The sequence below is a fragment of the Nocardia sp. 149-1B genome (genome assembly GCF_057747975.1).
The window spans coordinates 282,073-395,142 of sequence record NZ_CM173233.1 but is presented as its reverse complement, the minus strand read 5'-3'; the positions used below and the strand labels follow the sequence as shown (position 1 = coordinate 395,142).

Genomic DNA, 113,070 nt, shown 5'->3' with positions numbered 1-113,070 from the left:
TCCGCCCGCGCGACCACCCATCGGGCCGCGAAGTTGACCAGGAACGTGAACAGGAACAGGACCAGACCGGTGGCCAGCAGGACCGACTGGATGCCGATGTCCTCGCCGTTGAACCGCGAGGCGATGTTGGAGGCGATCGTGGCCGGGTTGGAGCTGGTGAGCAGGTGCCAGGTGACCAGCGGCCCGCCGGCCGAGAGCACCATCGTCACCGCCATCGTCTCCCCCAGCGCGCGGCCCAGGCCGAGCATCACGCCGGCGATCATGCCGGAGCGGGCGTGCGGGAAGACGGCGTAGCGGATCATCTCCCACCGGGTCGCCCCGAGGGCGAGAGCCGCCTCCTCGTGCAGGCGCGGGGTCTGCGCGAACACCTCACGGCAGATCGCCGTGGTGATCGGCAGCACCATGATCGCCAGCACCAGCGCGGCGACCAGGATCGTGCGGCCGGTGGAGGACACCTGGCCGGAGAAGAACGGCAACCACGAGAGGTGCTCGTTGAGCCAGCCCTGCATCGGTTGGGTGACGTTCGCGAGCGTGCGCCCGCCCCACAGGCCGAAGACCACGGAGGGTACGGCGGCGAGCAGGTCGATCACGTAGGCGATCGGCGTCGCGATCCGGCGCGGGGCGTAGTGCGAGAGGAAGAGCGCGACCCCGATGGCGAACGGCACCGCGAGTGCCATCGCGAGCACGGCCGCGAGTGCGGTGCCGAACAGCAGCTTGCCGACGTACACCGGGAAGCTCGAGGCCGCGGGCTCGTAGTACTTCTGGTCGGCGTGGAAGCCGTCCTGCCCCTGGATGAGCAGGAACACGAACACAGCCGCGAGCGAGACCATGATCGTCAGGCCAGCGCCGAAGGCCAGCCCGGAGAAGATCCGGTCGCCTCGGCGAGACGACGCAGACCCGTCGACGGGCGCGCCGCCGGGCGCCTGGTCCGGCGCGGGGTCAGTGGTGATGGTCACGAGAGGACAAGCTCCATTTCACGGCCGAAGGCGGCGAGACGGGTGAACCCGTCCCGCCGCCCGAGGTTGGGGACCGTCAGGATCCGATCTTGTCGACGATCGCCTGCTCCTTGGCGGCGATCTCCGACGGCAGCGGAGCGGAGAAGGCATTGGCCGCGGCCGCCTTCTGACCCTCCTCCGAGATGATGTACGACAGGAAGCCCTTGACGATATCCGCGGTGGCCTGGTCGTCGTAAGACTGGCAGGCGATCGCGTACGACGCCATGAACACCGGGTACGTGCTCGCGTCGGTGCTGGTGCGGTTGATGTCGTACTGCATGACCGTCGCCGGGGTGCCGGTCGCCAGCTCGGAGGCGCTCAGGCCAGCGGCTGCCCCGTCGGCCGAGGGGGCGACGTAGGTGTCGCCGACCTTGACGCTGACGACACCGAGGCCGGTGCCCTGGACGGCGCTGTCGTCGGCGTAGCCGATCGTGCCCTGGCCGCCCTGGACGGCGCCCATGACGCCGGAGGTCTGCTCGCCGGACTCACCCTTGGTGGTCGGCCAGTCCGAGGAGTGCTCGGTCTTCCAGGCGCCGTTGGAGGCCTTGAAGAGGAAGTCGGTGAAGTTGTCGGTGGTGCCGGAGCTGTCCGAGCGGTGCACCGGGGAGATCGCCGTGCTCGGGAGCGTGGCGTCGGGGTTCTCGGCCGTGATCGCCGGGTCGTCCCACTTGGTGATGGAGCCGTTGAAGATCTTCGCGATCGTCTCGGCGGAGAGGTTGAGGCTGTCGACACCGTCGAGGTTGAACACGACGTCGATCGGCGAGATGAAGACCGGGAACTCGACCGGGTCACCGCCGCAGGTCTTCTTGGCCTGCGCGAGCTCGTCGGGGTCCATCGCCGAGTCGGAGCCGGCGAACGCGAACGAGCCGGCGATGAAGTTCTCGCGGCCCGTGCCGGAGCCGACCGCGTCGTAGCTGATCTTGGCGTCGGGGTTGTCCTGGCCGAAGCCGGCGCGCCAGGCCTCCTGGGCCTTCTCCTGAGCGGAGGAGCCGCCCGCGGCGACAGTGCCGCTCAGACCGGACGCGGAGGAGCCGCCATCGGTCGATCCCGAGTCGTTCTTGTCGTCACTGCCACACGCGGCCAGCGAGGCGGCCAGCACGAGGCCGGCCGCGCCGAACGCGGCGCCGCGGCGGAGGGAGCTGATCATCACTTCGGTACTCCTGATGTCTTCGTCGTCTCTGACATCAGCGAAGTTAGGCAGCCGAGGTGGACGGATCCGGGGTCGTCGGTGAACGAACGGTGAACTCGGATCGGCCACTCGGGGACCGACAATCGCTCACGAGACGGACATCACGTGAACAAGCCCGGAGGGCCTTGACCTCAGTGGATCTCGTGCACTTCGGTGGCGACGACTCTGCCCTTGCGCAGGTGCGCGACGAGCATCGCGCCCGGGGCCAGTCCGGGGTCGGGCACGCCGAGCATGTCGAAGACCGCCGGCAGCACCGGCCGGTGGGTGCACAGCACCGCCCCCTCCACGGCCGCGGCGAGCAGGTCGTCGACGACCCGGACCACCGACGACGCGGTCGCGTCCTCCTCGGTGAGGCCGTCCTCGAGCTCGAGCTTCCAGCCCGTGGTGTCGGCGTACGGGCCGACGGTCTCGACGCACCGGGCGCTGCTGGAGCTGACGATCCGGGTGACGTCGTACGCCGCCAGCACCGGCACCAGCCGCTGCGCCTGGTGCCGGCCCACCTGCACCAGGGGGCGCAGCCGGTCGTCCTGGCGCCAGGCCTTGCGCGATCGCGCCAACCCGTGGCGCAGCACGACCAGGGGATGCGTCTTGCGACGCAGCGGGCAGGCCTCGCGCAGCGTGACGCGGTCGTGGTCGTAGCTGAGCCGTTCGAGCGCGGCGTCGTAGTCGAACCAGCGGACCTGGTCGATCTCGGCGTTGGGGCGGTAGCCGCTCACGTCGTCGTCACCGACCACCCGGCCGGCCCAGTAGAAGACCGACTTCATCCGGCCGCCCGCGACTGGGTAGCGCTGACCGCCCAGTGGCGGCCCGAGCCGCACGTGCAGCCCGGTCTCCTCCTCGACCTCGCGAACCGCGGCGGAGGCCGCGTGCTCGCCCGGGTCGAGCTTGCCCTTGGGGAACGACCAGTCGTCGTAGCGCGGCCGGTGCACGAGCAGCACCCGCCGGCCCGGACGGAAGACCACGACACCGGCGGCGAGCACGTCCTTCGCGGGCATGCCGCTAGTGTCACACCACCCCGAGCCGAACAGGAGACCCCGGTGCGCAGACGCCTCACGATCGCGGCGCTGGTCACATTGGTCGTGGCCGTGGTCGCCGTGGCGGCGGGGATCGGGATCCGCTCCTGGCGAGACGCCCACCGCACCGACCTGGAGCTGGCAGCGTCGTACGCGCCCGCCGACGCGCAGCGGCTCTCGTGGACCGACTGGGCCGGCGTACGCCGCGCGGTCGGGGCCCAGCTGGACGCCTCGTCCTCGGGCGAGCAGGTGCAGGCGTTCCTCGACAAGGGCTACGACTTGGACCTCACGTCCACCTCAGCGCTGGTGCAGTCGGCCCCCGTGCTGCAGACCCGGTTCGGGTTCTCCCCGGCGACCGCACAGTGGGAGCTGTTCAGCCAGTCCGACACCGGTGCGGTGGTGATCATCCGGATGCCCGACGACACCGACTTCGGGGACATCGGGGACGAGCTCGAGCGCGCCGGCTTCACCCGGCCCGAGGACGACCGCGGGGTCTGGCTGGGCGGTGACCAGGTGCTCCCGACCGTCGGCGCCGACCTGACCCCGGAGCTCCAGTACGTCGCCCTGGACCCCGGTCGGCACCTGGTGCTGACCAGCGACACGTCCGACTACCTCCAGCACACGGTCGACCACCTCGGTGACGGCGACCTGCCCCAGGGCGTCGACGACGTGGTGTCGGCCTCGGGCGACCCACTGTCCGCGGCGGTGTACGACGGTCCGTACACGTGCTCGGCGCTCGCCATGAGCCAGGCGGACGCCTCGGAGTCAGCGGAGGGCGACCAGCTGGTCCAGGAGGCCGGCGGGGTGGACCCGCTCACCGGCTTCGCGATGTCGGTGCAGCCCGGCGGACACGTGCTGGTGGCCATGGCGTTCGAGAACGACGACCAGGCGCGACGCAACGCCGACAGCCGCGCCACCCTGGCCAGCGGCCCCGCCCCCGGCCAGGGCGGCGACTTCACGGACCGGTTCTCTCTCGGCTCGGCCACCGCCGAGGGCCGCGTCGTACGGCTCGACCTCGACCCCGAGCCCGACACCTACGTGCTCTCGGACCTCTCGACGGGGCCCGTGCTGTTCGCGACCTGCTGAGCGCTCACGAGCGGACGAGCCGCGAGACCGCGTCGAGGACCTCGGTGATCTTCTCCTGGGCCGCGGCGTCGTCCTCGGAGCGCGCGGCGTCGAGCACGCAGTGGTTCATGTGCTCCTCCAGCAGGCCCAGCGAGACGGCCTGGAGCGCCTTCGTCATCGCGGCGACCTGGGTGAGGATGTCGATGCAGTACTTCTCGTCCTCGACCATCCGCTGCAGACCCCGCGCCTGACCCTCGATCCGGCGCAGCCGCTTGAGGTAGTCGTCCTTGCGGTGGATGTAGCCGTGCTGGTGCCCTGCCATGACCTCTGCCATGGGCACAGGATACCCGGAGGGGGTATCTCGGGTCTCGGATCCGCTCAGGCTTCCTGGCGCGGCTCCGGCACGACGCCCAGGATCTGATCGATCTCGTCGGGCGAGAGGTGATCATCGGACTCGCTGGCCGCGATGATCAGGTTGGTGGTGAGCTCGACCTCTCCGAGGAGGTCGGAGTCCTCGAGGGTCACGTCGAACTGGTCGTGCACCTCATCACTCCTCATACGCATGCGGGGGCTCCCCTCCTCACGGCAAGCGTGCCCGACCGGGGCCAACCCCAAACACGACCGGAGAAATCTGACCCGACCGGGCCATGTGACATGGCCCGCAATGGGGAGGAGGCCCCACCCGGACGGGTAGGGCCTCCTCAAAGACTCCTCAGGCCGAGGCCCGAGATCGCCTCAGGTGTTTCAGATGGCGCGAACGTTCTCCGCCTGCGGGCCCTTGGGACCCTGCGTGACGTCGAACTCGACCTTCTGGTTCTCGTCCAGGGACTTGTAACCCTGCGACTGGATCGCCGAGTAGTGCACGAAGACGTCGTCGCCGCCGTCCTCCTGTGCAATGAAGCCGAAGCCCTTCTCCGCGTTGAACCACTTAACAGTGCCCTGAGCCATGTGCTCGATACTCCTTAGTCGGGGCGAGAACCGTCACTTCGACGGTCCGCACCAGATGCGGTGACACCGTCGCTCCGACTTACGTGAGTGGCAGGCCCACGGAAGAAGAAACGCCGTTGGATCACAAACTCCGCGGGCGTCAGACCTGCTGGAACTTGCACCTGTTGCACTGCACAGGCTACCAATTCTGCGGCCCACGCCAACTCCCTGGAGCCGGAAATCTCATCCGATGCGGTGAAGGTTCTGCTACGCACGCGTGACAGGCGGGGAACATCGCGCCCCTGGGGCTGCCTCAGGGGGCAGCGCGGAGGCCTCCGGGACGGCCGCGGGCAGCGAGACCACGAACCGAGCACCGCCGCGCGGGGACTCGTAGCGGACCTCGCCGTCGTGCGCCTCGACCAGCGTGCGCACGATCCACAGCCCGACAAGACGACCGCACCGAGGGCGGGGTGAGGTGAGGTGAGCGACCGTCCTCACACCAGCTGACGCTTGGCGAGCGCGGCGAAAGCGCCGTCGATGGCCATCAGCTCCGCGAAGCTTCCCTGCTCGACGACGGCACCCTTGACCAGGACGATGATCCGGTCCGCTTGGCGGATCGTGGAGAGCCGGTGAGCGATCACGATGCGAGTAGCGCCGAGGGCGTCCAAGGCCTCGGTGACCCGGGCCTGGCTCTCGTTGTCGAGGGCGCTCGTGGCCTCGTCGAGGACGAGGACGGCCGGCGCGCGCACCAGGGCACGCGCCAGCAGGATCCGCTGAGCCTGGCCTCCGGAGACGTTGCCGGGGTCGACCATCGTCATCATGCCCATCGGCAGGGCCCGGATCTCGTCGGCCAACGCCGCGGCCTCAGCCGCGGCCCACGCCTCCTCCTCGCCGAGCGGAGCGCCGCCGAGGATGTTGGCCTGCATGGTGCCGCGCATGATCTTGCCGTCCTGCAGGACGACGCCGAACTGGGCGCGCACCGCGTCGAGATCCAGGTGGGCGAGGTCACGGCCGTCGATCAGGACCTGCCCCTCCTCGGGCTCGTCGAAGCCGAGGATCAGGCGGGTGATCGACGACTTCCCCGATCCGGACGGCCCGACCAGCGCCACCATCTCGCCGGCGGCGACCCGGATGTCGACGTCGCGCAGGACGAGGGGGTTGTCGGCGCCGTAGCGGAAGGACACGTGGCGCAGGTCGATGTCGCCCCTGATCGTGCCGGGCTCGTCCTGGTGGGTGGCGCCCTCCGGGAGCTCGTCGAGCAGTGGCTGCACCATCTCCAGCGTCGGACCGACGGTGGCGATCGAGGACACGATCGACGACAGGCCGGACACCGCGGCGAACGCGATCGAGTAGGCGCTGACGAAGGCGACGTACGTCGCGGTGCTGATGTCGGGGGCGCTGCCGGACCACGTCGCGCCGATGACGAGGAAGAACAGCGCGGGGCCGAGCGCGACGAAGAACGAGAACATCGTGCTGAGGTAGCCCGTGACGGCGGTCTGCCGGGCGGTGGCGACGACCTGCTCACGCACGAAGTCGATGTACTGACCGGTGAAGCGGTCCTCGGCGCCGGCGATCCGGACCTTCCCGACTCCCGTGAGCAGCTCCACCAGCCAGCTGTTGGAGCGGCGTTGGGCCACGAGCGTCTCGCGCGCCATGCGGGACAACGCGCGGGCAGCGAGCAGGATGCTGACCAGCGACAGGGCCAGCATCCCGAGCGCCACGAAGCCCAGGGTCGGGCTGTAGTGGAACATCAGGTAGAGGTGGACGAGGGTGAAGACGCCCGCGAGCAACGTCGAGATCACCTGGCCGCTGATGATCTGCTGCACCTGGTCGACCGCCAGCACCCGGACGGCGAGGTCGCCCGAGCTGTAGCGGCGGAAGAACCGCGGCGGGAGGGACAGCACGCGGTCCCAGAACGACGCCTGCACCCGCTGGGTGGCCCGGAACGAGATCTGGGTGACCGCGAAGCCCTGGACCATCGTGAACGCGCCGACCATGAGAGCAGCGAGCACGAGGGCGACACCGACCGCGACCAGCAGCGACCCACGGCCCTGAGGGATGATCCAGCTCAGCACCGGCTTCGTGAGCAGCGGTGTGGCCATCCCCAGCAGGGCGACCACGAGGCTGCACCCGAGAGCGACGATCCAGTTCCGCCGGCTGCCACGCATCGCGATCCGGAAGACGTCGCGCCACGTGCCGCGGCCGCCCGAGGGCAGCGGTGCATAGAACTCGTGACCGACGGGGTCGACCATGGCCCGGACGTCGGGCGTGAGCGGCACCGGCCGCGGGGAGCCGGCGTACGAGACCGTATAGCGCCGACCGTCGTGGAGCAGGGCCACCGGCACGGGTGCGGCGCCCTCCCGACTCAGGAACGCGAGGTAGCTGGAGGTGCCCTCGGTGTCCCAGCCGCCGGAGAGGTCGACGGCGCGGTGCCGTACGCCGGAGGCACGGGCCAGCTCGGTCACCGGATCGAACCGCTCGGCGTCGAGCCGCGCCCGGGGCGGCTGGACGACGGCGAAGCCCTCCCGGTCGCCGATCACGGCGAGCACGGCGGCCAGCTCCCCCAGACCGCGGGGAGAGCGTGCGCTGCCCGGCGCCCTGATGTCGGTCGCGATGCGGTCGTAGGCCTCGGTGAGGGCCTGCAGGTCGCGCTGCTCGCTCAGCGCGGAGCGGGAGGTGCGGGCGGCGGTCTGGGCGTCGCGGTGCGCCACGAGCACCGCACCGAGGTCGCCGGCAAGCGTGTCGTCTGCCGCGCGGGGCACGAGGTCGGCGACCGCCGGGACGTGCGTGCAGGCCGCCTGCAGGAAGGCCGCCACACCGGCGGCCGGGGCACGGTCCGACGCCGCCATGGCACAGTCGCCGCGCCCGACGACGAGCAGCTCGACGCCCTCGGCACCGACGACCACCCCGCCCGCCTCCACGGTCGCCAGGGGCAGCCGCGCGTCGGCGTCGGTGACGACGAAGACGTCGGCGACACCCTGCTCGACCCGGACCCGCTCTCCCGCGGCCACCCGGGTCACCTCACGTACCGACATTGCCGCCCTCCCCTGCGTCGCGGACCAGGGCGGCGTACTCCCCGCCGGCGTCGACCAGCTCGGCGTGCGTGCCGCGTTCGACCACCCTGCCGCCACGACCGAGCACGACGATCTCGTCGGCGTCGCGGATCGTGCTCAGCCGGTGGGCGACGATCAGGCAGGAGACACCACGTGCGCGGAGGGCGTCGTCCAGCAGCTTCTCGGTGGTCGGGTCGAGTGCGCTCGTCGCCTCATCGAGGATGACGACCCGCGGGTCGACAGCGAGGGCCCGTGCGATCTCCATGCGCTGGCGCTGCCCTCCACTGAAGTTGCGACCGGCCTCGGCGACGAAGGCGTCGAGGCCGCCGGGGCGGGCGAGCACGTCGTCGAGCAGCTGGGCGTCGGCGAGCGCACTGCGGACCCGGTCGTCGGGGACGGTGTCGTCCCACAGCGTGACGTTCTGCCGGACGGTGCCCTCGAACAGCACGATGGCCTGGTCCACCTTCGACAGGGTGCGCTCGAGGGGCCCTCCGGTCACCTCGCTGAGAGGGTGGCCGTCATAGAGGACCTCACCACTCCACGGCCGCAGCAGCCCGGCCGCGAGGTTGGCGATCGTGGTCTTGCCCGCCCCGGAGCCGCCCACCAGCGCCACGCGTCGGCCCGGCGCCAGGTCGAGACTGAAGTCCTCGATGAAGGCCGGCTGCATGACGCTGTAGCCGAAGCTGACGTGGTCGAAGGTCAGCCGGCCGGCGAGGTCGTCGGGCCGGCCCTGCGTGCCCGGCGCTCGGTAGCGGTCGTCGGCGGCGTTGGCGAGCACGTCGTCGAGGGACTGCAGCGACGCCGAGACGACCTGGAGCTGGGACGACGCGCCCATCAGCGTCTGCACGGGGCCGTTGAAGCCGCCGGCCAGCGACTGCACGGCGAGGAGCGCACCGACGGTGAGGTGGCCGTGGAGGATCAGGTAGCCGCCGACGACGATGATGCCCGCGCCGCTCAGCGAGAAGAGGAAGGCCGGGATGGCGCTCAGCATCGACGACGACGTGATCATGGCGTTCTGCGCCGACAGATAGCGCGCCTGCTGTCCGGCGAGCGTGCGGAAGACGTCGGCCTCCATGCCGGTGGCCTTGATCGTCTCGATGCTCTGGATGGCGGAGACCGTGGTGCCGCGGAGCTTGCCCTGCTCGCGCAGGACGCGTTGCTGGGACACCTGTCGCAACCGGATCACCGCCCGGAGGGCGACGACGTTGAGCAGCGACAGCCCGATCACGACGAGGGCGAGGAGCCAGGAGTAGTAGAAGAGCAGGACGGCGTACGCGACGAGCCCGATCAACGCTATCCCCGCCGCAGCGAACTGGGCGGCCAGCAGCTGGGCGACCACGATGTTGTAGCCGATGCGCTGGGTCAGGTCGCCGGTGGTGCGCTGGAGGTAGAACTCGACCGGGAGGCGCAGCAACCGTTCGAGGAAGCCCGCGCTGCCGACCAGCGAGAACTTCGACTGCAGGCGGACGATGACGCGGTACTGCAGGAACACCAGGGTGGCGCGGACGGCGCCGACGACCAGGAGCGCGACCACGAGGTCGACCACGAGGTCGTGACGAGAGCCCGAGAGGACGTCGTCGACGAACAGCTGGCTGATCGGTGCGGACAGGACGCCGAGGACCATCGCGAGCAGTCCGGCGAGCACGGCGTAGACCAGGCCGGCCCGGGTGTTGCGCAGCCGCTCCCAGACGCTGGCGCCGGTGCGGAAGGCGTGGCCGCCCTTCTCGAAGGTGTCCAGCGTCCGGAAGGTGATCGCGACCCCGGAGTAGCCGGCGGAGAAGTCGGCGGCCGGCAGGGCGTAGCGGCCGCGCGCCGGGTCGTTGACGTAGTAGCGCCCCTTGTGGATGCCCTCGAGCACCATGAAGTGCGAGCGCCGCCACCAGATGATGGCGGGGAACGACTCGAGCTCGGACAGCTTCTCGGCCTCGAGGCGGTGACCGAGACCTTGCACGCCGTACGTCGTGCCGGCGGCCACGATGTCGAGGGCCGACGCGCCGTCGCGAGAGACCCCGCACGCCTTCCGCAGCTCGTCGAGCGGCACCCATCTGCCGCGTTCGGCGAGGATCATCGCGAGGCTGGCCGCACCGCACTCGACCGCCGCCATCTGCAGCACGGTCGGCACCGGGCGCCGCCGGGCCGGTCGCGTCGGGACACCCGGCGGCTGGGCTGACGGGGCCGGCAGCGGGGGCGGCGGCGCGACGTCGGTCGTCACGTCAGTGCCGTCCGCCGAACAGCAGGCCCATCGGGTGCGGGTTGGCGTAGACCACGGTCGCGGAGGCGACCTGGCCGCTGGTGAGATGTGCGGGATGCCCGTCGGTCTGCGGGTCGATGGTGGCCTCGATCCGGTACGGCGACCCGTCGGCGGCGTCCGCGAGCTGCTGGGCGAGCCCGCTGTCACCCACCTCGGCGACCACTCCCTCCAGGGACGAGGGCACCTCGGCGACCGACGTGACCCGCGCGCGCAATGTCCGCGAGAGGCCGGTCGTGATGTCGGGGACGTCGATCAGGAGCGTGCCGCCCTCGAAGAAGTACTCATCGGCGCGCTGTGCGGAGACGAAGGTGACGAGGTGGACGGCGTCGGCCGCGGACGTCTCCGAGGCCAACGTGGCGATCGTGTCCAGTGGCGCGACACCCTGGCCGGGCTGCACCAGGATGTCGCGCACGATCGCGTCCGCGCGCGCCGTCACGTGGACCACCCGGTCGTCGACCGTCTGGATCGCGGCGATCTCGTCGCCCGCCGCCACATGCTGCCCGGGCTCGACCGACAGCAGCTCGACCGAGCCGGCCGCACCGGCGATCACCTCGCCCGCCCCGGGGTCGTAGATCACCGCGGGCACGCTGAACTGCTGGGGGATCCGCGCCGTGAGTGACCACACGAGTGCCACGACGAGGGCGACGACGACGGACCCGAGCGCGAGCCAGGCGCGCAGCGGCGTCACGCCGACGACCTGGTCGAGCGCCTCGGGGTCGCGGGCGACGCCGACGAACCGGGTCTCGGCCGTCGGGGGCTTGGTGGGCGGGGTCATGCGCCTCCTCCTCTCGGGTAGCCGAGACGCTCCATGACCGTCCCGTGGGTCCGTTCGATCGCATCCGCGAGGCCGGCATCGAGCTCGCGACGCCAGCCCTCGCCCTCGCCCCGCCGGAAGAAGGGCCGGTCGGCCCGGGGCGCCTCGATGAAGCCGTTGACGATCTCCTGGGCTGCGAGCGCCCCGAACGACGAGGCCTCCGCGGCCGCCTCGAGTCGTGGGCCATCGACAGGGACCCCTGCCGCCACCAGGACCCCGCGCAGGCCCGAGACCGGGTCGGCGAGGAGGTCCTCGTAGCGGACCACGACCACCGGCAGCTCGCGCTGGTCGAGCCACGACTCGACGTGCTCGGACCACGTGCCGAGGACGTACCCGGACTCCCCGGTCAGCCAGGGCGAGCCGAAGTAGCTCGGAGGCGGGGGCCTCCGCATGATCTCGACCGCCTCCTCGTGGCTGACGTTGAGGTGGTGGGCCCAGGAGACCGCCACGGCGCGCGGGTCGCGGACGACGTACGCGACGACACGGGTGTGATCGGGCAGGAAGCGCGGGACTCCGTCACCCGCCGGGCCGTAGGCGTCGTGCACCTTGCGGTACTGCAGCGAGCCGTCCGTGCTGCTGCTCAGCTGGGTGGTCAGTCGCCGGAGGGGCTCGACGTCTCGGGGCGGCAGACCGCTGACACCGAGGCCCAGGAGGTCGAAGAGCATGGCGTGGGCGCCGGGCTGGTCACCTCCGTCGAGCTTGTTGATGTCGACGTGGCCACCGGAGCTGTAGGCGGTGAGCAGCGCGCGGAGCCAGGTGTTGCCCGACTTCGGGTACGACGCGCACCACACCGTCGTCCCGGCGGCGACCCGGGCGGCCGCGGTCAACGGGCACCGACCAGGTCGAGGGCCCCGAGGACCGCATCGGCGAGCTCCGCGGGCGACGACGCACGCACCGGCAGCAACAGCGTAGTGACCGGGACCGCTCGGGCCAGGTCGGTCACCGAGCCCCTGGACCGATCCGGGTCCGCCAGGTCCGGGACGGCGGTGGTCAGCAGTCGCGCTGGGACGATGTCCTCGTGGGCACCGATCACGGACGTCTCACGAAGGTTCATCCGGGCCACCAGGACCACCACGGAGGCCACCGGGGTCTCGAGGGTCGTGTGCGGTACGTCGGCGAGGACGCGGGGCGTGCCCGTGCCCGCCGGTCGCACCTGGAGCTGACTGCCCGGGGAGACCGCCGCAGCGTCGAGCTCGATGGCGGGCCGACCGCAGACCGCGAGGTAGCCATCGGGGGCCGACCGGATGCCGGTCACCCCGTCGGACACCAGCTCCCCACCGGCGCGCACGAGGCCGAGCGCGGCGAAGGACGCACCGTTGCGCGGTCGGGCAGCGAGCACCACGGCCCGGTCGTCGAGCCGGACGCAGGCTCCGCCGAAGGCCAGCAGGCCGGCCTGCCGGTACTGCTGACCCCGGACCCAGGTGGCGAGCTCGGCGTGGAGGGCCGCACCGGCCTCCACGGAGGTCGCCTCGACGACCACCCGGTCACCGGCCACGCCGACCCGGCCGCGACCGGGCAGCTCGATCGTCACCATCCCTCCCACGACCGACAACCCGGCGACGGCACCGGAGGGCAGGCTGGTCGGCGCGACCTCCCGCAGCTCGTACGACGCCATCTCGGTCACCCGCCCCGGGTGTTCATCTGGCGCGGGGTGTGGCCGGGGACCTGGTCGCCCTCCGCCGGGGCCTCCGCCAGCGGGAACGCGAAGAGCTCGTGGAGCGCCACCACGCTGACCATCAGCTGGTCGTAGAGGTGCGCCCGGTCGCCGAGCGCACGATCCTCGATGTAGGCGTCGATGTCGTCGGGGATCTGCCAGCCGGTCAGCGCGGACTGGATCCCCATCAGCTGGCCCATCGGGAGGGGCAGCTCGTTGGCCGGGCTCCGGCGCGCGAGCGCGTCGAAGAGGCCGGCCTGCCGGCGTACCTCCTCGTAGCGGCCGCTGAGCCGGAGCTCGTTGAGGAACGGTCGCGTGGCGATGGCGTGCTTGGCCTGGGCGATGAGCCAGCGCTCGAGGCGCAGGATGAGCGCCTCGCCCGCGACGAGCTCGTCGAGGTCGGTCGTCGACATGTCGAGCTGCTCGAGCCGCTCCTCGATGCGGTCCGGCTCGCAGCGGAGCCGGGCCAGCACCTGCTGCCGCGCGGCGACACGGTCCTCGGGGTCGGGCTCCACTCCCACGTGGGCGGCGAACCGCAGCAGGACGCCGCGTTGCAGCGAGCGCCGCCAGGTCTCCTCGAACTCGGAGTCGTTGAGCGCACAGTGGAAGCGGATCCGCTCGAACGTGATGTGGTGGCCGTCGTCGCCGCCGACAGAGACGTCTCGGTCGAGGGTGCTCAGATAGGCGCTCGAGACGGTCATCGCCGGCCGCTCGGCCGGGGCGACGAGCTCCTCGGGGAGGGCCGCGAGCACCGCGATGGCCTCGAGGGCGTCGGCGCGCTTGACGTTGATCCCGCCGGCCCGCAGGAGCGCCTCGAGCCCGGCGAGAGCCTCGGCGTCGAGGGTGCCCAGGCGCCGGGCGTCGGAGAGGACGCCGGGCAGGCTGCGCTCGGGGAACCAGCGCTGCTTCTGCAGCCGCACTAGGACGTCGGCGTCGGGCCGCGCCAGGATGCCGGCGGCGACGGCGTGGTCGAGGGTGGCGCGGATGTTGACCATCGCCTCGCTGAGCGCGCGGTAGCCGTCGTCGGCATCGGTGTGGCTGAGCGCCACCTCGTCGTCGTCGGTGATCGAGCCTTCGGCGAAGCCTCGGAACACCTGGCCGACCCCGATCATCCCGAAGGGCTGCATCTCGGCGGCCCGGATGGCGCCCATGCTGCTGGCGCCGACCAGACGGATGCCCTGCGAGAGCAGGTGGAGGATCTCCTTGTGGAACACCGACATGTTCTGCATGAACGTCCCGTCGATCAGGGCGATCGCGCTCGGTCGGTGGCGGCGTGCCGCGGAGATCAGGTCGCCCATGCCGGCCGGCGGCAGGACCAGCAGGCCCGGATCGACGGCGCGGGCGTCGTCGGCGGCCAGCGACGGTCCGACGAAGGCCAGGCGGGTCATCGCACGCCGGCCAGGTGCGCGCGGGCCCGCGGGCCCGGGGTGTAGTAGGCGAACTTGTAGCCCTCGAGTCCCGGCACCAGGACGCGCACCACCTGGACCGGCTCGTCGTCGCCGGTGTAGCGGTGCACGAGGACCCGCTCGAACCCCGCCCGGCGCAGGCACTCCACGGCCGTCTCGACGTCACCGAGGATCGATCCGGTCGACCGGTCGATGTCACGCCGCGGCTGCAGCGGCCCGGCGGGTGGGCCCGCCTGCCGCCGGGCGATCCGCAGACCGGCCCGTCGCTGCATCTCGAAGATGTCGTCGCGGGCGCCGGCGACGACCACGCATCGGCCTTGGGCCGCCTCCGTGATGGCGCGGACCAGTGCGACGTCGGGGTCGAGCGCGGTGCCGTACCCGACGAAGCTCCCGACTCCACTCCCGGCCGGGTCCTCGAGCGAGGCCCGGTAGGTCGCGATGCCGACATCGGCACTCGCGCTGTCGAACACGGTCAGCTGGAGGCCGGCCCGGTCGACGAGCTCGACCAGCGGTGCCCACGGCGCCCCGGCAGCGGGGCCGAGCTCGACCGGTCGTGCGGTGCCGGTCAGGTAGCCCAAGGTGATCCCGTCGCGCTCGATGAGCTCCATCAGGGCGGAGAGCACGGCCTCGAGGAAGTCGGTGCCGCTCGCCAGGCCGTTGGAGGAGCTGAGCACCCCGCTGATGAGGGACGGCTCGTGCGCGAACGGCAGGTAGGCCGTCTCCGCCGGCGCCCACACCTCTTCGCCGGCGACCAGGTCCCAGTACCTCATCCACCGCAGGGGCAGGCTCGCCGAAAGGATGTTGTCCCGCATCAGCGGCACGGCGTCGAAGGCGACGTACGCCTCCCCGGCGGCCGCGAGCTCCGACTGCGGCGCGGTCCGGACCGGCGGGGCGGCCTCCTCCCAGAAGGTCTGCTCGATCGCCTCCATCACCGCGCTCAGGGTCGACCCGAGCTCGGTGAGCCCCTTGCCGCTGCCGCTGGAGAGGGTGCGGCCCGACGGCTTCATCGCCATGTGGACGGGGATGCCGATGCGGTCGAGGTGGGTCAGGTGCGCCACGCGCGTGATGCCGTAGTCGCCCAGGTGAGGCTCGATGAGCCGCCAGGTGTCCTCGGCGCTTCGGAGCCGGGGCGCCTCGCCCGGAAGCTGTCGAAGCTCGGCACCGAGCAGGTCGGCGGCGCGATCGGCGTCGAGGACGCCACTCAGGTCGACCCGCGCGGGGGGGACGCCGGCAACCGCCAGCGTGGAGGTCCCAGTCATGGGGTGGGTTGAATGGTTGCGCGGCCGGCGATCGGGCCGACCGCGCAACTCTTCAGACGGCGAACGCCGCGGCGACCTTGATGCTGGTGGTCACGTACGTCGTCGTGTTGCCGGCGCCGGCGACGTCGGCCAGGGACTGCGAGTTCGCGATCTCCTCGGCCGTCGGCGTCGGCAGGCCTGCGTCCTGCATGATCTGCTTGCGCTCCTCGTTGGAGCCGGCGTTCATCACCCGGTCGCGCAGCTCCGTGTCCTGGTTCAGGCGCTGCACGATCGTCTTGAAGTTGTCTGACATCCGAGCCTCCTTTGTGATCACCGTCACGGTGTGAACCCGGTTCTAGCAGTGCAGAGGTCCAGACAACCCGAAAACGAGAAGTGGACTAGTCCATGGTTGGCCCCGGGCGCGGGCGTGCGCGCGGGCCCGCGCGCGAAGCTGCCGGCGCAGCTCCCGGCCGGCCGGCGCAGCGAGGCGCGCGCCGCCAGGCGGTCCCTTCCGCGGCACTAGGATCTCCTCGGAACGGCGTGCATCCCGGGTGATCGATGACTTCACTCCCGGGTGAACCACGGGCGCCGGGACGCTGGGCCTCTAGCTCAACTGGCAGAGCAGTGGACTTTTAATCCACGGGTTGTGGGTTCGAGCCCCACGGGGCCTACCGAGCGAGACCGGTCTAAGCCAGTCGCACGGTTTCCGGCGAACCCGGTGCGCTCGCACGCGGGGAGCCCTAGCCTCTCGGACTGTTGAACCGTCGGTGACCCGAGACGCCGGCGGTTCACTCAATTTTCCCGGCTGGTCCCGCGCTCGCGAGGCTGCGGCGGCCGTGGGTGGACCAGACCAGTGCCACGCATCTGCGTAACGCAGGATTGGCGGAGGCGTTCTCGGGGTATGGGGAGCGCGATTCCGGAGGAGAAGCACGTGTCCTCCCTCGATCTGCTGGAGGGCTGGCTCTCCGCCGACGGTCGCGAGCCCGGGCTCGCGGTGATCGAGGACCTCGCTCGCGCGGCTCTTCCGGCTCTCATCGAATCGTCCCGGCAGTCGGATCCTGCCGTGATCTCGCAGTCTCCGGAGGACTGCGGGGACTCGGACGCACGGGGGCCGGTGGGCGCGGCTCAGGTCGCGCCCGCCACCCCGGCACTCGACCTGAGCATCCCCGTCCGCAGCCGGGCAGTGACCGGCTTCGTGATGTTCGTGGCGTCGGTGTTCGCGCTGATCCAGGTCGCCGTCGCGTACGCCGACCCCGGAGCGCTCACGCTGGGCGTCGCGATCGCCCTCGTCCTGGTCACCCTCGGCACCTGGCGGAGGTGGTTGCGGCAGTCCCCCGCCTGCGTGCAGCTCAGCGGCAGCCGGCTGGAGATCCTCCGCGACGGCGGGCGCCACGTGTTCGACCTCGCCGACCCGCGCGCGCGGGTCGAGGTCGTCGGGCTGCCGGGCGAGCGCTCCTGGCAGGTGCAGTTCCACCGGCGCGGCCTGGCGCCGTACGTCCTCGATGCCTCGACGGTGGACGCCGAGGAGCTGATGAGGGCACTCCACACCCACTGCGCCGAGGTGCACTACCGGCGTCGGTGAACTGCAACCTGTTCTAGGATCCGGGCGTGCCCGGATACGTGCAGGACGACATCACCGCCGAGGAGCTCGAGCGCCAGAAGGCGCTCTACGGGCCGTTCGCCCAAGCGGTGCGTGAGCTGGTCGACGCGACCATCCGCACCGAGGTCGACGACGACGAGATCCGGGCCGTCCAGGCCGAGGTCGAGGCGCTCACCGCGCGGCTGCGGGTCCGCCAGCTCGACGGGGCGTACGGCGTCCGCTTCGGGGCGACCGGCCGGGGCCGGCCGTGGGGCAACTCCGTGGTCGGGCTGCGCAACGCGATCGCCCCACCACTGGTCATCGACCACGACGAGACCGGCCGGGCCTGGTCGGACTTCCACCTGGGGGCGGCGTACGAAGGCCCCCCGGGCCTGGTCCACGGCGGCGTCTCGGCGTTGATCCTCGACCAGATGCTCGGCGAGGCGGCCGGGGCCGGCGGCAAGCCCGGGATGACCGGCACGCTGACGCTGCGCTACCGGCGCGGGACCCCGCTCGGCGACCTGCGCGCCGAGGCGTGGATCGACCGCAGCGAGGGGATCAAGACGTGGGCCAAGGGCCACCTGCGGGACGCCGAGGGCGTCACGGTGGAGGCCGAGGGCGTGTTCATCCTGCCCAGGTGGGCCCGCGAGGCGATCGCGGCGCAGGACCCCGCGGCGACCCCGAGCTACTTCGAGTGACCGACCGACCGGACGAGAGGGTCAGACCCGTTCGCCGGTCTTGACGCCGCGCTCACCGGCGTCGGTCAGCCGCGCCTCCTCCCGCGCCTGCGCCTCCAGCTCGGCGCGCCGCGTGGTCTCGAGCAGGTCGCGGGCCGCGTCGTAAGCACCCGGGTCGGAGACCAGGTCGGCGGCGCCGTGCTTGAGGCGGTTCAGCGCGCTGCGGGCGAAGATCTGCTGCTCGGTGGTGGTGCGCTCGGACCGGCCACGGCCCACGAACGAGACCGCCCAGTGCAGCAGCGCGGTGATGCGACTCTTGAACCCGGTGATGTAGATCAGGTGCAGCCCGAGCCACATCAGCCACGCGAGCACGCCGGTGATCCGGAGCCTGCCGATCATCGCCACCGCCCGGAAGCGGCTGATGATCGCCATCGAGCCCTTGTCGAAGTACTTGAACGGCCCCTGCGAGGGCTTGGACCGCAGCCGGTGGTCGATCTCCTTCGCGGCGTACTTGGCGCCCTGGATCGCGACCTGCGCGACGCCCGGGAGATTGTCGAGCGCGATCATGTCGCCCACGACGAAGACCTCCGGGTGACCCGGCAGCGTGAGGTCGGGGTTGACCGAGATCCGCCCCGCCCGGTCGAGGTGTGCGCCCGTCTGCTCCGAGAGCGTGCGCCCGAGCGAGCTGGCCTGGACGCCGGCGGCCCAGATCTTGGTCACGCTGTGGACGTGCTCGACCCGGCCGTCCTTGAACTTCATCTCGATGCCGCGCTCGTCGACGTCGGTGACCATCGCGCCGAGGACCACCTCGACGCCGAGCTTCTCCAGCTCGGTCTTGGTCTTCTCGCCGAGCTTGGCGCCGAACGGCGGCAGCACCTGCGGAGCGGCGTCGACCAGCATCACCCGCGCGGTGCGGGTGTTGATGTGGTGGAAGTCCTTGCGCAGCGTCCGCTGCGCCAGCTCGGCGATCTGGCCGGCCATCTCGACGCCGGTCGGACCGGCGCCCACGACGACGAACGTCAGCAGGTGGTCGACGTTCTCGCCGCGAGCCGCGCCCAGCTCGGCCATCTCGAACGCACCGAAGATCCGCCCCCGCAGCTCGAGGGCGTCGTCGATGCTCTTCATGCCGGGGGCGTACTCGGCGAACTGGTCGTTGCCGAAGTAGGACTGGCCGGCGCCGGCGGCCACGATCAGCGAGTCGTACGGCGTGACCGTCGGGCGGCCCAGCACGTGCGAGGTGACCGTGCGGGCCTCGAGGTCGATGTCGGTGACCTCGCCGAGCAGCACCGTGGCGTTCTTCTGGCCGCTGAGGATCTCGCGGGTCGGCGGGGCGATCTCGCCCTGGCTCAGGATGCCGGTCGCCACCTGGTAGAGCAGCGGCTGGAAGAGGTGGTGCGTGGTCTTCGCGACCATCGTCACGTCGACGTCGGCACGGCGCAGGGCCTTGGTGCCGAAGAGACCGCCGAAGCCCGAGCCGATGATCACGACCTGGTGCCGGCGAGACGGCGTACCTGTGATCGAACGCGTTGCCTCGGTGCCTGCCATGAGGGGCCTTTCGTACGACGTGGGGTTCCTATCGTGTCCAACAACCTCCCGTACCCGCATTCTTCCGGAGCACCCGTGTCGGGACACCTGGCGACGGGTACTGTCCGTCACACCGGCCCGGCGTTGCGGATCGCGTCGCCCCGGGGCCGTCTGGACCGCCGGATGCTCGGTGTCCGACGGATGTTTCATGCTGAAATCTCTCGGGTACACGAGCGGACACTGGCATCGTCGCCAGCCCTCCCCCGCCCGCCCGCCGCATCGCCCCTACGCCGTGGAGACCACCGTGCCGCTGAACAGGCCAGCCCTGTCCTTGGGCGCGGGTCCCCGTGGCGTGCAGGACGCACGCCGGTGGGTGGTCAGCACGTGCCACGACATCGGTCGCAGCGACCTGGTGGAGTGCGCCGAGCTCGGCGTCTCCGAGCTCGTCACCAACGCCTTGCTGCACGGAGCCCCGCCACTCTCGGTCCGGGTGCGCGGCACCCGCGAGCACCCGCGCGTGGAGGTGCGTGACGGCTCGCTCGAGCTCCCGCTGATGCCGACCGCCGTCCAGGACGAGGACGACCTGCTGCTGACCTTCGGGCGCGGGCTGAGCATCGTCGCGCGCTGCTCGGTGGCCTGGGGGGTCGAGGTCGAGGAGGACAGCAAGATCGTCTGGTTCACCCCGCGGGACCACGCGGGTGACGAGCTGGTGGAGGGCGTGGTCACCGGCGTGATCACCCCGTCGGTGCCAGCCGAGCCGTCGCCGGACGAGCTGCGTATCGAGATCCACGGCGTGCCGTTGCGCACGTTCGTGGGCTTCCAGCGTCACTACCGCGAGCTGCGCCGGGAGGTCCGTCTGCTCGCCCTGGCGCACGAGCACGAGTACCCGCTCGCCAAGGACCTCTCGGACCTGTTCGGGTCGCTCGAGCGCGACCTGCGTGACGGGATCGGTGCCGAGCAGATCGAGGAGGCGCTCCGGTCCGGGGCGGCCGCCGCCGACCTGCGCGTGGCGATGCCTCGGCAGACCGCGGCGACGATCGGGCGGTTCATCGAGCTGCTCGACCTGGCCGACGCCTTCTGCCGCGAGGAGCGGCTGCTGTCGCTGGCCCGGACCCCCGAGCAGCAGCGCTTCCAGCGGTGGTTCCTCAGCGAGTTCGTGCGCCAGGAGCAGGGCGACCCGCCCCGGACCTGGGACGACGCCGAGCTCGCGGACCGCAGCCTCTCCTGACCCGGCGGACGGGACGGTCGGGTCAGGCGTAGCCGAGGTCGTGCAGCCGCTCGTCGTCGATGCCGAAGTGGTGGGCGATCTCGTGCACGACCGTGATGCGCACCTCCTCGACCAGCTGTTGCTCGGTGTGGCACATCTCCAGCAGCGGCCGGCGGAACACGAAGATGCGGTCGGGCAACTCCATCATCGGCTCGCCCCACCGCTCGGTGAGCGCGATCCCGTCGTACAGGCCGAGCAGGTCGGGCTCTCCCGGCGGCGGCTCGTCCTCGACGAGCACGACGACGTTGCGCACCAGGGTGGCGATCTCGTCGGGGATGTCGTCGAGCGCACGGTCGACCAGAGCATCGAAGTCCGCCGCGCCCATCTCGATCGCCATGGCCCCATTGTGGGCTCGGCACCGAAACCGAACGCCTTGACCTGGCACGAAATGGCGAACGCCCCGGATCTCTCGATCCGGGGCATCTGCTGGCGACCCCGACGGGACTCGAACCCGCGGCCTCCGCCGTGACAGGGCGGCGCGCTAACCAACTGCGCTACGGGGCCTCGTGTGCTGCTCATGGTGCTGCTTCGCCTCGTTGCCGAAGCGGTGGGAACTCTAACCTACAGACCGCGCCCGCTCCCAATCGAGGCCCGGGCCGGGCGAGATTCGCACCCCCAACGGGATTCGAACCCGTGCTACCGACGTGAAAGGGCGGGGTCCCGAGCAGCCCGCCCGCTAGACGATGGCTCCCATCGTCCGACCGCAAGGAGCTGGCACCCCCAACGGGATTCGAACCCGTGCTACCGCCGTGAAAGGGCGGGGTCCTGGGCCGCTAGACGATGGGGGCCGGACACGCTTCGAGACAGCATAGGGTCGGTTCTCGACCGGCTCCAAAGCGAGCCGGGCACGCTCAGCTGCGGGTCTCGACGAACTCCCACACGACATCGGTGAGCGTGTCGGGCGCCTCGACCTGGGGCAGGTGGCCGACCTCGGGCAGCAGCCGGTAGCCGGCCCCGGGGATCGCGGCCGCATAGGCACGGCCGTACGCCGGGTCCGCGATCCGGTCCGCCTCGCCCCAGACGACCAGCGTCGGCGAGGCCACCGCGGCGAGGCGGCCGGCGAGCGTGGGGTCGGCCATCGCGCGACCGGCGTACGTCTCGAGCGCGACGCGGTTGCCGGCCATCGCCGCCCGCGCCGGCTCGGGGAGCGCGGTCGGGTCCAGGGCGAAGCGCGCCGGGTCGTGGTAGCTGCGGTCGGCGAGCTCGGCGAAGTCCAGCTCGAAGAAGTCGACGACCGGGTGGCCGGGGACCTCGATGCCGACCGCGTCGACGAGGGCCTGCCGGGCAACGCGCGGGGAGCCGAGCAGCGCGAGCTCGGCCGCGATCCAGCCGCCGATGGAGTTGCCGACCACCGTGACCTCATCGACGTCCAGGGCGTCGATGAGCGCCGCGTAGGTCCGCGCGAGATCTCCGATGGAGGCCAGCCCGGCCGGCCGCGGGGTGCCGGCGAAGCCCGGGTGGACGGGGGTGAGCACCCGCGCCGGCCGGGTCGCGGCCAGCCGCTCCGCCCACGGGTTCACGGTGAGCGGCCCGCCACCGCCATGGAGGAGCAGCACCGTGCTGCCCTGGCCGCGCGCGGAGACCTCGAGGTCGACGCGCCCGAGGTCGGGGACGTCGAGGGTGATGGCGGAGGGGGCGGAGTCGGTCACGTGCCGAATATATCAGGTTCCTTAGATCAAGGTCCTTATCAAGCGCGCACCGTCGTCCCGACCCCGAGCGGGACCGGTCAGCCGAGGCTCTCGAGGAGCAGGGCGTGCAGGGTCTCGCGGTCCTGGCGTCCCAGGCGGCCGACCGTCTCCTCGAGGACGCCGTCGAACACCGTCGAGCCGGCCACGCGTGCCTCCTCGCCGGGCCCGGTGATGCGGTGCCGCACCGCGCGCCCGGGCCCCTCGACCCGCTCGAGCAGGCCGCGGTCGACCATCCGGCGGGCGAGCTCGCCCATGGACTGGTCGGTCTGGAAGGTCAGCTCGGCCAAGGCGTGCAGGGACGCGTCGGGCCGCTGGTGGAGGTGGCGCAGCACGTCCCACTGGACCAGGGAGAGCCCGATCGAGGCGAGCCGGCGGTTGGCCTCGCGGTGGTGGTGCCACTGCAGGCGCTTGACCGCGAGGCCGACGTCCTGGACCGACACCATGCGGCCAGCATAGGCATCTATCTCAGGAACCTTGCCCGGAACTCGTGAGCGCGGGCCGGTGCGGGCCGGCGGTGGGCGATCCACGCCCACGAGGGCGGCCGAGGTGGATCAGGCACCGCCCGCCTGGGGCGGCCCGGCCAGGTGGGCCGGGCCGTCCTCGACGTGGTCGGTCAGGCGTTCTTGATCGCCGAGACGTCGAACTCGAGCTTGATCTTCTCCGAGACGAGCACGCCGCCGGTCTCGAGCGCGGCGTTCCACGCGAGGCCCCAGTCCTTGCGGTTGATGGCGGTCGCACCCTCGAAGCCGACGCGGAGGTTGCCGAACGGGTCGCGGGCCGAGCCGGCCTCCTCGAACTCGACGGTCACCGGCTTGCTGACGCCCTTGATCGTGAGGTCGCCCGTGATCGCCCAGTCGGTGCCGTCGCGCTCGACCTTCGTCGAGACGAAGGTGATCGCCTGGTGGTTCTCGACATCGAAGAAGTCCGCGGAGACCAGGTGCCCGTTGCGGTCGGCGACACCGGTGTCGATGCTCTCGGCCTTGATCGAGAGCCGGACCGACGACGCGGCGGGGTCGACGGTGTCGATGTGGGCGGTGCCCTCGAAGTCGCTGAAGTGCCCGCGGACCGTGGTCACCATCGCGTGGCGGGCACTGAACCCGATCCGGGTGTGGGTGGGGTCGATCGTGTAGTCGCCGGCGACGTCCGCGACGGCGGTGCTCGAGTCGGTGGCCGGCTCGGCGACCAGCGTGGTGGTGGACTTGCGGGAGAAGAGGCCCATGTCGGTGCTCCTGAGACGATGTGGTGGAAAGTTCAACCACTTCAATGCAGGGGGGGCGCGATTCATTCCCGATCCTCGACGGCGCCAACTTTTCGCCCCGCGCGTCCCGATGTGAGACAGCACGCCCGGCCCCTGTATGCTTCTGCAGGTCCAAGGGACCTCGGGATGCGTCTGTGCAGGTCAGCAACGCGTTTCGACCTTGGAGTGGGGCAGGTAGCTCAGTTGGTACGAGCGTCCGCCTGAAAAGTGGAAGGTCGGCGGTTCGACCCCGCCCCTGCCCACCACCACCGCGGGTCTCTGACCTGCGAAGACGAAGCCCCCGCCGGGAGTCCCGGCGGGGGCTTAGTCGCCTCCAGCTGCGGTTCCCATTGCAGTTGGGCTCGCCGCAACGCGAAAGGGTGCGCGTCGGTCTTGGGCGGGTCGGGACCGACGGATCGACGACGGTGGGCGGCCAGACTGGATGGCTCCGCTGGCGTGCAGATGCATGCCACTCTGCATGCGCCAGGCAGCGGCCCCCACCGTGATCATCGACCTCACTCCGATCCGCGACGGCACCGGCACCGCCCGGCCGCTAGACATGATGGAGGGACGCTCCAAGCAGGCGTTCAAGAGCTGGCTCGCCGCACGCCCGAGGCGTAGCACGACGGGGATCGAGGTCGTCGCGATGGACGGGTTCAGCGGCCTCAAGACCGCCACCGAAGAGCTACCCGACGCGGGCGCGGTCATGGATCCCTGCGCCCCACGCGGCGCGTGGTCGCGTGGTGGGCCGCGCCGAAACCTGCGGGCGCTATGTGGAACCAACTGCGGCCCAAGCGAAGTCTTATCTCCGTGAGCCCCCTAGACGATGACTACGCGGCGTTCGTTCACCGGTTGCGGACACCGCTACTGCGGGCGGCGATGATGCTCGGCTGTGCTCAGCACGACGCTGAGGACGCGGTACAGGCAGCCTTGCTCAAGGCCTACGTCCACTGGCCGAAGGTTCGTAAGGCCCACAACCCGGAAGCGTACGTCTATCGGATCCTCTTCAACAGCGTACGCACCGAGGCGCGTCGCGCCTATCGGCACCGTGAGCTCGCCATGGCCAATCCCAACCTTGCGCAACGCAACTCCCGCGATCTTACTGACGATTCTGAGGATGCGGACGTCGCGATCGAAGCCCTTCAGAGACTCGCTCCGGAACACCGTGAGATCTTGCTAGTTCGCTTCTATTTGGAGCTTAGCGTGAGTGACACCGCAAGACTACTAAAGATCCGTCTAGGGACCGTCAAGAGTCGGTCCTCCCGGGCACTTGCTGAGATATCGAAATTTGCGCCAAATGCAGACATGGATAGGGGATGACGCTAATGAATACAACTGAGGAAACTGCGCGTGAATGGATTACTCGCGCGGCCGCACGATTGCCGAGCAGCCATGCCGATCCTTACCAGCTGACGAAGAAGGGTCGAGTTCTGCGTCGCCGCCGACACGTCGCGTTCGCGGGTGGGATAATAGTCCCAGTCTCCTTGCTTGCCGCGGGGACAACGTGGCTCGACGGACGGGCGCCAGCGCCGGATGTCAGTGCGGGCGCCGGTCGCGGGGAGGCATCCGATCCGTTTGGTGATGGGGTCCCGGCAGTGGAGCTCGAACCGGGCGAGGTTTGCCCGAAGATGCAGGAAGTCACCGTAGACCGCGTCGAGGCGGGGCCCGTGACAGTCGTACTCCCCGATGAGACACGAGCCGGGTTCTCCGTCACTGGCGCTGGCTTCTGCAACGGAAGCGAGGTCCAGCCGGTCATCCTTCTCGGAGATGCGCCCGCATGGATCTTCTACGAGGAAGCGCCTCCAGGCGCCGGGGTGCGCGAGTGGTTTGCCAGATTGGCAACGCAATGGGGTGGGACCGTCGGCGAACTGAACGGCATGTCTGTGTATATGAGTTCCGGCTCTGAAGCGGGTGCGGTCGATCAGATACTGGTTGCATTGAAGTCGGGCGGCATCGCCCGCGTCCAAGGACCGAGAGGAAGTTTGGACGACCGGCTGGAGCGAATCGCTTCAAGCCTGAGTTGAAGCCGCCTGTAGCTAGTTGGCGAGCGTGATGAGTACGCCCGCCGGGTAACAGGTAAGTGCCAGCCTGAACACTGATCTACCGATGAAAGTGCCGCCGTGAGTACGGCGCAGAACGAGGAGGCCCCTTCTGGGCTAGAGGCTCTGGACCTGAGTCGGGCCTCTCGGTCGTTTGAGGGCACTCGGAACGCTCTGACCAGAGTTCCACGTCCATCCTCTCGGGGCCCGCTCACGCAGCTCGTCGGGATAGCTCCTGGGTGCTGCCATGACTCTCGTCCCGCACGGATTGACAGCCACCATCAGGCCCGCGGTCCACCCCCCTTTCTCTAGGACCAAGGCCGCCGGGGAGCCTCAGGAAGGTCAAGCTTCCAAGGTCGGCGGTTCGACCCCGCCCCTGCCCACCACCACCGGGGGTCTCCGGACCGCGGGACGAGGCCCCCGCCGGGTTCGGCGGGGGCCTCGTCGCACGTTCGGGGCCTCAGGGACGTACGCCGTGCTGCTCGAGGGCGACCTCGGGGTCGACGGGATCGCCGCCCCCGGGCCGGACCTCGAAGTGCAGGTGCGGACCGGTGACGTTGCCGGTGGCTCCGACCGCGCCGATCGAGGCGCCCGTGCCCACCTGGGTGCCGACGCGGACGTCGGTGCGTGAGAGGTGGGCATACCAGGTCTCGGTGCCGTCGGGGAGCGTGATCTCGATCCGGTTGCCGTAGGCGCCCGCCCAACCGACGGACGTCACCGTGCCGGCCGCCGCTGCTCTGACCGGGGTGCCGGTCGGGGCAGCGAAGTCCAGACCGGTGTGGGTCGAGGACCACAGGCTGCTGGTCTCACCGAAGCGCGCGGTCAGGTGATAGTCGGCGACGGGGGTCATCCAGTCGGCCCCGCCGAACCACAGCACGGAGTGCGGCGTCGCCCGCAGCATCGCCGACAGCTGCCGGTCGGCCCACCTCGCGTGCTTGATCTCCAGCTGTCGCTGGCGGGTGCGCGCGGTCGGCGGCTCCGCGGTCCTCCGCGCCGGCGCCGACGGGCGGGCGCGAGCCGCAGGTTCCGACGCCGACCGTGGCTCGACGGCCGTCGTGGGCGCGGCGGTGGCGCTGCGCGAGGACTCTGCCGCCCGGGCCGCAGGAGCAGCCGCAGGTGCCGGCGCGGTCGAGCGGGTCGCGAGCACCGGCGGGTCCGCGACGGCGGTCGCGCTCACCTCGTCCGCGGTGGCCATCGAGACGACCTGGGCCGCGGTGACCCCGACGTACCCGGCGGCACCCGCCGCGAGGATCGAGCCCACGCCGACCCAGGAGACCAGAAGGCTCTTCACGGTCGGCCCAGGAGGGCGGATCGGTCGACGTGCACGGACTACCTCGAGACGGACGGGCGGCTGCTCGCAAGGCCAATCGGCACGAGACGCGGGATACTGAACGAACCGCCGCGGACTTCCAGAGAGGCGGCCGCGAGATGCCGTCACCGACCGTTCACCTTGGTCCACGAGACTCGCGCCTCGTGGCCCCTGGACCGAACCGACCGACCCGTCGTCGACAGGGCGCTCGCCGGTGACGCTGCTCCGATCGGACCGCGCGCCGCAGCCGCGGACGCTGGTCGACGTCTTCCGCGACACCCAGCTGGCGCACCCCGAGGCACCCGCGCTCGACAACGGGGCCGAGGTCCTCACCTACACCGAGCTCGGCGAGGCCGCCGAGGAGGTGGCCGCCGCGCTGCACCAGTTGGGGATCGGCCCCGGCGACCGGGTGGGCGTCCGGGTCAGCTCCGGCACCGTCGAGCTGTACGTCGTGATCCTGGGGATCATGCTCGCCGGCGCGGCGTACGTGCCGGTCGACGCGGACGACCCCGACGAGCGCGCCCGCACGGTGTTCGGCGAGGCGAGCGTCGCGGCCGTGATCGGGGAGGCCGTCACGATCGCCATCCACGGCACCCCGCGCTCCCCCATCGAGCCGGACGGCCCGACCCCGCTCGACGACGCGTGGGTGATCTTCACCTCCGGGTCGACCGGGACCCCCAAGGGCGTCGCGGTCACCCACCGCTCGGCCGCCGGTCTCGTCGACGCCGAGGCCCGGTTGTTCCTGCAGGAGTGCCCCCTGGGGCCCGGGGACCGGGTGATGGCCGGCCTGTCGGTCGCCTTCGACGCCTCGTGCGAGGAGATCTGGCTGGCCTGGCGGCACGGGGCCTGCCTGGTGCCGGCGCCACGCTCGCTGGTGCGCTCCGGCATGGACCTGGGCCCGTGGCTGATCGCCAACGACATCACCGTGGTGTCGACGGTCCCCACGCTGGTCCTGCTCTGGCCCGTCGAGGCCCTCGCCGCCGTCCGGCTGCTGATCCTCGGTGGCGAGGCGTGCCCGCCCGAGATCGGCAGCCGGTTCGCGACCGCGGAGCGGGAGGTGTGGAACACCTACGGCCCCACCGAGGCAACCGTGGTCTCGTGCGGCGCCCGGCTCAGCGGCGACGGTCCGGTGCGGATCGGGCTGCCGCTCGACGGCTGGGACCTCGCGGTGGTCGACCAGGCCGGGCTGCCGGTGGCGCCGGGTGAGGCCGGCGAGCTCATCATCGGCGGCATCGGGCTGGCGCGGTACCTCGACCCGGAGAAGGACGCCGAGAAGTTCGCGCCGATGCCGACCCTCGGGTGGGAGCGTGCCTACCGCAGCGGCGACGTGGTGCGCCACGAGGAGGAGGGACTGGTCTTCGTCGGGCGGGCCGACGACCAGGTCAAGATCGGGGGCCGGCGCATCGAGCTCGGCGAGATCGACAACACCCTGCTCGCGCTCCCCGGGGTGACCGGTGCCGCCGCGGCCGTGCGGACGACGGGCGCCGGCAACCGGCTGCTGGTCGGCTACGTCGCGGTCGACGAGACCTTCGACGGCGTACGCGCCATCGAGCACCTGCGGCGCACGATGCCGGCGGCCCTGGTCCCGCGGCTCGCCCGCGTGGACGACCTCCCGACCAAGACTTCGGGCAAGATCGACCGCGACGCGCTCCCGTGGCCGGTGCCCGGGGCGGAGGGGCCAGCCGGGCGGCGGCTCGAGGGCACGGCCGCCTGGCTGCAGGACCTGTGGAGCGAGATCCTCGGCGCGGAGGCCGGCAGCGGCACCGACGACTTCTTCGACCTCGGCGGCGGCAGCCTGACCGCCGCGCAGCTGGTCGGGCGCCTGCGCGCCCGGTTCCCGGACACGACCGTGGCCGACGTCTACGAACACCCCACCCTCGACGGCCTGGCCGGCCTGCTCGACGCGATGTCGTCGACGTCGGCCTCGGCCGCGAACCGGCCGGTCCCGCCTGTGCCGCTCAAGACCCAGACCGGGCAGGTCGTCGCGAACGTCGGGCTGCGGACCATCAGCGGGCTGCGGTGGCTCACCTGGACCGCTGCCGGCGCCGATGTCGCGTCCTCCTCCCTGGACCTCGCCTGGGTGCCGACCGTCTCCTGGTGGTGGGTCGGGATCGGCTGGCTGCTGCTGGTGTCACCGCCCGGCCGGATGGCGCTCGCCGCCCTGGGCGCACGTGCGCTGCTGCACGGCGTCGGCCCGGGCGTGTACCCGCGCGGCGGGCGGGTCCACCTGCGTCTGTGGCTCGCCGAGCGGCTGGCCGACGAGATGGGCGCGGCCAACCTGGCCGGTGCGGCCTGGCTGCGCGTGTACGCCCGGGCGCTCGGTGCCCGGGTCGGCCGGCACGTCGACCTCCACTCGCTGCCCCCGGTGACCGGCATGCTGCGGCTCGGCACCGCCTGCTCGATCGAGCCCGAGGTGGACCTGCGCGGGCACTGGCTCGACGGGGACGTCCTGCACCTCGGCGCGATCGACATCGGCCCCCTGGCGCGGATCGGCGCCCGCAGCATGCTCGCGCCCGGCGCCCGGATCGGGAAGCGGGCCGAGATCGCACCCGGGTCGGCCGTCTTCGGTGAGGTGCCCGAGGGCGAGGCGTGGTCGGGCGCGCCCGCCACGCACGCCGGCCCGGCCCGCGGCCCGTGGGACGACGCCCCGGCGAACCGCCCGGTGTGGATCCTCGGGTACGCCGCGATCGCGGCGGCCATCTCGCTCCTGCCCCTGCTGGCGATCCTCGTCGGCATGCTCGTCACCGCCCCCGGCGTACGCGACACCGCATCGCTCGGCGAGGCGACCGGCGCGGCACTCGTGCGCCTGCCGGTGCTGGTGCTCGTGGCAGCCGGCTGCCTGCTCGTCACCGTGTGGGCGCTGGTCCGGCTGCTCTCGCTCGGGCTGGAGGAGGGGCACTATCCCGTGCACGGGCTGCGGGCCTGGCAGGCCTGGTCGATCCTGCGGGTCCTCGACGAGTCGCGCACCTGGCTGTTCCCGCTCTACTCCAGCTGGCTCACCCCGACCTGGCTGCGGGCGCTCGGCGCCCACGTCGGCAAGGACACCGAGGCCTCGACCGTCCTGCTGATCCCCAAGCTGACCTCGGTCGGCGACGGCGCGTTCCTGGCCGACGACACCCTGCTCGGCGGCTACGAGCTCGGCGGTGGATGGCTGCGGATCGGGCGCGTCAAGGTCGGCAAGCACGCGTTCGTCGGCAACTCCGGGATGACCGCGCCCGGACGCAAGGTGCCCAAGCAGGGCCTGGTGGCGGTGCTGTCCGCCGCCCCTCGGCGTACGAAGGCGAAGGCCGGGTCGGCCTGGCTCGGCAGCCCGCCGACCCGGCTGCGCCGCGATGCGCACGAGACGGACCAGAGCCGCACTTACCGACCCGCCACCCGGCTCCGGGTGGCGCGCGCGGCCGTCGAGCTGCTCCGCGTGGTGCCCGTGCTGGTCCACTTCGTCATCGTGCTCGCGGTCGTGGCGCTCCTGGTGCTGGTCGCGGACCGGGCCGGATGGTGGGTCGCGGCGGTGGTCTCGGGCCTGGTCCTGATGGCCGGCGGGGCCGTGGCGGCCGGGGTGACCGCGGCCGCGAAGTGGGTCATCGTCGGGCGCCTGCGCCCCGGCGACCATCCGCTGTGGAGCTCGTTCGTGTGGCGCAACGAGCTGGCCGACACGTTCGTGGAGTACGTCGCCGCGCCGTGGTTCGCCCGCGCCGCCACCGGGACCCCCGTGCTCAACCTGTGGCTGCGCTCGCTGGGCTGCCGGATCGGCAAGGGCGTCTGGTGCGAGACCTACTGGCTGCCCGAGGCCGACCTGGTCCACCTGCACGACGGCGCCACCGTCAACGAGGGCTGCGTCGTGCAGACCCACCTGTTCCACGACCGGGTGCTGAGCATGGACACCGTGACGCTGGGGGCCGGGGCGACCCTGGGGCCGCACAGCGTGATCCTCCCGGCCGCCGTGCTTGGACCGCACGCTACGGTCGGGCCGGTGTCGTTGGTCATGCGCGGGGAGTCGGTCCCGGCCAAGACACGGTGGATCGGCAATCCCATCGGCCCCTGGGCCGACGAGCTGCCCACCGACGCGCAGCACGGCGACGAGCAGCACAGGGACGAACAGCACAGGGACGAGCAGCACAGGGAGGGCGAGGCGACGGTGCCGGCTTCGAGAAGCGAACCGTGAAGGTGTCCGTGCCCGCGTCGGACGACTACTTCCCCGGCTTCGGTGACCCGCGCTACGGGGTGACGCACTACGACCTGCGCCTGGACTACCGCGTCGACGGCAACAGGCTCGACGGGCACGCCGAGATCGAGGCCGTGGCGCACGAGGACCTCGACGAGCTCGCCCTCGACCTCCACGGCCTGGAGGTCGACCGGGTGCGAGTCGACGTCACCCCGGTGGCCCGCTACACCCACAAGCAGGACCGGCTGGTGGTGCGGACGCGGCGCACGATCGCCGCCGGCAGCACGTTCCGCGTGGTCGTGCGCTACCACGGGCGCCCCCGGCCGGTCGCCGACGGCGACGACGGGATGGGCTGGGAAGAGCTGACCGACGGCGTGCTGGTCGCCGGACAGACCAACGGCGCGCCGACCTGGTTCCCGTGCAACGACCGCCCCGACGACAAGGCGGCGTACCGCATCGAGGTGACCGCTCCCGCGGCGTACCACGTGGTCGCGAACGGGGCCCTGTCCTCGCGTCGGCAGGGGGCCGGGGCCACGACCTGGGTCTACGAGCAGCGCGAGCCGATGGCGACGTACCTCGCCACGGTCCAGATCGGGCGGTACGTCGCCCGCCAGCTGCCCGGCGCCGTCGTGCCGATGACCGCGGTGCTGCCACCCGAGCGGCTCGCGGACTTCGAGTCCGGATTCGGCCGGCAGGTGGACATGATGACGTTCTTCGTCGAGCGGTTCGGGCCCTACCCGTTCTCCTCCTACACCGTGGTGATCACCGACGACCCGCTGGAGATCCCGCTGGAGGCCCAGACCTTGTCGATCTTCGGGTCCAACTTCCTCACCGACGACTGGGACTCGGTGCGGTTGGTCGCCCACGAGCTCGCGCACCAGTGGTTCGGCAACGCGGTGACGGCCTCGTCGTGGCGCGACATCTGGCTGCACGAGGGGTTCGCCTGCTACGCCGAGTGGCTCTGGTCGGAGGAGTCGGGCGGCCCGACCGCGCAGGAGCGCGCCGAGGAGCACTGGCACCGCCTCGACGACCTCCCCCAGGACCTGCTGCTCGGCGACCCGGGCGCCGCGGACATGTTCGACGACCGGGTCTACAAGCGCGGGGCGCTGACCCTGCACGCGCTGCGCACGCAGATCGGCGACGACACGTTCTTCACGCTGCTGCGGGAGTGGGTGCACCGCCACGCCCACGGGTCGGTCAACACGACGCAGTTCACCGAGCTCGCGCACGAGCTGGCCGGCCAGTCGCTGGGCGAGCTGTTCACGGAGTGGCTGTGGCGCGAGCAGCTCCCGGCGTTGCCGGGCTGACCAGCACCGTCACCGGGTCGGTGGTCAGCACCGCGACCGCTGCCGCGTAGCCGGGGACCGTCTCGACGTCGTACAGGCGCACGATCGGGGGGTCCGCCTCCGGCCACCCGATCAGCTCCGGCTCTTCCTCCGGAGCGCTGAGCCGGATCGTCGTCGGGTCCAGCCGCAGTCCGTGGCCCGTGGCCTTGAGCACCGCCTCCGTGCGCACCCAGGTCACGGTGCTCGACCTGGGTCCGGCGGCGTCCGCCCGCTCGACGTCCACGCCGACCGGTGCGGTGTCACACACCGCGACGACGGTGAGCCCGGCGGCCCTGCTGATGCTCAGGTGCGGCTCGGAGCGGCCGGCCAGCACCGGGCGGCCATGGTCGGCCGCTCCACACCACGGGCAGAGCCGGTGCACTGCATGCTCGCCTGCGACCAGCACGTCGGTCCCCAGCACGTCGGCCGCCAGTAGGTCGGCGAGCATCCGGTCCGCCAGCGCCCGGTCGGCGCCGTGCGCCCACACGACCCGGACGGTCGGCCCACCGTTCATCGCCGGAGCCAGCTCCGCAGACCGGAGGGTGTGGGCAGGTCGGCGTACACGCTCGGGTAGCGCGCCTCGAGGTCTGCGGCGCGCGCCTCCTCCAGGGCGTGGAGGCGACCGAACGTGAAGCCGTTCTCGTTGCCGAGGTGGGCGCGGACGCCGAGGTCGCGCAGCATCTGCCGGGCGACGACGGTGTCCTGGTGCTCACCGAGCACCTGCTGCACGGCCTGCGCCCGCGCGGCCAGCGCCGAGGCGCGCTCGCCGTACGCCGGAGCGGCGACCTCGGCCGAGTAGCGCAACCGCTTGGCGGCCTTGCGGATCTCGTGCAGGGCGCGGTCCCTCCCGTCGGCGGAGTCCGCCGCAAGGTAGGCCCGGTGGCGCTTGCGCACCCGGCGCAGGTCGGCGCGCAGCAGCTCGGGGACCAGGCGACGAGCGGGCCGGTCGGCCTCGGGGAGCAGCGGCGGCTCGACCAGGACGGCCTCCAGGCGGTCCAGCAGCCGGAAGTACCGCTCGCCGTCGAGCTGCTCGCGGGCCGAGGCTCGCGCCGACCGGAACGCATCGCGCAGCTCGTCGTCGATCCGGGCTGCCACCGGTCCGAGCACCAGCACCGGCGGCTGGCCGGCGACCATGCTGAGCAGGCGCTCGCGGACCACCTGGGCATCGCGAGCCGGGGCGAGCATCTCGCCCAGCCAGCGCAGCTCGTCGCGGACCGTGCGGGTCGCCTCGGGGTCGAGCACCTCGGCGTACGCCGCCAGCGCGGAGCGGAGCCGGCGCGCCGCGATCCGCAGCTGGTGGACACCCTCCTGGTCGCCCGATCGCAGCCGCCGGTCCTCGGCTTGCAGCCGCTCGAAGTGCTCGGTCAGGTAGGCACGGAGCACCTCGCCGGTCGAGGCCTTCGGGCCGACCGGGGCGAGCGCGCGCCACGACGGGCCGGGTGGCAGGGACTCCGCCAGCACCCGGCCGAGCTTGGAGGCGCTGGCCGACGGGGTGGCCCCGGCCTCGACCAGGACGGGGACGGCCGCGGCCAGCAGGTCCTCGGGGCCGTCGACCAGCTCGAGCTCCCACTCCCGCCACTGCTCGGCGTCCGCCGTGCCCCCGGCGGTGCCGGCCTCGACCCGGTCGTCGCACAGCTCGGCCAGCACCCGTCCCTCGGCGTCGAGGAGTCGGTGGACCCGGCGGCGGGTGCGCACCACGGCGACGGGGACGAGCGGGTGGTCGCGGACGATCGCGCGCACCCGATCGACCAGCTCACCCGGAGCACCGTCGTCCAGGTCGCCGAGCGGCGCGTGCACCTCCTCGCGGCGGCCCTCACCGGCGGGCAGCTTGAGGTGCCAGCCGTCGTCGACGCCGCCGACCCGGCGACGCAGGGTGACCCGGGCGGTCAGGAGCGCCAGACTCTCGGTGTCGAGGTACGTCGCGGTCTGGTCGAGCTCCTCGACCGGAGCCACCCGGTCGACCCCCGGCAGCCCGGACAGGTCGGGGACGTCGCCACCGTCGGGGGCGACGTCGTACTTGGTCTCCACCTCGTAGAACTGCCCAGACATCGGCCGCCTCGCTCTCGGTGCCGGATCGAGCTCGTGCGGGACGAAGTCTCCCACCGGTCCCCGTCCCACCGGTCCCCAGCCCACTTGCCCGGCCCACCCGTGACCAGGGTCCAGAGACCCGAGCCGACCGTGGCGCAGGCCACCCCGACGGGGCTCGGAGGCCGAGACCCCCGGGGGCTGTTCACCTTCGTGTGGTCAGATCGACGCGTGACAGCCACTCACGCGTCGGGACGCCACGCCCGCCTGGATGTCTCGCTGGACGGCGTCCGGATCGGTCGCACCGCCTCCGACGCCGCGCGGCGACACGTCGTGCGGACGCTCGAGATCGAGTGGGACCGCGTGCTCGGCGCGCGGCTCGAGACCACACGGAAGGGCCGGGTCATCGTCCGGGTGCTGGTGGCCGACGCGCCGGCGATCGAGGACCACCGCGACGACCCGTACGCCGTCAAGGTCTCTCGCGCGGATGCCGAGACCGCCGCGTCGCTCGTCGAGCTGATCGAGCACGAGGTCGAGGTCCGCCGCCGTTGGCTCGAGCAGGCCGCCGCGGATCCGGTGGGGGACGACGACGGCACCGAGCGGGACCCGGCCGTCACAGGCTGCTGAGGCCGTCGGCGACCAGGAGCACCCCGAACACCGCGAAGAGCACCGCGGCGCCGATCTTGATGACCCGCTCGGGGAGCTGTCGGCCCAGGAGCGCGCCGAGGCCGATCGCGAGCGCGTCGGCGACGACCATGCCCAGGGTGGAGCCGAGCCAGGTGCCGAGCCAGCCCCCCTGGGTCGCGAGCGTGATCGTCGCCAGCATCGTTTTGTCCCCCAGCTCTGCAAGGAAGAACGCGACAGCCACCGCGAGGATCGCCGCACCCTTGCTGGAGCGGGCCTTGGCCGCCTCGTCGTCGGTGAGCTCGTCGCCCCGCAGGGTCCAGGCCGCGAAGCCGAGGAACGCGACTCCGGCCGCGATCGAGATCCAGTGCTGCTGGCCGGCGAACGCGTCGCCGATCCAGTAGCCGATCCCGACCGAGGCGAGGTGGACGACAGCCGTGGCGACGGTGATGCCGATGAGCACGTCACGCGCGCGGTAGCGGGCGGCGAACGTCATCGCCATCAGCTGGCTCTTGTCGCCGAGCTCGGCCACGAAGATCACGGCGGTGCTCAGCAGGAAGGCGTACATACGGGTTCGGGTCCTCTCCGGGCCTGAGCCGGAGGGTGATCGCCAGGTCCTGGACGCCCTTCGACCAGGCGCGTCCGACGTAGGGTCAGCAACTGGTCGAAAGTCTCGTCCGCCACGGGTGGCCTGCCGCGCCGGGCCCCACTGCAGGAGGGGGGCCAGCATGTCGACGCGACCGTTGAGGACTACTCCCTTTCGCGTCCGAGGCTAGCGGACCCTCGCCGCTCGGGGCGAACCCACGTAGCCCCGCGTGGGCGGCGCCGGGGAGGATGGAGCCGTGACCTCGATCTCCGACCCGCTGTCCCTGAGCCACGGTCCCGACTGGCGCAACCGCTTCGCGCTCGCTCCGCTGACCAACACCCAGAGCCGCCCCGACGGCACGCTGTCGGAGGACGAGACCCGTTGGCTGGAGGCACGCGGCGAGGGTGGGTTCGGCCTGGTGATGACGGCGGCGGCGTACGTCGCTCCCGCCGGCCAGGCCTGGGGCGGCCAGCTGGGCATCGCCTCGGAGGAGCACCTGCCGGGCCTGACCGGACTGGCCGCGCGGCTGCGGGCGACCGGGGCGCGGTCGTCGGTGCAGCTGCACCACGGCGGCCGGCGCGCCGACCCCGCGCTGAGCGGGCGGCCCAACCAGTGCCCGTGGGACGACCCGGCGAAGAACGCCGTGGCGATGACCACCGGCGAGATCGAGCAGACCGTCGCGGACTTCGTCGCGGCGGCCGTCCTGGCCGAGCGGGCCGGGTTCGACGGGGTCGAGGTGCACGGCGCCCACGGCTACCTGCTCGGGCAGTTCCTCGACGGGCGCAACAACCTCCGCACCGACGGTTACGGCGGCTCGCTCGACCACCGGCTGCGCGTGGTCGTGGAGGTGCTCGAGGGCATCCGGGCCGCCACCGGGCCGGCGTTCCAGCTCGGGCTCCGGCTGACGCCCGAGGGCAACGGCATCCTCCTCGAGGAGGGCCGGGAGACCGCGCGCCGGATGCTGGCCTCGGGGCTGCTCGACTACCTCGACATGTCGCTGTGGGACGTCTTCATGCGCCCCCGCGGGGGCGCGGACGGCCTGCTCATCGAGCACTTCACCGACCTGCCGCGCGAGGGCACCCGGCTCGGGGTCGCCGGTCGCGTCCTGTCCGCCGCGGACGCGCAGTGGTGCCTGGACCAGGGCGCCGACATCGTGACGGTCGGCATCGGCGCGATCCTCCACCACGACTTCGCCGCCCGGGCGATCGCGGACGCGGGCTTCACCGCCCGACCCGGCCCGCTGACTCGCGACGAGCTGCGCCAGGAGGCCGTCGGCCCGGCGTTCATCGACTACCTCGCCGCCGGCTGGGACCACGTGGTCGCCTGACCCGCCTGCGTCAGAGGCGGCGGGCGATCTCCTCGACCATGGCGAAGGTGGGTGCCGGACCGGGGAGTCCGGGCTGGTCGGGCTGGTCGGGCTGCGCCCGGATCGAGGAGAGGAAGAGCGCCAGGTAGCGGCGCCAGACCTCGCTGCCCTCGACGCTCATCCTGCTGAGCAGGTGGAGGCAGACCGCGAGGTCGACGTAGGCCAGGTCGGATCGCACCACCCCGGCGTCCTGCGCCCGGCGTACGACGCCGTCGACCGCCACGGCGATCTCGTCGCGCAGGCCGCCGAGGCAGCCCGCACTGACCGTGCTCCGAGCCAGCACCTGCGTCAGGCCGCGGTCGTGCTGCTGCTCGGCGATGCTGCTCTCGCAGAACCAGACCAGCGCCTCCCACGGGTCGGCGATCTCGCGCGCGGCCGCCGCGCGCTCCTTGATCCGCTCCATCTTGTCGGCGAACAAGGCCTCGACGAGGTCCTCACGACAGGGGAAGCGGCGGTAGACGGTCCCGACGCCGACGCCGGCGTGCCGGGCGATCTCGTCGAAGCCGACCTCGACCCCGCGGGCGGCGAACAGCTCCTTCGCCGCGTCGAGCACCTGGCGGCGGGTCCGTTGGGCGTCCTTGCGCAGCGCCGGTGCGCCTGGGTCGGTGCCCGCGGACGTCGTCATCCCGCCAGCCTACCGAAGCGGAGGCGGTTCTCCACTTCGATCAGGACTCTGACAAACTCGGCCACGAAATAAGTGGAAACATCTCTCCGGATCGCGTACCGTACAAACGGAGACGGCCTCCACTTGCGTGGAGGCCGATGACGCGGAGGCCGGCACGGGGTCAACCCCCGTGACCGGCAAACCATTCCCGGACCGCCACCAGCGCAAAGGAGCAGGGCGTGAGCGTGGACCAGAGCGCGCCTCGTGCCGCAAGCACGACGGCGCGCGCCCTCGGGGCCTGGCCCGCCGCACCGACCGCCCGGTCGACCGCCGGCGTCGTGATCGTGGACGCCCCCGACGGCGCCGGGGCGCTCACCCGCCCCCGGCGCGTCACCTGGGCCGGCGTACGTTCCGCGCTCGGCGAGCTCGCGCTGATCGTGGGGGTCTACCTCGTCTACCGCGCGGGCCGGATGCTGACCGCCGGGTCCGTGGCCGCCGCCCACCGCCACTCCGACCTGGTCCGCCACCTCGAACGGGTGCTGCACCTGCCGTCGGAGGCCGCGATCCAGCACGCCGTCGCGATCCCGCGGCTCTTCGAGGCCGCGAACGTCTACTACGTGAGCGTGCACTTCCCGCTCACGATCACGTTCCTGGTCTGGGGATTCGTCGCCCGGCCACGGGCGGAGTACCGCTGGGCGCGGAACCTGATGGTCGTCCAGACCCTGACCGCGGTCGCCGTGCACATCGCGTTCCCGCTCGCCCCGCCGCGGATGTTCCCGCAGTGGGGCTTCCTCGACACGATGAACGTCTACGGCCCCTCGGCGTACGACGGCGCGAGCGCCACCGTCGCCAACCAGTACGCCGCGATGCCGAGCCTGCACGTGGGCTGGGCCGTCCTCATCGCGGTCGTGGTCGCCCGCACCGGCCCGCGCTGGCTGGCCTGGCTGGCCGCGACGCACGCGCTCATGACGTTCGCGGTCGTGACCGTGACCGCGAACCACTGGTTCCTCGACACCGCCGTGGCGATCGCGTTCCTCGGGATCGCGCTGCTCGCGTTCCCCGCGCCCGGCCGAACGAGACTGCCCCGGCTGGCCCGGCTCACCCGGGCCGGCACCTCGTGATCCTCGACCTCGGCCAGACCCTGGCCTCGATCACCGGCGGCGACGGATGGACCGGACCCCTGCTCGGTGGGGTGGCTGCGTTCGCCGAGGCGGTCCTCGGCGTCGGGCTGGTGCTGCCCGGCGAGGCCGCGGTGAGCTCGATCGCCGCCACGACACCCGACGCGCACCTGCCGTTGCTGGTGCTGCTCGTGACGCTGGGCGCGGTCGCCGGCGACCACCTCAACTACGGGCTCGGCCGGCTCCTGGGCGTCCGGCTCCCGCAGTCGCGGATCGTCCGCCGGATCGGCATCCGCCACTGGGACCGCGGCGTGGAGCTGCTGCGGACCCGGGGTGCGGTCGCGCTGATCGTCAGCCGCCTGCTGCCCGTGGTGCGCACGTTGATGCCGGCCGTCGCCGGCGTCGCCCACCTGCGCTACCGGACGTTCCTCGCGGCGTCGCTGGTCGGTTCCACCCTCTGGAGCCTGCTCTGGGTCGGCGCGGGCTCGCTGATCACCGCGCTGCTGCGCACCGAGCCGGCCGGCGCGCTGGCCCTGCTCGTCGCCGCGCTCGCCGCAGTCGGCGTCCGGGCCTGGAGCCGGCGGCGGTCGCGGCGGCAGGTCGTCGTACTGCCCCTCGCCGAAGAGCCCCCGCTCGTGGACGCCCCGGAGACCGTGGCGGCCTGAGCCATTGACCCGGACCGGCCGACTGGCGAGGGTGTCGCCCATGCGGGCGAGCTGCGGAGCGGGGGTGGTGCTGCTGACGGCGCTCGCCGTCGCAGCTTGCTCGTCCGCCCATCCCGCCGAGCGGCAGGCGCGCACCACCTGGTCGGCCACGGCACTCCCCGACGGGTTCGAGCCGTCGCTGCTGGCGCCCGGCCCGGACGGCTCCGTGCTGGTGGCGGCGGACGGCGACGCCGCGGGACACCGGGGGCCGCGGCTGCTGGAGGTGCAGTACGTCTCGACGGTCGTGCCGGTGACCGTCGAGACGTACTACGGCAGGCGCACGATCTGGGACGGCATCACCGTGACCGGACGGCGGGTCTACGCCTTCGGCGGGCGATCGGGCGGGGCGCACGGCATCACCCGCTGGACCGCGTGGTCGGGCACGCTCGGCCCCGGCGGAGGGGTGACCGAGGACCCCCAGGACTTCGAGACGTTCGGCGGTCCGATGGCGGGCGGGCTCGCCCAGGTCGTCGTACCGGCCGCGGGTCCGCCGCTCCTCGCCGGCTCGCGGGTCAGCGAGGGCGGGTCCGGGCTGGACATCGCGATCTGGGCGTACGACCGGGGGCAGTGGGTCCGCCGCGCCTCGGCCGGCACGCCGCTGGCGGCCAACGACCAGCAGCAGCCCTCGGTTGGTGGCATGGCCCGGCGCGGCCGCGGACTCCTGGTGGCCGGCTCGATCACCTCGTTCGCCGACGAGGTGCACACCGGCCCGGCGATCTGGACCTCTCCGGGGTCCGCGGGCCCCTGGACGTCCGCCCTGCTGCCCGCCGAGGACGACGTCGCGGCGGCCCGGGCGGCCGCCTGCGACAACGACGGGGCGTGCGTCGTGGTGGGGTACGCTGGCGAGCACCTGGCCGCGTGGACGCTCTCCCCCGCGGGGGTGCCGGCGGCGGTCGCGCTGCCGGCCGTCGCGGCCGGGCCGTCCTCGGAGCACGTGGCGGCGTACGCCGCGGCCGACGGCTTCGCCATCACCGTCGATGACCACCTGCTCGTCGACGAGGGCGACACTTGGCGCGAGCTGGACACTCCTGCCGGCAGCCCGCGGGGCTTCACGGTCGCGGCCGGCGCACTGTGGTGGGCGACCTCGGCGCCCGACGGAGCGCGCCTGTGGACGGCGCCCCTGCCCTGATCAGCCCTCCGGGCGCGGCCCGAGCGCCCGGAGCACCGCGATCATGTCCTCGTCCCCGTGGCCCGCGGCCACGGCGCGGGCCAGCAGCTCGAGCGCCTCCCCCATCAGCGGCAGCCCGACCCCCGTCTCGGCGCACAGCCCGTCGATGAGACGGGCGATGTAGAGGACGTCGCCGACCGATGCCTGCGGTGCGTAGTCGGCGCTGACCAGCTTGGCGAGCTTGACCTTCGAGATGTCGCTGGCCATCTGGCCGGCGTCGAGGACCGAGCGGAACACCTCGAGGTCCAGCCCGGCCGCCTGGGCGAGGCGGAACGACTCGACCAGCCCGGAGACCTGGGTGATCAGGAAGGTGTTGACCGCGAGCTTCATCGCGAGCGCCTGCGGGACCTCGCCGACGGCGACCACCGTCCGGCACATCGGCGCGACCAGCCGGGAGACCGCCGGCACCAGGTCCGCCGGGCCGGCGACCATCGCCACGAGCTGGGCCTGCTCGGCGGGGATCCGGCTCCCGGACACCGGGGCCTCGACGTACCTGGCGCCGATCGCGCCGAGCGCGCCGGCCAGGCCCAGGGAGTACGCCGGCGAGACCGTGCCCATCTGCACGACCGTCCGGCCCGCCAGCCGCGCGAAGCCCGGGCCGTCGCGGTCCAGCACCTCGTCAACGACCGTGTCGTCGGCGAGCATCAGGATCACGAGCTCGCTGCGGGCGATGGCCTCCTCGACGCTGCCGGCGACCTCGGCCCCGAGCTCGGAGAAGGGGGCCGCGACGCTCGCGGTGCGGTTCCAGACGACCAGGTCCACGCCGCTGCGCGCGAGGTTGGCCGCCATCGGCCGGCCCATGTGTCCCAGGCCCAGGAACGCCGTCCTCATCGGGGCGCACCCGGAGTCCCGAGCCGCTCGCGCAGGAAGTCGAGCACGGCGTCGCGGGCCTGGATCGTGGGGTGACCGGCCTCGTCGACAAGGTGCACGGTCAGCACGCTGTGCGGGGACGCGACGACATCGCGGTGGAACGGCGACGGCTCCGGGTTGGCGGAGCCGGCCGGCAGCACCCGCTCGTGGAACCGCTCACCCAGCAGTGATCGGTAGGCGTCGAACCGTTCGCGGCGGCACCACCGGTCGTCGTCGAAGCGCAGGCCGAGCGCCACCAGGTCGTCGCGCTCGAACCGCTGCCGCAGGGCGGCGGCATCCTGATCCGAGAGCTCGAGTCCGGCAGGGTCGTCCAGCGGCAGCGAGGGCTGGCTGAGCACGGGCGCGAGGACCGCGGGCTCGAGGGCCGTGGTCAGCGCGAAGTTGCCGGTGAAGCACATGCCCACCACGCCGACCCCGGGGCCGCCGCACTCCTCGTGGGCGAGCGCCGCCAGCCGTCGCAGCCAGGACACCACCGGGCTCGTCCCGCCGCCGGCGAGCACCCGGAACTCCGCGCTGACGCAGGCCCGTCGCATCACCTCGGCCCCCTCCTCGGCGCTCACCACGACCCCGGGGCGCCCGAACAGCGAGGGCACGTAGACGACGAACCCCGCGTCGCGCACCCAGCGGGCGAATCGGGCGAGCTCGGGGCTGATGCCCGGCATCTCCGGCATCACCATCACCCCTGGTCCGTCGTCGCCGGTGACGTAGACGTCGCGCACCAGCCCCCCGTCACCGTCGAGGTCGAGGCGGCGCAGCGTGAAGTCCTGCAGCGGGTCGTCGGCGGCAGCGTAGGGCACGCGGTCATGCTGCCGCCGCCCGGCGGATCCCGACCAGTGTCCCGAACGCCGGTTTCGATGGCACCATAGCCATCGTGCGGATCGCGATCGTCGCCTATCCGGGGTGCTTCGCCTCCGAGGTCTTCGGGGTGCTGGACGTGCTCACGATCGGCCGGCACGTCGCCACCGCCGGCGGAGCCGATGCCGCGAGCCTCGGTGTCGAGGTCGTCGGCGTCCGGCCCTCCCCCCGCGTCCAGGCCTCGGGCGGCGTCACCCTCGTCGCCCGGCCGCCCGCCGCCACCCCGGACGTGGTCGTCGTGCCCGGCTTCGAGCTGGGCGGGCGGGCCGTCGACCTCGACGAGGTGCTCGCCGGGCTCGCCCCCGAGATCCGCTACCTCCGTGCCGCGCACGAGCAGGGAGCCCAGGTCGTCTCGGTCTGCGTCGGGGCGTTCCTGCTCGCCGAGGGAGGTCTCCTGACGGGCCGGCGAGCGACGACGTCGTGGCTGTTCGCCCGAGCGCTGGCGAAGCGGTCACCGGACACCGAGGTGGTCGCCGACGAGCTGGTGGTGCGCGACGGCGGCGTCACCACGACGGCGGCGTTCAGCGCGATGTACGACTTCACGCTGCAGCTCCTGGGGGCGCAGCGCGGCGCGGACGTCGCCCGGCGCACGGCCCGGATCGCGCTGCTCGACGACGCCCGCGTCGCGCAGACGCCGTACGTCGACGCCGAGCTGCTGCCGCCCGGCGAGGCGACGTTCGGGGCGAGCGTGCAGCGGTGGCTGCGGCACCACCTCGACGAGCCGTTCGATCTCGGCCGGCTCGCCGCCGAGCTCAACGTCAGCCCGCGCACGCTCACGCGGCGGTTCGCGGCCGACACCGGAGAGAGCGCGCTGCAGTACCTCCAGTCGCAGCGGGTGCGCCGGGCCCAGCACCTGCTCACGACCACCCAGCAGTCCGTGGCCGAGGTCGCACGGCGCGTGGGCTACCGCGACCCCGCGACGTTCAGCCAGCTGTTCCGGCGTACGGCCGGGCTCTCGCCGCGCGACTACCGCGCGCAGTTCGGGGCGCGGCCGCTCAGATGAGCAGCGCGGGGTCGATCGCCCACTCGGCGAGCGTGTCCGCCTCGTGCGCCGGGATCCCGACCACGGTGGTGCCCGGGGGCACGTCGCGCACGACGACGGAGTTGGCGCCGACCCGGGCCCCGGACCCGACGGTGACCGGCCCGAGCACGCGCGCCCCGGCGCCGATGACCACACCGTCCCCGACCAGCGGGTGCCGGCGGCCCGGCACCGCGGATCGGCTGCCGAGCGTGACGCCGTGGTAGATCAGCACGTCGTCGCCGACGATCGCCGTCTCCCCGATCACCACGCCCATGCCGTGGTCGATGAACAGCCGCCGGCCGATGGTGGCGCCCGGGTGGATCTCGATCCCGGTCACCCCGCGGCCGACGTGTGAGACCAGCCGCGCCAGGAGCCGGCCGTGCGGGTGCTGCCACAGCCGGTGGGCGACGCGGTGGATCCAGACCGCGTGCAGCCCGGGGTAGGCGAGCACCAGCTCGGCCGTCGAGCGTACGGCGGGGTCCTGCTCGCGGGCGGCGCGCAGGTCCTCGCGGATGCGGGTCCACATGCGGACGGCCATCAGTCGACCAGGCCCTCGAACAGCGGGGTGGAGAGGTAGCGCTCACCGAACGACGGGATGATCACCACGATCGTGCGGCCGGCGTTCTCGGGGCGCTGCGCCACCTCGACGGCCGCCTTGATCGCCGCGCCGGAGGAGATGCCGACGAGCAGCCCCTCCTCGGTGGCCGCGCGGCGGGCCCAGGCGATGGCGTCCGGCGCGGTCACGTCGACCACCTCGTCGTACACGGTCGTGTCGAGGATCTCGGGCACGAAGTTGGCGCCGAGGCCCTGGATGCCGTGCGGACCGGGCTGGCCGCCGTTGAGGATCGGTGACTCGGCCGGCTCGACGCCGATGACCTGCAGCCCGGGCTTGCGGTCCTTGAGGACCTGGCCGACGCCGGTGATGGTCCCCCCGGTGCCGATGCCGGCCACCAGGATGTCGACCTCGCCGTCGGTGTCCTTCCAGATCTCCTCCGCCGTGGTCCGGCGGTGCACCTCGGGGTTGGCGGCGTTGGCGAACTGGCGCACGGCCACGGCCCCGTCCTGCGACGCGATCTCCTCGGCCCGGCGTACGGCGCCGTTCATGCCCTCGCTGCCCGGGGTCAGCACCAGCTCGGCGCCGAACGCGCGCAGCAGCGCGCGCCGCTCGCGCGACATCGTCTCGGGCATGGTCAGCACCACGCGGTAGCCGCGGGCCGCGCCGACCATGGCCAGGGCGATGCCGGTGTTGCCGGAGGTCGCCTCGACGATCGTGCCGCCGGGGGCGAGCTGACCGGACGCCTCGGCGGCGTCGACCATCGCGACGCCGATCCGGTCCTTGACGCTGTTCGCGGGGTTGTAGAACTCGAGCTTGGCCAGCACGGTGGCGCCGGCGTCGCCGACCACGCGGTTGAGGCGGACGAGCGGGGTGTTGCCGACAAGCTGGGTGACGTCGTCGTAGACGGGCACGGGAGATTCCTTCACTGCGTGGGGTGGGTGGTGGTCTGTCGAGGGTGCGCACCAACCCCGGCCGCGCCGAGGGGCGCAGCGGAGCGGGCGCTCAGCGCAGGCGACAGAGCGCGGACCGGACCAGGCAGTGGTCGACGGCACGGCGGCGGATCAACGGCACCGACGGCAGGCAGGCGGACGTCGCCTTGGGCTGCAGTCGGGAGATCACGGTTCCAGGGTACCGGGGCACCACAGGGTCGGCTCAGGGTCCATGGTCCCCTGAGACCACCAGCCGGATCACCCGCCGGATCACGCGATGCGTTCGCGTGGCACCTCGAGCCGCGGGATCCCGCCCAGGCCGAGCCGGTAGCGCACGTGCGCGGCGTACTGCTCCAGCGTGCGCCACAGCGTCTGGTGTGCCGCCCACGGCAGCGGGTCGGCGCCGTGCCGCCAGGTCTCGCCGAACGCGATCCACACCGGCGTCCACGTCGCCGCGTCGTCCCACGCCCCGCGGTGGGCGGTGAGCATCCGGCGGCGCAGCTGGAACGCGGCCCGCGGGCCGTCGACGTACACCGGCGAGGTCGCCACCGGCCACACCCACAGGTCCAGCGACATCAGGTGCACCTCGAGCTCGTGCAGCACCGCCGGGTCGACCAGCACGGTCGCCACATTCTCGTGCGGGGCGCGCCTCATGGCGGCACGCTGCCCCGTCCGGCGCCCGAGGTCAATCCCCCGCAGTCGGGAGTAGGCGTGCCGGAGGAAGTCCGCAGGTCGGCTCGACGTCCTCGCGCCGTGCAGACGCGCCGACTCGAGCCGCTCCAAACGTGCAGACGCGCCGACTCGGCGACCCAGAGCGTGCAGACGCGCCGACTCGGCGAGGCTAGCCGCAGCGAACGCGCTGACCGCAACCACACCGTCGGATCACTGCCCCCAGCCGCATCCGCGGCCGCGCGCGGCGCCGGAGGCGACGCGCGAGCCGCGGCTACTTGCGGAGCATCTCGGCGAAGGCCGGGGCGACCAGGCCGAGGGCGGAGTGTGCGGGCACGGGTGGGAGGTTGCGGCCGCCGTACGCCGGGGAGCCGTCGGGTGCGTCGTAACGCAGCCAGGTCTGCGCCGGGCCCTGGCCGACCCCGGGGCGCGACCAGTCGCAGACGCCGTGGGGGAAGGTCGTCTCGAGGGTGGACCACTGGTCGTCGGTGAACGGCACCACCATGAAGTCGAAGTCGGCGCGCTCGAGCGGGGTCAGCCGGCAGTCCACGATGTCGTTGGCGAGCGGGCCGCCGGCCTCCTGGCGCGGGGTCGAGAGCCGGGTCTGGAGGGTCTGGAGCTGCTCGACGTCGCAGGCGTCGGCGAGCTCGGCGACCACGCAGCGGTCGGTGACGTCGGCGGGCCGGTCGTCGGCGACCTTGCGCGCGAGCGGCTCGGTGCCGTGGTCCTGCTCGACGGCGGACAGCCAGCGGTCCATGGCGAGCAGCGCCTCGTTGGCCCAGCGGACGTCACCGATCAGCGGGGTGGGCCCGAACCACATCACCCGGTTGTCGGTGTTGCCCTGGTCGGCCTGCAGCCGCTCCTGGGTCCAGAACGCGTGCGCGTAGTCGTGGGCGAGGCCCGGGTCGGGACCGCCGTGGTTGATCATGGCGACCTCGTCGAGGTGGTTGGCCTCGTTGATCAGGCCGGTGCGGTAGGCGCGGGCCACCGAGGCCGGGTCACCCGCGATGCGGCCGGCGATCGGCTGCGAGTCGACGTCGAGGCCGCCCAGCTGGGAGTTGAGGTCGACGAACTGAGCGGCGGTGATGGCGCCCGAGCGCAGCTCGGCGAGGCCGTAGAGCACGCCGTCGTTGGAGAACGGGATGCCCCCGAAGCCGTGACCCACGGCCTTCTCCTGGGGCGACCACACCGAGGCGGGGCGGCGACCGAGCTGGTTGACCAGCAGGTCGAGCACCGAGCAGCGGACACCACCGGGGTTGATGTCGGAGTCGTAGCGAGTGGCGGCATCACCGGCCACGGGGGCGGCGGTGCCGGGGCAGGCGTGCTCGGGATCGAGGGCGGCCTTGAACAGCCCTTCGTCGGCGACGACCGCGTTCAGGTGGGAGAGGTGGCCCTCCACCTGCGCCATCTGCACCGGCGTCCACACGACGCCGGGCGCCCAGCGCGACGGGTCCTCGAAGTAGAGCCGGAGCAGGTGGTAGTCGGCGAACTGCGCGCCCGCGGTGAACACGTCGGGGTAGGAGCAGGTCGTGACCAGGCCCTGGTAGATCCCGGGATAAGCGTTGGCGACGGTGTGCTGGGCGATCGAGCCGCCCGAGCAGCCGGTGCCGATCGTGTAGCGCAGGTCGCCGTACTGCTCGACGAGCCGCTCCTTGGCCATCAGCACCGACTCGGCGTTCATCGCGACGCTGCAGTTGTGGCCGGTGTTGTCGAGGGCGGTGGACAGCACCGCGAAACCGAGGCCGAGCGCCGTCACGTAGCTCGGCGTCACCACCGGGACGCCGTCGATGGTGCCGGAGTAGTCGGCGAGCGGCGGCGAGCCGGGGGTGTACGCCGCCCCGCAGCCACCGCCGTGGGTGACCAGCAGCTTGTGGTTCCACTGCTTCTGCGGCGACCACGCACGCCACGGCGTGCCGGGACGGAACAGGGTGAGGATCGTGTAACGGTCGCGGTCCTGGTAGCCCTGCTCGCGGCGTACGACGAACGGGACCTCCACGCCCTGGTCGGTCGTGGTGGTCGCGACGTCCGTCGGCGGGTTGGCCGGGTCATAGGGCTGCAGGTCGGGGGTCAGCGGGTCGGTCGACTTGTAGAGGAAGTCGTAGGTCGCGGGCTCGTTGCAGTCCGCGTCGTGCGCCGACTCCTGGCAGCGGTAGTGCTCGGTCTGCGGCCCGGAGAACAGCGGACCCGCGTTGGGGTGGTCGATGATCACCGCGCGATCGGCACGCGCCCCGGGGGCAGTGGCCCGGAGCACGTTGCGCCCGATCTGAAGCCCGCGGACCAGGCCCAGGAACCGTCCGTCGTCGCGGACCGCGAACCGGCCCGTGATGTCGCGCCCACCCAGCGTGACCCGGACCCGCCCGGGACGCACCCCGTCGGGGATGCCGATCGCGACGAGGGCGTCGCCACCCGAGATCAGGTCGGCCCGGTTGGAGAGCACCTCGACGACCAGCGAGCCGCGGGCGGGCGGCGCTCCTCCAGCAGTCGCGAGAGGGTGCAGGGGAGTCGCCAGCAGCGCCGCCACGAGGGTCAGCACCACCAGCACGAGTCGCGAACGCATGCCGGGTCAACGAGGCGGGGTGGCGCTCGTCACGTGCCGGGCGCCACGCTGCCCCGCGCCCGGCCGTTGCCCAGCCGGGAGGAGGACCAAGGTCCCCGCCCGCGGGGTGCAGTAGTCCGTGTCGGGGGCGCTCTGCGACCTGTTGACTCATCTCGAGGACGAGACCCGTCTGTGCGACACGAGGAGAGAAGCAGGAAATGCAGACCACCACCTGGCACGTCGACATCGAACTGTCCGACGACGGGGACGAGGTCACCGCGGTTGCGAAGCTGCGGTCCGACGAGTCGAGCGCCGCGCCCAGCATCGGCCTGGGCGCCGTCCACCACGACTGCCTCGACCGTGATCCTGCCCCCGAGTTCGCGCTCGCGGCTCGGCGTTCGCTGGAGAGCCTGAGCACCGCCCTGGGCTACTACTCCCACTCCGAGCAGTACGCCGAGACCGACCAAGCCTGACCTCAGCCCGCAGTGGGCCGGCTCACCCACTGCCTACGGTGATCGCCTCACATTCTGGGGAACGTGGGCGATGATCGGTGCATGAGCTCGGTGGGGGACGCCGTCAGAGCCGGGGACCCCGGCCCTGACCTGCGCGCCTTCGAGCTGCTGCCGGACGGCATCTGGATCTTCGACGACGACGGCATCACGACGTACGCCAACGAGCGGATGGCGCAGATGCTCGGCCGCAGCCAGGCCGACCTGTGCGGGAGGCACGTCGCGGACTTCTTCGACGAGCAGGGCCGCAGCGACTTCCGGCGCTGGCTCGCCGAGATGGTGGCGTCCGGCGAGGGCCGAGACAACGTCGACGCGTTCTTCCACCGCCCTGACGGGTCGACCGTGTGGGGCCTGGTCAGCTACGTCCCGATGCTCGACGCCGCAGGACGGCGTACGGGCTGGCTGCACCGGGTCGCGCAGAACACCGAGCGCAAGGAGCTGCTCGACCGTCTGGTGGTCCGTGAGCAGCAGCTCGCCCAGGCTCAGCACATCGCGCGGCTCGGCAGCTGGCAGCGCGACGTCGACACCGACGAGATGGTGTGGTCCGACGAGCTGTACCGGCTGCTCGGGCTGGCGCCCCAGGAGGTGCCCTCCACGATCGACCAGCTGCTGTCCTTCGTCCATCCCGACGACCACGACCAGGTGATCCAGTCCGCCCGCCAGGCGATGGCGGAGGGTGCGGAGTACACCTACGAGGTGCGCATCGTGCACCGCGACGGGTCGCTCCACTGGGGCCGGGTCGTCGGGTACGTCGAGCGCGACGCCGACGGGGTCGCGGTGCGCACGGGCGGCACCGTCCAGGACGTCACCGACCTCCGCACGGCCGACGAGCAGGCCGCGGAGGCGACCCGACGGCTCGAGCTGCTGGGGCAGATGGCGACGGCCGCCAACCTGGCGACCTCCCTCGAGGAGGCCCTGGTGCTGATGGCCCACGGCCTGCCCGACCGCACCGGTTGGTACGCCCTGGGGGCATGGATCTGCGACGGGGAGGGCCTCGCCGAGCCCCTCGACCTCCGGGCCGCGCCCCGGCCACCCGTCGAGGTGGCGGTCGACCTCGACCTCGCCGAGCAGGCCCGGTCCTCCGGCCAGGTGCACGTCCGCCCGGCGCCCGGCCTCGAGGACACCCACAGCGTGGTGGCGTTCCCGGTCTCCACCGGCAGCTCGGTGATCGGGGTGGCCGAGCTGCTGGCCGACGAGGTGCCGCCCGACGCGAACGCCCGACAGCTCATCGACCAGGTCGCCGGCCAGCTGGCCGTGGTCGCCGACCGCGAGCGCAGCGCCGCCCAGCTCGCCGAGGCGCGCGACGACGCGATGGAGGCCTCGCGGCTGAAGTCGGAGTTCCTGGCGACGATGAGCCACGAGATCCGCACCCCGATGAACGGCGTCATCGGCCTCACCGACCTGCTGCTGCTCACCGAGCTCGACGAGCACCAGCGCCGGCTGGCCCAGAACCTCCAGGGCGCCGGCCTCACCCTGCTCGGGATCATCAACGACATCCTCGACCTCTCCAAGATCGAGTCCGGCAAGCTGGAGCTCGAGACGGCCGACTTCGACGTGCGCTCCGTGTTCGACCAGGTCGCCTCGGTGCTCAGCGGGCCGGCGCACAGCAAGGGTCTCGAGCTCGTGGTCGCCTGCCACCCCGACGTACCGGCCCAACTGCGCGGCGACCCGGTGCGCTTCGGCCAGATCCTGACCAACCTGGGGTCGAACGCCGTGAAGTTCACCGACCGCGGCGAGGTCGTGATCCAGGCGCGGGTCGTCGAGGAGTCCGGGACGGACGTCGTGGTGCGTGTCGACGTCGCCGACACCGGGGTGGGGATCGCGCCCCATGCCCGTGAGCGGCTGTTCGACGCGTTCACCCAGGCCGACCCCTCCACCACCCGCCGCCACGGCGGCACCGGGTTGGGGCTGGCGATCTCCCGCCAGCTGGCCACCGCCCTCGGCGGTGAGATCTGGGTCGAGAGCGAGCCGGGCCGCGGCAGCACGTTCTCGTTCACCGCCCGCTTCGGCCGCGGTTCGCGGACTCCCGCCCGGCCTCTGGAGGCGCGCGACTCGCGACACCTCGCCGGCCGGCGGGCGCTGGTGGTCGACGACAACGAGACCAACCGGCTGATCCTCGACCAGCAGCTCTCGGCCTGGCGGATGCGGCCGGTGGCGGTCGAGTCGGCCGCGGAGGCGGTCGCGACCCTGCGTGAGGCGGTCCGCTCGGGTGATCCCTACGACCTGGCGCTGCTCGACCTGATGATGCCCGGCACCGACGGTCTGATGCTGGCCCGCCAGATCCGCAGCGACCCGACGCTCGGCGCCCCGGCGCTGCTGCTGCTCACGTCCGACCAGACCGTGTCCCGCCAGGAGGTCGAGGAGGCCGGCATCCAGGCGTCGCTGAGCAAGCCCGTGCGCCACGGCGAGCTGCGCGGCGCCCTGCTCGCCCTGCTCGGCGGGGTCACCGAGGAGCAGTCCCCCGCCACCGCTCGCACCGCACCCGGCCTCGGCGTCCGGGTCCTGGTGGTCGAGGACAACGAGGTCAACCAGCTCGTGGCCGCGGGGCTGCTGAAGAACCTCGGCTGCACCGTCGACGTCGCCGCCGACGGCATCGAGGCCGTCGAGCTGCTCACCCGGCCGCACGAGTACGCCGCGGTCCTCATGGACTGCCGGATGCCCCGCCTGGACGGGTTCGACGCCACCCGGCAGGTCCGCCGGCGCGAGCCGGTCGGCCGGCGGGTGCCGATCATCGCGATGACCGCCTCCGCCATGGAGGGCGAGCGGGAGCGGTGCCTGGCCGCCGGGATGGACGACTACCTCACCAAGCCCGTCGACATCGTCGAGCTCGAACGCGTGGTGCGCGAGTGGGCTGTCTCCGACGGCGACGGGCAGGCCCCCGCCGAGCCGGCCCCCCGCCCCCACGCGGATCCCGAGGCCGGAGTGCTGGACGCGGACCGGATCGCGATGCTCGACGACCTGCGCAAGGACGGCATCAGCTTCTTCGAACGCACGGCCGCATCGTTCATGGGCCGGGTGGGCGACCAGCTGGTCGCGATCCGCGACGCCATCGGCCGGGGCGAGGCGATGGGGCTGCTCACCTCCGCCCACCAGCTCAAGGGCAGCGCCCTCAACCTCGGCCTGCCCCGGGTGGCCGAGGCCGCCCAGCGCCTGGAGACCCTCGGCATCGAGGGCCACACCACCGGAGCGGAGCCGCTGCTCGGGCAGCTCACCGCGGAGGTCGAGCTCGCGGTCGCCGCGCTGCAGCGCGCGACCACCCGGAACCGCTGAGGTGCTCCCCCGCTTCGTGGTGGCCGGGCGCCGCCGCCCGGTGGACCTGGTGGTCCCGGGCTCGACGCTGCGCGAGGTGCTCGCGCCGTACGCCGCCCTCACCGGCCCGGGGCCGACACTGGAGCTGGCCTCGGGCACCGACCGGTTGGTCGCCCGCTGCGACGGCACGGCGGCGTGGCTGGAGGTCACCACCGGCGGGACCACGACCCGGCACCGGTCGCGGCGCCACGCCCGCGCCGTCGGCCCGGTCCGCGAGCTCGGCCTCACCCTCACCGGGACCCACCTGAGCGTGCTGACCCGCGGCCCGGGTCCGTGGACGGTCCACGGCCGGGTCGACCTCCGCGAGCGGATCGACACCCGCGACGAGGGCTGGCTCGCCGGCCTGGACAGCGACGCACCCGTCGCCGGCCGGTTCGGCCAGCTGGGGCTGCGCGACGTACGCCTCGTCGAGGCCGGCCCCGACGGGCGGGTGGTGCTGTCCGCGACCAGCGCCGGACCCGGGTTCTTCGACACCGCCCACACGTCGTTGTGGCAGCTCGACCCGCACACCCTGGGCCTGACGCACCTCTCCGACGTGTTCTTCCGGCGGCCCGACCGACCCGGTGCGTACGGCGACCACGCCACCCACGTGCTGCGCGACGGTGACGCGTGGCTGGTCGCGACCAGCACCTGGGGCGACTTCGACCGGCGCCGGCCCGCGGTCGGGGTGACGCTGGCCCGGACCACCGCCGACCTGCTCAGCGGCGTGCACCTGCTCGACACCGCGCCGCTGCCGCTGCCGGTCGAGGGGCTGCGGTCCGTCGGCGTGTGGGACCCGCACCTCGCACGCACGGGCGACGGGTGGCTGGTCGGGTTCGTGAGCGCGACCGCGTACTTCCGGTTCCACCCCGCGCTCGCGGCCGGGCCGTCGCTGCACGACCTGACCCTGCAGGGCGCGGCCACCGGGCTGACGCAGGCCGAGGGCACCACGGTGGCCCGGCTCGACGGCGCCTGGCAGGTGCTGGCCAGCGACAAGCGGGCCAAGCGCTACCCCGTGTTCGACCTCGCGATGGGCGAGACCGGCGCACTGGAGGCGCCGTACCCCACCAACATCCCGTGGCCGACGTTGGTGCCGCTCGGTGACTCTTGGCTGCTGGTCGGCTTCAACGGGCGGGCGACGGGCGGGCCGGTGCCCGGCTACGGAACCCACGGCGACGTTGTGTTCAGCCGGACGATCCCACCGCCGGGCTGATCGGGCTACGGTGTGAGACAGGACACGGCGCCACCCCTGCCGCGTCTCCCTGCCAGCGTCTGACCGTGCCACACCACCCCCGTGGCCGAACCGAAAGTGGGCACCATCCATGTCTGCACCCGCCACCTCCCCCGGCGCGCCCGTCGATGTCTTCGAGCTGGGCGCCGAGCACGAGCAGGTCGTCTTCGCGAGTGACCCCGCCACCGGCCTGAGGGCGATCGTCGCGATCCACTCCACGGCGCTGGGCCCGGCCCTCGGCGGCACCCGCTTCTACCCCTACGCCTCGACCGCCGACGCGGTTCGCGACGTCTTGAACCTCTCCCGCGGCATGTCCTACAAGGCCGCGCTCGCGGGACTGGACCTGGGCGGCGGCAAGGCCGTGATCATCGGCGACCCGACCACCGCGAAGTCCGAGCCGCTGCTGCGGGCCTACGGACGGCACGTCCAGTCCCTGGGCGGTCGCTACTACACCGCCTGCGACGTCGGGACGTACTCCCCCGACATGGACGTGATCGCCCGGGAGTGCTCGTTCGTGACCGGGCGGACCGTGGCGCACGGCGGCGCCGGTGACAGCTCGGTGCTCACGGCGTACGGCGTGTTCCAGGGGATGCGCGCGGCCGCGAGCGTCGCGTGGGGTGCCGCGTCGCTCGAGGGCCGCGTCGTCGGTGTCGCCGGCGTCGGCAAGGTCGGCCACCACCTCGTGCGACACCTGCTCGAGGACGGCGCTTCGGTCGTGGTGACCGACGTGGATGCCGCGTCGGTGGAGCGGGTCCGCGCGGAGCACCCGTCGGTGCGCGTGGTCGCGTCGACCGAGGAGCTGGTCGCCTCGAAGCTCGACGTCTACGCGCCGTGCGCGCTCGGCGGTGCGCTGGACGACGAGGTCGTCGAGGTGCTCTCGGCGCGCATCGTGTGCGGTGCGGCCAACAACCAGCTCGCCCACCCCGGCATCGAGAAGGCACTCGAGGAGCGCGGCATCCTCTACGCCCCCGACTACTGCGTGAACTCCGGCGGCCTGATCCAGGTCGCCGACGAGCTCGAGGGGTTCTCCTTCGAGCGCGCCCACCAGCGCGCCACCGGCATCTTCGACACCACGCTCAGCGTCTTCGAGCGCGCCGCGTCCGACGGCGTACCGCCCGCCATCGCCGCCGACCGGCTCGCCGAGCAGCGGATGCGCGAGGTCAGCCGGCTGCGCGGGATGTGGCTGCCCGCCACCTGAGGTGGGGGGGCTGCGGCGGGAGGGTGAGCCGAGTCGGCGAGGTTCAGTCCCGCGCGGGACCGGTGTAGTCCGACCACTTCTCGAGCACCTCAGGCTCGACCTGGTCGGTGTCGTCGTCGTCGCTTCGCCCGTGCAGCTCGTTGGCCAGGGCCCCGAAGTCCGTCTCGTGAGTGCGGTACTTCAGGTCGCGGGCGACCTTCGTCTGCTTGGCTTTCGCTCGGCCGCGCCCCATAGGGTCAGCCCCCTCGCACGCTCGGCCGGGGGCACGTGGCACCCGGGCTGTCTCAAAGATTTCTCGTGGAGCCAACGCTACCTGCTGGGCGGCTGTTCCCGCACATCCGTTCGGTGTTTTGGACCCTCGGGACCGTGAACCGGCCCGGATCTCACCAGCCGGGGTGCTGCCCGACGAGCTCGACGCGCCCGCCACGAGCGGGGTCGCCGGCGTCCGCGACGGTCACCTCGCCGGCGGTCCAGGCGCGTACGCCGTGCTCGCCGAGGACCGCGATCGCGGCGTCGACGTCCTCGGGGTGGGTCAGAGCGACCATCCCGACCCCGCAGTTCAGCGTGGCCTCCAGGTCGGGCTGGGAGACGCCGCCGACCCGGCGGACCAGGTCGAAGACGGGCGCGGGCGTCCAGGTGCGGCGCTCGATCGTCACGGTCAGCTCGACGGGCAGGACGCGCTCGAGGTTGGCGGCCAGGCCGCCGCCGGTGATGTGCGACATCGCGTGAGTGCGGGTGCGGTCAGCGAGGGCCAGGCAGGCCTTGGCGTAGATCCGGGTCGGCTCGAGGAGCTCCTCACCCAGGGTGCGGCCGAGGTCGTCGAGGTGGCCCTCGAGCGGCAGCCCACCCTTCTCGAGCAGCACGTGGCGCACCAGGGAGTAGCCGTTGGAGTGCAGCCCGGAGGCCTCCATCGCGATCACCACGTCACCGGGACGCACCCGGCCGGGTCCGAGCAGCTTGTCGGCCTCCACCACGCCGGTCGTCGCGCCCGCCACGTCGTAGTCGTCCGGCCCGAGCAGCCCCGGGTGCTCGGCGGTCTCGCCGCCGATGAGCGCGCAGCCGGCCAGCACGCAGCCCTCGGCGATGCCCTTGACGATCGAGGCGATCTTCTCCGGGACGACCCGGCCGGTGGCGATGTAGTCGGTCATGAACAGCGGCTCGGCGCCACACACCACGAGGTCGTCGACGACCATGCCGACCAGGTCGAAGCCGATCGTGTCGTGGACGTCCATCGCCTGGGCGATCGCGACCTTGGTGCCGACGCCGTCGGTCGAGGTCGCCAGCAGCGGGCGGGTGTAGCGGGTCAGGGCCGAGGCGTCGAACAGCCCGGCGAAGCCCCCCAGCCCGCCGATCATCTCGGGCCGGCGGGCCTTGTCGATCCAGCCCTTCATCAGCTCGATCGCCGTGTCGGCGGCCTGGATGTTGACGCCGGCCTCGGCGTACGCGTTGGGCTCGCTCACGACGGCTCCTGGTCGGTGTCGGGCATCAGGGGTTGTTCAGGACGGGCAGCGACTTGCCGTACGTCGGCGCCTGGATCGAGGACTCCAGCAGGTGCTTGCCGAGCAGACTCTCGTCGGGCAGCGCGATCGGGTACTCACCGGTGAAGCACGCCTGGCAGAGCCGCTCGGGCGTCTGCCCGGTCGAGTCGACCATGCCCTCCAGCGAGATGTAGCCGAGGCTGTCGGCGCCGATGCTGGCGGCGATCTCCTCGGGGGTCAGGCCGTTGGCGATCAGCTCCGCGCGGGTGGCGAAGTCGATGCCGTAGAAGCACGGCCACTTCACCGGCGGGCTCGAGATCCGCACGTGCACCTCGAGCGCCCCTGCCTCGCGCAGCATCCGGACCTGGGCGCGCTGGGTGTTGCCGCGCACGATCGAGTCGTCGACCACCACGATCCGCTTGCCACGGATCATGTGCTCGAGCGCGTTCAGCTTGAGCCGGATGCCGAGCTGGCGCAGGGTCTGGCTGGGCTGGATGAACGTGCGTCCGACGTAGGCGTTCTTGACGAAGCCCTGGCCGAACGGGATGCCGCTCTCCTCGGCGTAGCCGGCCGCGGCGGGGGTGCCGGACTCGGGCACCGGGATCACCAGGTCGGCATCGACGGGGTACTCCCGGGCGAGCTGGCGGCCCATCTCGACGCGCGACTCGTGGACGCTGCGCCCGCTGATCGTGGCGTCGGGGCGTGCGAGGTAGACGTACTCGAACACGCAGCCCTTGGGAGCGGCCGGGGCGAACCGGTGGGAGCGCAGGCCGTTCTCGTCGATCACGATCATCTCGCCGGGCTCGACCTCGCGCACCACGCTCGCGCCGATCGTGGCGAGCGCCGCGTCCTCGCTGGCCACCACCCAGCCGCGCTCGAGGCGACCGAGCACGAGCGGGCGGATGCCCTGCGGGTCGCGCGCGGCGTACAGGGTGTTCTCGTTCATCCACACGAAGCAGAACGCGCCCTCGAGCTGGGGCAGCACCTCGAGGGCGCGCTGCTCCAGCGAGGTGTCCGGGTGGTGGGCGAGCAGGGCGGTGACCAGGCCCGTGTCGTTGGTCGAGGGCTCGGTCGGCCGGGTGTGCAGCTCGAGCTCGTCGTCGGGACCCGGCAGGTCGACGACCATCTGGGCCAGGTCGTGGGTGTTGATCAGGTTGCCGTTGTGACCCAGCGCGATCGAGCCGTCGGCGGTGGGCCGGAACGTCGGCTGCGCGTTCTGCCAGGTGCTCGCACCGGTCGTGGAGTAGCGGCAGTGGCCGATCGCGAGGTGGCCGTTGAGCGAGGCGAGCGTGGTCTCGTCGAACACTTGGGAGACCAGCCCCATGTCCTTGTAGACGAGGATCTGCCGGCCGTTGCTGACCGCGATGCCGGCGGACTCCTGGCCCCGGTGCTGGAGCGCGTAGAGCCCGAAGTAGGTGAGCTTGGCGACATCCTCGCCCGGCGCCCAGACGCCGAACACGCCGCAGGCGTCCTGGGGACCCCGCTCATGGGGGTCTAGCGCCGCCGTCAGCCTGCCGTCTCCACCCTTGCGGGGGCTGCTCTCGAAGGGCACATGGGGAAGTCTAGGGCTCGCATGCACCGTGTCCCATTCGATGTCTCGTCGTTGTCGGTCCGAAACGGGCATCGGCGCTCTCGAGCACCCGTAGCATGGCCGATCAGACCTATTGACCGACACGAGGATCCATTGTCTCGGGAGACCCCCCAGCAGCCCCCCGTCAGCAGCCCAGCGGCGAGCTGGTCGGACGCGCCGTCGCGAGACGCACTCCAGCTGATCGCCGAGGGGGTCACCCAGCTCGCCGGCTTCGGGGTCGCCGCGATCAGCGCCGTGCGCGAGGACGGCAAGATGGAGGTCATGGCGGTCGCGGGAAGCGACGCCGCCCGCGTCCAGCTCCAGGGCCGCCGCACCCCCGTCGACCGGCTCACCGGCGAGCTCGACAAGGCCGACGACTGGGGCCTGCTGCGGTTCGTGCCGCACGAGCGGCTCGACGCCGACGCCGGCGAGGACTGGGGCTGGGTCCCCGACATCGACCCGATCGACGACGCCGAGGACGCCTGGCACCCGCTGGACATGCTGGTGGCGCCCCTGTACGACGACGACGGCGACCTGCGCGGCTCGCTGGCGATCGACCTGCCGGTCGACGGCCGGCGTCCAGGCCCGGGCCAGCGGGCGGTGCTCAACCAGTACGCCGAGCAGGCGCGCCGCGCCGTGCTCGTGGCGCTGGAGCGCGAGCGGCTCGCCGAGCAGGTCCGGATGGCTGACGCTGCCCGCCGGATCGTGCGCACCGCGACCGCTCAGCTCAGTCTCGACCGGATCGTGGCCGACAGCCGGGAGGCGCTGGTCGATGGGTTCCGGGCGGCCGGGATGTGGCTGCAGACCTTCGACCGCGACGACCACAGCGGTGCGCGGGGCGAGATCTACTCCTCCGACGGGAGCCACATCCACCTCACCCCCGAGCTGATCTCGATCGCCGAGGCCGCGGCCCGTGCGGCCTGGGAGCAGCAGCAAGCGGCCGTGGTCTCCCCGCACCGGGAGTTCGGGCCGACGATCACCGCCGAGCAGGGTGAGCTGGTGCTCGCCTTCCTGGCCGAGATCGGCGTCGAGTCGCTGCTGTTCACGCCGTTGGGCGCCGGCCCCGAGTGCCTGGGCAACCTCGTGCTCACCCGTGCCGTCGGCGCCCCCGACTGGACCGAGGCCGAGGCGACCACGGCCCTGGACATCGGTCACGACCTGGGGCGCGCGATCCTCAACGCCCGGATCTTCGAGCGCGAGCACGAGCTCGTCGAGGAGCTGCAGGTGCTGGACGCCTACAAGGGCCAGCTGATCGCGACCGTCGCCCACGAGCTGAAGAACCCGCTCACCTCGGTGATGGGGCATCTGGAGATGCTCGAGTCCTCGCCCGACTTCTCGGGCACCACCCGCACCTCGCTCAACGCGATGGACCGCGGGACCCGCCGGATGGTGCGGGTGATCGACGACCTGCTGCTGCTCTCCAAGGTCGGTGACCCTGACGACTCGATGATCGCCGCCCCGGTCGACCTCGCCCGGATCGTCGAGGACGTCGTCGACCTCACCCTGGTCGCCGCCGAGCAGAAGCAGCTCGACGTCGTCGTCGATCTCCCCGATCAGCCGGTGTTCGCACTCGGCGACCACGACGAGCTCGACCGCGTCGCCGCCAACCTGGTCAGCAACGCGGTGAAGTACACCCCCGCCTCCGGCGCCGTGCGGATCACCGTCGAGCGCGCGGGCAACGACGTACTGCTCACCGTCGCCGACGAGGGCCTCGGGATCTCCCCCGACGACCTGCTGCAGCTCGGGACCGAGTTCTTCCGGTCGTCCAACCCCGAGGCGGTCGCCCAACCTGGCACCGGCCTCGGCCTGGCGATCGTGCGGCGCATCGTCGACCGCCACGGCGGCCAGCTGGAGATCGAGTCCGAGCTCGGTCGTGGGAGCACGTTCCAGGTCTGGTTGCCCGCCGCCGACCCCGACTCCTGAGCAGGCGGGGCAGCGCGCCGGCGCCTGGCGACGCACCCACCCTGAGAACGCCGATCGTTCAACGACTTCCGAGACGCGACACCAGTGCCCCGACCTTGAAATCCGGGTCACTAGGATCGAGGGATGAGCAAGCCCTCGGGGCCGCAGGGACCGTCCGGGGCACCCGACTTCGTGCGCCCGGTCCGCGCCTCACGTTGGTCGGACGCGCAGTCCCGCGAGGCGCTCCAGGCGATCGTCGAGAGCGTCGCCGAGATCGCCGGGTTCGGCATCGTCGGCATCAGCGTGGTCCGCGACGACGGCTACCTGCAGGTCATGGTCCTCGTCGGGCCGGAGGAGGCCCGCCGGCTCCTGATCGACAGCCTGGCGCCGCTCGCGCCGATGGTCGAGCAGCTCGCGCTCGCCGAGGACTGGGGCACGCTGAAGTTCATCCCGCACGACCGGCTGATCCTCGACCTGGACCGGTGGGGATGGGTCCCCGAGGGTCCCCGCGACGACGTCGCCCCGGGGAGATGGCACCCCCAGGACCAGCTGATCGCCCCCCTCGAGGCGGCCGATGGGACCCTCCTCGGCACCCTGGGCATGGAGCTGCCCCACGACGGCCTGGTGCCCGGCCCGGCACAGCGCGAGATGCTCGAGATCTACGCCCGCCAGGCCTGCCGGGCAGTGGTCACCACCCTCGAGCGGGAGCGCCTGGCCGAACAGGTCCGCCTGGCTCATGCCGCCGCCGACGTCGTCCGGACCGCGGCCGGCACCCAGTCGCCCGACGAGCTGCTCGCCGGGTGCAGCCGCGCCGTCACCCAGGGGTTCCGGGCGGAGTCCCTGTGGCTCCAGAGGCTCGGACCCGACGGACGGTGCGAGGGCCCGGTGCACGTCGACGGTGGTCCGGCGGTGCGCCTGCCCGCCGGCGTGCGCGCGCTCGTCTCCGCCCACGCGCCCCGGGCATGGGAGCGCCAGTGCGTCGCCGTGCTCGCCCCCGAGCGGCCCGTCCCCGGGGTGCTCGTGGGCGAGCAGCACACCGAGGTGATCGAGTTCCTCGCCGGCGTCGACATCGAGTCGCTGCTCTTCGTGCCCCTGGGGGCCGGCCCGGAGTGCTTCGGGGTGATGGGCCTGGCCCGAGGCCGCGGCGGCGCGGAGTGGAGCGAGCAGGAGGCCGCCGCCGCCCTCGAGATCGGCCGTGACCTGGGCCGGGCGCTCGCCAACGCCCGAACCCTCGAGCGCGAGCGCGAGCTGGTCGAGGAGTTCCGGGCGGTCGCGGACTACAGGGAGCGGCTGCTCGCGACGGTGTCCCACGAGATGAAGAACCCGCTGAGCGCGATCCTGGGGTACGTCGAGATCCTCGCCGCCGACCCGGGCCTCAGCACGGCCGCGAGAGCCTGCGTCTCCTCGATCGAGCGTGGTGGTACCCGGCTCTCCCACGTCGTCGACGACCTGCTGCTGCTGCACGAGGCGGCGGACCCCTCCTCGGCGACCGAGCCCATCGACCTGGGCCGGGCCGTGGCCGAGGTCGTCGACCTCAACGACGCGGTCGCCCGCGGACGCCGGATCACCCTGCGCACCGAGCTGCCCGACGTACCCGTGCTCGCCCTCGCCGAGGCGCGCGACCTCGACCACGTCATCACGAACCTGCTCGGCAACGCGTTGAAGTACACCGCCGAGGGCGGCACAGTCGTGCTGTCGGCCGCGTGCGTGGGCGACCAGGCCGTGCTCACCTGCGCCGACGACGGCATCGGCATCGCGGCCGAGGATCAGGCTCGCGTGTTCGACGAGTTCTTCCGCTCCAGCGACCCCGCGGCGACCACCCAGCCCGGCACCGGCCTCGGGCTCTCGATCGTGCGCCGCGTGGTCGAGCGCCACCACGGACGCATCGAGGTCGACTCCGAGCCCGGCCGGGGCAGCACCTTCCGGGTGTTCCTCCCCGCCGGCTGAGCCCGCGGGGTCAGCCCAACCGGAACCGTTGGACCAGCGCGGTCAGCTCACGGCTGGTGCCGGCGAGCTCCTCGGCCGCATGGTGGCTGCGGGCGACGGCATCCGCCGTGGCGGCCCCGGCGTTCGCGACCGTGGCGATCCCCTCGGCGATGTGGGCCGAACCGGATGCGACCCCGCTCGCGGAGCGAGCCATCTCGTTGGTGGTCGAGGTCTGCTCCTCGACCGCGGCGGCGATCGTGGCCGTGTGGTCGTTGACGCGAGCGATGACCGCGCCGACGTCGGCGATCGCCGTGGCGGCGCTCGCGCTGTCCGACTGGATGGCCTCGACCTGCTGAGCGATCACCTGGGTCGCCCGCGCGGTCTCCTGCGCCAGCTCCTTGACCTCGTTGGCCACCACCGCGAACCCCTTGCCGGCCTCGCCCGCCCGGGCCGCCTCGATGGTCGCGTTGAGCGCCAGGAGGTTGGTCTGCTCCGCGATGGAGGTGATGACCTTGACCACGCTGCCGATCTCGGCCGAGGACTCACCGAGGCGTCCCACGGTCGCGTTGGTGCGTGCGGCGGCCTCGACCGCCTCCGCCGCGACGCCGGCCGCGTCGGTGGCGCCCTGGGCGATCTCGCGGATCGAGGCACCCATCTCGGTGGCCCCGTCGGACACCTCCTGGACGCTCGCACTGATCTCCCGTGCCGCCGAGGACATGCTGTCCGAGCGCACGGTGACCTCGTGGGTGGCGTCCTGGATCTCCCGGGACACGGTGCTGACCTCGTCGCTGTACCGCGACACGGACCCGGCGCTCTCGGCGAGCCGCCCCACCGTGTCGCGCAGGGTCTCGGTCGCGGTGTTGAGGGACACGGCCATCCGGCCGACCTCGTCCTGCGAGGAGACCTCCACGCGGCCGGTGAGATCACCGTGGGCGACGCGGTCGAGCACCTCCATGACGTCGCGCACGCGACCGGAGATCCGGCGCGCCACCAACCAGCCGAGGGCGGTCGCCAGCAGCGCACCGACGCCCAGGAACCCGAGCAGGAGCAGGCGCCCGGAGTGGAACCCGGACACGGCCTCGTCCTGCATGGCCCGGTCGGCGTCGTCCTCCAGGCCGAGGAGCTTGTCCATGGGCTCGCCCATGCTCTCGTCGGCCGTGGTGAGGTCGGTGTCGAGGAGCTTCGAGGCCGAGGCGACGTCACCGCGATCGGCCGCCGGGACGAACTGGTTGTCCCGCAGGTCGCGCAGCACGGCGAGCCGCTTCTCGAACTCCTTCATCAGGCCCGCGCGCTCGCCCAGGGAGTCGCCGCCGATGCGGAGGTACGTCGCGACGTCGGCGTCCAGCTGGTCGTCGGTGGCAGTCATCTCCTCACGCAACGATGCGCGGTCCGCATCGGTGGTCGCGCGCACGTAGTCGCGCAGCAGGAAGCGGGTGTCGCCCTCCATGTCGCGCAGGTCGGCCAGGGTCTCGTAGGACCGCACACCGCGCTCGTAGAGCGTCGACGCGTCGGAGCTCACCGAGCCCAGCGCGAGCACGCCGTACGTGCCGACCACGCCGAGCGCGATCAAGCCGACAGCGACCGCGGCGAGCACCTTCGTGCCGACGGAACGGTCGCGGGTCCAGGAGCCAGCGGACATGGCTGGGCCTTTCGCTCAGCCCGAGAGCGGGCAGCACCGTGCTGTCCGTATCCCTGAACATCGGACGGTCCGGGTGAGTCCTGAGCAGTACCGTCCCTCAGCCCCAGGATCGGCCCGGGCTCAGCTGCCGAGCTTGCCGAGCAGCAGCGCCTCGGCGAGCACCACCCGCTCGAACTCCGCGAGGTGCAAGCCCTCGTTGGCGCCGTGCGCGCGGGTGTCGGGGTCCTCGACGCCCGTCACCAGCACGCTGGCGTCGGGGAACGCCTCGAGGAACTCTGCGATGAACGGGATCGAGCCGCCGACGCCCATGTCCACCGGGGCGGTGCCGTCCCAGGCCTCGGCGAACGCCGCGCGCGCGGCGTCGTACGCCGGCCCGGTGGCGTCGATCCGCGTCGCCTCACCGGTGTCGACCACCGTGTGGGTGAGCGTGGCGCCCCACGGGACGTGCGCCTCGAGGTGGCGCACCAGGCAGGCGAGCGCGTTGGTGGTGGTGTCGCCCGGCGCGGTGCGCATCGAGATGCGCGCCCGCGCGGCCGGGACCAGGGTGTTGCTGGCGCCGGCGACCTTGGGGCCGTCGAGGCCGGTGATGCTCAGCGCCGGCTTGGTCCACAGCCGCTCGACCGTCGAGCCGCTGCCGATCCACTCGATGCCCGGGGCGGCGCCGGACTCGGCGCGCAGCCGCGCCTCGGGGTACTCGACGTCGGCCGCGGGACCGGCGTACAGGCCCTCGATCGCGACGTTGCCCTCGTCGTCGTGGAGGGTGGCGACCAGTCGGCACAGCGCCATCAGGGCGTCGGGGACGAGCCCGCCCCACATGCCGGAGTGGACGGCGTGGGTGAGCGTGCGGACCTCGATGTCGACCCGGACCAGGCCGCGCAGGCTGGTGGTGAGCGCGGGCACGCCGATGTCCCAGTTTCCGGAGTCGGCGATCACGATGACGTCGGCGCGCAGCCGGTCGCGGTGCTCCTTCAGCAGGGCGGGCAGCGACTCCGAGCCCATCTCCTCCTCGCCCTCGATGAACATCGTGACGCTCACCGGAAGGTCGTCGCCGTACACGCGCAGGGCGCCGAGGTGCGCGGCGATGCCGGCCTTGTCGTCGGCGGCGCCGCGGCCGTAGAGGCGGTCACCGCGCTCGGTGGGCTCGAACGGCGGGGAGTCCCAGTCGGCCGGGTCGTTCTCGGGCTGCACGTCGTGGTGGGCGTAGAGCAGCACCGTCGGCGCGCCCTCGGGACCGGCCTTGTGGGCGATGACCGCAGGGGCCCCGCCGTCGGCGGTGACGATGTCGACCTGGTCGAACCGCTCGGCTCGGAACAGCTCGGCGACCGCCTCAGCCGACCGCTGCACCTCCGACGCGCGCTCGGGGTCGGCGCTCACCGACTCGATCCGCACCAGGTCCTCCAGATCCTTCCGGATCCCGGGGAGGACGGACTGGACGCGGGCACGGATGTCATCGGTCATGACCCTCAACCTAGCCAACGACTACCGGTTGTTCACGACCGCCTGGAAGGTCCGACGGTCCGCGTCGCTGGGGACCAGGAAGAGCGTCGTGGCCGGGAACCCCGGGCGCTTGAGCAGGAACGTGCCCTGGCTGGGGCCCGGGGTCGCCGAGGAGAAGGTCAGGGCGAAGGCACCCTCCGCGCCGGCGCTGGCCGGGGACAGGTCACCGACGTCGGCCAGGCGCATCCGCCACTTCCGGGAAGGCTCGACGACGGTGAAGCTCGCGCCCACCAGGGGACTGAACCGGGAGCGGGTGTAGAGACGCCGGGCGCCGCTCACCCGGGCGTCCGCACCTGCCGCGGTGGCCGCCCCTGCCGCGGCAGGTGCGACGAGGGGTGCGACGAGGGGTGCGGCGGCCGCGGCCAGGGCGCCGGCGCGGAGCACGGCACGGCGTGAGGTCTCGGTCATGGAGCACTCCGATCGTGGAGGACGGGCGGGCATAGCATCGGGTCGTGACGGAACTCGAGTGGCTGACCTTCGAGCAGTTCGCGCCCCGGGTGGGTGAGGCCTTCGCGGTCGGGGTCGGCGACGGCTCGCGGACGCTGCCGATGGTGCTGGCCGACGCCACGGAAGGCAGCGAGTCGGGCGGCCCGGGACCTGACGGCCGACGGCGCCAGCAGTTCTCGTTGCTGTTCCGCGGCCCCCAGGCGCCGGCGCTGCCGCAGGGCACCTACCGGGTACGCCACGACGAGCTGGGCGACCTCGACCTGTTCTTGGTGCCGGTCGGTCGCGACGACGAGGGGATGGAGTACGAGGCGGCCTTCGCCTGAGCGCCCGCCGGCGTGGTCGCTCACGACGCCCTCCACTCCATGCGCCGGTACAGCCCGTGCTCGGAGATGGCCACGAAGCCGAGGCGGGAGTACAGCACGGCGGCCCGGTTGTGGATCTCGACGTGGATGCTCAGCATCCGACCCGACGCCGCCGCCTCGTCCTGCAGGCTCCCGATCAGCGCGGCGCCGATCCCGGAACCCCGGAACTCCGGGAGGAGAGCGATGTCGACGATCCGGATCTCGTCCGCGCGGCGGTCGACGTACAGCCTCCCCGCGCGCCGTCCGCCGACCTCGATCACGTCGAACGCGCCGGCCGGGTTCTGGGTGCGGTACGCCGTGTCCTGGGCGTCGAACTGCATGCGGACGAACCACTCCCGCTGTCCGGGCGGCCAGGCCACCTGGGCGAGCTCCTCCTCCCGCGTCGAACCGTAGAGGTCGACGAGGAACTCCCGGTCGCCGTCGACGACCGGGCGCAGCGTCACCGCGTGGGTGGTGTCGGAGGTAGCCATCGACTCAGCCCCTCGGCGGGAAGATGCCCTGCAGGGCGATGTTGAAGTAGAGCGTCAGGTAGGGCTGCATGTTGTTGTGCGGCTGGTCGCCGCCGGCCGGCGCCAGGACGTCGGGCGAGAGCTGGGTGTCGGCCGTCGCGCGGTACATCGTCCCGCTCGCGGACTGGGCGAAGCTCGCGGAGGGACTCGGGACGTTCGTGTCGCCGAGGTCGTCGACGTCTGCACGCAGGCCGTGGTTGTGCGACGGGATCTCGCTCTCCAGCAGCTGCACGGTCTCGGTGCCCCCGGACTCGCCGAGGTCGTGCGACGACAGGCCCGGCCCCTGATAGGGATGCATCGGTGCTCGGCCCTGCAGGTCGGGCAGGGCGAAGTTGGACTTGCCGTTGCCGCCGTACGTCGTGCCGAGCAGCGAGAACAGTGCCGTGTTCTGCGACAGCGGCAACAGCTGGCCGTCGCACCACGCCCAGCCCTTGGGGGCGAAGTTGAACGGGAAGATCCGGATCTCCGCGACGAACGGATCGGTCATGGCGACCCTCCTCTCAGGTGGGGGACGGGTAGATCCCGAACAGGGCGATGATGAAGTCGACGCACAGGTACGGCTGCATGTTGGTGTGCGGCTGGTTGCCCCCGACCGGGCTGATCGCGCCCGGGTGGAAGCTGCCGGTGGTCGCGTCGTTGATGTACGGCGTCACGTTGAACGACTGCGCCGGCAGGTTGCCGCCCGGGCTGGCCTGGTCCCCCGCCTGCCCGCCGACGGCGAGCATCGGGTGGCTGTGGGACGGGATCTGCTGCACCGTCAGCGTCACCTCCTCGACTCCGCCGGTCTCCCCCGGGATGAACCCGCCACCCTGGTGCAGCGGGAGCCGGCCTCGCAGGTCGGGCAGCGCGAACGTCTCCTGCCCGTCGCCGCCGTAGGTGGTGCCGATCAGGTTGAACAACGTGTCGTACTCGGAGATCGCGAGCAGGTCGCCGTTGCAGAACGCCCAGCCCGACGGCGGGAAGTTGCCGGCGAAGATGCGGATCTCGCCCACGTACGGTTGTGCCATTCGTCGGCCCCCTCAGGTCTGACTCGGGAAGACGCCCTGCAGAGCGATGCAGAAGCTCAGCGTCAGGAACGGTTGCATGTTCAGGTGGGCCTGGCTGCCGCCGATGTTGGTGACGGTGTCCGGGCTCATCGACGTGAGCGCACCGCCGGCGGCGTAGGCGTTGTCGGCCCCCGACAGGTAGTTGGCGTTCGGCGTGGACACACCCCCGGTGGCGGCCGAGGCGGCGTTCACCCGGTGCGTGTGGGCCGGCAGCTCGGCGATCGTCAGCGTGTGCCCCTGCTCGCCGCCGCGCTCACCGAGCGTGTGCCAGCCGCCGACGTGCATCGGCACCCGACCTTGCAGGTTGGGTAGCGCGAAGTTCACCCGCCCGTCACCGCCGTACGTCGTGCCGAGCAGGCTGAACAGCGCCTGGTTCTGGTTGATCGGGAGGAGCTGGCCGTTGCACAGCGCCCACCCCTTGGGGGCGAACACGAACGACATGATGCGGATCTCCGCCAGATATGGGTTCGCCATGGTCCGTCGTGTGGTCCTTCCTCGTGCTCGGGGTGCTGGTCAGGGGGTGGGGCAGCCGGCGCCGCCGACGAACCCGCCGGCCCCGGTGGCCACGGTGTTGGCGGCCAGGCTGCTCGCGCCGGAGTTGTTGGCGGTCAGGAAGCTCTGGACGGCGGTGTTGTCGTTGTTCGCTCCGGCGTACCCGGGCAGCCTGATCGTCGTGGTCTGCCGCTGGCGCAGCCGGATGTCCGTCCCGCCGAGGGAGCCCGACCCCGTCAGCGTGTTCGCGAGTGCGCCCACGCCACCGATCGCGGCGCAGGCCTGGAAGGTGTCGTTCGGGACCGTGCCGATGTTGAGGTGCACGCCGTTCCTCCCGATGCCGACGGCGGGGTTGCTGCCCGGCTCGGCGATCGTGTTGCCCGTGATCGTGGTGTTGATCGCCCCCGGCTGCGACGAGGCGCCGCCGCCGGCGAGCACCTCGACCCCGAAGTTGTTGTACTGCCGGATCGTGTTGCCGGTGACGCTCCAGGTGCTCGTGCCCTGGCCGACCTGCTGCAGCTTGAGCGCCGACCCCTCAGCCGAACCGGAGTTCGCGACCCCGGAGACCCCGATCGTGTTGTTGGCGAAGGTGCCCGCCTGGGTGGCCGATCCGGTCGTCTTCACGACGAGCACACCGGGGCCGACGGCGTCGCGGAAGGAGTTGTTGGCGATGTTCATCGTGGTGTCGCCACCGGTGCCGCTGGAGAACAGCGACACCCCGCCGCCACCGGTGCTGATCGCCGGGTGGGCGTTGCTGAACGCGTTGCCGGTCAGCACCAGGTCACCCGATCCGCTGCCGTTGTGGTTGAACTGCAGCAGGTCGCCGGCCGCGCTCGCGAACGTGCTGCCGCTGATCGTCGCCTGCAGCTGACCCGCCGTCGAGGAGCTCTCCAGCAGCAGTGCGTCGTTGCTCGGCCGGGTGCCGTTGGCCCCGAAGACGACGTTGGTGAACGAGATCCGGTTCAGCGAGCCCGCGGTGTTCACGACCCGCACGTTGTCGGCCTCCCCGCCGCTGACGTAGCTCTCGCTGACGCTCACGGTGCCGGTCAGGTTGTCGAACCGCACGCTGGAGTCGTTGTACGGCGACGCCAGGTTGGTGCCGTTGAGGCCGTTGACGACGCTGTAGGCCAGCCCGAAGCCGGTGACGTTCGTCCCGCGGATCCCGTAGTTGGTGTGGTCGTGGATCCACATCCGGGTGAACGACGGGTTGAACGTGTTGTTGAGCACGATGCCCGACCCACCCGGCGTCGCACTGCTGTCGTCGCCGCCGGTGCCGTTGGCGAGCACCCCGCCGGAGCAGCCGCTGGTCACGGCGTTCGTGCAGGTGCCGCCGGACCCCGACACGATCAGCCGCCCGGAGCTGCCGGTGTTGTTGGCCCGGATCCCGACGCTGGCCCCGTTCGACGAGATGCTCTGGAACCGGACGTTGTCCGCGCCGATCGTCGAGTTGTCGATGAGCAGCGCGCCGCCGGTGCCCGACGAGATCACGTTGCCCGTGCCGGTGACGGCGAGGGTGCCGCCTCCCGACATGACCAGGCCGCTGCCCGAGGTGGTGGTGAGCGACAGGCCGCCGCCGGTGAACGAGACCGTGTGGCCGGTGTTGGAGACCAAGGACACCGCGGTCGAGCTGCCGGTGACGAACGCGCTCGCGGCACCGCTGAAGACCGTGGCCCCGCCGCTGTTGCTGGCGACGCTGATGCCGCCGCCGGCGTCGGGGCCGTCGGTGAGCGCGCCGCTCAGCGTGAGCGTGCCTCCGGTGCGCCCGGTGATCGACGCCGTGCTGCCGGACCCGTCGGCGATGGCCCCGGCGTACGTCACCGTGCCGCTGCTGGCGCCCGCGACCACGAACGCGGTGCCGGCCGCGCCGGTGATCGTGCCGCCGGTGGCGGTGAAGGAGCCGGTGCCGAGCCCGTTGAGCGAGATGCCGGTCGTCGAGCTGTTGGTCGAGCTGACCCCGTCGAGGTCGAGCACGGGACCGCTGGTGCCGGAGACGTCGACGGCGGGGCCGCCGTTCGCCGTGATGTTGGCCGTGCCCGCGTCGGACACCGTGACGGTGCCGGCGTTGCTGAGCACGAGCGCTCCGGTCGCGCCCGATGTCGTGGCGAGCACGAGGTTGGAGAACGTCGTGGTGCCGGTCGTGTTGACCAGCGACACCGCACCGCTCCCCGACCCGCTCACGGTGATGTCGTCGAAGACGCTGGCGGCGCCGAGAGCGGTGCTGGTCGCCTCGAGGGCCTTGGCGCCCTTCGTCGTCAGGGAGATCGTGCCTCCCGTCGCGAACCTCACGGTGCCGGCGTTGTTGAGGCGCACGCCCACCGATCCGGCGGTCTGGCCGGTCGCGGCCGTGTTGTCGACGGTGAGGCCGGAGACGTCGAAGGCGCCGCTGGTGCCGTCGAGCTCGAGGCCCGGCTGCGTGCCGGCGGTGCCGGTGTCGACGATCCGGACGTCGATGATCGACCCGTTCGTGTCGCCCACGCCGCCGGCGATGCCGCCGCCGGCACCCGAGGGATCGATCGTCAGGCCGCGCACGGTGTTGCCGCTGGCGAGCGTGACGACGTCCGCGTCCGACCTGGTGAGCACCGGCCGAGCACCGGGGACGCCGGTCCACAGGGTGTCGGATCCGACCTGGAGGTCTGCTGCCTCGCCGATCAGGGCCTGGCCGGTCCGGAGGTCGACGCCGGTGCCGTAGCCCGTGGTCGTGCCGTCCCCGGCGAAGACGAAGATCGTGCTGCCGGCGCCCGAAGCGGTCTGCGCCTGGGCCAGGGTGTCGAACGGCGCGTCCGAGGTGCCGGCGTTGCCGGTCGCGTTGTTCGAGACGTACCAGACGCACCCGGTGAGCGCGATCGTCACCCGGCCGGTGTCGGTGGCGGCCGTGGGGGTCGCCTGGTCGGTGACGGTGTAGTCGAAGTAGTCGGAGGTGTCCGTGCAGCTCGTGCTCGCGGCCGGCGTGTAGGTGAAGTCGCCGTCGGCCTGGAGCACCACGCTCCCGCCGTCGTTCGTGGCGAACGACCCGGCGACCACGGCGAGCGGGCCGGGACCGTCCACGTCGACGTCGCCTGCGAGCAGGTCGCCCGTGATCGTCTTGTGCGGGCGGGCGTTGGCCGGGGCACCGTCGGTCGGGTCGTCGACGACCAGGTCGGTGTTGCCGATCGCGCTGTTGGCACCGTTGAACGTCTCGTCGTCGGCGACCGGCGCGTCGTTCACGCAGGTGACCACCATCGACACGGTGGCCGTGGAGCCGCCGTTCAGCGTGTAGGTGAACGTGTCGTCGCCGGAGGCCCCCGGGTCGTTGCAGTAGTTCGCCGCCGGCGCGTAGGTCAGGCCCGTCCCGAGCCCCGTGATCACCACGGTGCCGTTGGCCGGCTGGGTGACCGACGCGATGCTCTTGGCGCCCGCGTCGACGTCGGTGTCGTTGGCGAGCACGTCGACCGCGGAGGCCGTCGCGTCCTCCGTGACCGTCGCCGTGTCAGCGACCCCGACCGGGGCGTCGTCGACGGCCGTCACGTGGACGCCGATGGTGCCCCAGGCGGGCCCAGCGGGCGTGTTGACGGTGAAGTTGACCGTGCGTCCGAGCACGGAGGGGTTGTCGGAGCTGTTCACGAAGGTGACCGCCCGCAGCGCCGCCACGTACTGCGCGGCCGTGCCCGAGCCGGTGAGGACCAGCGTGTGCGCCGTGCTCGTGCCCTCCGTGATCGCGTCGCCGAGGTCGTTGTCGGTCCAGCCGAGCGCGTCGTTCGCCTCGGCGTTGCCGGTGATGCCGACCAGGGCACCGGTGATCGTGACGACGTCCGGGTTCGTGATCGTGAGGGCGGTGTCGATCGGCGTGGGCGCGCCGTTCTCGGTGTACGACGTGGGCCCGGCCGACGTCGTCAGCGTCGGCGGGTCGTCGACGCAGGTCACCGTGACCGACACGGTCGCCGTCGAGCCGCCGTTGAGCGTGTAGGTGAACGTGTCGTCCGGGGTGGCACCCGGGTCGTTGCAGTAGTTCGCATCCGGACGGTAGGTCAGGCCCGTGCCACCACCGGTGATCACCACCGCACCATCGGCCGGCTGGGTCACCGACGCGATCGAGATCGGTCCGCCGTCCACGTCGGTGTCGTTCGCGAGCACCGGCACCGCGGTCGCCGGGTCGTCCTCGGTGATCGTGGCGGAGTCGTCGACCGCGACCGGCAGGTCGTCGACGCAGGTCACCTTCACCGACACGGTCGCCGTCGAGCCACCGTTGAGGGTGTAGGTGAACGTGTCGTCCGGTGCGGCACCCGGGTCGTTGCAGTAGTTCGCGGCGGGCGCGTAGGTCAGGCCGGTGCCACCACCGGTGATCACCACCGTGCCGTTGGCCGGCTGGGTCACCGACGCGACCGTCTTCGGGCCGCCGTCGGTGTCGGTGTCGTTGGCCAGGACGCCGACCGCGGTCGCCGCGGCGTCCTCGGTGACCGTGGCGGAGTCGTCGACCGCCGTCGGCGGGGCGTCGCAGGCGACGGTCACGGTGACGGTGCCGGTGGACCCGCCGTTGAGGGTGTAGGTGAACGTGTCCTCGGGTGCGGGGTCGGGGTCGTTGCAGTAGCCGGCGTCGGGGGCGTAGGTCACGCCGGTGCCGCCGCCGGTGATCACCACGTGGCCGTGGCCGGCCTGGGTGACCGACTCGACCAGCTTGGAGCCGGCATCGATGTCGGTGTCGTTCGCGCGCACGTCGATCGCGTTCGCACCCGAGCCCTGGACCACGGTCGCGGTGTCGTCCACGGCCACCGGGGCGTCGTCGACGCAGGTCACGGTCACGGTCACCGTCGCGGTGGAGCCGCCGTTGAGGGTGTAGGTGAACGAGTCGAGCAGCAGGCCCGGGGGGTTGTTGCAGTAGTTCGCGTCCGGCCGGTACGTCAGGCCCGACCCATCAGCAGCCACCGCCACCGTCCCGTGGGCCGGCACGGTCACCGGACCGATCGTCATCGGGCCGCCGTCGATGTCGGTGTCGTCGGCCAGCACGTCGATCGCGGTCGCCGCCGCGTCCTCCGTCACGGTCGTCGTGTCGTCGACCGCCACCGGGGCGTCGTCCACGCAGGTGACCGTCACCGACACCGAGCCGGTCGAGCCACCGTTGAGCGTGTAGGTGAACGAGTCGTCCGGGGCCGCGCCCGGGTCGTTGCAGTAGTTCGCGACGGGTGCGTAGGTCAGGCCGGTGCCACCACCGGTGATCACCACGGTCCCGTGCGCGGGCTGGGTCACCGACGCGATGGAGATCGGACCGGCATCGACGTCCGTGTCGTTCGCAAGCACCGCGACCGCGGTCGCCGCGGCGTCCTCGGTCACCGTCGCGGAGTCGGCGACGGCGGACGGCGGGTCGTCGACGCACGTCACCGTCACCGACACCGTGGCGCTCGAACCGCCGTTGAGGGTGTAGGTGAACGTGTCGGGCACGAGTCCGGACGGGCTGCAGTAGTTCGCGGCCGGGGCGTAGGTCAGGCCGGTGCCCCCTCCGGTGATCACCACCGCGCCGTGAGACGGCTGGGTCACCGACGCGACCAGCTTGGGACCACCGTCGGTGTCGGTGTCGTTGGCCAGGACGCCGACCGCGGTCGCCGCGGCGTCCTCGGTGACCGTGGCGGAGTCGTCGACCGCCGTCGGCGGCGCGTCGCAGTCCACCGTCATGCGCACGGTGCCGACGGAGCCGCCGTTGAGCGTGTAGGTGAACGTGTCCTCGGGGAGCCCGGGGTTGTTGCAGTAGGCGGCGGCGGGCTCGTAGGTCAGTCCGGTGCCGCCACCGGTGATCACCACGGTGCCGTGGCCGGGCTGGGTCACGGAGTCGATCGTCATCGATCCGGCGTCGACGTCCGTGTCGTTGGCCAGCACCGCGACCGCGGTCGCGGCGGCGCCCTGCAGCACGGTCGAGGTGTCGTCCACGGCCACCGGGGCGTCGTCGACGCAGGTCACAGTGACCGACACCGTGGCGGTGGAGCCGCCGTTGAGCGTGTACGTGAACGTGTCGTCAGCGCCAGCGCCCGGGTCGTTGCAGTAGTTCGCGTCGGGCCGGTACGTCAGGCCCGTGCCACCACCGGTGACCGCGACGGTGCCGTGCGCCGGCTGGGTCACCGACGCCACCGTCATCGGACCCGCGTCGACGTCGGTGTCGTTGACCCGTACGTCGATCGCGGTCGCCGCGTCGTCCTCGGTCACCGTCGCCGTGTCGTCGACCGCCACCGGGGCGTCGTCGACGCAGGTCACAGTGACCGACACCGTGGCGGTGGAGCCGCCGTTGAGCGTGTACGTGAACGTGTCGTCAGCGCCAGCGCCCGGGTCGTTGCAGTAGTTCGCGTCGGGCCGGTACGTCAGGCCCGTGCCACCACCGGTGACCGCGACGGTGCCGTGCGCCGGCTGGGTCACCGACGCCACCGTCATCGGACCCGCGTCGACGTCGGTGTCGTTGACCCGTACGTCGATCGCGGTCGCCGCGTCGTCCTCGGTCACCGTCGCCGTGTCGTCGACCGCCACCGGGGCGTCGTCGACGCAGGTCACGGTGACCGACACCGTGGCGGTGGAGCCGCCGTTGAGCGTGTACGTGAACGTGTCGTCAGCGGCCGCGCCCGGGGCGTTGCAGTAGTTCGCGTCGGGCCGGTACGTCAGGCCCGCGCCGCCACCGGTGACCGCGACGGTGCCGTGCGCCGGCTGCGTCACCGACGCCACCGTCATCGGACCCGCGTCGACGTCGGTGTCGTTGACCAGCACGTCGACCGCGGTCGCGGGGTCGTCCTCGGTGACGGTGGCGGAGTCGTCGACCGCCGTCGGAGCATCGTCCTGGCAGGTGACGATCACCGACACCGTGGCGGTGGAGCCGCCGTCGAGCGTGTAGGTGAACGTGTCCACCGGAGCGGGATCGGGGTCGTTGCAGTAGTTAGCGTCGGGCCGGTAGGTCAGGCCCGTGCCACCACCGGTGATCGCCACGGTCCCGTGACCGGGCTGGGTCACCGAACCGATGGTGATCGGGTCGGCGTCGGCGTCGGTGTCGTTGGCGAGGACCGGCACCGCAGTCGGCCCCGCGTCCTCGGCGAGCACGGTCGAGTCGTCGACGGCGACAGCCGGGTCCGGGGTGCAGGTGATGTCGATGACGACCTGTCCGCGAGCACTGCCGCCGTGGCCGTCCTCGACGGTGTAGCCGAAGCCGCCCACGCCCGGCCCGCAGACGTCGGCTGCGGGAGTGAACGTGATCGTGCCACCGGCCAGCGCGACGGAGCCCTGCGCAGCGCCGGACACATCTGTCAGCGAGAGCGTGTCCCCATCGGCGTCCGTGTCGTTGGCGACGAGGCCGGCGGCCGCTACCACCAGGGCCGTGTCCTCGACGGTCGCCAGCCGGTCGTCGACCGCCACCGGAGCGGCGTTCTCGAAGACGTCACCGACTCGGATCGCCAGCACCTGCTCGACGTCCGCGCCCGCGTCGTCGACCGCGCGGACTCGGATCGAGAGGTCCGGATCGGCCTCGAAGTCGAACGGCGCGGCGCTGAGCAGCCGGTCATCGTCGATGGTGAAGGAGCCGTTGTCCCCGTCGCCGGCGCCACCCACGAGCGTGAAGGTGTGGTGGTCGCCCCGGTCGCGGTCGGTGGCCTCGACGACACCCACCTCCGTGCCGGCCGGCTGGTTCTCGTCGACAGTGCCGGGTGAGAGGGTGACCGCGGTCGGCGCGTGGTTCTGGGTGACGCGCTCACAGTTGCGGGCCACGTCGTCGTCGGTGTCGGCGGCGGCCGTGTCGCGGCCGCCCGGGCCGCAGTCGAGCGCGTCGTGGAAGCGCTCGGCGTCCAGGCCGAGCAGGTCGTCGTCACCGGCGCCTCCGGCGAGGGTGTCGTCCCCCACACCACCGGTGAGCTCGTCGTTGCCGGCCTGGCCGCGCAGCACGTCGTCGCCCGCCTCGCCGTCCAACGAGTCGTTGCCGGCTCCGCCCACGAGCACGTCGTCGCCCGGCCCGCCGAGCAGCACGTCGGCGCCGCCGCGGCCGACCAGTCGGTCGTTCCCGCCTCGTCCGCAGATGACGTCGTCGCCGGGGCCGCCGACGAGATCGTCGTCGCCCGGCGTACCCACGATCGTGCAGGCGTCAGCGCGAGGCTGCGGCGCCGCAACGGCGGGGGTCGGCAGCACCGGCCCCAGGCTGGCCACCAGGACGGCGACGACGAACATCGACCATGCCCGGCGGCCTGACGGCGCGACCGGAACGCGCAACGACAACGCCCTGCTCCTCACTACAGCTGCGCGTTCGCCACCCGAGTTGCGGTGCGCTTCTCCACCCGAGGGACCAACGTCCCATCAAGAAGGGACCGTCCGCAGGCGATTCGGAGGAATTTCGTCTCTAGTTAATCCAGGGGAAGGAGCGCCGTGAGGTCGGCCCGCTCGCCGGAGGCCCGGACCCGGCCGTCGCGCTCGGCGTCGGTCCAGGCCAGGGCGCCGGTGGCGAGCTCGATCCAGGTCCGGGCGTCCATCTCGACGACGGCGGGCGGGGTGCCCCGCGTGTGGCGGACGCCGGGGATCACCTGCACGGCGGCGTACGGCGGGACCCGCACCTCGACCGACCGGCCCGGTGCCCGCTCCTCGAGCACCGCCAGGAAGTGCTTGGTCAGCAGCCGGAGGTCGGCCCGGTCGGAGTCGCCCTCGGCGCACACGCGGCCCAGGGCCGCGGCGACGTCGGCGGGGTCGGCCGGACGGAGACGGGCGGGCATCAGTGGTCGCCCCCGCCGGCGTCCTCGCCGGCGTCCTCGCCGGCGCGCTCGCCGGGCGGCTCCGCAGCGAGCTCGGGGATGGGCTGGATCAGCTGGTAGACCGAGTAGGTCGAGCGGTCGCCGTCGGCCTCGCGGGTGCGCTGTCGCCAGCGCTCGACGACCTCGCTCATCTCCTCGAGCATCTCCTTCGCCTCCTCGGAGGTCAGCCGGAGAGCCCACTCGGAGACGCTCTTCTCCCGGCCCCGCTCGGGCTCGATGGCGAGGGCCCGGTCGACCAGGTGGTGCCCCCAGGCGACCGCGCTGCGCTGGAAGACGGCGTACGCCGCCTTGCCGCCGGGCTGATCGAGCATCTCGCGGGTGCGGAAGCTGACGCCCTCGGGGTCCACGAGCCGCCAGACCCGGTCGCGCTTGTCCCGCGCCTCGTCGGGCGCCTCCTCGACCAGCCCGTACTTCGCGAGCTGGCGCAGGTGGAAGCTGGCCTGGTTGGCCGGTACGTCGATGAGCCGGGCGATGTCCGCCGCCCGCAGGGAGCCGGCCGCGAACAGCTCGGACAGGATCCGGTTGCGGGTCGGGTGGGCGATCGCGCGCAGCACGCGCGGGTCGTCGTACATCGCCATGCCCGCAGTCTACGCAGAATCCGCACGAACTATTGCGCAACATATATTGCGCACCTATTGTTGCGCATATGCCGTCCTACCGAACCCTGGCCCGCAACCACGACTTCACGGCATTGTGGGTCGGGCAGACGATCTCCGAGCTCGGCTCCCGGGTGAGCAGCTTCGCGATGCCGCTGGTGGCCTACGCGATGACGCACTCGGCGTTCTGGGCCGCGACCGCGGAGGCGGCGTACCTGCTCGGCATGGTCGCGATGCTGCTGCCGGGCGGCGTGCTCGCCGACCGGTGCCACCGGCGCCGGCTGATGCGCCTCTCGCACGGAGCCGGGGCCGTCCTGTACGCCTCGCTGGTCGTCGCCGGGCTGCTCGGCGCGCTCACACTGCCGCACCTGCTCGTGGTGGCGCTCGCCACCGGCCTCGCCGCGGGGCTGTTCCTGCCGGCCGAGACCGCGGCGATCCGCACCGTGGTCGCGGCCGAGGAGCTGCCGACGGCCCTGAGCCAGCAGCAGGCGCGTCAGCACGTCGCCTCGCTCACCGGCGCTCCGCTCGGCGGACTGCTGGTCGCGCTCACGCGCTGGGCGCCGTTCCTCTTCGACGCCGTCAGCTACCTGGCCGGATGGGTGCTGCTCGGACGGATCCGCACCGACCTGTCGGCGCCGCCGGCGACCGGCGCGCGGCGACCGCTGCGCGACCTGGCGGACGGGCTGCGGTTCGTCTGGTCCCGGCGGTTCTTCCGGGTGCTGCTCGTCTGGTCGCCACTGGTCAACCTCACGATCAACGCGCTGTTCTTCGTCGCACTGCTGCGCCTGGTCGAGGCCGGCTTCCCGTCGGTGCAGATCGGCCTCGTCGAGGCGACCATCGGTGTCTTCGGCATCCTCGGCGCCCTGGCGGCGCCGTGGCTGATCGACCGGCTCGCGACCGGGACGCTCACGGTGCTGATCGCCTGGAGCTTCGTGCCGCTCTCGGTCCCCCTGGCCCTGTGGAACCACCCGGTGGCCATGGCCGGGGCGGCGTCCGTCGGCCTGTTCCTCAACCCGGCCGGCAACGCCGGGATGGGCTCCTACCGGATCGCGGTCACCCCACCGGACCTGGTCGGACGCGTGCAGTCGACGATGCAGTTCACCTCGATGCTCTCGATGCCGCTCGCACCCGCCCTCGCGGGGGCGCTGCTCGCCGCCGTCGGCGGTCGGGACGCGGTGTTGGCGCTGACGGCCCTCACCGCGCTGGTCGCGCTGATCCCCACGCTGTCGCGGTCGGTGCGCTCGGTGCCCCGACCGGCCGAGTGGGAGCGACACGTCGCCCCGGCGGAGATGGCGCCCGCCGCCTGATGGTCACGGCGGCGTGGTGGCGCGGGCGAACCGCCCGGCGGCGGAGGTCAGCGCCTCGCGAAGCTCCTCGGGCCCGTCCACGGCGAACTCCGCGTCGATGCGGGCGAGCACCATCAACGGCCAGTCGAGGGTGTCGGTGAGCATCACCATCCGGCAGGCGGACGGTCCGTCGGGCTCGACGGTGGCCCAGCGTCCGACGTGCTCCTCGATGCTCGCGGCGTCGGCCTCGAACCGCACCCGCACCTCGTAGCGCTGGGCCATCGACCGGATGCCGGCTCGGACGAACGTCGGCGCGTCCAGCGCCGGCAGCGTCCGGGGCCGGAACCGCTGGCCCGACGCGCGCGGCGCGGTGACCCGGTCGACCCGGAAGGAGCGCCAGTCGTCGCGGTCACGGTCGAAGGCGACGAGGTACCACCGGCGGCCGAGGCACACGAGGCGGTAGGGCTCGACCCGGCGCTCGCTCGATGCCCCGTCGCGGGCCGTGTAGGCGAACGAGATCGGCTCGTCGTCGCGACAGGCCTGGGCAAGCGTCGTGAGCACGCCCGCGTCGAGGGCGGGCCCGCCGGCCCACGGCACCCCGTCGGTCTGTGAGTGCACGGCGTCCATCCGGCGGCGCAGCCGCGGGGGCATCACACCGATCACCTTGGTGAGGGCCTGGATCGCCGTCTCCTCCATGCCGCTGACCGCGCCGGACGCCGCGGTGCGCAGGGCGACCGCGATCGTCACGGCCTCCTCGTCCTCGAGCAGCAACGGCGGCAGCTGTCCGCCGGCGCGCAGCTGGTAGCCACCAGCCACCCCGCGTACGGCGTCCACGGCGTAGCCGAGCTCGCGCAGCCGGTCGATGTCGCGGCGCAACGTGCGCGGGCTGACCTCGAGCCGCTGGGACAGCTCGCCGCCGGGCCAGTAGCGGTGGGTCTGCAGCAGCGAGAGGAGCCGGAGCATCCGGGCGCTCGTGTTCACGTGATCGAGACTAGATCCGAAAGCGGTCAGGATCTGACCGCTTGCCTTCCTAGCGTCTCCCCATGACGACCCGCACCCTTCGGCTCGTGTCCCCGACCCGGGACCGCATCTCCCTGCGCTTCGCCACCGAGGGCGATGCCGCCGCCGCCACCGAGCGCGCCCAGCACCTGCCCGGCGCGAGCGCCGAGCTGGCCGGCCGCCAGCTGACGATCCTGGTCCCGGACGGCCGGGACCTGGTGACGTCGTACGTCACCGACCTCGCGTGGGCCGGCGTGCTCGCCGAACGGCTGGAGGTCGTGGGCGCCTGACCTCGGCCACTAGGCCCGGCGCCGGGCCCGGAGCACCGCGTCGCGCACCTCGTGGTCGACGCCGTCGCGGGTCTCGCGGCGGGGCCGGGCCTCGACGCGCACGTCGAAGAGCTCGGGGTCGAGCGCGGGCGCCAGCTCCTCGGCGGTGAACAGCACGCCGGGCATCGACCACCGCAGGCCCGTGTGCGCATCGTCGGGGTGGTGGCCGACGACGAGCAGCGTGCCGCCCGGCGCGACGGCTCTCGCCATCTGGCGGGTGGCCTCGAGCATGCCGTCGTCGAGCAGGTGCAGGAAGTGCGAGGTGACGAGGTCCCACTGCTCCCCCTCGGCGGTCCAGGTGCGCAGGTCGGCCTGGCGCCACTCGATCCGGTCCGCGACGCCCCGCTCGGCCGCATGGGCGGCGGCCCGGGCCAGCCCGGCGTCGGAGAAGTCGATGCCGGTGACCTGCCAGCCGTGCTCGGCCAGCCAGATCGCGTCACCGCCTTCACCACAGCCCAGGTCCACGGCCCGGCCGGGCGTCAGGTCGGGCGCCAGGTCGGCCACCTCGGCCGCGAGCACGGCGTTGGGGCGGCCGCTCCAGATGCGGCCGGGCCCGGCGTAGCGCTCGTCCCAGGACGGCTGCTCGAACATCTCGGGGGTGATCTCGTGAGTCATGCTCCGAGCATCCGGGCCGGTGGGCGGATCGACAACTCCCGTTGCCGTTCCGGCAAACCGGCCCGCGCACACTGGTCCGTGCACACTGGGGACATGACCGACGAGGCCATCCAGGTCGGCCCGCGGCTCCGGGCCCTGCGCCAGCAGCGCGGCGCCACGCTGCGCGACCTCGCGGAGGAGACTGGCATCTCGGTCAGCACCCTCTCCCGCCTGGAGTCCGGCCAGCGGCGTCCGACGCTCGAGCAGCTGCTGCCCCTGGCACGCGCCCACCGGGTCTCCCTCGACGAGCTCGTCGACGCCCCCGCGACCGGCGACCCGCGGGTGCAGCTGCGCGCCGTACGCCGGCACGGCCGGACGTTCCTGCCGCTCACCCGGCGCCCGGGCGGCCTCCAGGCCTACAAGATGGTGATGCCGCCGGAGCCGGACGCCGTCACGGACCTGCGCACCCACGAGGGCTACGAGTGGCTCTACGTGCTCTCGGGCCAGCTGCGGCTGCTGCTCGGCGACCGCGACCTGACGCTCGGCCCCGGCGAGGTGGTCGAGTTCGACACCCGCACGCCGCACTGGCTCGGCAACCCCGGCCCGCACCCGACCGAGGCGCTCGCGCTGTTCGGGCCGCAGGGCGAGCGGATGCACGTGCGCTGAGCGATCTCGGACGGTGGTGTCGATCCGGACGCCGGCCGTTCGTGGAGAGGGTGACGGAGCGGAACGGACCGCTCCCCCACCCAGGAGCTCACCATGACCACGATCACCACCACCGCCACCCGCCCCAGCACCCGCCCGAACCCCCGCGCCGCTGGCGCCCGCGTCTCTTGGCACGCCGGCGTCGCGACCACCGTCGTCGCCGCCGGCGTCGTCACCGCCCTCGCCGCGACCCTCGACGCCGCCGGTGCACCGCTCGGCGTCGGCGGCGAGCCGATCCCCCTGTACGCCTTCGCCCAGCTGGTGGCGATCGGCGGCGTGATCGGCATCGTGCTGGCCCGCCACCTGGGGCGCACGACGTTCCTGCGCACGGCGGTCGTGCTCACCGCACTGTCCTGCGTGCCGTCGGTCGCGCTCGGCACGGCGGCCGGCGACAAGGCCGGACTGGTGCTCACCCACCTGGTCGCCGCGGCGATCGTCGTGCCGCGTTTGGCGCCGCGCCGTTAGGCGATCGCGCCCAGGATCCTCAGCGTGCGCGCCCAGGCCGCCGAGTCGGGGTCGATCACCGCGAAGTGGTCGCCGTCGACCTCGACCAGGTCGGCCGTCGCGCCCGCGGCGTGCGCGGCGGTGACGTACGCGCGCGACTGGCTGATCGGCACGATGTCGTCCGTCCGGCCGTGCACGCACCAGACCGGGACGTCGAGCGGCACCTGACGGATCGGGTCGACGCCGGCGTCCGCGGGTCCGGGCGGGTGACCGAGGAACGCCTCGACCGCGCCGCCACCCAGACCGAGCTCGTACGCCGCTCGCAGGTCGAGCACCCCCGCCTGCGAGACGACGTGCGTGAAGCCGCCACCCGCGGCGGCCCAGGTCACCAGGTGCCCGCCGGCCGAGTGCCCGATGCCCACCACGGGGCCCACCACGGGGCCGGCCACGCCGGGGCGCGCGTCGATCGCGGCCCGGACGTCGGCGAGCGTGTCGGCGGCACCGGTCCCCCGCCGGTACTCGATCGCCCACACCGCCCAGCCGGCCGCGGCCAGGCTCGGCACCAGCGGACGGGCGTACTCGATGCCGTACTCCGGCTTCCAGAAGCCGCCGTGCACGACGACCGCGATCCCCCGCGGGGTGCCGGGGGGCATCGTCAGCTCGCCGTACTGCGCTGGGTCGTCGCCGTAGGTGACCCGCCGGGCCGTCGGGTTCACCGGGTTCGTCGGGTTCACCGGGCGCTCGCCGTCCGCGTCGCAGCCCGCGAGGGCGGCGAGCAGGGGGAGGGCGAGGACGGTCCGGCGCTGCACCCGAGGCGTTCGGAGCGAACGGCTCGGCGGACTGCTCCCTGGCCCCAGGGGTCACACCGGACGGGCGATCCCTGCACTTCTCGGGTGAAGTTTCGGCCGAACAGTGATGGTTTCCCCGGGTACCCGGGGAAACCGGCGCAGCCGAGGCCCACGCGATCAGGCCAGCGCGGCCGGCAGCGTCGCGGTCCAGGCGGTGCGCAGCTCGTCGAGCGGGACCTCGAACTGGCCCTCGACCACGAGCGCGTCGCCACCCGTGATGCCGATCGCCGCGATCGGCACGCCATACCGGCCCACCAGCTCGACCAGCCGCTCGGCGTCCCCATCGGGAACGGTGACGACCACCCGGCCGGCGGACTCGCTGAACAGCGCGACGAACGGGTCGCCCGGGACCTCGACGGAGACGCCGATGCCGTGGCGCAGCGCGCCCTCGGCCAGCGCCTGCGCCAATCCGCCGTCGGAGAGGTCGTGCGCGGAGGTGACCAAGCCGACCGCCTCACGCAGCAGCTCGGCCAGGGTCCGCTCGCCCGCCAGGTCGACCTGCGGCGGCAGCCCGCCGAGGTGCCCGTGGACGACGTGCGCCCACTCCGAGCCGGACAGCTCCTCGCGGGTCTCGCCGAGCAGGAACACCCGCTCCCCGCCGGCCGACCAGGCCGACGGCGTACGCCGGGTGACGTCGTCGATCACGCCGAGCACCGCGACCACCGGCGTCGGGAGGATCGCGGTCTCGCCGGTCTGGTTGTAGAGGCTGACGTTGCCGCCGGTGACCGGGACGCCCAGCTCGAGGCAGCCGTCCTTGAGGCCGCGGCACGCCTCGGCGAACTGCCACATCACCGCGGGGTCCTCGGGCGAGCCGAAGTTGAGGCAGTCGGAGATCGCCAGCGGGGTCGCACCACCGGTGGCGACGTTGCGGTAGGCCTCGGCGAGCGCGAGCTGCGCGCCGGAGTAGGGGTCCAGCTTGGCGTAGCGCCCGTTGGCGTCGGTCGCGATCGCGACTCCGAGGTTGGTCTCCTCGTCGACGCGGATCATGCCGCTGTCGCTGGGCTGCGCCAGCACGGTGTTGCCGCGCACGTAGCGGTCGTACTGGTCGGTGATCCACGACTTGTCGCAGAGGTTGGGGCTCGCGACCAGGGTCAGCAGCGTCGAGCGCAGCTCGTCCCCGGAGGCGGGGCGCGGCAGCGACTCCGCCGCGTCGGCCTGCAGCTCGTCCTGCCAGGACGGCCGCTCGAAGGGGCGGTGGTACGTCGGGCCGTCGTGCGCGACCGACCGCGGCGGCACGTCGACCACGCGCTCGCCGTGCCAGTCGATCTGCAACCGGCCGGTGTCGGTGACCTCGCCGACGACGACCGCCTCGACGTCCCACTTCGCGCAGATCGCGAGGAACGCGGCGACGTCGTCGGGCTCGACGACGGCCATCATCCGCTCCTGCGACTCGCTCATCAGGATCTCCTCGGGGGCGAGCGAGGAGTCACGCAGCGGCACCCGGTCGAGCTCGACGTGCATGCCGCCGTCACCGGCGCTGGCCAGCTCGGAGGTCGCGCAGGAGAGCCCGGCACCGCCGAGGTCCTGGATGCCGGCCACCAGGCCCGCGGCGAAGATCTCGAGCGTGCACTCGATGAGGAGCTTCTCCATGAACGGGTCGCCGACCTGCACGCTGGGCCGCTTGGCCGGGCCGTCGGCGTCGAACGTCTCGGACGCGAGCACGCTGACGCCGCCGATGCCGTCGCCGCCGGTGCGGGCGCCGTACAGGATCACCTGGTTGCCGACGCCGCTGGCCTTGGCGAGGTGGAGGTCCTCGTGGCGCAGCACGCCGACGCAGAGCGCGTTGACGAGCGGGTTGCCGAGGTAGGTCTCGTCGAAGACGGCCTCGCCACCGATGTTGGGCAGGCCCAGGCAGTTGCCGTAGCCACCGACCCCGGCGACGATCCCGGGCAGCACCCGGTGGGTGTCGTCGGCGTCGAGCGGACCGAACCGCAGCGGGTCCATCACCGCGACCGGGCGGGCACCCATCGCGAGGATGTCGCGGACGATGCCGCCGACGCCGGTCGCGGCACCCTGGTAGGGCTCGACGTACGACGGGTGGTTGTGCGACTCGATCTTGAACGTGACCGCGTAGCCCTGACCGATGTCGAGCACGCCGGCGTTCTCGCCGATGCCCGCGAGCATCTTGCCGGCGGCGGTCTCCTGGGGGATGTCGGAGAACTGCTTCAGGTGGACCTTGGAGCTCTTGTAGGAGCAGTGCTCGCTCCACATCACGGAGTACATCGCGAGCTCGGAGCTGGTCGGCCGGCGCCCGAGGATCTCGCGGATCCGGGCGTACTCATCGGCCTTGAGGCCGAGGTCGGCCCACGGCTGGTCGTGGTGGGGGTCCTCGGCGGCAACTGCGACGGTGTCGAGCACGGGCGTCAATCTACCGGCGATCGCGACCGTGCCCTGCGCCGGTCGTCGCGGCTGGACGCCGGGCCGCCGCGAAGCGGACCCGGACCCCCTACTTCAGCAGCCCGTCCGCGACCACGGCGAGCATCGGCCGGACGGCGGCGGGTTCGAGGTCGCCCTGGTCGGCCACCGAGGCGATGCCGCCGACCAGGCGCGCGACCTCGAGCGAGGTCACGTCCTCGCGGATGGCGTCCTGCTCGCGCAGCCGGTCGAGCACGCGGTCGCCGGCCGAGCGCAGCACCTCGCACTTGCTGCGGATCGGCGAGGCCTCGTCGCCCATCGCGCAGGTGATCTTGGCCGGTCCGCCCTTGTGGAGGCTGATCAGCTTCACGTACTCCTCGAACCAGGTGAGCAGGAGCACCCGCGGTCCGCCCTCGGTCGTCAGCGCCTTGTCAGTGGTGTCGTTCACCCGGTCGACCCAGGACTGCATGATCGCGTCGAGCAGGTTCTCCCGCTTCGGGAAGTGCCGGTAGAGCGTGCCCGGGCCGACGCCGGCCCGCTTGGCGACCTCGTCGAGCGAGGCGTCGTACCCCTGCTCGCGGAAGACCTCGCGCGCGACCTCGACGATCCGGTCGTAGTTGCGCCTGGCATCGGCACGCACGGGAATCTCACCTCATTCTCGACAGACCTGCACAAAAAGGGACTTGCTAAACGGAGACTGCCTCCGTATGGTTTACCACGAAGCGGAGTCATCCTCCGGATCTACTGTACCTCGGCCCGCCGGGCCAGAACAGGACCTCATCACATGTCCCGTGACACTCTCCCCACCGACCTCCCGCAGAACGCGGGCAGGGCGGCTACCGGCATCGCGATCGTGTTGGTCGCCCAGCTCATGCTCGTCCTCGACGCGACCGTCGTGAACGTCGCGCTCCCTCGCATCGACGCCGACCTGGACTTCGGCCCGGCGTCGCTGTCGTGGATCCTCAACGCCTACACGCTCGCCTTCGGCGGACTGCTGCTCCTCGGCGGCCGCCTCGGTGACGTCTTCGGCCGGCTCAAGGTCTTCGAGGCCGGCCTCGCCGTCTTCACCCTCGGCTCGGCCCTCGGCGGCCTGGCCCAGTCCCCCGGCCAGCTGGTGGCCGCCCGCACCCTCCAGGGCGTCGGCGCGGCGCTGGCCGCCCCCGGCGTGCTCGCCCTGCTCACCACCAGCGCCCCCGACGAGGCCGCCCGCAACCGGGCGTTCGCCCTGTTCGGCGCGGTGTCCTCCGGTGGCGCGTCGATCGGCCTGCTGCTCGGTGGGTTCCTGACCGACGTCGGGTCGTGGCGCTGGACGCTGTTCATCAACGTGCCGATCGGCATCGCGGTGCTCATCCTCGCCCCGCGGTACGTCGACGAGACCGCCCGCCGCCCGGGACGCTTCGACATCGTCGGCGCGCTGACCGCGACGTTCGGCGCCGTCTCCCTGGTCTGGGCGCTGATCGGCACCCCCGAGCACGGCTGGACCTCGGCCCGCACCCTCGGCGGGTTCGCGATCGGCCTGGCCCTGCTCGCCCTGCTGGCCCGCACCGAGGTGCGCCACCCGCACCCGATGGTGCAGCCGCACCTGGTCCGCAACCGCGCCCGGGTCGCCGCCCTCGCGGTGATGGCCCTGGTGATCGGCGCGAACCTGTCGATGTTCTTCCTGGTCGTGCAGTACGTCCAGGGCGTGCTCGGCTTCGGGCCGATGACGGCCGGCGCGGCGTTCCTGCCGTTCAGCCTCGGCATCTTCGCGGTGTCGCGGGTGACCCCGCAGCTGCTGCCGCGCCTCGGGGCGCGGACGATGATCCTCGCGGGCAGCGCCGCTCTCGCGATCGGCTACGCGTGGCTGAGCACGATCGGCACCACGGACACCTACTTCGCCGCGGTCTTCGGTCCGATGACGATCGCCGGCGTGGCGACCGGGTTCGTGTTCATGCCGATCACCGCGACGGTCCTCGGCGGGGTCGAGCCGGAGCACGCCGGGTCCGCCTCGGGCCTCCTGCAGACCACCCAGCAGCTGGGCAGCGCCGTGGGGGTGGCCGCGATCGTGTCGGTCTACGCCGCGGGCGCCGTGCCCGGTCAGTTCGTGCCCGGCCTGCAGGCGGCGTTCCTCACCTCCGCGACGTTCGCCGCCGCGGCGGTGGTGGTGGGCGCGGTCGGGCTGCCGTCGAGGTCGCCTCGACGGGTCGAGATCGCCGAGGAGGAGCTGGAGGCGGTGGCCGCCGAGGCCGCCTGATCCCCTCCCGGCTCACCGCAGGGCAAGCACGTACGACGGCTCAGCTGGCCTCCGCCAACGGCGGGGTCGGCTGGGCCGTCTCGTGCGTCCGGATCAGCACGGGGTGCTCGTCGTGGGCGGCGGCCTCCTCGAGCGAGGGCGCATGCACCGGGGTCCAGTGGGTGCCGTCCCACCACCAGTGGCCGTCGGCGCTCGCGAGCGGCACGCCGCCCTCGGTCGGGTCGGCGTGGAAGTGCGCGACCAGCCCCAGGGAGGGCTGGTTCGTCCAGGTGTCGTCCATGATCGTGTTCCCCCTCGAACGCTCGATCGGCACGTGCACGACCAGCCTGAGCCGATCGCCGGCGCTGCGTGTGCGGCTTGCGCGAACCTTGCGGCGCCGCGTTCGAATTACGGCTCTGTAGTTCCGGCGAACGCTGTGACTGGTGTGATTTGTGAGGTTATGGTGGCGTGGCCTCGACGGCAGGCACACCTACTTCCCCTGGAGTCCCGCCATGTCCCGCCCGTCCTCTCGGACCACTCGCGCCCTCCTGCACCGCGCGCTCGTCGCCGTCGTCGGCGGCGCGGTCGCCACGACCACGGTGGCGGCACTCAGCGTCGGTGGATCGGCCGACGCCGCCGGGCCCCGGCCCACCGCCTCGACCGCCGCCCGCACCGGGAACGTCGTCACGCCTGGTGACTTCACGGGCTACGGCTTCGACCAGTGCCACACCCCCGAGCAGTGGCAGATGGACCGGTGGCTGCAGAGCTCGCCGTTCCTCGCGGTCGGCATCTACATCTCCGGTGACTCCCGCGCCTGCCGCGACCAACCGAACCTGACCCCCGCCTGGGTCAGCACCCAGCTCGCCAACGGCTGGCGCCTGCTCCCGATCACCCTCGGCCCCCAGGCCTCCTGCCAGCCGCGCTTCCCGCGGTACGGCGACGACGAGACGATCGTGCCCCGGGCCGGCACCAACGGCACGTACTCCGCGGCCAAGAAGCAGGGCAACGAGGAGGCGATCAAGACCGCCGGTGTCGCCACCGAGCTCGGCATCGCTCCCGGCAGCACGCTCTGGTACGACCTCGAGGGCTTCGACCTGCGCAACACCGCCTGCCGCGAGTCGGCGCTGGCGTTCCTCAGCGGGTGGACCTGGCAGATCCGCAAGCTCGGCTACCTCTCGGGCGTCTACTCGAGCGCCGGCTCGGGCATCAAGATGCTCGACGATGCCCGCGTCAACCGGCCCGACAAGGTCGTGCTCCCCGACCAGATCTGGGTGGCCCGCTGGGACGGCGCGGCCAACACCTCCACGACGTACCTCCGCGAGGACGGCTGGCGCCCGCACGCCCGGATCAAGCAGTACCAGGGCGGGCACGACGAGACCTGGGGCGGCGTCACGATCAACATCGACCGCAACTTCCTCGACGTCGGCCGGGGCTCGGTGCCCGTGCCGGAGGCCCACTGCGGTGGGGTGAAGATCGCCTACGGGCTCTACCCGGTGATCCGGCCGCCGGCTCCGGGGGCGACGCCGCCCGCGACGAAGGTCAAGGCGCTGCAGTGCCTCCTGCAGGAGCAGGGCGTGTACGCCGGGAAGATCACCGGCAGCTACTCCCCCAGCACGATCCAGGCGGTCAACGCCTGGCAGACCCGCGCCGGGTTCGCGGTCTCGTCGACCTTCTGGCGCCGCAACTGGGTGTCGCTGCTGAGCGCCGGCGACCAGCCGGTGGTGAAGTTCGGCTCGGTCGGCCCGGCCGTGCGCCGTGTCCAGCGCGCGCTCAACGCCGTCGTGGACCGCGACGTCCCGATCAAGGCCACCGGCGTCTTCGACGCGCCCACCACCACGGCGCTGATGGCGTGGCAGAAGAAGGCGGGCCTCGAGGTCAGCGGCGTCGCCGGCACCCAGACCTGGACGGCGCTCGCCGCCGGCAAGCTGCGGCGCTGACCACCCTCAGGCGAACGCGCGCGCCGCGAGGCTGGTGAAGAACCCGAGCCCCTCGGTGCCGGGACCGGTGAGGTCCTCGACCGCGTGCTCCGGGTGCGGCATCAGGCCCACCACGTTGCCGCGCTCGTTGGTCACCCCGGCGATGTCGCGCAGGGAGCCGTTGGGATTGTCATCGAGGTAGCGCGCGACGACCCGGCCCTCCCCCTCGAGACGGTCGAGGGTCTCGGCGTCGGCGACGTACCCGCCCTCGCCGTTCTTGAGCGGCACGGTGATCTCCGCACCCGGGGCGTACGCCGAGGTCCACGGGGTGTCGGTGTTCTCGATGCGCAGCCGCTGGTCGCGGCACACGAACTTGCGGTGGTCGTTGCGGATCAGCGCACCCGGCAGCAGGTGGGACTCGCAGAGGATCTGGAAGCCGTTGCAGATGCCCAGCACCGGCATCCCCCGGCGGGCGGCCTCGACCACCTCGGCCATCACCGGCGAGAAGCGCGAGATCGCCCCGCAGCGCAGGTAGTCGCCGTACGAGAAGCCGCCGGGCAGGATCACCGCGTCGACGCCGCGCAGGTCGTGGTCGCCGTGCCAGAGGGCGACGGCCTCGTGGTCGGCGACCCGGACCGCGCGCTGGGCGTCGACGTCGTCGAGCGAGCCGGGGAAGGTGACGACCCCGACCTTCACGAGCCCGACCCCGCGACCGTCTCCACGGCGGCCGGCGTGGTCTCGACGGAGACCGTGAAGTCCTCGATCACCGGGTTGGACAGCAGCGTCTCGGCCATCTGCCGGACCTGCTCGAGCACCTCGTCGGTGAGCTCACCGGCGATCTCCAGCTCGAAACGCTTGCCCTGGCGGACATCGGTGACGCCGCTGAACCCCAGACGTGGCAGGGCGCCGAGGACGGCCTTGCCCTGGGGGTCGAGGATCTCGGGCTTGGGCATGACGTCGACGACTACGCGAGGCACGCGGCACAGTCTAGGGCGTCACCGCCGACGGTCCTGGGCGCCTGCGCCACACTGGACGCATGAGCATGCCCACCCCGATGCCGGGCGCTTCTCCCCTGAAGCTGGAGTTCCCCCAGTCCCTCGCCGTCTACGACGACTACGCCGCGGCCCAGAAGACCGTCGACTTCCTCTCCGACAACCACTTCCCGGTGCAGCACCTGATGATCGTCGGCACCGACCTCAAGCGGGTCGAGCGCATCACCGGACGTCTCACCACCGGCCGGGTCGCCCTCGGCGGGCTGCTCTCGGGCGTGTGGCTCGGGCTCTTCGTCGGGCTGATCTTCGCGATGTTCGTCAACGAGAACGCGTTCGCGATGATCGTCTCCACGATGCTGTTCGGCGCGGTCTTCGGGCTGATCTGGGCGCTGATCGGCTACGCCCTCACCCGCGGCCAGCGCGACTTCTCCTCCGTCACCCAGGTGGTGGCCACGAAGTACGAGGTGCTCGTCGAGCACAAGGTCGCCGCCCAGGCCCGCGAGCTGCTCGCCAAGCTCCCCGGCGCGCTGCCCAACCCGTTCGAGTGAGCAGTGAGCCGCGACGGAGGAGCGGCTCACGTGGCGAACGAAGGTCGAGTAGCGCCCGCGGCTGAGGAACGAAGCCGCGACGGCGCGTATCGAGACCCCCGCACCCGACAGCAGACCTCGAGTCGATCACGCGCGCGACGCCGTCGGTCGCCTCACCGGGTCTCGACACGCGGGTCGCGGCTTCGCAAGCTCAGCCGCGCCGCTTGCTCGACCACCATCAGCGGGCCCGCTCCGCGGTCCCGCTAGCTAGTGCAGCTCGCGCTTGAGGATCTTGCCGGTCGACGTCATCGGCAGCGAGGTGACGAACTCGACGTGGCGCGGGTACTTGTAGGCCGCCATCTGCTCCTTGCACCAGGCGATCAGGTCGGCCTCGGTGAGGTCCGCGCCCTCTTTGCGGATCACCACGGCCTTGATCTCCTCGCCGTGGCTCTCGTCGGGTACGCCGATGACCGCGGCCAGCGAGACCGCCGGGTGGGTGAGGAGCACCTCCTCGATCTCGCGGGGGTACACGTTGTAGCCGCCGCGGATGATCATGTCCTTGGAGCGGTCGACGATGTAGTACCAGCCGTCCTCGTCGCGGCGGGCCAGGTCGCCGGTGCGGAACCAGCCGTCCTGGATGACCTCGGAGGTGGCGTCGGGCCGGTCGTAGTAGCCCTTCATCACGTTGTGGCCCTTGATCGCGATCTCGCCGATCTGGTCGGCGCCCTCGACCTCCTGCCACCGCGGGTCGATCAGCTTCATCTCGACTCCCGGCACCGGCAACCCGATCGAGCCCGGACGTGCGGGCTGGCCGTACCGCGAGAAGCTCGCGACCGGGGACGTCTCCGAGAGGCCGTAGCCCTCCAGGATCGTGATGCCGAACCTCTTCTCGAACTCCTTGTGCACCTCGACCGGCAGCGCCGAGCCGCCGGCCACGGCGACCCGGAGGTTCTCGCGGAGCGCCGACACGTCGACGCCGTCCTCGAGCGCGCCGAGCAGTCCCCAGTACATCGTGGGGACGCCGGCGAAGAACGTGATCTTCTCCTTCAGCATCAGCTCGAGGGCGGCGTGCGCCTCGAAGCGGGGCAGCATCACCACGGTGCCGCCGTACGCGAACGCGCCGTTCTGGCACACGGTCTGGCCGAAGGAGTGGAAGAGCGGCAGCACACACAGGTAGCTGTCCGGCTTCGCGGGGTCCGCGCCGAACAGCGGCTCGCCGAGCAGGGCGTTGTCGCGCATGTTGCGGTGGCGCAGCTCGGCGCCCTTGGGCTGGCCGGTCGTGCCGGAGGTGTAGAGGATGACCGCGGTGTCGTCCTCGTCGGTGGCGACGGTCGCGAACTCGCCCGACAGGCCGCCCATCGCCTGGGCCATCGTCTCGACGCCCTCGAACGGCGAGGCGTCGCCGAGCCCGGCGGTGATCACGAAGAAGTGCTCGCAGCCCTCGGCCTCGCGGAACCCGGCGAGCCCGGCCTCGCCCATCGGCAGCTCCGGGGTGCCCTGGAAGCAGAAGTAGGCCTTCGCATCGGAGTCGGCCAGGTGGTAGGCGACCTCGCGGCCCTTGAGCAGCACGTTGAGCGGCACGACGGTCGCGCCGGCCTTGAGGATGCCGAAGTAGACGACGGTGAAGTACGGCAGGTTCGGGCACGTCAGCGCAACCTTGTCGCCCGGCTGGACGCCGCGGGAGACCAGCAGGTTCGCGACCATGTTGGCGAACGTGTTCACCTCGCCGTAGCTGAGGCGGGTGTCGCCGAGGACGATCGCGGTGCGGTCGGGGTAGGTCGCGGCGCCGTCCTCGAGCAGGGTCGCCAGGTTGTACGTCGTCATGGGCGTGGCCTCCATCACTGCGGGTGTGGCCCCAACCTACTCACGGGTCACCTGCGCTCCACCACGCCGGGTCCGATTCCCGCCAACGTGTCCTCGACGATGGGCTCCCTGGCCGACCAGACCGACCCGGAGTCGCCGTACTACGCGATGGTGGTGCCGGCCGACCAGGCCTCGAAGGCGGCGCTGAACAGCATCACGATCGGGCTGTCCAAGCAGCTCGCGGACACCGGGCTGGTCGCGACCTCGGTGTGCCCTGGCTTCGTCCGGACCGCCCTGACCCCGGCCCCGGCGGGCACCCCGAGCGGCCGGTTCGTCAGCATCGACGGGTTCGTTCCGTGGTGAGGAGTCCCGTGGAGAGCTCAGGCTCCGAGGAGGCGAGCCGCGCGGCGTAGGTCCGCCCGGACCGCTCGGGGCGCCATCCACCCCAGGACCCGCGCCGGCACGGCCGCGATGCCCCGGCCGGTCACCCGCATCGTGGCGACCACGTCGCAGCCGGTCGCCGTCTCGGTGAAGTCCAGGGTCAGCACCGCGGCGAAGCCGCGCCAGGTGCCGCGCTCGGACCAGCGCCGCGGGCGGTCCAGCTCGGTGGTCTCCATCAGCGGGCGCACCCGGGCCGTGGTGACGTCGACCCAGGTCTGGCCGACGCGCACCTCGCCGTCGACGTCCTCGACCCGGGCCAGGCTCGACTGCCACTGGGGCCGGTTGCCGGGGTCCGCGAGGTAGTCGAACGCGACCTCGCGGGACACCGGGAACACGACGGCGACCACGGGACTACCAGCGCTCGCCGGTGAGCAGCTCGAAGGCCTCGACGTACCTGCTGCGCGTGCGCTCGACGACCTCGGGCGGCAGCGGCGGCGGCGCCTCGCCCGAGGCGCGGTCCCAGCCGGACTCGGGCGAGAGTGCCCAGTTGCGCACGATCTGCTTGTCGTACGACGGCTGCGCGTGGCCGGGCGCCCACTCCGCGGCCGGCCAGAACCGGCTCGAGTCGGGGGTCAGCACCTCGTCCGCGAGGACCGTGGTGCCGTCCGGGCGGGCGCCGAACTCCAGCTTGGTGTCGGCCAGGATGATGCCCCGCTCCCGGGCGACCGTCTCGGCCCGCGCATAGACCCGCAGGGTCAGGTCCCGCAGCTCGGCGGCGCGCTCGGCCCCGACGGTGGCCGCGACCGCGTCGTACGACACGTTCTCGTCGTGCTCCCCCAGCTCGGCCTTCGTGGCCGGGGTGAAGATCGGCTCCGGGAGCCGGCTCCCGTCGACGAGGCCGGCGGGGAGCGCGATCCCGCAGACCGCACCGGAGGCCTGGTAGTCGAGCAGGCCCGACCCGGTGAGGTAGCCCCGCGCGACGCACTCCACCGGGTACATGTCGAGCCGCTGGCACACGACCGCCCGGCCCCGGACGGCGTCCGGGACCTCGGTCGAGAGCACGTGGTTGGGCACCAGGTCGGCGAGCTGGTCGAACCACCACAACGACATCCGGGTGAGGATCTCTCCCTTGTCGGGGATCGTCGTGTCGAGCACGAAGTCGAAGATCGAGATCCGGTCGCTGGCGACCATCAGCAGGTCGCCGCTCGGCAGCTCGTAGAGGTCGCGGACCTTGCCGGAGTGCAGGTGGGTGGCGCCGGGGATCGCCGGGGCGGTGGGGATGTTCAGGTCGGCCACACGCGCAGCCTAGAGGTCAGCAGCCGCAGGAGTAGAACGTGACGTCCCAGTGGCTGCCCTCGTCGGCGTACACGTTGCCGGACGCGGCCTGGTACTGCGCGGCGCCGTCGCTGCGCTGGCCGATGTAGGTGTAGGTGTTGTGGATCCACGAGGTCAGGCAGGTGGTGCGCGAGAAGTCGAGCTTGTACCCGTTCCAGTGGCTGTAGGTGCCTGACGCGTGGCCGGACTCCGTGCCGCCGGTGATCGTGAGGCCGCAGCCGCTGGCGCGCTTGAGCGTGATCGCGCCGTCGACGGTGGCCTGCCGGATGCCCTCGAACGACGTGCACGTGGAGTTGTTGCGGTCGGTGCAGCCGCCCGAGGAGGTCCAGCCGATGCCGGCGGCGGAGAGCTGCGAGGCGGCGCTGGACTGGGTGATCGCCGACGCGGGCGCGACGGCGCCGAACGTCAGGCCGAGGACGGACAGGACGGTGAGGAGGATGCTTCCCGAGATTCGCTTCATGCTCCACCCTGACCACGGAGCACACCTCGAAAGCAAGAGGAAGGTTCCTCAGCGGCGACGCCACGGCGGCGGCTCGCCCTGAAGCCACCACTCCAGCCGCCTGGTCATCCACGGCAGCGCGACGTACGTCATCACTGGCGTCATCACGACCACCGAGACCAGGACGCGCAGCGGCAGCAGCCAGTCGGCGAGGTACTCCCGGCCCAGCCAGTTGACCGCGAGGCTCAGCGGGAAGAACACCAGGAAGATCACGCCCATCTGCTTCCAGCGCGGCGGCGCCGGCGGTGCCGGCCGCAGGTCCTGGACGTCGTGGGCGACGGGCGGGTCGAACCAGCCCTCGATGCCGGTACGCCGCTCCACGCGGGCCTCGCCGACCAGCCCCTGCGCGGCGCCCAGCCACCAGGCCCGCTGGGGCGAAGCCTCCCACGCGGCCAGCGACTGCTCGTCGGCGAACCGGTAGAGCATGTGCCACTCCTGGGACTCCGCCGCCGGGCGCACCCACCCGTGGCCGAGGAAGCCCTCGAACCGGCTGGCCAACGCCGACCCCGCCCGGATCCAGGCCTGCATCTCGTCGCGGTGGCCCGGGGCGACGGTGCGGGTGATCGACACGGTGACGGGTGCACTCATGCCGGTGATCGTCCGGGGGCCGAGGTGCGCGCGCAAATCCCGGTTTGGCACAGTGCTGTCATGCCGGAGTCTGCAGCTGAGATGTACGCACGGGTCGTCGCTGCCACCCAGGACGGCCGACTGCCAACGCCGTCGATCGCGGAGTGGGACATCTTCCCCTGGCAGGTGGCCGACCGGGCGATCGCGCCGAAGACCCTGACGCCCCCCGGCGAGGAGAAGCCGCGGAGCGGGGAGCCGGGCGGCACGCCGTGCGGCGCCTGCGAGGGGTTCGGCTTCGCGCGGGTCGTGTGGGATGACGAGCACTGGGTCCTCACCACGTCCCCGGAGCCCACCGGACTGCCGCTCGTCCTGACGCTGTGGACCCGCGAGCACCTCGACGTCGGGGACTTCGGCGACGACCACGCCGCCGAGCTCGGCCGGATCGCGAACCGACTGGTGCGGATCATGGAGGCGATGCCCGGCATCGGGCGCGTGCACGTCAACCGGTGGGGCGACGGCTCCGCGCACGCGCACGTCTGGTTCTTCGCCCGCCCGCAGGGATTCGAGCAGATCAAGGGCTCCTACGCCGTCGAGTGGGACGACATCCTGCCGCCGGTGCCCGAGGAGGCGTGGCGCGCGGACCTGCACGCGGTCGCCACCAAGCTCGCCAACTGGGGTGGGCACGCACGGGCCTGACGCCGACCCGGCAGAGATTGAGGCACCCCGGGGGCTCAGACTGCGCCGACTCGGCGGAGATTGAGCCTCAACCGGTGGCGCGGAACGACGTGAGCCCCTGGTCGTCGGCGGGCCGGACGTCGACGTGCTCGACGTACGCCATAGACGGGCCGTCGTGGCACCAGCGGACGAGAGCGTCCACCGCGCCGGGGTCGCCTTCGAGGTGGGCGGCGACGGATCCGTCGGGCTCGTTGCGCACCCACCCGGCCACGCCGAGCCGGGTGGCCTCGCGCTCGGCGTAGTAGCGGAACGAGACGCCCTGCACCCGTCCGGTGACGCGGACGTCGACGGATCTGCGCATGTCGCCATCATCGCTCGGGCAAGGTGGTGGGGTGACCGAGCACGCCGTGGAGACCCCGCAGGAGGAGGAGCCGGCGTACGAGCCGCCCCCCCACCGCTGGCGCATCCTCGGCGTCTCGCTGGTCGTCGGGTTCATGGCGCTGCTCGACGTCTCGATCGTCAACGTCGCGATCCCCTCCATGCGCACCGGCCTGCACACGTCCGCAGCGACCGTCCAGTGGGTGGTTTCCGGCTACGCGCTGGCGTTCGGGCTGACCCTGGTCGCCGGCGGGCGGCTGGGCGACGCGTACGGCCGGCGCCGGATGATGCTGGTCGGCCTGGTCTGCTTCGTCACGTCCAGCGTCGCGGTCGGGTTCGCCCCCGGTGTCGGGCTGGTGATCGCCGCGCGCCTGCTGCAGGGCGCGTCCGCGGGCCTCCTCACACCGCAGAACTCCGGCCTGATCCAGCAGCTGTTCCGCGGCCGCGAGCGGGCGCGGGCGTTCGGGGTGTTCGGGTTCACCGTCTCGGTGTCGTCGGCGACCGGGCCGGTCCTCGGCGGCCTGATCATCGCGCTGGCCGGGGAGAGCGACGGCTGGCGCTGGCTGTTCTGGGTCAACGCCCCGATCGGGCTCGTGGCGATGGTGGCGGTCGCGCGGCTGGTGCCCGGACCGGCACCGGCGGCGCGTCGCGGCAGCACCCGCATCGACGTACCGGGCGCGCTGCTGCTGGGCGCCGCGGTGCTGTGCCTGCTCTACCCGGTGGTCAGCGTCGAGGGAGGAGCCCGGCTGCCGCTGCTGCTGCTCGCGGGGGTGCCGGCCTTCGCGTGGGCGTTCGTGCGGTGGGAGCGGCGTACGTCGGCCCGCGGCCACGAGCCGCTGCTCGACATCGCGCTGCTCCGCCGGCTGCCGGGCTACCTCAACGGACTGGCCGTCGGCGGGCTGTACTTCACCGGGTTCACCGGCCTGCTGCTGGTGTGCTCGATCTATCTGCAGGACGGCCTGGGCCACACGCCACTCGAGGCCGGCCTGCTGATCATCCCGTTCGCGCTCGGGTCGGCGATCAGCGCACCGATCGCGGGGCGGTTCGTCTCGGACGCCGGGCGCCGCCTGACCGTCGGCGCGCTGGTCGCGATGATCACCGGCGTCCTGCTGGTCGCGCTGCTGGTGCCCGGCCGGGACCCGCTCTGGCCGTGGCTGGTCCCGACCCTCTTCCTCACCGGGCTCGGCGGTGGCGCGGTCGTCTCGCCGAACATCACGCTCACGCTGGCGGAGGTGCCGCCCCGGATGGGCGGCGCCGCGGGCGGCGCGCTGCAGACCGGCCAGCGGATCGGCGCCTCCATCGGCGCCGCCGTACTCATCACCGTCTATCAGGTGACCGTCGGCACCAGCTCCGACGGCACCGCCCTGCGTGCGGCCCTGCTCACCGCGGTGGTGCTGCTCTCCGCCGCGCTCCTGATGGCCATCCGCGCGCTGCGCGACGAGCGACGGGACCTCTCAGAGGATGTCGCCGGGTGAGTACGCCGCGGCCTCGGGGCGGCGACCGGCCACCTCGGCGACCCGGCGCACGACCTCCTGGACCTGCGCGACGGCCGCCCCGGTGAACGTGATCGGCTCGGCGACCAGCGACCCGAGCTGGGCCTCGGTCAGTCCGAGGCGGGCGTCGGCGGCCAGCCGAGCGAACACGTCGTTCTGCGCCTGGCCGCGGCGCATGTCGAGCGCGGTGCCGACCGCGGCCTCCTTGATCGCCTCGTGCGCGGACTCGCGGCCCACGCCGTTGCGCACCGCCGCCATCAGGACCTTGGTGGTGGCCAGGAACGGCAGGTAGCGGTCGAGCTCGCGCTGGATGACCGCGGGGAACGCCCCGAACTCGTCGAGCACGGTGAGGAAGGTCTGGAACAGCCCGTCGGCGGCGAAGAACGCGTCGGGCAGCGCCACCCGGCGTACGACGGAGTCGGAGACGTCGCCCTCGTTCCACTGGTCGCCGGCGAGCTCGCCGATCATCGAGAGGTGGCCGCGGAGCACCACCGCGAGGCCGTTGACGCGCTCGCAGGAGCGGCTGTTCATCTTGTGGGGCATCGCGGAGGAGCCGACCTGGCCCTCCTTGAAGCCCTCGGTGACCAGCTCGTTGCCGGCCATCAACCGGATCGTGGTCGCGAGGTTGGACGGGCCGGCAGCCAGCTGCACCAGGCTGGAGACGACGTCGAAGTCCAGCGATCGCGGGTAGACCTGGCCGACGCTGGTCAGCACCCGGTCGAAGCCGAGGTGCGCGGCGACCCGCTCCTCGAGCTCGGCGAGCTTGGCGTCGTCCCCGTCGAGCAGGTCGAGCATGTCCTGGGCGGTGCCCATCGGCCCCTTGATCCCGCGCAGCGGGTAGCGGGCCAGCAGGTCCTCGACCCGCTCGAGCCCGATCAGCATCTCGTCGGCCACGGTCGCGAACCGCTTGCCCAGCGTGGTCGCCTGGGCGGCCACGTTGTGGCTGCGGCCGGCCATCACGGTGGTCTCGTGCTCCGCGGCGAGGCGCGCCAGCCGGGCCAGCGTCGCGACGGCGCGGTCGCGGACGAGCGCCAGGCTCTGCCTGATCTGCAGCTGCTCGACGTTCTCGGTGAGGTCGCGGGAGGTCATGCCCTTGTGGATGTGCTCGTGGCCGGCGAGGGCGGAGAACTCCTCGATCCGCGCCTTCACGTCGTGGCGGGTCACCCGCTCGCGCGCGGCGATCGAGTCGAGGTCCACCTGGTCGATGACCTCGCGGTAGGCCTCGACCACCCCTTCGGGAACCTCGATGCCCAGGTCGCGCTGGGCCTCCAGCACCGCGATCCACAGCTGCCGCTCCAGCACGATCTTGTGCTCGGGGGACCAGATGCGGGCCAGCTCGGCCGAGGCGTAGCGGGTGGCCAGGACGTTGGGGACGGTCACGGGTGGTGATTCTCCCACGGCCGCCACCCTCCCTGGGCGGGTCGTGTGTCTGAGGACGGTCCATGGACCGTTCTGGAGCACACGACCCGACGATGCTCAGCGCAGGGAGGCGCCCTCGACCACGCCCAGCGGCTCGGCAGCGATGTCGGAGCGTCGCTGCATGCCGGGGAACGAGACCAGGTCGGCGGCGGCGTACGCCGTACGACGCGCCTCGGCGACGTCCGATCCCACCGCCCGGACGGCCAGCACCCGGCCGCCGGCGGTGACCAGGTCACCGTCGGACATCGCCGTACCGGCGTGGATGACGTCCACCCCGTCCTGCTGCTCGGCCAGGTCGACACCGGTGATGACGTCACCCGTCGAGGAGGACTCGGGATAGCCCGCCGAGGCGAGCACGACCGTCACCGCGGCGCCGTCGCGGAACACCGGGGCGGGCACCTCTCCCAGTCGTCCGGACGCCGCGGCGGCGAGCAGCTCGCCCAGCGGCGACTCGAGCATCGCCAGCACCGGCTGGATGTCCGGGTCGCCGAACCGGACGTTGAACTCGATCACCCGCGGCCCCGACTCCGTCAACGCGAGCCCGACGTACAGGCACCCGACGAACGGCGTGCCGCGGGCGACCATCTCGTCCAGCGTCGGCCGGACGACGGTCGCGAGGACCACGTCGGCGAGATCCGGCTGCGCCCAGGCCAGGGGCGTGTAGGAGCCCATGCCACCGGTGTTGGGGCCGCGGCCCCCGTCGAAGATCCGCTTGAAGTCCTGCGCGGGCTGCAGCGCGTACGCCGTGGCGCCGTCGCCCTCGTTGAAGCTGCACAGCGCGAACACCGAGACCTCCGGGCCGTCGAGGAACTCCTCGACCACGACCCGGTCACAGCCGGCCGCGTGGGCCAGCGCCTCGTCCCGGTCGCGGGTGACGACCACGCCCTTGCCTGCGGCCAGCGCGTCGTCCTTCACGACGTACGGAGGTCCGAAGCCGTCGAGCGCGGCGGCGACCTCGGCGGGCGTGGTGCACGTGTGGGAGCCGGCGGTCGGCACACCCGCGGCCTCCATGACGCCCTTGGAGAACGCCTTGGAGCCCTCGAGCTGCGCGGCCGCCTGCGACGGCCCGAAGACCGCGATCCCCCGCTCGCGCACGTGGTCCGCGACACCGGCCACCAAGGGCGCTTCGGGCCCCACGACCACGAGGTCGACACCGAGCGCGACCGCGAGGTCGGCGACCGAGGCGCCCGACATCGGGTCGACGTCGTGCAGGGTGGCGACCGCGGCGATCCCGGGGTTGCCGGGTGCTGCGTGCACCTCGGTCACGGCGGGGTCGAGCGCGAGGGAGCGAGCGAGCGCGTGCTCGCGGCCACCGGTCCCGATGACGAGGATCTTCACAGGCGGCAAGACTACGACCGGCGCGACACCGACTCCGTGTAGGCCACCGGTCGGTACCGCAGGATGGGATCGTCGGAGAGCTCGATGCCGTCGACCACGCGGGTGGGGTCGAACACCACCGGCCCACCGGCCTCCTGGTCGGCGAGCGCCTCGGTGACCACGATCCGCCCGGCCACGAGCTCGCGGGCCCCCTTCCACACCGATGTCGACGAGTGGGGGTCGTGCCCCTCGCTCGCGACCTGCACCCGCACCTCGTGGGCGACCGGGCCCCGCTCCAGCCGCGCGGCCATCTCCTCGAAGAGCGCGTCCGCACCGCTGAAGCGCCGCTCGAGCCGGTCGGCCTTGGTCGCGGTGGGCACGAAAGTGTAGCGCACCCACGTACGCCGGTCCTCGGCGTCCAGCCAGCCGTAGGCGTGGATCGGGTAGAACGTCGTCTCCGCGAAGCTGACCGGCGTCGAGATCGCCTTGCCGCGCACGCCCGCCACGATCGCCGGCACCATCCGCGGATGCCGGGCGAGGAACAGCGGGAACGTCAGCTTGTGCACCGACGCCTCGGTCATCGCGACGAACTCCTCGGGATCGTCGGTCGGGAACCGGGGCGACGTCTGGCCGAGCAGGTCGGTCGCCGTGCCGTCGGAGAGGCGGAACTTCACCGCCATCCCCCGGATGTCCGGGGTCCGGTCGGGCACGGCGGCGTCGCCGCCCGCGTTCGACCAGCGCACCAGCACCGGTGTCGGCTCGTGGAGGTGACGCGCGCGCCCGAGCGCACCCGCCTCAGCGGTGGGAGTGAAGGTGCCGGCGTAGAACCGGCCCTTCGCGTGCAGGGAGCGGTGCGCGGCGGGACCCCGGAACGCCGCCCGCAGGCGGTCGATCGCTGCGACCGGGTCGAGGTGAGTCGGGTCGGTCATGACCCGAACGGTCTCAGATCAGGTCGTGAATGGCGATGGTCGCGTCGCGCGCGGGTCCGACGCCGATCGCGGAGATGCGAGCGCCCGACATCTTCTCGACCGCCTTGACGTAGGCCTGGGCGTTGGCCGGCAGGTCGCTGAACGTGCGCGCGCCGGAGATGTCCTCCCACCAGCCAGGGAAGTACTCGTAGATCGGGACGGCGTGGTGGAAGTCGCTCTGGTTGACCGGCATCTCGTCGTGGCGCACGCCGCCCACGTCGTACGCGACACAGACCGGCACCTGGTCCAGTCCGGTGAGCACGTCGAGCTTGGTGAGCACGAAGTCGGTGACGCCGTTGACCCGGGCGGCGTAGCGCGCGATCACCGCGTCGTACCAGCCGCAGCGGCGCGGCCGCCCGGTGGTGGTGCCGAACTCCGCACCGACCTTGCTGAGGTGGGCGCCGGCGTCGTCGAAGAGCTCGGTCGGGAACGGGCCCTCGCCCACGCGGGTCGTGTAGGCCTTGACGATGCCGATGATCCGGTCGAGGCGGCGCGGCGGGATGCCCGAGCCGGTGCAGGCGCCGCCGGCGGTCGCCGAGGAGGACGTCACGAACGGGTAGGTCCCGTGGTCGACGTCGAGCAGCGTGGCCTGACCGGCCTCGAGCAGCACGGTCTCGCCGCGGTCCAGGGCCTGGTTGAGCAGCAGTCCGGTGTCGCAGACCATCGGGCGGAGCCGGTCGGCGAACGCCAGCAGCTCCTCGACCGTGGCCTCGACCGTGGCGGCGCGGCGGTTGTAGATCTTGGTGAGGATCTGGTTCTTGAGGTCGAGCACGCCCTCGACCTTCTGGGTCAGGATCTTCTCGTCGAAGATGTCCTGGACCCGGATGCCGATGCGGTTCATCTTGTCGGCGTACGTCGGGCCGATGCCGCGCCCGGTCGTCCCGATGCGCCGCGAGCCGAGGAACCGCTCGGTGACCTTGTCGATCGTGCGGTTGTAGTCGGCGATCACGTGGGCGTTGGCGCTGACCCGCAGCCGGCTGACGTCGACCCCGCGGGCCTCGAGCGCCTCGAGCTCCTCGAACAGCACAGCCAGGTCGATGACGACGCCGTTTCCGATGACCGGCGTGCAGCCTGGGGTGAGGATGCCGCTGGGCAGCAGGTGCAGCGCGTACTTCTCCGTGCTGCCGTCCGGCTGGGTGATGACGACCGTGTGGCCGGCGTTGTTGCCGCCGTTGAACTTCACGACGTAGTCGACGCTGGTGCCGAGGAGGTCGGTCGCCTTGCCCTTCCCCTCGTCGCCCCACTGGGCACCGATGATGGCGATCGCGGGCATGTTGCTCCTAGCGGTGACCCGGCAGGGGGCCACGGGAAATGAAACAGCTCCGGCACAAGGCACCGGAGCTCTTGCGACCACACGCTACCAAAGCGGGGCGTCGTCCTTCGAGGGCTCGGATAGTGTCCGCGGCGTGGACCCCCTCCTCGTGATCACCAACAGTGAGGCCGGCACCTCCGACGAGGAGACGCTGGCGACCGCGCTCGCCGTTCTGCGTGAGCGGGCCTCGGTGGAGGTGGCGGCGACCTCCAACCCGGGCGAGCTGGACGGCGTCCTCCACCGTGCGGGGTCGCGCCGGATCGTCGTGGCCGGCGGCGACGGCAGCCTGCACGCGGTGATCGCGGCCCTGCACCGGCGCCACGAGCTCAAGGGCGCGGTCCTCGGGCTGCTGCCGCTCGGGACGGGCAACGACTTCGCCCGCGGCACCGGCATCCCCCTCGACATCGAGGAGGCCGCCCGCGTCGTGCTCCTCGACCGGCCCCGGCCGATGGACCTCGTCGTCGACGAGGTCGGCGAGGTCGTCGTCAACAGCGTGCACGTGGGCGCCGGCGCCAACGCGAGCCGGCGCGGCCAACGCTGGAAGGACCGTCTGCACTCCGTGGGTGTCGGCAAGGTCAACCTCGGCAAGCTCGGCTACCCGATCGGCGCCGCCCTCACCGCCTGGAACCCACCCATCGTGCGGGTCCGCGTCGAGGTCGACGGCGTCGTCGTCAACGACCTGGACCACCCGGTGCTGATGGCGGCGGTCGGCAACGGCCCCTCCGTCGGCGGCGGCACCGAGCTCACCCCCGACGCCGACCCCGGCGACGGACAGGTCGACGTGCTGATCTCCCGCTCCGTGGGGCCGCTGGCGCGGCTGGCGTACGCCGCCCGCCTCGGTCTCGGCACCCACCCCGAGCGTGACGACGTCGTCTACCTGCGGGGCAGCACCGTCTCGATCACCGGCGGCCCCTTCTGGTGCAGCGCCGACGGCGAGATCTACGGCCCTGAGCGCCGCCGCACCTGGCGCGTCGACCCCGCCGCGTACTCCATGCTCCTCCCCTGACGCCCTCACACGGTGGTTGAGGTGCGAGCGCAGCGAGCCTCGAAACCACACGGTGGTTGAGGTGCGAGCGCAGCGAGCCTCGAAACCACACGGTGGTTGAGGTGCGAGCGCAGCGAGCCTCGAAACCACCGAAGCCCGAGCGCCCAGGTCGAGATGTGCATCGGCTTCAGGCCGATTGTGGTCGCCGTCATTTGGCAGCAAAGCGGACCGGTCCGCCGCAGCCCAGGCTGCCTCCCGGCCCTCGGACCGCCGCCTCCCCGCGCGGTGGTTGAGGTGCGAGGGCCCAGAGGCCCGAGCCTCGAAACCACCGACCTCCGGTGGTTGAGGTGCGAGGGCCGCCAGGCCCGAGCCTCGAAACCACCGACCTCCGGTGGTTGAGGTGCGAGGGCCGCCAGGCCCGAGCCTCGAAACCACCCCGCCAGAACGAGTCAAATCCGATCCTTGACAACTCGAACATGTGTTCGTTAGACTGTCGCCACGACTTCATCTCGGGAGTGGCGATGACCGCACAAGCTCACCCTTCACACCGTGTCACGCGCGCCGTCACCGAGATCTCCGGCGTCCTCGACCAGGTCGGTGACGCGTCCCTGTGGTCGATGGACGTCCACGAGACCGCCGCCACCGTCGTCGAGCTCACCCGGGTCGCAGCGAGGGTCACCGAGCTGCAGGCCCGCCTCGCCACCCATGCCTCGTCCGTGGGTGTGGCGGAGCAGGTCGGCGCCACCTCGGTGCCGAACTGGTGGGCGCACCAGACCCGCCTCGCCCACGCCGAAGCCCACCGGATCACCAAGCTCGGCACCGGCTTCGACAAGCACCCCCTCGTGCACGCCGCGTTCAAGGCCGGTGACGTGCTGCCCGACCAAGCAGCCGTGATCATCCACGCCGTCGACGAGCTCCCCGACCACGTCGACCCAGACCTCCGGGACCGAGCCGAGGCCCACCTCATCGGTGAAGCAGCCCACTACAACGCCAAAGAGCTCGCCAACCTCGGCAAAGGACTCCTGCACGTCATCGACCCCGAGGCCGCCGACGCCCACACCGCCAAGCTGCTCGCTGCCGAAGAGGCCGCAGCGTCAGCCAAGGTCCGGCTCACGATGCGCGAGGATGAGGACGGGATCGTGCGGGGCACCTTCGCCCTCCCCACGGCCCAGGGGCAGATGTTCAAGAAGCAGCTCCTCGCGATCGCCGCACCCAAGCACCGGGCCGCGGTCGACGGACACCTCGGGGAACGTCGCCCCAGCCCCGAACGGCTCGGACAAGCGCTGGTCGAGTGGATCGAGCGCTACCCCACCAACAAGCTTCCTGAAGCCGGTGGGGTGTCCGCCACCGTCGTGGTCACGATCCCCATCGAGACACTGCAGGGCGGGCTCAAGCCCGGGGTCCTCGACACCGGCGCCGTGATCTCCCCCGGCCAAGCCCGACGACTCGCCTGCGAAGCCGGCATCCTCCCCGCCGTCCTCAGCGGCACCTCCGAAGTCCTCGACCTCGGCCGCACCCGCCGCTTCCACACCAAAGCCCAGAGGATCGCGATCGCACTGCGCGACAAAGGCTGCACCGCCGACCGGTGCGACTGGCCCCCCGGGATGACCCAGACCCACCACGAACCCTCCTGGGCCACCGGCGGAACGACCGACATCACCCACGCCCGCCTCTACTGTCCCCACCACCACGCCCGAGCCCACGACCCCAACTACCAGACCACCCTGCTCCCCAACGGCAAGGTCGCCTTCACCCGAAGGACATGAGCCCCACCCGCCACCGCTGGTCGAGCAGCGAGCGCCAGCGAGCGTCGTCGAAACCCCCGCAACCCACCGACCACCGCCACGCCGTACCTGCGGTCGTCGTCCCGACCTACCGTGAGTCACATGTACCTCGAGAACATCGTGTTCGACGCGGTCGACCCGCAGCGGGTGGGCCGGTTCTGGGAGGCGGCGCTCGGCTGCGAGCGGCTGACCGACGAGGAGGCCGGCTACGAGACGCGGCTGGCCGTCGAGGGCGGGCCGGTGCTCGACCTGTGCTTCCAGCGGGTCACCGAGCCGTCCGCCGGACCGCATCGTCTCCACCTCGACCTCGCGGGCGGCACCCGGCAGGCGGACGTCGTCGACCGGCTGCTCGAGACGGGCGCGCACCGTCTCGATGTCGGCCAGGGCGAGGTGCCCTGGGTCGTCCTCGGCGACCCGGAGGGCAACCGGCTCTGCGTGACGGAGGAGCGGACGGCGTACGACGGCACGGGCCCGCTCGCGGCCCTGCCGCTCGAGTCGGCAGACCCGGACCGGGACGCGGAGTTCTGGGCCTGGCTGACGGGCTGGATCCCGGTCGACGGGGTCGCGACCCGGTCGCTGCGGCACCCCTCAGAGTGCGGCCCGCTCCTCGAGCTCTGCCCGGAGGCCGCGCCGAAGGGCGCGGCGAAGAACCCGATCCACCTCGACGTCCGCCTCGAGGCCGGCGAGGACGCCGACGAGGTCGCGGCCGCCATCGCGGAGCACGGCGGGCGCGAGCTTCACTTCGACTGGGGCGACCTGCCGTGGCGGCACTACGCGGACCCGTCGGGCAACGAGTTCTGCGTGCTCCGGGCCTACTCCTGACGCAGCACCTCAGAGCCAGCCGCGGCGTACCGCCTCGACGCCCGCCTGGAACCGGGAGTCCGCGCCGAGCTCGCTCATCAGGTCGGCGACGCGGCGGCGTACGGTGCGCAGGCTCAACCCCAGCTGGCGGGCGACCTGCTCGTCCTGCGCGCCGGTGGCGAGCTGGCGGAGCAGGAACGCCCGCAGGTCGGGCCCACCGTCGAGCTGCTCGAGCTCGGGGACGGGCGAGGCCCGCTCCCACATCATCTCGAACAGCAGACCCATCGCCTCGACGATGCCCTGTTGGCGCACGAGCGAGCGCGGCTCGTCGGTGAAGCCGAGCGGCTCGGGGACCACGGCGTGGGTGGTGCCGATGATGAACATCCGGGTCGGTACGTCGGGGAGCACCCGGATCTGCTCGCCCACCTCGGCGCGGGCCCGGACCACCTCGGGCGCCTCGCGGAGGATCCGCATCGGGTAGATCGCCCGGGATCGGCGCCCCGAGGCCACGAGCTCCCGCACGACCTCGAGCATCTCGCCCTCGCGGTGCACCCGCCACTGGTCGGGCCGCAGCCAGGACAGGTCGCCGACACTGTTGCGGATCAGCGCCGCGATGAGCGGCCGCGGGTCGCCGCCCGAGCTGACCTCGCCGTCGATCGGCACGACGTCGTGGACCTCACCCTCGGCCGGGCGTGCGGAGTGCGCCACCAGGAGCGGTACGGCGCGGGCGAGCGCCGTCAGGTCCGCGTGGGCGCGGGAGGCGGCCTCGCTCTGCTCGACGATCAGCCGCGCCAGCGCCCGGGCCGGCGGCTCGACGTAGACCCGGTCGTCGGCGACACGCACGATCCCGCGCGCGGCCAGGGGCTCCAGGTCGCTCAGGAGCTGCTCGGGCGAGCGCAGCACTGCGGCCGCCATGAACGGCACACGCTGGCCCGAGTGGCGCAGGACGTCCTCGTAGATCCGCTCCACCGCCGGGCTGAAGCCGAGGGCGGTGAGCACGGTCGTCGGTTCCGAGCGCCCCATGGTGGCATCTTAATGCCAGCGGCCACTTCTCACCGGTTGGCACGGACCTGTCAGTGCGAGGATCCGGGTAGGCGCAGACGGCCGCGACATCTCGGGGCGCGGTCACACGCCGGGACGACCCGCATCGGGGGATCGGTCGGACCGGTGATGCGCAGGCGGGACGCCGGGGCCACACGGGTAGGGCTCCGGCGCCCGCCGACACTCCCGACAGCCCCGACGGGTCAGCGCTCGGCCTCGGCCTTGAGGTGCGGGAACAGGATCGTCTCGCGGATGCCGGCGCTCGTGAACAGCATGATCAGCCGGTCGATGCCCAGGCCGATGCCGCCCATCGGCGGGGCGCCGTACTCCAGCGCCCGCAGGAAGTCCTCGTCGAGCTGCATCGCCTCGACGTCGCCGCCGGCGGCCTGCCGCGACTGCTCGGTGAGCACCTCGCGCTGGATGACCGGGTCGACGAGCTCGCTGAACGCCGTGCCGCGCTCGACCCCGCCGACGATCAGGTCCCAGGCCTCGATCAGGCGCGGGTCGTTGCGGTGCGGACGAGCCAATGGCTGGGCCGACGGCGGGTAGTCGCAGACGAACGTCGGCTGCAGCAGCGTCGGCTCGACCAGCTCGCTGAGGATCTCGAGGACGAGCTTCTCCGCGCCCCACGCCGGGTCGTAGGTGAGCCCGTGCTCGTCCATGAGCGCCCGCAGCGTCGCGGCCTCGGTATCCGGGGTGATCTCCTGACCGACGGCCTCGCTCACGCCTGTGTAGACCGGCAGCCAGCGCCACTCGGTGTCGAGGTCGATGACCCCAGCCGGCGTCTCGATGGTGCGCGAGCCGAGCGCGTCGGCGGCGGCCAGGAACATGTCCTTCATCAACGCGGCCATCGTGTGCTGGTCGCCGTACGCCTGGTAGACCTCCAGCATCGTGAACTCCGGGCTGTGCGTGGAGTCCGAGCCCTCGTTGCGGAAGATCCGGCCGATCTCGAAGACCTGGTCGACGCCACCGACGACGGCCTTCTTCAGGTTCAGCTCCAGGGCGATGCGCAGCGTCATCTCCTGGTCGAACGCGTTCATGTGGGTGCGGAACGGCCGCGCCCGGGCGCCGCCGTGGATCAGCTGCAGCACCGGCGTCTCGATCTCGAGGTAGCCCTGGTCCTCCAGCGTCCGGCGTACGGCGCGCACGATCGCGGCGCGGGTGCGGACCATGTCGCGCGCCTCCTGGCGCACGATCAGGTCGGCGTACCGCTGCCGGACCCGCGACTCCTCGGAGAGGTCCTTGTGCAGCACCGGCATCGGGCGCAGCGCCTTGGACGCCATCGCCCACGAGGTCGCCATCACCGAGAGCTCGCCCCGCTTGGAGGAGACCACCCGGCCCTCGACGGCCACGTGGTCACCGAGGTCGACCGTGGCCTTCCAGTCCGCGAGCGCGTCCTCGCCGACCTCGGCCAGGCTCAGCATCACCTGGAGCCGGGTGCCGATGCCCTCCTGCAGCGTGGCGAAGCAGAGCTTGCCGGTGTTGCGGATGAACACGACCCGACCGGTGATCGCGACCGCGTCCTGGGTCTCCTCACCGGCCTCGAGGTGGCCCCACGTCTCGCGCACCTGCGCGAGCGTGTGGGTGCGCGGCACCACCACGGGGTAGGCCTCGCGGCCCTCCTCGAGCAGCCGGGCCCGCTTGGCCCGGCGTACCCGCATCTGGTCGGGCAGGTCGTCGTCAGCAGCGGGGGGTACGGCGGTGTCGGTCACCGGGCAAGGCTACCGACGTCAGCCCGCGACGAAGGCGGCCGGGAGGCCGAGCAGCGCGACCAGGACGGTCGCCGACGACGCGAGCACGACGAGCGGACGGCCGGTCCGCCGCAGCGCAGCGGGGTCGAGCGCGCAGCCGAGCGCGAACATCGCGGCGGCCAGGGTGCCGGACTGCGCGATGGCTGCCGCATCGAGGATTCCGGCCGGGAGGGGCAGGGCGGCGCGGGCAGCGGCGAGCCCGAGGAACACCGCGACGAACGCCGGCACGAGCGGCGGCCTGGCTGCTCCGGCGGTGCGCGAGCGCAGCGACACCATCGCCAGGACGGGTGCCAGCAGGAGGACCCGGCCCAGCTTGACCGCGACCGCGACCTGCAGGCCGACACCCCCGACCAGGCCACCGGCGACCACGACCTGGCCGACCTCCTGGACCGACGCGCCCGACCAGGCACCCGCGGCGACCGGGGCCAGCCCGGCGAGAGCTGCAACCGCCGGGAGGAGCAGCATCGCGACACTACCGAGCACGACCACCAGCGACACCACGGTGGCGACGTCCTCCTCCCGGGAGCGGCGTACCCCGTTGACCGCGGCCACCGCGGCCGCGCCGCAGATCGAGAACCCGCAGGCGACCAGCAGCGCGGTGTCACCGGGCACACCGAGCCAGCGAGCCAGCGCCAGCGTGAGCGCGATGCCGAGCACCACGACCCCCACCACCACGACCAGCACCGGCCAGCCGAGGGCGGCGATCTCGGGGAGCACCAGCTGCAGCCCGAGCAGTGCGACGCCGATGCGCAGGAGCCGGCGGGACGCGACTCCGAGGCCAGGCCGGAGGCGCTCCCCGACGCCACCCGTGGCGGCTAGGACCATGCCGAGCACGATCGCGACCAACGTCGGGCTCAGGGGCGCCACGACGGCGTGCACGGCGAGTGCAGCAGCGGCACCGGCTGCGGCGACGGCGAGACCGGGCAGACGGGTGGAGACCATGGCTCCAGCCTCGGGCCGCCGGGCGACTGGCGGTAGCCGTCGATCCGGCCTGAACTCATGCGCTGGTGATATGGGCTGCACGGTTCTCATATCATCAGCGCATGCCCTCGCGTCCCGATCTGACCGCGCTCGACCTGCTGGTGCGAGTCGCGGAGGGCGGATCGCTCGGTGCGGCGGCGCGCGAGCTCGGCATCGCCCAGCCCAACGCGAGCCGGTCCCTGACCCGGCTCGAGCGTCAGCTCCAGCTGACCCTGCTCGTCCGCACCCCGAGCGGCTCCCAGATCACCACCGAGGGCGAGGTGGTGGTCGCGTGGGCCCGCGAGGCCCTGGCCGCGGTCGACCGGGTCAGCCTCGGTGCCCGATCGCTCGCGCAGCAGCGCGCCGCGCAGGTCACGGTCGCCGCCAGCCTCACCGTCGCCGAGTACCTCGCGCCGCGCTGGCTGGCGCGGTTCCGCCGTACCCACCCCGACCTGCACCTGAGCCTCGAGGTCGGCAACTCCGTCGACGTGGTCGCCCGCGTCGAGCGCGGTGAGGTGCCGCTGGGCTTCATCGAGTCACCCCGCGTGCCGGCCTCGCTGGCGTCCACGACCGTGAGCCGCGACGCCCTCGTGGTGGTCGTGGACCCGGATCATCCGTGGTCGCGGCGGCGTACGCCCCTCAGCCCCGACGAGCTCGTGCGCTCCGACCTGATCCTGCGCGAGGCCGGATCCGGCACCCGCGAGACGTTGGTCCGGGCACTGGCTCGTGCGGGGCTCGAGCTCGGGCCCTCGCACCTGGAGCTCGCGAGCACCGCCGCGGTCAAGGCCGCGGCCGCCCAGGGCGAGGCGCCGGCGGTGCTCAGCGAGCTCGCGATCGCCGCCGAGGTGGCCGCCGGACAGCTCGTGGTGGTCCCGGTCGACGGCCTCGACCTCGGTCGGGCGCTCCGGGCGGTCTGGCTGCCCAGCCGCCGGCCCGAGGGCGTGCTCGCGGAGCTGGTCCGGATCGCCCGCGGCTAGTGCGGCACCAGTGCGGGCACTCAGTCGTCGAGCTCGCCCAGGAGCTCGTCGTACGCCGTCTGGCTGGAGTCGCGCAGGAACTGCGAGCACCGCTCCCACTCGGCGGTCTCGCCGATCTGCCGAGCCGCGAGCGCGAGCAGCGCGAGCGACTGGAGGAAGCCGCGGTTGGGCTCGTGCTCCCACGGCACCGGGCCGTGGCCCTTCCAGCCGCTGCGGCGCAGCTGGTCGAGGCTGCGGTGGTAGCCGACCCGGGCGTAGGCGTAGACGCTCACCATGTCGTCGAGGTCCTCGGCCTGATTGGCCAGCACCATGCCGAGTGTCGCCCAGGCGATCGGCGACTCGGGGTGCCGGCGAACCACCTCCATGACGTCGGCGTCCTCGACGAGCTCGGCCGCCGCCGGGTCCTCGGGGAGCAGGGTCGGCGGCGGGCCCGCCATCAGGTCGGCACCAGGAGTCAACGAGTTCATGTAGTCGATTGTCCATGGTCCGGTGTTGAGTGTCCTCCGTGACCCAACCCGCCACCTCCAGCGACAGCTCCCTCGGCCGCCCTGCCGCGACCGACGACAAGGAGCCGTGGCCGGCGCTGTTCGCGCTGTGCATCGGCTTCTTCATGATCCTGGTCGACACCACGATCGTCTCGGTCGCGACCCCCGCGATCATCGAGGACCTCCACGCCGACGTGAACAACGTCGTGTGGGTGACCAGCGCCTACCTGCTGGCGTACGCCGTGCCGGTGCTGATCACGGGCCGGCTCGGCGACCGGTTCGGGCCCAAGCGGCTCTATCTCACCGGTCTGACGGTGTTCACGCTCGCCTCGCTCTGGTGCGGCCTGACCGGCACCATCGAGATGCTGATCGCGGCCCGCGTGGTCCAGGGCTTCGGCGCCTCGATGATGACGCCGCAGACGATGGCGATCATCACCCGCATCTTCCCCGCCCACCGACGCGGTGCCGCGATGGCGCTGTGGGGTGCGACCGCCGGTGTGGCCACACTCGTCGGCCCGATCCTCGGCGGCGTGCTGGTCGACGGCCTGGGCTGGGAGTGGATCTTCTTCATCAACGTGCCGGTCGGCGTGATCGGGTTCGTGCTCGCCGTGCGGCTGGTGCCGCGGCTGGAGACCCACGCCCACCGCTTCGACTGGCTGGGCGTCGCGCTCAGCGGCGTGGGCATGTTCCTGCTGGTGTTCGGCATCCAGGAGGGTCACCAGTACGACTGGAACGGCGTGATCCTGACGCTGATCGCGGCCGGGCTCGTGGTCCTCGGGGCCTTCATCTTCTGGCAGGCGCGCAACAGCCGGGAGCCGCTGGTGCCGCTGCGGCTGTTCGCCGACCGCAACTTCTCGCTCGCCAACGTCGCGATCTCGGCGATGGGCTTCTCGATCACCGCGATGGCGATCCCGATCATGATCTGGGCGCAGGTGGTCCGCGGGCTCAGCCCGACCCGCTCCGCGCTGCTGCTGGTGCCGATGGCGGTGATGACGATCCTGCTGGCCCGCAACGTCGGCAAGCTCACCGACCGGGTGCACCCGCGGCTGATCACCAGCTTCGGCTTCGCCTGCATCATCGTCTCGCTGGTGTGGCTCTCGAGGCTGATGACGCCCGAGACCGACATCTGGTGGCTGGTGGCGCCGATGGTCGTGCTCGGCATCGGCAACGCCTGCGTCTGGGCGCCCAACAGCGCGACGGCCACCCGCAACCTGCCGATGCAGCTGGCGGGCGCCGGGTCGGGCGTCTACAACGCGACCCGTCAGGTGGGAGCGGTGCTGGGCTCGGCGGCGATCGCGGTGCTGATGGACTCCCGGCTCGCGGCCGAGGGGCTGCCCGCGTTCACCGGCGCCGGCGGTGACGGCGGGCCGGTCACGCTGCCGCCGCAGGTGGCCGACCACTTCAGCCAGGCGATGGCGACCTCGATGCTGCTCCCGCCGGCCGCGCTGGTCCTCGGGTTCGTCGCGGTGCTGTTCTTCGAGCGGCCCGGTCACGCCGGCTTCGCGGGCTCGCCCGCCGCCTCAGCCGACTGACCCTGCACAGCACACGACGCCGTACGGACGAACCCCCGAGGTTCGTCCGCACGACGTCGGCGTGATGCGTGCGCCGGGTCTGAAGGCGCTGGGTCTGAAGGTGCTGGCTCAGCCGATGCTGTGGCCGGCGGAGCGCAGGTTCTGGCAGGCCTCGACCACGCGAGCGGCCATGCCGTTCTCGGCGGCCTTGCCCCAGGCGCGGGGGTCGTAGAGCTTCTTGTTGCCGACCTCGCCGTCGATCTTCAGGACGCCGTCGTAGTTCTGGAACATGTGGGTGACGACCGGGCGGGTGAAGGCGTACTGGGTGTCGGTGTCGACGTTCATCTTCACGACGCCGTAGTCGACCGCCGCGGCGATCTCCTCGGGGGTCGAGCCGGAGCCGCCGTGGAACACCAGGTCGAACGGCTTCGAGTCGGCCGGCAGGCCGAGCTTCTCGGCGACGGCCTCCTGCGCGGACTTGAGGATCTCGGGGCGGAGCTTGACGTTGCCCGGCTTGTAGACGCCGTGCACGTTGCCGAAGGTCAGCGCGGTCATGTAGCGACCGTTCTCACCGGAGCCGAGGGCCGCAATGGTGGCCAGCGCGTCCGCGGGGGTGGTGTAGAGCTTGTCGTTGATCTCGCCGACGACACCGTCCTCCTCGCCACCGACGACGCCGATCTCGACCTCGAGGATGATGTGGGCGGCGTGGGCGCGGGCCAGCAGGTCCTGGGCGATCTCGAGGTTCTCCTCGAGCGGCACCGCGGAGCCGTCCCACATGTGCGACTGGAACAGGGGGGCCTCGCCGCGGGCGACGCGCTCGGCGGAGATCTCGAGCAGCGGCCGCACGAAGCCGTCCAGCTTGCCCTTGGGGCAGTGGTCGGTGTGCAGGGCGACGTTGATCGGGTAGTTCTTGGCGACCTCGGCGGCGTACGCCGCGAAGGCGACCGAGCCGGTGA

General features: G+C 72.3%; 101 protein-coding genes, 5 tRNA genes and 2 pseudogenes (2 of these 108 cut by a window edge). 39 read left to right on the top strand and 69 right to left on the bottom strand.

Going from position 1 to position 113,070, the window contains the following annotated elements; genetic code table 11:
* The 3 genes from pstC to AC3ANS_RS01840 form a co-directional block, all read right to left on the bottom strand.
* Nucleotides 1–956, bottom strand: the 5' portion of a protein-coding gene (gene pstC, locus AC3ANS_RS01850) for a phosphate ABC transporter permease subunit PstC (protein WP_488294471.1). The gene continues 16 nt to the left of window position 1, outside the view; the window shows 956 of its 972 coding nt (coding positions 1–956); its start codon is at nt 954–956; its stop codon lies beyond the left edge, outside the window.
* Nucleotides 957–1,032: 76 nt separating this feature from the next.
* Entirely contained in the window at nt 1,033–2,142 is a 1,110-nt protein-coding gene (gene pstS, locus AC3ANS_RS01845; protein ID WP_488294470.1) for a phosphate ABC transporter substrate-binding protein PstS, read from the bottom strand.
* Nucleotides 2,143–2,315: 173 nt separating this feature from the next.
* Nucleotides 2,316–3,179, bottom strand: a complete 864-nt coding sequence (locus tag AC3ANS_RS01840) for an NUDIX hydrolase (RefSeq protein ID WP_488294469.1) — start codon at nt 3,177–3,179, stop codon at nt 2,316–2,318.
* A gap of 42 nt (nt 3,180–3,221) precedes the next feature.
* Between AC3ANS_RS01840 and AC3ANS_RS01835 the strand changes: the two genes are divergently transcribed.
* Entirely contained in the window at nt 3,222–4,283 is a 1,062-nt protein-coding gene (locus tag AC3ANS_RS01835) for a hypothetical protein (protein ID WP_488294468.1), read from the top strand.
* Nucleotides 4,284–4,287: 4 nt separating this feature from the next.
* Here AC3ANS_RS01835 and AC3ANS_RS01830 read toward each other — a convergent pair whose 3' ends face one another.
* The 11 genes from AC3ANS_RS01830 to AC3ANS_RS01780 all read right to left on the bottom strand — a co-directional run bounded on the left by AC3ANS_RS01830 (nt 4,288) and on the right by AC3ANS_RS01780 (nt 15,918).
* Entirely contained in the window at nt 4,288–4,584 is a 297-nt protein-coding gene (locus AC3ANS_RS01830) for a metal-sensitive transcriptional regulator (protein WP_488296579.1), read from the bottom strand.
* Between the two features lie 56 nt (nt 4,585–4,640).
* Nucleotides 4,641–4,805 carry a hypothetical protein gene (locus AC3ANS_RS01825; RefSeq protein WP_488294467.1) on the bottom strand — a complete coding sequence of 55 codons (165 nt, stop codon included), beginning with the start codon at nt 4,803–4,805 and terminating at the stop codon, nt 4,641–4,643.
* 201 nt (nt 4,806–5,006) lie between these two features.
* A complete protein-coding gene (cspE, locus tag AC3ANS_RS01820) occupies nt 5,007–5,210 on the bottom strand; it encodes a transcription antiterminator/RNA stability regulator CspE (protein WP_028636594.1) in 204 nt (67 codons plus the stop codon).
* Nucleotides 5,211–5,683: 473 nt separating this feature from the next.
* Entirely contained in the window at nt 5,684–8,224 is a 2,541-nt protein-coding gene (locus tag AC3ANS_RS01815) for an ATP-binding cassette domain-containing protein (RefSeq protein WP_488294466.1), read from the bottom strand.
* On the bottom strand, nt 8,211–10,454 hold the full coding sequence (locus AC3ANS_RS01810; RefSeq protein WP_488294465.1) for an ATP-binding cassette domain-containing protein: 2,244 nt from the start codon (nt 10,452–10,454) through the stop codon (nt 8,211–8,213). The genes AC3ANS_RS01815 and AC3ANS_RS01810 overlap by 14 nt, the downstream gene beginning before the upstream one ends.
* A 1-nt stretch (nt 10,455) precedes the next feature.
* A complete protein-coding gene (locus tag AC3ANS_RS01805) occupies nt 10,456–11,268 on the bottom strand; it encodes a biotin/lipoyl-containing protein (protein WP_488294464.1) in 813 nt (270 codons plus the stop codon).
* A complete protein-coding gene (locus AC3ANS_RS01800) occupies nt 11,265–12,134 on the bottom strand; it encodes a sulfotransferase domain-containing protein (protein WP_488294463.1) in 870 nt (289 codons plus the stop codon). The genes AC3ANS_RS01805 and AC3ANS_RS01800 overlap by 4 nt, the downstream gene beginning before the upstream one ends.
* Nucleotides 12,131–12,931, bottom strand: a complete 801-nt coding sequence (locus tag AC3ANS_RS01795; protein ID WP_488294462.1) for a hypothetical protein — start codon at nt 12,929–12,931, stop codon at nt 12,131–12,133. The genes AC3ANS_RS01800 and AC3ANS_RS01795 overlap by 4 nt, the downstream gene beginning before the upstream one ends.
* A complete protein-coding gene (locus AC3ANS_RS01790) occupies nt 12,928–14,349 on the bottom strand; it encodes a TfuA-like protein (protein ID WP_488294461.1) in 1,422 nt (473 codons plus the stop codon). Before AC3ANS_RS01790 ends, AC3ANS_RS01795 begins: the two co-directional genes overlap by 4 nt.
* The gene (locus tag AC3ANS_RS01785; RefSeq protein WP_488294460.1) at nt 14,346–15,626 is read right to left on the bottom strand and encodes a YcaO-like family protein; all 1,281 of its coding nucleotides are present in this window, start codon (nt 15,624–15,626) and stop codon (nt 14,346–14,348) included. The genes AC3ANS_RS01790 and AC3ANS_RS01785 overlap by 4 nt, the downstream gene beginning before the upstream one ends.
* 52 nt (nt 15,627–15,678) lie before the next feature.
* Nucleotides 15,679–15,918 carry a hypothetical protein gene (locus AC3ANS_RS01780; protein WP_488294459.1) on the bottom strand — a complete coding sequence of 80 codons (240 nt, stop codon included), beginning with the start codon at nt 15,916–15,918 and terminating at the stop codon, nt 15,679–15,681.
* A gap of 285 nt (nt 15,919–16,203) precedes the next feature.
* On the opposite strand from AC3ANS_RS01780, the gene AC3ANS_RS01775 reads away from it, so the two are divergent.
* From AC3ANS_RS01775 to AC3ANS_RS01765, 3 genes are all read left to right on the top strand, one after another.
* Nucleotides 16,204–16,276 (top strand) — tRNA-Lys (locus tag AC3ANS_RS01775).
* Nucleotides 16,277–16,536: 260 nt separating this feature from the next.
* On the top strand, nt 16,537–17,187 hold the full coding sequence (locus AC3ANS_RS01770; protein ID WP_488294458.1) for a hypothetical protein: 651 nt from the start codon (nt 16,537–16,539) through the stop codon (nt 17,185–17,187).
* A gap of 26 nt (nt 17,188–17,213) precedes the next feature.
* Nucleotides 17,214–17,882 carry a PaaI family thioesterase gene (locus AC3ANS_RS01765; RefSeq protein WP_488294457.1) on the top strand — a complete coding sequence of 223 codons (669 nt, stop codon included), beginning with the start codon at nt 17,214–17,216 and terminating at the stop codon, nt 17,880–17,882.
* Between the two features lie 21 nt (nt 17,883–17,903).
* On the opposite strand, the gene AC3ANS_RS01760 is transcribed toward AC3ANS_RS01765, so the two are convergent.
* Nucleotides 17,904–19,406, bottom strand: a complete 1,503-nt coding sequence (locus tag AC3ANS_RS01760) for an NAD(P)/FAD-dependent oxidoreductase (RefSeq protein WP_488294456.1) — start codon at nt 19,404–19,406, stop codon at nt 17,904–17,906.
* A gap of 283 nt (nt 19,407–19,689) precedes the next feature.
* Here AC3ANS_RS01760 and AC3ANS_RS01755 point away from each other — a divergent pair, with 283 nt between their 5' ends.
* The gene (locus AC3ANS_RS01755) at nt 19,690–20,613 is read left to right on the top strand and encodes an ATP-binding protein (RefSeq protein ID WP_488294455.1); all 924 of its coding nucleotides are present in this window, start codon (nt 19,690–19,692) and stop codon (nt 20,611–20,613) included.
* Nucleotides 20,614–20,635: 22 nt separating this feature from the next.
* Here the strand turns inward: AC3ANS_RS01755 and AC3ANS_RS01750 are convergent, their stop codons facing one another.
* The 7 genes from AC3ANS_RS01750 to AC3ANS_RS01720 form a co-directional block, all read right to left on the bottom strand.
* Nucleotides 20,636–20,989, bottom strand: a complete 354-nt coding sequence (locus AC3ANS_RS01750) for a metallopeptidase family protein (protein WP_488294454.1) — start codon at nt 20,987–20,989, stop codon at nt 20,636–20,638.
* Between the two features lie 90 nt (nt 20,990–21,079).
* Nucleotides 21,080–21,156, bottom strand: a tRNA-Asp gene (locus AC3ANS_RS01745).
* 106 nt (nt 21,157–21,262) lie between these two features.
* Nucleotides 21,263–21,340: transfer RNA gene (locus AC3ANS_RS01740), tRNA-Glu, on the bottom strand.
* 24 nt (nt 21,341–21,364) lie between these two features.
* Nucleotides 21,365–21,440 (bottom strand) — tRNA-Glu (locus AC3ANS_RS01735).
* 63 nt (nt 21,441–21,503) lie between these two features.
* Nucleotides 21,504–22,301 carry an alpha/beta fold hydrolase gene (locus tag AC3ANS_RS01730; RefSeq protein ID WP_488294453.1) on the bottom strand — a complete coding sequence of 266 codons (798 nt, stop codon included), beginning with the start codon at nt 22,299–22,301 and terminating at the stop codon, nt 21,504–21,506.
* Nucleotides 22,302–22,378: 77 nt separating this feature from the next.
* Entirely contained in the window at nt 22,379–22,783 is a 405-nt protein-coding gene (locus AC3ANS_RS01725) for a MarR family winged helix-turn-helix transcriptional regulator (protein ID WP_488294452.1), read from the bottom strand.
* Between the two features lie 170 nt (nt 22,784–22,953).
* Nucleotides 22,954–23,559: a YceI family protein gene (locus AC3ANS_RS01720; RefSeq protein WP_488294451.1), complete on the bottom strand. Its 606-nt coding sequence runs from the start codon at nt 23,557–23,559 to the stop codon at nt 22,954–22,956.
* 207 nt (nt 23,560–23,766) lie between these two features.
* Between AC3ANS_RS01720 and AC3ANS_RS01715 the strand changes: the two genes are divergently transcribed.
* The 4 genes and pseudogenes from AC3ANS_RS01715 (at nt 23,767) to AC3ANS_RS01700 (ending at nt 25,601) form a co-directional block, all read left to right on the top strand.
* Nucleotides 23,767–23,843, top strand: a tRNA-Phe gene (locus AC3ANS_RS01715).
* A gap of 233 nt (nt 23,844–24,076) precedes the next feature.
* A pseudogene (locus AC3ANS_RS01710) lies at nt 24,077–24,292 on the top strand (transposase); the annotation flags it as partial.
* Nucleotides 24,293–24,387: 95 nt separating this feature from the next.
* On the top strand, nt 24,388–24,897 hold the full coding sequence (locus tag AC3ANS_RS01705) for a sigma-70 family RNA polymerase sigma factor (RefSeq protein WP_488294450.1): 510 nt from the start codon (nt 24,388–24,390) through the stop codon (nt 24,895–24,897).
* Nucleotides 24,898–25,172: 275 nt separating this feature from the next.
* Nucleotides 25,173–25,601 carry a hypothetical protein gene (locus AC3ANS_RS01700; RefSeq protein ID WP_488294449.1) on the top strand — a complete coding sequence of 143 codons (429 nt, stop codon included), beginning with the start codon at nt 25,173–25,175 and terminating at the stop codon, nt 25,599–25,601.
* Nucleotides 25,602–26,076: 475 nt separating this feature from the next.
* On the opposite strand, the gene AC3ANS_RS01695 is transcribed toward AC3ANS_RS01700, so the two are convergent.
* Nucleotides 26,077–26,907, bottom strand: a complete 831-nt coding sequence (locus AC3ANS_RS01695; RefSeq protein WP_488294448.1) for a M23 family metallopeptidase — start codon at nt 26,905–26,907, stop codon at nt 26,077–26,079.
* Between the two features lie 232 nt (nt 26,908–27,139).
* Here AC3ANS_RS01695 and AC3ANS_RS01690 point away from each other — a divergent pair, with 232 nt between their 5' ends.
* The gene (locus AC3ANS_RS01690) at nt 27,140–31,087 is read left to right on the top strand and encodes a Pls/PosA family non-ribosomal peptide synthetase (protein WP_488294447.1); all 3,948 of its coding nucleotides are present in this window, start codon (nt 27,140–27,142) and stop codon (nt 31,085–31,087) included.
* Nucleotides 31,084–32,394: a M1 family metallopeptidase gene (locus tag AC3ANS_RS01685; protein WP_488294446.1), complete on the top strand. Its 1,311-nt coding sequence runs from the start codon at nt 31,084–31,086 to the stop codon at nt 32,392–32,394. The genes AC3ANS_RS01690 and AC3ANS_RS01685 overlap by 4 nt, the downstream gene beginning before the upstream one ends.
* Here AC3ANS_RS01685 and AC3ANS_RS01680 read toward each other — a convergent pair.
* Nucleotides 32,348–32,926, bottom strand: coding sequence for a hypothetical protein (locus tag AC3ANS_RS01680; protein WP_488294445.1), 579 nt, complete (start codon nt 32,924–32,926; stop codon nt 32,348–32,350). The genes AC3ANS_RS01685 and AC3ANS_RS01680 overlap by 47 nt on opposite strands.
* Entirely contained in the window at nt 32,923–34,461 is a 1,539-nt protein-coding gene (locus tag AC3ANS_RS01675) for a CYTH and CHAD domain-containing protein (RefSeq protein WP_488294444.1), read from the bottom strand. Before AC3ANS_RS01675 ends, AC3ANS_RS01680 begins: the two co-directional genes overlap by 4 nt.
* 207 nt (nt 34,462–34,668) lie before the next feature.
* On the opposite strand from AC3ANS_RS01675, the gene AC3ANS_RS01670 reads away from it, so the two are divergent.
* Complete coding sequence (locus AC3ANS_RS01670; RefSeq protein WP_488294443.1) at nt 34,669–35,064, top strand: hypothetical protein; 396 nt, start codon at nt 34,669–34,671, stop codon at nt 35,062–35,064.
* Here the strand turns inward: AC3ANS_RS01670 and AC3ANS_RS01665 are convergent.
* Nucleotides 35,063–35,629, bottom strand: a pseudogene (locus tag AC3ANS_RS01665) (TMEM165/GDT1 family protein); the annotation flags it as partial. The gene AC3ANS_RS01670 and the pseudogene AC3ANS_RS01665 overlap by 2 nt on opposite strands.
* A gap of 274 nt (nt 35,630–35,903) precedes the next feature.
* On the opposite strand from AC3ANS_RS01665, the gene AC3ANS_RS01660 reads away from it, so the two are divergent.
* A complete protein-coding gene (locus AC3ANS_RS01660; RefSeq protein ID WP_488294442.1) occupies nt 35,904–36,974 on the top strand; it encodes an NADH:flavin oxidoreductase in 1,071 nt (356 codons plus the stop codon).
* A 10-nt stretch (nt 36,975–36,984) separates the two neighbouring features.
* On the opposite strand, the gene AC3ANS_RS01655 is transcribed toward AC3ANS_RS01660, so the two are convergent.
* Complete coding sequence (locus tag AC3ANS_RS01655) at nt 36,985–37,638, bottom strand: TetR/AcrR family transcriptional regulator (RefSeq protein ID WP_488294441.1); 654 nt, start codon at nt 37,636–37,638, stop codon at nt 36,985–36,987.
* Between the two features lie 218 nt (nt 37,639–37,856).
* Between AC3ANS_RS01655 and AC3ANS_RS01650 the strand changes: the two genes are divergently transcribed.
* From AC3ANS_RS01650 to AC3ANS_RS01640, 3 genes are read left to right on the top strand one after another with little or no spacing between them, the layout of a single operon-like run.
* The gene (locus tag AC3ANS_RS01650) at nt 37,857–38,738 is read left to right on the top strand and encodes a phosphatase PAP2 family protein (RefSeq protein ID WP_488294440.1); all 882 of its coding nucleotides are present in this window, start codon (nt 37,857–37,859) and stop codon (nt 38,736–38,738) included.
* The gene (locus AC3ANS_RS01645) at nt 38,735–39,400 is read left to right on the top strand and encodes a DedA family protein (RefSeq protein ID WP_488294439.1); all 666 of its coding nucleotides are present in this window, start codon (nt 38,735–38,737) and stop codon (nt 39,398–39,400) included. Before AC3ANS_RS01650 ends, AC3ANS_RS01645 begins: the two co-directional genes overlap by 4 nt.
* A gap of 40 nt (nt 39,401–39,440) precedes the next feature.
* Nucleotides 39,441–40,568 carry a hypothetical protein gene (locus AC3ANS_RS01640; protein WP_488294438.1) on the top strand — a complete coding sequence of 376 codons (1,128 nt, stop codon included), beginning with the start codon at nt 39,441–39,443 and terminating at the stop codon, nt 40,566–40,568.
* Here AC3ANS_RS01640 and AC3ANS_RS01635 read toward each other — a convergent pair whose 3' ends face one another.
* Both AC3ANS_RS01635 and AC3ANS_RS01630 read right to left on the bottom strand, forming a co-directional pair.
* Nucleotides 40,569–41,438 carry an NAD(P)-dependent oxidoreductase gene (locus AC3ANS_RS01635; protein ID WP_488294437.1) on the bottom strand — a complete coding sequence of 290 codons (870 nt, stop codon included), beginning with the start codon at nt 41,436–41,438 and terminating at the stop codon, nt 40,569–40,571.
* Nucleotides 41,435–42,274 carry a dienelactone hydrolase family protein gene (locus AC3ANS_RS01630; RefSeq protein ID WP_488294436.1) on the bottom strand — a complete coding sequence of 280 codons (840 nt, stop codon included), beginning with the start codon at nt 42,272–42,274 and terminating at the stop codon, nt 41,435–41,437. The genes AC3ANS_RS01635 and AC3ANS_RS01630 overlap by 4 nt, the downstream gene beginning before the upstream one ends.
* Nucleotides 42,275–42,348: 74 nt before the next feature.
* Here AC3ANS_RS01630 and AC3ANS_RS01625 point away from each other — a divergent pair, with 74 nt between their 5' ends.
* Nucleotides 42,349–43,335, top strand: coding sequence for a GlxA family transcriptional regulator (locus tag AC3ANS_RS01625; RefSeq protein WP_488294435.1), 987 nt, complete (start codon nt 42,349–42,351; stop codon nt 43,333–43,335).
* Here the strand turns inward: AC3ANS_RS01625 and cysE are convergent.
* The 4 genes from cysE to AC3ANS_RS01605 all read right to left on the bottom strand — a co-directional run bounded on the left by cysE (nt 43,328) and on the right by AC3ANS_RS01605 (nt 48,064).
* Complete coding sequence (cysE, locus tag AC3ANS_RS01620; protein ID WP_488294434.1) at nt 43,328–43,891, bottom strand: serine O-acetyltransferase; 564 nt, start codon at nt 43,889–43,891, stop codon at nt 43,328–43,330. The two genes, AC3ANS_RS01625 and cysE, sit on opposite strands and share 8 nt — an antisense overlap.
* Entirely contained in the window at nt 43,891–44,820 is a 930-nt protein-coding gene (gene cysK, locus AC3ANS_RS01615) for a cysteine synthase A (protein ID WP_488294433.1), read from the bottom strand. Before cysK ends, cysE begins: the two co-directional genes overlap by 1 nt.
* 288 nt (nt 44,821–45,108) lie before the next feature.
* Complete coding sequence (locus AC3ANS_RS01610) at nt 45,109–45,492, bottom strand: hypothetical protein (RefSeq protein ID WP_488294432.1); 384 nt, start codon at nt 45,490–45,492, stop codon at nt 45,109–45,111.
* A 289-nt stretch (nt 45,493–45,781) separates the two neighbouring features.
* Nucleotides 45,782–48,064 (bottom strand): DUF6351 family protein, encoded by a 2,283-nt coding sequence (locus AC3ANS_RS01605; protein ID WP_488294431.1) that lies wholly within the window; start codon nt 48,062–48,064, stop codon nt 45,782–45,784.
* A gap of 197 nt (nt 48,065–48,261) precedes the next feature.
* Here AC3ANS_RS01605 and AC3ANS_RS01600 point away from each other — a divergent pair, with 197 nt between their 5' ends.
* The 4 genes from AC3ANS_RS01600 (at nt 48,262) to AC3ANS_RS01585 (ending at nt 54,269) form a co-directional block, all read left to right on the top strand.
* On the top strand, nt 48,262–48,516 hold the full coding sequence (locus AC3ANS_RS01600) for a hypothetical protein (RefSeq protein WP_488294430.1): 255 nt from the start codon (nt 48,262–48,264) through the stop codon (nt 48,514–48,516).
* Nucleotides 48,517–48,597: 81 nt separating this feature from the next.
* Complete coding sequence (locus AC3ANS_RS01595) at nt 48,598–51,822, top strand: response regulator (RefSeq protein WP_488294429.1); 3,225 nt, start codon at nt 48,598–48,600, stop codon at nt 51,820–51,822.
* Nucleotide 51,823: 1 nt separating this feature from the next.
* Nucleotides 51,824–53,053, top strand: a complete 1,230-nt coding sequence (locus tag AC3ANS_RS01590; protein ID WP_488294428.1) for a hypothetical protein — start codon at nt 51,824–51,826, stop codon at nt 53,051–53,053.
* Nucleotides 53,054–53,162: 109 nt separating this feature from the next.
* Entirely contained in the window at nt 53,163–54,269 is a 1,107-nt protein-coding gene (locus AC3ANS_RS01585) for a Glu/Leu/Phe/Val family dehydrogenase (protein ID WP_488294427.1), read from the top strand.
* A gap of 43 nt (nt 54,270–54,312) precedes the next feature.
* Here AC3ANS_RS01585 and AC3ANS_RS01580 read toward each other — a convergent pair whose 3' ends face one another.
* The 3 genes from AC3ANS_RS01580 to purF all read right to left on the bottom strand — a co-directional run bounded on the left by AC3ANS_RS01580 (nt 54,313) and on the right by purF (nt 57,257).
* Nucleotides 54,313–54,501, bottom strand: coding sequence for a DUF3073 domain-containing protein (locus AC3ANS_RS01580; protein WP_284535073.1), 189 nt, complete (start codon nt 54,499–54,501; stop codon nt 54,313–54,315).
* A gap of 151 nt (nt 54,502–54,652) precedes the next feature.
* Nucleotides 54,653–55,729, bottom strand: coding sequence for a phosphoribosylformylglycinamidine cyclo-ligase (gene purM, locus AC3ANS_RS01575; protein ID WP_488294426.1), 1,077 nt, complete (start codon nt 55,727–55,729; stop codon nt 54,653–54,655).
* A 25-nt stretch (nt 55,730–55,754) separates the two neighbouring features.
* Nucleotides 55,755–57,257 (bottom strand): amidophosphoribosyltransferase, encoded by a 1,503-nt coding sequence (purF, locus tag AC3ANS_RS01570; RefSeq protein WP_488296578.1) that lies wholly within the window; start codon nt 57,255–57,257, stop codon nt 55,755–55,757.
* 174 nt (nt 57,258–57,431) lie between these two features.
* Here purF and AC3ANS_RS01565 point away from each other — a divergent pair, with 174 nt between their 5' ends.
* Nucleotides 57,432–59,240, top strand: coding sequence for a sensor histidine kinase (locus tag AC3ANS_RS01565; RefSeq protein WP_488294425.1), 1,809 nt, complete (start codon nt 57,432–57,434; stop codon nt 59,238–59,240).
* Nucleotides 59,241–59,363: 123 nt separating this feature from the next.
* Nucleotides 59,364–61,166 (top strand): sensor histidine kinase, encoded by a 1,803-nt coding sequence (locus AC3ANS_RS01560; RefSeq protein ID WP_488294424.1) that lies wholly within the window; start codon nt 59,364–59,366, stop codon nt 61,164–61,166.
* 10 nt (nt 61,167–61,176) lie between these two features.
* On the opposite strand, the gene AC3ANS_RS01555 is transcribed toward AC3ANS_RS01560, so the two are convergent.
* The 3 genes from AC3ANS_RS01555 to AC3ANS_RS01545 all read right to left on the bottom strand — a co-directional run bounded on the left by AC3ANS_RS01555 (nt 61,177) and on the right by AC3ANS_RS01545 (nt 64,689).
* A complete protein-coding gene (locus tag AC3ANS_RS01555; protein WP_488294423.1) occupies nt 61,177–62,784 on the bottom strand; it encodes a methyl-accepting chemotaxis protein in 1,608 nt (535 codons plus the stop codon).
* Nucleotides 62,785–62,904: 120 nt separating this feature from the next.
* Complete coding sequence (locus AC3ANS_RS01550) at nt 62,905–64,242, bottom strand: M20/M25/M40 family metallo-hydrolase (RefSeq protein ID WP_488294422.1); 1,338 nt, start codon at nt 64,240–64,242, stop codon at nt 62,905–62,907.
* Nucleotides 64,243–64,263: 21 nt separating this feature from the next.
* On the bottom strand, nt 64,264–64,689 hold the full coding sequence (locus AC3ANS_RS01545) for a DUF6916 family protein (protein WP_488294421.1): 426 nt from the start codon (nt 64,687–64,689) through the stop codon (nt 64,264–64,266).
* A gap of 44 nt (nt 64,690–64,733) precedes the next feature.
* Between AC3ANS_RS01545 and AC3ANS_RS01540 the strand changes: the two genes are divergently transcribed.
* Nucleotides 64,734–65,051, top strand: coding sequence for a DUF6916 family protein (locus AC3ANS_RS01540; RefSeq protein ID WP_488294420.1), 318 nt, complete (start codon nt 64,734–64,736; stop codon nt 65,049–65,051).
* 20 nt (nt 65,052–65,071) lie between these two features.
* Here the strand turns inward: AC3ANS_RS01540 and AC3ANS_RS01535 are convergent, their stop codons facing one another.
* The 7 genes from AC3ANS_RS01535 to AC3ANS_RS01505 all read right to left on the bottom strand — a co-directional run bounded on the left by AC3ANS_RS01535 (nt 65,072) and on the right by AC3ANS_RS01505 (nt 76,447).
* Nucleotides 65,072–65,560 carry a GNAT family N-acetyltransferase gene (locus tag AC3ANS_RS01535; RefSeq protein ID WP_488294419.1) on the bottom strand — a complete coding sequence of 163 codons (489 nt, stop codon included), beginning with the start codon at nt 65,558–65,560 and terminating at the stop codon, nt 65,072–65,074.
* A gap of 4 nt (nt 65,561–65,564) precedes the next feature.
* Nucleotides 65,565–66,086, bottom strand: coding sequence for a phage tail protein (locus AC3ANS_RS01530; RefSeq protein ID WP_488294418.1), 522 nt, complete (start codon nt 66,084–66,086; stop codon nt 65,565–65,567).
* A 13-nt stretch (nt 66,087–66,099) separates the two neighbouring features.
* Complete coding sequence (locus AC3ANS_RS01525; protein ID WP_488294417.1) at nt 66,100–66,606, bottom strand: phage tail protein; 507 nt, start codon at nt 66,604–66,606, stop codon at nt 66,100–66,102.
* 12 nt (nt 66,607–66,618) lie between these two features.
* Nucleotides 66,619–67,119, bottom strand: a complete 501-nt coding sequence (locus AC3ANS_RS01520) for a phage tail protein (RefSeq protein WP_488294416.1) — start codon at nt 67,117–67,119, stop codon at nt 66,619–66,621.
* Nucleotides 67,120–67,158: 39 nt separating this feature from the next.
* Entirely contained in the window at nt 67,159–75,294 is an 8,136-nt protein-coding gene (locus tag AC3ANS_RS01515; RefSeq protein ID WP_488294415.1) for a beta strand repeat-containing protein, read from the bottom strand.
* A 173-nt stretch (nt 75,295–75,467) separates the two neighbouring features.
* A complete protein-coding gene (locus AC3ANS_RS01510) occupies nt 75,468–75,830 on the bottom strand; it encodes a sterol carrier family protein (protein ID WP_488294414.1) in 363 nt (120 codons plus the stop codon).
* Nucleotides 75,830–76,447, bottom strand: coding sequence for a helix-turn-helix domain-containing protein (locus AC3ANS_RS01505; protein ID WP_488294413.1), 618 nt, complete (start codon nt 76,445–76,447; stop codon nt 75,830–75,832). Before AC3ANS_RS01505 ends, AC3ANS_RS01510 begins: the two co-directional genes overlap by 1 nt.
* A 68-nt stretch (nt 76,448–76,515) precedes the next feature.
* On the opposite strand from AC3ANS_RS01505, the gene AC3ANS_RS01500 reads away from it, so the two are divergent.
* A complete protein-coding gene (locus AC3ANS_RS01500; protein ID WP_488294412.1) occupies nt 76,516–77,772 on the top strand; it encodes an MFS transporter in 1,257 nt (418 codons plus the stop codon).
* A gap of 3 nt (nt 77,773–77,775) precedes the next feature.
* Here AC3ANS_RS01500 and AC3ANS_RS01495 read toward each other — a convergent pair whose 3' ends face one another.
* A complete protein-coding gene (locus AC3ANS_RS01495) occupies nt 77,776–78,714 on the bottom strand; it encodes a helix-turn-helix transcriptional regulator (RefSeq protein ID WP_488296577.1) in 939 nt (312 codons plus the stop codon).
* An 80-nt stretch (nt 78,715–78,794) separates the two neighbouring features.
* On the opposite strand from AC3ANS_RS01495, the gene AC3ANS_RS01490 reads away from it, so the two are divergent.
* Complete coding sequence (locus AC3ANS_RS01490) at nt 78,795–79,040, top strand: hypothetical protein (protein ID WP_488294411.1); 246 nt, start codon at nt 78,795–78,797, stop codon at nt 79,038–79,040.
* A 9-nt stretch (nt 79,041–79,049) separates the two neighbouring features.
* Here the strand turns inward: AC3ANS_RS01490 and AC3ANS_RS01485 are convergent, their stop codons facing one another.
* Complete coding sequence (locus tag AC3ANS_RS01485) at nt 79,050–79,694, bottom strand: class I SAM-dependent methyltransferase (protein ID WP_488294410.1); 645 nt, start codon at nt 79,692–79,694, stop codon at nt 79,050–79,052.
* Nucleotides 79,695–79,787: 93 nt separating this feature from the next.
* Here AC3ANS_RS01485 and AC3ANS_RS01480 point away from each other — a divergent pair, with 93 nt between their 5' ends.
* Both AC3ANS_RS01480 and AC3ANS_RS01475 read left to right on the top strand, forming a co-directional pair.
* Nucleotides 79,788–80,339: a helix-turn-helix domain-containing protein gene (locus AC3ANS_RS01480; RefSeq protein WP_488294409.1), complete on the top strand. Its 552-nt coding sequence runs from the start codon at nt 79,788–79,790 to the stop codon at nt 80,337–80,339.
* Between the two features lie 93 nt (nt 80,340–80,432).
* The gene (locus AC3ANS_RS01475; protein ID WP_488294408.1) at nt 80,433–80,843 is read left to right on the top strand and encodes a DUF6069 family protein; all 411 of its coding nucleotides are present in this window, start codon (nt 80,433–80,435) and stop codon (nt 80,841–80,843) included.
* On the opposite strand, the gene AC3ANS_RS01470 is transcribed toward AC3ANS_RS01475, so the two are convergent.
* The 3 genes from AC3ANS_RS01470 to AC3ANS_RS01460 form a co-directional block, all read right to left on the bottom strand.
* Nucleotides 80,840–81,631: an alpha/beta hydrolase family protein gene (locus AC3ANS_RS01470; protein ID WP_488294407.1), complete on the bottom strand. Its 792-nt coding sequence runs from the start codon at nt 81,629–81,631 to the stop codon at nt 80,840–80,842. The genes AC3ANS_RS01475 and AC3ANS_RS01470 overlap by 4 nt on opposite strands.
* A 156-nt stretch (nt 81,632–81,787) precedes the next feature.
* Nucleotides 81,788–84,037, bottom strand: a complete 2,250-nt coding sequence (gene purL / locus AC3ANS_RS01465) for a phosphoribosylformylglycinamidine synthase subunit PurL (RefSeq protein ID WP_488294406.1) — start codon at nt 84,035–84,037, stop codon at nt 81,788–81,790.
* Between the two features lie 79 nt (nt 84,038–84,116).
* Nucleotides 84,117–84,665 carry a TetR/AcrR family transcriptional regulator gene (locus AC3ANS_RS01460; RefSeq protein ID WP_488294405.1) on the bottom strand — a complete coding sequence of 183 codons (549 nt, stop codon included), beginning with the start codon at nt 84,663–84,665 and terminating at the stop codon, nt 84,117–84,119.
* Nucleotides 84,666–84,809: 144 nt separating this feature from the next.
* Between AC3ANS_RS01460 and AC3ANS_RS01455 the strand changes: the two genes are divergently transcribed.
* Nucleotides 84,810–86,258 carry an MFS transporter gene (locus tag AC3ANS_RS01455; protein ID WP_488294404.1) on the top strand — a complete coding sequence of 483 codons (1,449 nt, stop codon included), beginning with the start codon at nt 84,810–84,812 and terminating at the stop codon, nt 86,256–86,258.
* Between the two features lie 40 nt (nt 86,259–86,298).
* On the opposite strand, the gene AC3ANS_RS01450 is transcribed toward AC3ANS_RS01455, so the two are convergent.
* Nucleotides 86,299–86,538: a hypothetical protein gene (locus AC3ANS_RS01450; protein ID WP_488294403.1), complete on the bottom strand. Its 240-nt coding sequence runs from the start codon at nt 86,536–86,538 to the stop codon at nt 86,299–86,301.
* A 211-nt stretch (nt 86,539–86,749) separates the two neighbouring features.
* On the opposite strand from AC3ANS_RS01450, the gene AC3ANS_RS01445 reads away from it, so the two are divergent.
* Nucleotides 86,750–88,174, top strand: a complete 1,425-nt coding sequence (locus AC3ANS_RS01445; RefSeq protein WP_488294402.1) for a glycoside hydrolase domain-containing protein — start codon at nt 86,750–86,752, stop codon at nt 88,172–88,174.
* A 6-nt stretch (nt 88,175–88,180) separates the two neighbouring features.
* Here the strand turns inward: AC3ANS_RS01445 and purQ are convergent, their stop codons facing one another.
* Nucleotides 88,181–88,849, bottom strand: a complete 669-nt coding sequence (gene purQ, locus AC3ANS_RS01440; protein WP_488294401.1) for a phosphoribosylformylglycinamidine synthase subunit PurQ — start codon at nt 88,847–88,849, stop codon at nt 88,181–88,183.
* Entirely contained in the window at nt 88,846–89,130 is a 285-nt protein-coding gene (gene purS, locus AC3ANS_RS01435; RefSeq protein WP_488294400.1) for a phosphoribosylformylglycinamidine synthase subunit PurS, read from the bottom strand. The genes purQ and purS overlap by 4 nt, the downstream gene beginning before the upstream one ends.
* Nucleotides 89,131–89,189: 59 nt before the next feature.
* Here purS and AC3ANS_RS01430 point away from each other — a divergent pair, with 59 nt between their 5' ends.
* Nucleotides 89,190–89,693, top strand: a complete 504-nt coding sequence (locus AC3ANS_RS01430; RefSeq protein WP_488294399.1) for a YflT domain-containing protein — start codon at nt 89,190–89,192, stop codon at nt 89,691–89,693.
* A 246-nt stretch (nt 89,694–89,939) separates the two neighbouring features.
* Here the strand turns inward: AC3ANS_RS01430 and AC3ANS_RS01425 are convergent, their stop codons facing one another.
* Nucleotides 89,940–91,496, bottom strand: a complete 1,557-nt coding sequence (locus tag AC3ANS_RS01425) for a long-chain-fatty-acid--CoA ligase (RefSeq protein ID WP_488294398.1) — start codon at nt 91,494–91,496, stop codon at nt 89,940–89,942.
* Nucleotides 91,497–91,583: 87 nt separating this feature from the next.
* Between AC3ANS_RS01425 and AC3ANS_RS01420 the strand changes: the two genes are divergently transcribed.
* Nucleotides 91,584–91,838 (top strand): hypothetical protein, encoded by a 255-nt coding sequence (locus AC3ANS_RS01420; protein ID WP_488294397.1) that lies wholly within the window; start codon nt 91,584–91,586, stop codon nt 91,836–91,838.
* A 17-nt stretch (nt 91,839–91,855) separates the two neighbouring features.
* On the opposite strand, the gene AC3ANS_RS01415 is transcribed toward AC3ANS_RS01420, so the two are convergent.
* The 4 genes from AC3ANS_RS01415 to AC3ANS_RS01400 are packed head-to-tail and all read right to left on the bottom strand — an operon-like array spanning nt 91,856 to nt 94,278.
* Nucleotides 91,856–92,263: an SRPBCC family protein gene (locus tag AC3ANS_RS01415; protein ID WP_488294396.1), complete on the bottom strand. Its 408-nt coding sequence runs from the start codon at nt 92,261–92,263 to the stop codon at nt 91,856–91,858.
* 4 nt (nt 92,264–92,267) lie between these two features.
* Entirely contained in the window at nt 92,268–93,152 is an 885-nt protein-coding gene (locus AC3ANS_RS01410) for a phosphoribosylaminoimidazolesuccinocarboxamide synthase (protein WP_488294395.1), read from the bottom strand.
* Between the two features lie 16 nt (nt 93,153–93,168).
* The gene (locus AC3ANS_RS01405; protein WP_488294394.1) at nt 93,169–93,651 is read right to left on the bottom strand and encodes a hypothetical protein; all 483 of its coding nucleotides are present in this window, start codon (nt 93,649–93,651) and stop codon (nt 93,169–93,171) included.
* A 48-nt stretch (nt 93,652–93,699) separates the two neighbouring features.
* On the bottom strand, nt 93,700–94,278 hold the full coding sequence (locus AC3ANS_RS01400; protein ID WP_488294393.1) for an antibiotic biosynthesis monooxygenase: 579 nt from the start codon (nt 94,276–94,278) through the stop codon (nt 93,700–93,702).
* A gap of 60 nt (nt 94,279–94,338) precedes the next feature.
* Here AC3ANS_RS01400 and AC3ANS_RS01395 point away from each other — a divergent pair, with 60 nt between their 5' ends.
* Complete coding sequence (locus AC3ANS_RS01395) at nt 94,339–94,953, top strand: hypothetical protein (protein ID WP_488294392.1); 615 nt, start codon at nt 94,339–94,341, stop codon at nt 94,951–94,953.
* A 67-nt stretch (nt 94,954–95,020) separates the two neighbouring features.
* Here AC3ANS_RS01395 and AC3ANS_RS01390 read toward each other — a convergent pair whose 3' ends face one another.
* Entirely contained in the window at nt 95,021–95,293 is a 273-nt protein-coding gene (locus AC3ANS_RS01390) for an acylphosphatase (RefSeq protein WP_488294391.1), read from the bottom strand.
* A gap of 31 nt (nt 95,294–95,324) precedes the next feature.
* Between AC3ANS_RS01390 and AC3ANS_RS01385 the strand changes: the two genes are divergently transcribed.
* Nucleotides 95,325–96,785, top strand: coding sequence for an MFS transporter (locus AC3ANS_RS01385; RefSeq protein ID WP_488294390.1), 1,461 nt, complete (start codon nt 95,325–95,327; stop codon nt 96,783–96,785).
* Here the strand turns inward: AC3ANS_RS01385 and purB are convergent.
* The 4 genes from purB to AC3ANS_RS01365 all read right to left on the bottom strand — a co-directional run bounded on the left by purB (nt 96,765) and on the right by AC3ANS_RS01365 (nt 101,780).
* Nucleotides 96,765–98,183 carry an adenylosuccinate lyase gene (gene purB / locus AC3ANS_RS01380; RefSeq protein ID WP_488294389.1) on the bottom strand — a complete coding sequence of 473 codons (1,419 nt, stop codon included), beginning with the start codon at nt 98,181–98,183 and terminating at the stop codon, nt 96,765–96,767. The two genes, AC3ANS_RS01385 and purB, sit on opposite strands and share 21 nt — an antisense overlap.
* 96 nt (nt 98,184–98,279) lie before the next feature.
* Entirely contained in the window at nt 98,280–99,560 is a 1,281-nt protein-coding gene (gene purD / locus AC3ANS_RS01375) for a phosphoribosylamine--glycine ligase (protein WP_488294388.1), read from the bottom strand.
* Between the two features lie 11 nt (nt 99,561–99,571).
* A complete protein-coding gene (locus AC3ANS_RS01370; RefSeq protein ID WP_488294387.1) occupies nt 99,572–100,468 on the bottom strand; it encodes a catalase in 897 nt (298 codons plus the stop codon).
* A gap of 13 nt (nt 100,469–100,481) precedes the next feature.
* A complete protein-coding gene (locus tag AC3ANS_RS01365; protein ID WP_488294386.1) occupies nt 100,482–101,780 on the bottom strand; it encodes an adenylosuccinate synthase in 1,299 nt (432 codons plus the stop codon).
* A gap of 133 nt (nt 101,781–101,913) precedes the next feature.
* On the opposite strand from AC3ANS_RS01365, the gene AC3ANS_RS01360 reads away from it, so the two are divergent.
* The 3 genes from AC3ANS_RS01360 to AC3ANS_RS01350 all read left to right on the top strand — a co-directional run bounded on the left by AC3ANS_RS01360 (nt 101,914) and on the right by AC3ANS_RS01350 (nt 105,410).
* Complete coding sequence (locus AC3ANS_RS01360) at nt 101,914–102,825, top strand: diacylglycerol/lipid kinase family protein (protein WP_488294385.1); 912 nt, start codon at nt 101,914–101,916, stop codon at nt 102,823–102,825.
* 500 nt (nt 102,826–103,325) lie between these two features.
* The gene (locus AC3ANS_RS01355) at nt 103,326–104,570 is read left to right on the top strand and encodes a DUF222 domain-containing protein (RefSeq protein ID WP_488294384.1); all 1,245 of its coding nucleotides are present in this window, start codon (nt 103,326–103,328) and stop codon (nt 104,568–104,570) included.
* Nucleotides 104,571–104,690: 120 nt separating this feature from the next.
* Nucleotides 104,691–105,410 (top strand): VOC family protein, encoded by a 720-nt coding sequence (locus AC3ANS_RS01350; RefSeq protein WP_488294383.1) that lies wholly within the window; start codon nt 104,691–104,693, stop codon nt 105,408–105,410.
* Between the two features lie 9 nt (nt 105,411–105,419).
* On the opposite strand, the gene AC3ANS_RS01345 is transcribed toward AC3ANS_RS01350, so the two are convergent.
* The 3 genes from AC3ANS_RS01345 to AC3ANS_RS01335 all read right to left on the bottom strand — a co-directional run bounded on the left by AC3ANS_RS01345 (nt 105,420) and on the right by AC3ANS_RS01335 (nt 109,123).
* Entirely contained in the window at nt 105,420–106,412 is a 993-nt protein-coding gene (locus tag AC3ANS_RS01345; RefSeq protein ID WP_488294382.1) for a LuxR C-terminal-related transcriptional regulator, read from the bottom strand.
* 221 nt (nt 106,413–106,633) lie between these two features.
* Nucleotides 106,634–108,091, bottom strand: coding sequence for a lysine--tRNA ligase (gene lysS / locus AC3ANS_RS01340; RefSeq protein ID WP_488296576.1), 1,458 nt, complete (start codon nt 108,089–108,091; stop codon nt 106,634–106,636).
* 69 nt (nt 108,092–108,160) lie between these two features.
* Nucleotides 108,161–109,123: a YeiH family protein gene (locus tag AC3ANS_RS01335; protein WP_488294381.1), complete on the bottom strand. Its 963-nt coding sequence runs from the start codon at nt 109,121–109,123 to the stop codon at nt 108,161–108,163.
* A gap of 101 nt (nt 109,124–109,224) precedes the next feature.
* On the opposite strand from AC3ANS_RS01335, the gene AC3ANS_RS01330 reads away from it, so the two are divergent.
* The gene (locus AC3ANS_RS01330; protein WP_488294380.1) at nt 109,225–110,118 is read left to right on the top strand and encodes a LysR substrate-binding domain-containing protein; all 894 of its coding nucleotides are present in this window, start codon (nt 109,225–109,227) and stop codon (nt 110,116–110,118) included.
* A gap of 20 nt (nt 110,119–110,138) precedes the next feature.
* Here the strand turns inward: AC3ANS_RS01330 and AC3ANS_RS01325 are convergent, their stop codons facing one another.
* Complete coding sequence (locus AC3ANS_RS01325; RefSeq protein ID WP_488294379.1) at nt 110,139–110,585, bottom strand: DUF3151 domain-containing protein; 447 nt, start codon at nt 110,583–110,585, stop codon at nt 110,139–110,141.
* Between the two features lie 38 nt (nt 110,586–110,623).
* Here AC3ANS_RS01325 and AC3ANS_RS01320 point away from each other — a divergent pair, with 38 nt between their 5' ends.
* Complete coding sequence (locus AC3ANS_RS01320; protein WP_488294378.1) at nt 110,624–112,135, top strand: DHA2 family efflux MFS transporter permease subunit; 1,512 nt, start codon at nt 110,624–110,626, stop codon at nt 112,133–112,135.
* Between the two features lie 108 nt (nt 112,136–112,243).
* Here the strand turns inward: AC3ANS_RS01320 and fbaA are convergent, their stop codons facing one another.
* Nucleotides 112,244–113,070, bottom strand: the 3' portion of a protein-coding gene (gene fbaA, locus AC3ANS_RS01315) for a class II fructose-bisphosphate aldolase (protein ID WP_488294377.1). It continues 205 nt past the right edge of the window; the window shows 827 of its 1,032 coding nt (coding positions 206–1,032); its start codon lies beyond the right edge, outside the window; the stop codon is at nt 112,244–112,246.

Bases quoted from the DNA above. Each gene is read 5' to 3' on its own strand.
- pstS (WP_488294470.1), bottom strand. From the start codon at position 2,142: ATGATCAGCTCCCTCCGCCGCGGCGCCGCGTTCGGCGCGGCCGGCCTC.
- AC3ANS_RS01840 (WP_488294469.1), bottom strand. From the start codon at position 3,179: ATGCCCGCGAAGGACGTGCTCGCCGCCGGTGTCGTGGTCTTCCGTCCG.
- AC3ANS_RS01830 (WP_488296579.1), bottom strand. From the start codon at position 4,584: ATGGCAGGGCACCAGCACGGCTACATCCACCGCAAGGACGACTACCTC.
- cspE (WP_028636594.1), bottom strand. From the start codon at position 5,210: ATGGCTCAGGGCACTGTTAAGTGGTTCAACGCGGAGAAGGGCTTCGGC.
- AC3ANS_RS01815 (WP_488294466.1), bottom strand. From the start codon at position 8,224: ATGTCGGTACGTGAGGTGACCCGGGTGGCCGCGGGAGAGCGGGTCCGG.
- AC3ANS_RS01805 (WP_488294464.1), bottom strand. From the start codon at position 11,268: ATGACCCCGCCCACCAAGCCCCCGACGGCCGAGACCCGGTTCGTCGGC.
- AC3ANS_RS01790 (WP_488294461.1), bottom strand. From the start codon at position 14,349: ATGACCCGCCTGGCCTTCGTCGGACCGTCGCTGGCCGCCGACGACGCC.
- AC3ANS_RS01785 (WP_488294460.1), bottom strand. From the start codon at position 15,626: ATGACTGGGACCTCCACGCTGGCGGTTGCCGGCGTCCCCCCCGCGCGG.
- AC3ANS_RS01780 (WP_488294459.1), bottom strand. From the start codon at position 15,918: ATGTCAGACAACTTCAAGACGATCGTGCAGCGCCTGAACCAGGACACG.
- AC3ANS_RS01760 (WP_488294456.1), bottom strand. From the start codon at position 19,406: ATGGCAGGCACCGAGGCAACGCGTTCGATCACAGGTACGCCGTCTCGC.
- AC3ANS_RS01750 (WP_488294454.1), bottom strand. From the start codon at position 20,989: ATGGCGATCGAGATGGGCGCGGCGGACTTCGATGCTCTGGTCGACCGT.
- AC3ANS_RS01725 (WP_488294452.1), bottom strand. From the start codon at position 22,783: ATGGTGTCGGTCCAGGACGTCGGCCTCGCGGTCAAGCGCCTGCAGTGG.
- AC3ANS_RS01720 (WP_488294451.1), bottom strand. From the start codon at position 23,559: ATGGGCCTCTTCTCCCGCAAGTCCACCACCACGCTGGTCGCCGAGCCG.
- AC3ANS_RS01680 (WP_488294445.1), bottom strand. From the start codon at position 32,926: ATGAACGGTGGGCCGACCGTCCGGGTCGTGTGGGCGCACGGCGCCGAC.
- AC3ANS_RS01675 (WP_488294444.1), bottom strand. From the start codon at position 34,461: ATGTCTGGGCAGTTCTACGAGGTGGAGACCAAGTACGACGTCGCCCCC.
- AC3ANS_RS01655 (WP_488294441.1), bottom strand. From the start codon at position 37,638: ATGACGACGTCCGCGGGCACCGACCCAGGCGCACCGGCGCTGCGCAAG.
- AC3ANS_RS01640 (WP_488294438.1), top strand. From the start codon at position 39,441: ATGCGGGCGAGCTGCGGAGCGGGGGTGGTGCTGCTGACGGCGCTCGCC.
- AC3ANS_RS01635 (WP_488294437.1), bottom strand. From the start codon at position 41,438: ATGAGGACGGCGTTCCTGGGCCTGGGACACATGGGCCGGCCGATGGCG.
- cysE (WP_488294434.1), bottom strand. From the start codon at position 43,891: ATGGCCGTCCGCATGTGGACCCGCATCCGCGAGGACCTGCGCGCCGCC.
- AC3ANS_RS01610 (WP_488294432.1), bottom strand. From the start codon at position 45,492: ATGAGGCGCGCCCCGCACGAGAATGTGGCGACCGTGCTGGTCGACCCG.
- AC3ANS_RS01605 (WP_488294431.1), bottom strand. From the start codon at position 48,064: ATGCGTTCGCGACTCGTGCTGGTGGTGCTGACCCTCGTGGCGGCGCTG.
- AC3ANS_RS01600 (WP_488294430.1), top strand. From the start codon at position 48,262: ATGCAGACCACCACCTGGCACGTCGACATCGAACTGTCCGACGACGGG.
- AC3ANS_RS01595 (WP_488294429.1), top strand. From the start codon at position 48,598: ATGAGCTCGGTGGGGGACGCCGTCAGAGCCGGGGACCCCGGCCCTGAC.
- AC3ANS_RS01585 (WP_488294427.1), top strand. From the start codon at position 53,163: ATGTCTGCACCCGCCACCTCCCCCGGCGCGCCCGTCGATGTCTTCGAG.
- AC3ANS_RS01580 (WP_284535073.1), bottom strand. From the start codon at position 54,501: ATGGGGCGCGGCCGAGCGAAAGCCAAGCAGACGAAGGTCGCCCGCGAC.
- AC3ANS_RS01560 (WP_488294424.1), top strand. From the start codon at position 59,364: ATGAGCAAGCCCTCGGGGCCGCAGGGACCGTCCGGGGCACCCGACTTC.
- AC3ANS_RS01555 (WP_488294423.1), bottom strand. From the start codon at position 62,784: ATGTCCGCTGGCTCCTGGACCCGCGACCGTTCCGTCGGCACGAAGGTG.
- AC3ANS_RS01550 (WP_488294422.1), bottom strand. From the start codon at position 64,242: ATGACCGATGACATCCGTGCCCGCGTCCAGTCCGTCCTCCCCGGGATC.
- AC3ANS_RS01545 (WP_488294421.1), bottom strand. From the start codon at position 64,689: ATGACCGAGACCTCACGCCGTGCCGTGCTCCGCGCCGGCGCCCTGGCC.
- AC3ANS_RS01535 (WP_488294419.1), bottom strand. From the start codon at position 65,560: ATGGCTACCTCCGACACCACCCACGCGGTGACGCTGCGCCCGGTCGTC.
- AC3ANS_RS01530 (WP_488294418.1), bottom strand. From the start codon at position 66,086: ATGACCGATCCGTTCGTCGCGGAGATCCGGATCTTCCCGTTCAACTTC.
- AC3ANS_RS01525 (WP_488294417.1), bottom strand. From the start codon at position 66,606: ATGGCACAACCGTACGTGGGCGAGATCCGCATCTTCGCCGGCAACTTC.
- AC3ANS_RS01520 (WP_488294416.1), bottom strand. From the start codon at position 67,119: ATGGCGAACCCATATCTGGCGGAGATCCGCATCATGTCGTTCGTGTTC.
- AC3ANS_RS01515 (WP_488294415.1), bottom strand. From the start codon at position 75,294: ATGTTCGTCGTCGCCGTCCTGGTGGCCAGCCTGGGGCCGGTGCTGCCG.
- AC3ANS_RS01510 (WP_488294414.1), bottom strand. From the start codon at position 75,830: ATGCCCGCCCGTCTCCGTCCGGCCGACCCCGCCGACGTCGCCGCGGCC.
- AC3ANS_RS01505 (WP_488294413.1), bottom strand. From the start codon at position 76,447: ATGGCGATGTACGACGACCCGCGCGTGCTGCGCGCGATCGCCCACCCG.
- AC3ANS_RS01500 (WP_488294412.1), top strand. From the start codon at position 76,516: ATGCCGTCCTACCGAACCCTGGCCCGCAACCACGACTTCACGGCATTG.
- AC3ANS_RS01495 (WP_488296577.1), bottom strand. From the start codon at position 78,714: ATGCTCCGGCTCCTCTCGCTGCTGCAGACCCACCGCTACTGGCCCGGC.
- AC3ANS_RS01490 (WP_488294411.1), top strand. From the start codon at position 78,795: ATGACGACCCGCACCCTTCGGCTCGTGTCCCCGACCCGGGACCGCATC.
- AC3ANS_RS01485 (WP_488294410.1), bottom strand. From the start codon at position 79,694: ATGACTCACGAGATCACCCCCGAGATGTTCGAGCAGCCGTCCTGGGAC.
- AC3ANS_RS01480 (WP_488294409.1), top strand. From the start codon at position 79,788: ATGACCGACGAGGCCATCCAGGTCGGCCCGCGGCTCCGGGCCCTGCGC.
- AC3ANS_RS01475 (WP_488294408.1), top strand. From the start codon at position 80,433: ATGACCACGATCACCACCACCGCCACCCGCCCCAGCACCCGCCCGAAC.
- AC3ANS_RS01455 (WP_488294404.1), top strand. From the start codon at position 84,810: ATGTCCCGTGACACTCTCCCCACCGACCTCCCGCAGAACGCGGGCAGG.
- AC3ANS_RS01450 (WP_488294403.1), bottom strand. From the start codon at position 86,538: ATGGACGACACCTGGACGAACCAGCCCTCCCTGGGGCTGGTCGCGCAC.
- AC3ANS_RS01445 (WP_488294402.1), top strand. From the start codon at position 86,750: ATGTCCCGCCCGTCCTCTCGGACCACTCGCGCCCTCCTGCACCGCGCG.
- AC3ANS_RS01430 (WP_488294399.1), top strand. From the start codon at position 89,190: ATGAGCATGCCCACCCCGATGCCGGGCGCTTCTCCCCTGAAGCTGGAG.
- AC3ANS_RS01425 (WP_488294398.1), bottom strand. From the start codon at position 91,496: ATGACGACGTACAACCTGGCGACCCTGCTCGAGGACGGCGCCGCGACC.
- AC3ANS_RS01405 (WP_488294394.1), bottom strand. From the start codon at position 93,651: ATGAAGCGAATCTCGGGAAGCATCCTCCTCACCGTCCTGTCCGTCCTC.
- AC3ANS_RS01400 (WP_488294393.1), bottom strand. From the start codon at position 94,278: ATGAGTGCACCCGTCACCGTGTCGATCACCCGCACCGTCGCCCCGGGC.
- AC3ANS_RS01395 (WP_488294392.1), top strand. From the start codon at position 94,339: ATGCCGGAGTCTGCAGCTGAGATGTACGCACGGGTCGTCGCTGCCACC.
- AC3ANS_RS01390 (WP_488294391.1), bottom strand. From the start codon at position 95,293: ATGCGCAGATCCGTCGACGTCCGCGTCACCGGACGGGTGCAGGGCGTC.
- AC3ANS_RS01370 (WP_488294387.1), bottom strand. From the start codon at position 100,468: ATGACCGACCCGACTCACCTCGACCCGGTCGCAGCGATCGACCGCCTG.
- AC3ANS_RS01365 (WP_488294386.1), bottom strand. From the start codon at position 101,780: ATGCCCGCGATCGCCATCATCGGTGCCCAGTGGGGCGACGAGGGGAAG.
- AC3ANS_RS01355 (WP_488294384.1), top strand. From the start codon at position 103,326: ATGACCGCACAAGCTCACCCTTCACACCGTGTCACGCGCGCCGTCACC.
- AC3ANS_RS01350 (WP_488294383.1), top strand. From the start codon at position 104,691: ATGTACCTCGAGAACATCGTGTTCGACGCGGTCGACCCGCAGCGGGTG.
- AC3ANS_RS01345 (WP_488294382.1), bottom strand. From the start codon at position 106,412: ATGGGGCGCTCGGAACCGACGACCGTGCTCACCGCCCTCGGCTTCAGC.
- lysS (WP_488296576.1), bottom strand. From the start codon at position 108,091: ATGCGGGTACGCCGGGCCAAGCGGGCCCGGCTGCTCGAGGAGGGCCGC.
- AC3ANS_RS01335 (WP_488294381.1), bottom strand. From the start codon at position 109,123: ATGGTCTCCACCCGTCTGCCCGGTCTCGCCGTCGCCGCAGCCGGTGCC.
- AC3ANS_RS01330 (WP_488294380.1), top strand. From the start codon at position 109,225: ATGCCCTCGCGTCCCGATCTGACCGCGCTCGACCTGCTGGTGCGAGTC.
- AC3ANS_RS01325 (WP_488294379.1), bottom strand. From the start codon at position 110,585: ATGAACTCGTTGACTCCTGGTGCCGACCTGATGGCGGGCCCGCCGCCG.